Here is a 115,343-nt window from a genome sequence, read left to right as displayed (position 1 = left end):
GCACGGCAGTAGGGATCTTCGCCCAGACATCGTGATCCTGAGCAAGAAAATAACAACTCCCCAACAGAGCATATTGCCTGGCTTCATCGATAAAAGCTGTCCACTGTTGTATCGAGGCGTTTTGACAATACAGCTCGGGGCCACGGACAAAGGCAATACATTCACTCTTCATTTAACAGTGCCTCAATCTCATTTATTGCCAGTTGGCCGTCATTGTATTCAAAGCAATAACCCTCAACGGAGCTACTCAGCCGGCAAAGGGCATCAAATCCTGTTTGACCCATGACGCTGTAGTTAAAGCTGTTCACGGCCAGCTGCATAAACAGCTGCGACTGTGTTAACGCATAACCTGACAAGTCCTGAGCTGCAGCATTAAATTTAGGGAAAATCACCAAACGCGGACGTGCTGTCACTTCACGTTTTTGCCAGCTAGTTGCCGTCGGTTGAAGATAAGCCATGGTGCCTTTGTGCGTTTTCTCCGTTTTTTGAAATAATTTGACATCTGGAAACAATCGACTGATTACAGCTAATGAATTGTTTTTCAGGCTTAGTGGGCGTACGCACGGCACAATGTTACCGCTCACTGGATCAACCATACAATGTTCGTCTGACAATAAACGCCAGCCTTGCAGCATCATCATCGCACAAAGCGTACTTTTACCGGAGCCGGGTGGAGCGGGCAGGATCACTGCAACACCGTTTTTCTCTAACACCGCTGCGTGAATACACAAAAAACGGCTTTGGTAAGTCGCCACACACCAATTCAGACCCCATTCGAACATTGGCACTGCCTGTGACGGGTCTGCATACCTAAAGTGTTGGTGACCAAGTTGAAACGCCATACTGCCACCAGGTTGCCAAAAGCGGCTTTTATAGCTGACCTTAAAATCGTAGATAGAGTTCAGTTCCTCAGCAATCAGGATCTCAGAGGGATAGAGGTCGCTGAGCTGGTGATATAAGTGGCTAGAGCTGGTGTTGATGAGAAATTTAAATGGAGCAAGTTCGAGCGCAAATGGTCTGGTCATATCAAGGTTGACTCTGTCTCTCCTGACGGAATAGCCTCGGTGGCTGTCTTTACATCCGTGGTATGCGTCCAGCGATTAAAAATGATTTTATCAGCGTTGTCCAGACAATCAAAAACAACAAAAGCACTATCGGATCCAAGCTCGAATCCGAGTAGTGCTTTTACATATTGCGGTACTGATTTCAAAATCAGAGTGGAGACATATACAGTTTGAAGAGGCTACCAATATCATGGATTTTGCTACGACCGTTGTGATCAACCTCGTTACATGCCTTACTGACTGCTTTAATCAATACATCTGGTTCCGGGAAGCAAATAGGATTCGCTGAGAACCGTTTTCTGTATTCAGGATGGCGTTCCCACAATGAACCAATAATAGCCGCAAGTGCGTACTGCTGCGGTGTCTCTGGGCCATATATAATCGAACCAACTTTGCCAGAAAATTCAGGGACGATTTTACTGGCGTCAGACGTTTTATCAAGAACTATGCTTACACCTTCAATCGCATTCTCATAAAACCCGGGAATACGCACAGATGGTGCAACAGGTGCTTCTCTGACAAAATCATTTGTCGGTTTGTTCACGCAAACTGGACCGTAGGCTTGCTGCACAACGGTCTTATACCAAACATTGTACTTCGTCTTCGAAAACTTGAGCGCTGTGTATTTGTACCTTTTATTTCTACCGCTGCCTTTCTCTTCATAAGTACACAATGCAGTATTAAAAGTATCCAGCAACCAATAGTCGTAATCGTCGTAAAATGCTTTTTTAATTTCGTCGAGGCTCGACCATTGCGGGCGCTCATAGGCATTCTTTTTGTCTTCTGACGTTGCTGATGCAACAGCAGACCCTGAATTACTCAGGCTTGTCTCACCTGGCGTGCAGTTTAATTCGACACAACCCCATGCCTTACCGCTTTGCAGTGAAAGCACTGCAGGTACTGACACCGCGCTGGCTTGTAACAAAAACTTGCGGCGCGATAATGCTTTTTGTGCACTGCGCTCAGGCTGCTGATCCATTTGAGCTTGTTGAGCTTCGTTCTGCTGATTCATCGTAATACCTCGAAGTCCGATTCACTTGTGATTAGCAAAAAGCCTGCCACAATTGCAAATTGTTGTTTTTAATAAAATAAACTGCGGCGTCAGAAAGGCGGGTTTTGCAACCGTAAAAAATGCTGACACGCTTTTTTTTACATCCGAACTGGGGTGTATTCTACACGGCAAAAAATTGCCTGACCACTGTTGATTGAGAACAATCAACAGTATCAAATGTTACTGATATAGCTAAATAATTGTTTGAGTAATCCCATTGCTTTGGCATCGTCTTGTTTTAACTCTGCACAGGATTCCAGCTGTAAAACAAAATCGTCCAATGTTCGGGCGGGTTGCTCGGTGCCAAATTGCAGTTGGTCTTTACAATAGCGTTGCCATTGTATCAGTTCGGTGTGACTCAGCGATTCAGGATAATTGCGGGCCCTGAACCGGAACATCAGCTGATTTAATCTGTCGTCCTGAAATACCGGTGGCGCAACAGTCAGTTGTTGTGGTGATAACTGATGGACTTGTGGCAATAACCGACGGTCGTGGTCAGAGATAAATCCCTGATACAGGCTGAAATCCGGGTTGTGTGTGGTCTGAGCCAATTCTGACTGCTGGTATATTTCCAGCAGCAGTGAGCTGATTGCAGCTTGATTGCTACGCAGAATATCCAGATGACGCAGACAGTCGGCTCGGTTTATACCGAGCTCTGAAGCGCGTTCAGCAGAGAGAGTTTTGGCTGGCGCCAGCACCGGGCATTTATTCAGATGCACCAGTTTAATAGCTGGCCGTACCTCGTCTTCCGCTAAATCGCCGGCTTTAGCATAAAGCCTGCGGCATAGCTCCGTTGCATCGAGAGACAACAGCAAACTTGGGTCCTGCTGCAAATTAAAACAAATCACCGCGTTTTTATTGGTCGGATGATAGGCAATAGGCACTATCCAGCTGCAGCAGCCTTGTATCGCCGGAAAACGTGATGAGACATGAGTTAATGGGGTGAGTCCGGCCACATCGATCAGCGCACTGAGTTGATTTTTTTGCCGGTGCTGAAACAGGTAGTCAAACAACCGCGGCTGTGCTTTTTGGATCAGCGCAGCGAGCGCAATAGTGGCATAGACATCGCTGCTGGCATCGTGAGCATGCAGGTGTTCTATCTGATTGGCTTTGGATAAATCTTCCAGCCGGAAACTCGGGGTGCCATCTTCCCACAGTGGCCAGTTGATGCCTTCAGGACGCAGTGCATAGCAGGCTCTAACGACATCAATCAAATCCCAGCGGCTGTTGCCGTTTTGCCACTCGCGTGCATAGGGGTCGATATAATTGCGGAATAAGGTGTGGCGCACCATTTCGTCGTCGAAGCGGATGTTGTTGTAGCCGATGACACAAGTGCCGGGCTCAGCCAGTTTTTGGTGCAATTGCCGGATAAAATCGACTTCGCGCAGACCATGCTGCTGGCATTTTTGCGGGGTAATGCCGGTAATAAGGACAGCTTCAGGCGCCGGCAGGTAGTCCGGCGCTAACTGACAGTAAGCCATATCTGCGGGCGCTACGGCTGTTAAATTCAGATCGGTTCTGACACCGGCAAATTGCGCAATGCGGTCTTTTTTTGGGTCTGCGCCCCAGGTTTCAAGGTCATAAAAATAAAAAGATGCAGTGCTCAATCCAGCTTCCTTTTGCCATGTGGCGGGTCACAAAAGGGCGAAGTATAAGTCAAAGCCACAGGCTTAAAAAGCGAGAACTTTCTGTTATGCTGTCGTTTCGCCGCTTTGGGCTACAAACATAAGTTGTGAGGTTGTTTGTGCTGTTTGTCCGACGTTTCTGTATGTTTTTGCTGATGGTATTTCCTTTTATTATTCAGGCCGTTCCGGCCGATTTTGAAGCAGCCAAGCGTATTGCACAGAAAATTTACAGTGATGAGCAGACGGACTTTTATTGTAATTGCCAAATCCGTTGGGTCGGTGGCAAAGGTCAGCCGGATTTGCGCAGCTGTGGTTATCAGGTGCGTAAAAACGGTCCCAGAGCGCAGCGTATTGAATGGGAACATGTGGTGCCGGCTCAGCAGTTTGGAGTGGGCAGGGCTTGCTGGCAACAGGGGGGGCGCGAGCAATGCGGCGATACGGATCAGACATTTCGGCGGATGGAGGCTAATTTATTTAATTTAAAACCAGCATTGGGTGAGGTAAATGGCGACAGGGCGCATTTTCGCTTCTCTGAATTGCCGGAAACACCAGCACAACACGGAGCCTGTCCGGTTCGCATCGATTTTAGACGGCAGTTAGCTCAGCCGCGTGCAGAGATCCGCGGTGACATTGCGCGTATTTATTTTTACATGGCTGACCGCTATCAGCTGAAACTGTCAGATGCTGAACAGCAGTTGTTTTTACGCTGGCATCAGCAAGACCCTGTGGACGAGCGCGAACTGGTTCTGATGCGCAGGACCGCACAACACATGGGCCATCAGAATGAATTTGTCAGCGGCATTAAACGCTGGTATCCGGGTTATCTGTCGCATCAGGCTGAACTTAACAGCGGTGCAACAGTTCGGCAGTTGTTTCAATCAACACCAAGCGCTAACCAAAACCGGTCCATAGTGCGCGGCAACAAAAATAGTAAAAAATATCATTTCAGCCATTGCAGTGGTTATGTATTGATCAAAGCATCAAATCAGGTCGAGTTTGGCACTGCTGCAGAGGCTGAAGCGGCAGGATTTCAATTGGCCGGAAATTGTAAAACACAGCAACACTGATGGCTGCTGTGTCAGAAGAAGCCAAAGCTTAAGCTTGTAACAGGCTTTGATACAGTTGGTCTTTTAGCTGCAGACGTAGTTTCTTACGCTCTTCCAGGTAGTCCGCTGCAGCGGTTTCCGCACCTTGTTCCAGCCGGTACACTTCGTGGTCTACGTCATGATACTGTGCAAAGAGCTTCGCAAAATGATGGTCGCTAGTTTTCAACTGATGTATTTTCTCGCGGTACTCTGGGAATTCGTGGACTAAATCATGTTTTTCCAGGCTCATGTTATGTTCCTTCTTTAGCTAAGTAACAGTCCAAATCATAAACGTCAGCTTGGAATAAACGCTTGATCTGGCGCAAGCTGTGGTGATTTGGTCCCACACGCAGGTCACAGCAGCGTCACGCTAGCGTATGGTCGTTTCAATTCTCAACGGAGTTCAGATCCATGAAATTGCAATCCGCAGTAATAGTCGCACTTAATCTTCTAGCTCTGCCACTGGCGCATGCCGCTCATGTACCTTTTGGCATTGTGATCCACGGCGGTGCCGGCACCATTTCGCGTGACAGTATGTCGCCGGTACAACAACAAGCTTATGAAACGACGCTTAAACACGCGGTTGATACGGGCTATCAGGTATTGGCCAGTGGCGGCACCAGTCTGGATGCGGTCAGCGCTGCCGTGGTGATCCTGGAAGATTCGCCATTGTTTAATGCCGGCAAAGGTGCTGTGTACACTTATGACGGCAAACATGAACTCGATGCGGCCATTATGCGTGGCGATAACAGAGCCGCCGGCGCTGTGGCTGGGGTTACCACAGTGAAAAACCCGATTAAGCTGGCCCGTGCTGTGATGGAGCATTCTGAGCACGTATTATTGGCAGGTCAGGGCGCTGAGCTGTTTGCCAAAGAACAGCAATTGGACCTGGTTAAAAACAACTATTTTGATACCGAGTTTCGTTACCAGGCGCTGCAAAAAGCGCTGAAGGCCTTAACAAAATGTCCACATCAGGCGCAGCTGCGCCTGAGCCCGGCGTTTCCACTGGAATGGAATGTCGGCACTGTCGGTGCAGTTGCTATTGACCAGCAAGGATTATTGGCGGCAGCAACTTCAACCGGTGGTATGACGGCGAAACGTTACGGCCGGATTGGCGACGCGCCATTGATTGGTGCCGGTACTTTTGCTGACAACCAAAGCTGCGCGGTGTCGGCGACCGGCCACGGTGAGTTTTTTATCCGCTATCAGGTCGCCGGTGATATCTGCGCCCGCGTACGTTATCAAGGCAAATCGGCGTCAGTTGCAGCGGATGAAGTGATGCAGGAGCTGAAAACCGTCGGTGGTCTTGGCGGTGTTATTGTGGTTGACAACAAGGGTGGCCTGAGCTGGCACTTAAATTCAGAAGGCATGTACCGAGCGAAACGTCAGCAAGGTAAAGCAGCCGAAGTTGCCATTTTCAAAGATTGATCGACAGCAAGGCAAGCCGCCGATTTTGCACTAAGCTTGGGTGAAGGAGCCTCTGGGCTCCCGCTATTTCAGGGTGTGAAATCTGGAGGAAATGCATGAACTTATTAAAAGTGTCTGATCATATGAACCACCATCCGGTGACTTTTAATCAGGATATGACACTGGAAGCTGCGGTAGATCGTTTGACTGATGTGGCACAGTTAGGTGGGCCCGTTGTCGATGCTAACCGCAAAGTGGTGGGTTTTTTATCTGAGCAGGATTGTCTGGCCCGGATGTTACTAAGCTCCTACCATGATGAAGGCCTCGCCTATGTGCGTGACCTGATGCGTAAAGACGTGCTGACAGTGCACATGCACAGCGGCATCATTGAACTGGCTCAGCTGATGCTTGGTGCCAAACCGAAAATTTATCCGGTGGTCGATGACAATGGTGTGTTGCAGGGGGTGATAAGCCGGACTGACGTGCTGCGTGCTATTGATCAGGAATTGCATTCACACTATCGCAAAGTCAGCTGACACCTGCGATTTACCTCAGTGCCGGCGCTGCCGGCTCAATGTTCTTTGTGCTAGCATAGCCGCCTCGTTGTTGAGGGGGCTGTGTTTTGTCTGATTTATCGTCTGCTGTTGAATTGTTACCACTGCGTGCTTTGCAAGATGCGGTGTCGTATTGTCTGCTTAAAGATCAATTCCGCTTGCGCCGGCTTTGCCGCGACCTGCAGGCTAAACCTGATCTGAAAAAACAACAGCTATTGCAGGCTGACATTCTGGCATCGCAGTCCATCAGGCAAAAACGCGCTGAGGCGATGCCGCGCATCACTTACCCGGGTGAGCTGCCGGTGGTGGGCCGTAAAGACGACATCAAAGCTGCCATCGCGGCGCACCAGGTGGTCATTATCGCCGGTGAAACCGGTTCAGGCAAAACCACTCAAATTCCGAAAATTTGTTTAGAACTGGGCCGCGGTGTCGCTGGCCTGGTTGGCCATACCCAGCCACGGCGGCTGGCGGCGCGTAGCGTGGGTCAGCGTCTTGCCGATGAGCTGTCAGTGCCACTAGGTCAGCAAGTGGGTTACAAAGTGCGCTTTGGCGACCATACCGGCGCCAATACGCTGGTGAAACTGATGACCGACGGTATTCTGCTCGCCGAAATTCAGCAGGATAAGTTTCTTAATCAATATGACACCATCATCATCGATGAGGCACACGAGCGTAGCCTCAACATCGACTTTTTACTTGGTTATTTTAAGCAAATTCTGCCCAAACGACCGGATCTGAAACTGATTATCACGTCAGCGACCATAGATCCGGAAAGATTCTCCCGGCATTTCTCCAACGCGCCAATGCTCGAAGTATCAGGCCGTACTTATCCGGTTGAAGTGCGCTACCGGCCCGCCAGTGAAAACGAAGATAAAGATGCTGATCAGTTACAAGCGATTTTTGATGCGGTGGAAGAACTCTACCGCGAACCGCCGGGCGACATTCTGATTTTCTTAAACGGAGAGCGCGAAATTCGCGACACGGCCGATGCGCTGGAAAAACTGAAATTACCGCATACCGAAATCCTGCCGTTGTACGCACGCTTAAGTGCGGCAGAGCAAAACCGCATTTTTCAGAGCCATCCGGGCCGGCGCATTGTGTTGTCGACCAACGTGGCGGAAACATCCTTAACAGTGCCGGGTATCCGGTATGTGATAGACCCCGGTACAGCGCGCATTTCGCGCTACAGCTACCGCTCTAAAGTGCAGCAATTACCGATTGAAGCCATCAGCCAGGCCAGTGCCAATCAACGGAAAGGTCGTTGTGGCCGGGTTGCCGCCGGTATTTGTATTCGTCTGTACAGCGAAGATGATTTTAATAACCGCGACGCTTTTACTGATCCGGAGATTTTGCGTACCAATTTAGCCTCGGTCATTTTGCAAATGCTGGCGCTGGGTCTTGGTGATATCCAGCAATTCCCGTTTTTACAAAAACCGGACAGCCGGTTTATCAACGACGGCGTGCGGTTGCTGGACGAACTGGGGGCGCTGAAAACCGAGCGTAAAGCAGGTTTGCAGCTGACGCCTTTGGGCCGCCAACTGAGTCGCTTGCCGATTGACCCGCGTCTCGCCCGCATGGTACTGGCAGCAGCCGAGCGCAACGCTTTAGATGAATTACTGGTGATCACCGCCGCTTTATCCATTCAGGACCCACGTGAACGGCCTCTGGACAAAAAGCAAAAAGCCGATGAGCTTCATGGCCGGTTTGCCGACCCCGATTCCGATTTTGCCAGCTGGCTGAAACTGTGGCGATATTTGCAGGAACAACAAGAGAGTCAAAGCAATAATCAGTTCCGCCGTTTGTGTAAGCAAGAGCTGCTGAATTATCTGCGCGTGCGGGAATGGCAGGATTTGTATGCGCAACTCTCCCAGGTCGCCGAAGAATTAGGCCTTGTTAAAAACACCACTGCAGCAGATTATCAGTCAGTCCATACGGCCATTCTGACCGGTTTACTCGGTCAAATTGGCAGCAAAGACAGCGAAGCGGATTATCTCGGCGCGCGGCAAAGCCGCTTTTATGTATTTCCCGGCAGTCATTTGTTTAAGCGCAAACCCAAGTGGGTGATGACCGCCGAGCTGGTCGAAACCAGTAAATTGTATGCACGTACTGTGGCGAAAATTGAACCTGAATGGGTCGAACCGCTGGCACAGCATCTGGTCAGCCGCAGCTACAGCGAACCCCACTGGGAGAAGAAACGCGGTGCAGTGATTGCCTTCGAACAGGTTACTTTGTACGGCCTGATCATTGTTGGTAAAAGAGCCGTGCAATACAGCAAAATTGAACCGGAACTGTGCCATAAAATTTTTATCCGCGAAGCGCTGGTCAATCAGGAACTTGGCTCAAATGAGCCGTTCCTCGCGCATAACGCACGGTTGATTGATGCGGTCACTGATTTAGAAGACAAATCACGCCGGCGTGACATTCTGGTCGACGAAGAAACGCTGGTGGCGTTTTATGCTGAAAAAGTGCCGCTGCACGCCAATAACCGCATTGATTTTCAGACCTGGTGGAAAAAGCAGAAGCAACAGGACGCCAGTTATCTGAACTTTGACCCGGACATGCTGAAGCGTCACGAAGCCGGGCATATCACCGACGATAGCTACCCGGAATTCTGGCGTCAGGGCAATTTGCGTCTGCCGCTGGAATACCATTTTTCGCCTGGTGCGCCGGACGACGGTGTTAGCCTGTGTATTCCGCTGGCGCTGCTGAATCAGGTCGAAGAACAAGGCTTTGACTGGCTTATTCCTGGCCTGCGCCATGAATTGTTAGTGTCGCTGATAAAATGTCTACCGAAAGTGTACCGACGCAATTTTGTGCCGGCGCCTAATTATGCTGATGCCTTGTTGCAATCCATTCAGCCGGACGACGGTCCATTGTTATCGGTAGTAACCCAGCGCCTGAAGCGGATGAGTGGTGTAACTATTCCGGATGACGCCTGGGAGCTGACCGAGCTGCCGGCGCATTTAAAGATGAATTTTAAAGTCACCGACGACAAAGGGGCCGTGATAGCGCAGCATCGTTCGCTGGCGCTTTTGAAACAAAAGCTGCAAGGGCAGGTACAGGAAACTTTAAGTCAGGTCGCCGAAAAGGGCATTGAACAACAGGAGCTGACCGACTGGAGTTTTGGTGAATTACCACGTGAATATATCCGTATTCAGTCAGGTTATGAAATTAAAGCTTTTCCGGCTTTGGTTGACCAAAAAAACAGTGTCTCTATTCAGTTGCTGGACAGCCCGGAGCAGGCGGCAGCGCAGTCTCGTTTGGGTTTACGGCGTTTAATGCTGCTGAACCTGCCTTCACCGGTTAAATACTTGCAGGACCATCTGCCGAACAAAGCGAAGCTGGGGCTGTATTTTAATCCCTTTGGCAAAGTGCTGGAGCTGATCGATGACTGCATCGCAGCGGGCATTGACCATCTGATTAGCCAACAGTCCTGGCCGCATAATCAGCTGGAGTTTTTGCAGCTGCGGGACTCGGTCCGCGCTGAGCTTGGCGATACTGTGCTTGCTGTAGCGCTGCAGGTGGAGCAAATTCTGACAGTTGGACATGAGATCAGCAAAAAATTGCGTGGCCGGATGGATTTAGCGCTGACTTATGCCAATGCAGACATCAAGCAGCAGCTGGATGCATTGTTGTTTAAAGGTTTTGTCAGCGAATTTGGCGCTGGCCGTCTCGATGACATCAAACGGTATTTGCTGGCATTGCAGAAACGATTGGAAAAACTGCCCGTAGATCCGCAGCGTGACCGGCTGCAAATGCACGAGTATCAAAAAGCCGCTGACGCCTATCAGCAGCTGCTTGGCAAGTTTGCCGGTAAAGTGCTGCCGGAGCCGGTTCGCGAGATCCGCTGGATGCTGGAAGAGTTGAAAGTATCGTTATTTGCCCAGCAGCTGGGGACGCCATATCCCATTTCCGCCAAGCGGGTGCTGCTGGCCGTGCAGGAGCTGAAGTAAAGCGACCGCTTGTCGGCGTAACTAATTTCAGCTACAACTTTTTCAGCAGCGCAATAAAGGAAGTTGCAATGGAGCAGGCAGTAGTGGGCGCAATTACGAAAAAAGTGTTGTTAGTTGACGATGAGGCTTTTAACTTCGATTTATTGCAGTTAGCACTGCCAGCGCCGCAGTATCAGCTCAAGTATGTCGCACTTGGTCAGGCGGCGCTGACGCAGATCCACGATGAAAAACCAGACCTAATCCTATTGGATATTCTGATGCCAGGGCTCAGTGGCATCGACCTTTGTATTTTGCTGAAACACAATCCGCTGACTGCAGATATTCCGGTGATTATGTTGTCCGGGCTGGACTCGCCGGCGGATGTCAGAGCTGCCACGGCTGCAGGAGCGCTTGGGCTTATTGCCAAGCCTTTTTCGGCACGGGAAATCCGTTGGCAGATTGAACAGCTCGCCGGCTGGTGCTGACGCCGTGACTTTACAGGCCAGACTTTACAGGTCAGGTAGAAAGCTTTATAACAATTTGCTTCAGGTTATTTGAGAGTTGCCATGCTGAACAGAAACGATAAACGTAATTACTTCCGGATGATGGTGAACGCCGAAGTTCAGATGATGATTAACGACCCTGAATCAGGCCGGGTTTTCAGTGGCATCTGTCGTGACCTCAGTGCGACTGGCATGGCGGTCGAAGTCGACGAACCGCTGGAGATGGGGACCCTAATCCATCTGCGACTCGAGTCCACCAATAGCTCCGTAGTGCCACTGGATGCGCATGCTAAAGTTGTCCGCTGCAGCCAGGAAGCTGAAGATCTGTATCAACTTGGCTTGACTTTTATCGAACTGAATTAAGCCTGTGGTCCGTGGCGTAGTGTCCACGCTGCTGGATTTTTCACCGGTCTGACACTAAGTGTGGATTGTACCGTGACAGTGACGCCGCTTTTGATTAGGCTGTCCGCCGTTTAATATTAACTACCGATATCTCATCATGCCTGCATCTGAAAATTACTCGACGTTGCGTAACTGGCTGACGCTGTTAGTGCCGTCATTACTGGGCGTTTTTTTATTTATGACGCCGATCCCGGCAGAAAAAGGCCTGACCATTCCGGTCGCTGTGATGGCGAATGCATTAAAAACGGTTGTTGGCACTTGGATGCCGTATCTGCTGGCGTTGATTGTCTCGGTATCGGCGTTAATTACACTCGGCGTCAAAGTACTCAAACCACAAGTGATTGCGCCTGGCAGTTATGCCGGCAAGCTGTTTAGCCCCGGCTGGGGCTGGGTGCTGGTGCGTTTGTTGGGTGCAGTGTTTTTGTTATTGGTGCTGACTGGCACCGGCCCGGAGTTTGTGACCAGCAAAGCCACCGGCGCATTGGTACTGAATGATTTGCTGCCGGTGCTGCTGTCGGTGTTTGTGTTTGCCGGTTTGTTACTGCCGCTGTTGTTAAATTTTGGCCTGCTGGAAATGATTGGCACTCTGATGACCAAAGTGATGCGGCCGATTTTCCGGTTACCCGGTCGCTCTGCGGTGGATTGTATCGCCTCCTGGATTGGCGATGGCAGCGTTGGCATTTTGTTGACCAGCAAGCAGTACGAAGCCGGATTTTATACTGCGCGGGAAGCTGCCGTGATTGGCACAACTTTCTCTGCAGTTTCTATCACTTTTTGTATTGTTGTACTCGGGCAGGTGAGATTAGAACATCTGTTTCTGCCGTTTTACGCCACTATCTGTGCTGCGGGCCTGGTTGCAGCTATTGTGTTGCCATTTCTGCCGCCGCTGCGGAATAAACCAGACACTTATATTGACGGTTATGATCATATGCGCGCCGAAGGCGGGCAGTTTTCGCAAAAATCGGTGTTTGGCCGGGCCTTAGCACACGGTCTGCATCGGGCCAGTCAGGCCACAGGCGTCAAAGCCACACTGCGCGAAGGCGTTGAGGCAGTCATTGATATGCTGTTTGGTGTATTGCCGGTGATTATGGCGGTTGGCACCACGGCGCTGATCATTGCCGAATATACTCCGCTGTTCAGTATTCTTGGTGCGCCTTTTGTACCTCTGCTGGAACTGCTGCAAATCCCATTTGCAGAGCAGGCGTCAAAGTCAGTGATGGTTGGTTTTGCCGATATGTTTGTGCCGTCAATCCTCGTCAGCGAAGTGCCCAGTGAAATGACACGGTTTGTCATTGCAGCGCTTTCAGTGACCCAACTGATTTATATGTCGGAAGTCGGGGCTTTATTGCTTGGCAGTAAAATTCCGGTCACTCTATTGGATTTGTTTCTACTCTTTATCCTGCGGACCTTAATCACCTTGCCGGTGATTGCCGGTATGGCGCACTTGTTGTTTTAAGCTATTGCATTTGAAAAAAAGGGAGCTGTCGCTCCCTTTTTTCCTTGCCGGATTTAACGGCTGAACTGAACATCAAAGCTAACCGGCACCACTAACTCAATCCGGTTTAACTTGGCGATTTCCTGCAGTTTTTTCACGCCGCCATCCAGTTTAAAGTCGGTGGCTTTGACCAGTACCGGTGCTTTTGTATAAGCCAAAACTCTGTTGTCAGCAAGTTTCACCACGCTTAAGTCCACTGTGACTTTTTGCGTCTGATCTAATAAGGTCAGGCTCAGTTCGACTTTTTCCTGGTGCACAGCGCCGGTTTTCAGTGCTGTGATCTTTGCTGCATCCAAAGCGCCTGTGGCTTTAATTGCCGGGAATTGTTTGGCGTTGAATAGGTGCTCCAGCATGCGTTCGTTGCGGATTGGGATTAGCGTATCCAGGCTTTGCACCGGGATCTCCACACTAAACTGGCCATTATCGGCCCATTGACCCTGCAGTTGTTTAAAACTGTGCGTCTCGGCCACTACATCATTTTTTACAGTGACAAAATGCAGTGACGACTGCTGTGCGTCCAGCTGCCAGGCGGCCTGAGCAGAACCGGCGGCAAGCGCCAGGGCGAGCATTAATTTCTTCATGACAAACTCCGTTTAAAAACAAGGGGAATTATGTGGCTTTGCGCCCAGCAGCATACTTGACTGGCAAAACAGGTCCAAGTGTTTTTACTGCCTCTAGCTGTGCATTCGCCGAATTGGAGCAAATTTTGCCGGTAAAGTTCATTTACGGATAAAAAAGCCCTGTGGATACAGGGCTTTATAGTGTGAATTTGTGTTAGCGGATCAGGCAAACCCAGCCTTTAAGGTAATGGCCTTCCGGGTAAAAGCTGGCGATCGGGTGGTCTTTGGCCTGACTCAGCTTCTCGATAAACAAACAATCACGGCCGGCATCCAGCGCGGCGTCGGCTACGATTTTCTGGAACAGACTGTCTTCCATTAAACCTGAGCAGGAAAAGGTCAGCAGCCAGCCGCCTTTTTTCACAATTTGCATGGCGACGCGGTTGATATCTTTGTAGCCGCGGCAGGCGCCCATCAGCTGGGCTTTGCTTTCGGCAAACTTCGGCGGGTCAAGGATCACCATGTCAAACTCGCGGCCTTGCTCTTTATATTGGCGCAGCAGCTTAAAGACGTCGGCCTTGGTAAAATCGAATTTGCTAAGGTCCAGCTGATTGAGTTCAGCGTTGCGCTGCGCCGTCTGTAACGCCAGTTCTGACATATCGGCATTGGTGACATGACTGGCGCCGCCCGCGACCGCTGCTACAGCAAAAGTGCCGGTATAGCTGAAACAATTGAGCACGGTTTTGTCTTTGGCATAGCGTGCTGCGGCCGCACGGCTGTCACGCTGGTCAAGATAAAAGCCGGTTTTGTGGCCATTAATCACATCCACCAGAATTTTCATGCCGTGCTCTAAAATGACCACTTCGCCGCTGTCACGTGGCGCGTGCAGCCAGCCTGTGACCGGCAAGAGGCCTTCTTTTTTGCGCACATCAACATCTGAGCGTTCATAGATACTGCAATTCGGAAATTCATGGCGCAGCGCTGCCACTATGTTGGCGCGTTGATAATCGGCGCCGGCACTTAACAACTGCACCACCAAAATGTCGTTGTAAAGGTCAACAGTTACACCTGGCAGACCGTCAGACTCAGCTGCCACAATGCGGATGCCGTTGGTGTCATTGAGGTCAAATAATTGCTGGCGCACTAGCCAGGCCGCGCCGATGCGGCGCTGAAAAAAAGCGGCGTCTATGGCTTCCTGTTCGTCAAAAGACCAGACCCGTACGCGGATTTGCGACTCTGGTGAATAAGCGCCAGTGGCGATAAACACGCCGTCGTGGCTGCGAATATCCACGGTTTCACCGCTGTTGGCCTTGCCTTTAACCTGTTTTACTGCTTTGGAAAACACCCAGGGATGGCGGCGTTTTAATGATTTTTCCCGATCGGCTTGTAAAATGATGCTGGCGGCCATAAGAAGTTCCGAGTCTGATAATCTGCTGTGGACTGGGAGCTGGCGAAGCGTTGCCAGAGCCCTGAAAAGGGCGTCATTTTAGTCCGGTCGCAGCAAAAGCTAAAGTAAAACTATGTGTTGGGCTTGTCGCCGCAGCCAAAACTACTTGAAAGGATAATTCAATGCCGACTTTCACTGCTTTACCGGCCTCAATGCAGGCGATTGATGTGACAGGCTCTAAGCTATTGCAGTTTGTCACAGTACCGCTGCCAGTGGTCGGTGACGCTGAGGTATTAATCAAAGTCAGTGCGGCCGGGGTGAATCGGGCTGATTTAGCCCAGCGCGCCGGTTATTATCCGCCACCGCAAGGGGAGAGTGAGATTTTAGGGCTGGAAGTGGCCGGTACTGTTGTAGCCTGTGGCGCTGCCGTGAGTAGCGCTTGGCTTGGGGCTGATGTGTTTGGTTTGGTGCCGGGTGGTGGTTATGCCGAATATGTCAAAATGCCGGCCGCGCATTTGTTGCGTCGTCCTGCTGGCATGAGTGTGGAAGCCGCCGCTGGTTGCGCCGAGGTCTTTCTTACCGCTTATCAGGCCATGTTTGTATTGGGTGAATTGCGTACTGGTCAGGCCGTGTTGCTTCATGCCGGTGCCAGTGGTGTCGGTACTGCGGCTATTCAACTGGCAAAAGCTGCCGGGGCCGTAGTTGCTGTGACCGCAGGTTCTGATGAAAAAACCGGAGCCTGTCTAGAGCTTGGCGCTGATGTTGCCGTCAATTACAAAACCGCTGATTTTACCGCTGTGCTGAAAGACACGGTACCCCAAGGCTTTCGAGTGATTGTCGACCCGGTTGCCGGTGACTACTTGCCAAAGAACTTACAGGTGTTGGGTCTGGATGGCCGCATTGTGGTCTTGGCGATGCTAGGTGGCCGAACAGTGCCGGCGTTTGATTTAACTCAGATGTTTAAAAAACGCGGTCAGTTGTTATGTTCTACTTTGCGTAACCGCACTGATGAATACAAAGCAGATTTAGTCAGCCGGTTCTTGGCGCAATTTGGCAGCGGCTTAGAGACCGGTGCCATTAAGCCGGTCATTGCCAAAGTGCTGCCCTGGCAGGAAGCGGACGTTGCCCACCAGTTACTGGCCAGCAATCAACTGGTGGGCAAAGTGGTGTTAAAGGTAAGTTAGTCGGCAGCTTTCGCTGAGCTGTTGACTGCTTCGGCCTGACCGGTCAAATCCAGTTCAAACTGCGCCGGATCTGGCGACGTATCGCTTGTTGGATAACGCTCCGCCCGCATCTGGCTGTCGACTGTCTGCTGGTCAACCCGTGGGTCCAGCGCGGCGGCAAGCGGGGAGCCCACTAAGTCACCAGCGGCCATCATATAGTCCTTAGGCGCAATTTTTTCCTGCTGTTTCTGCTGGTAATTGACCTGCTGCAAGCGAACAAATAATAAGGCAGCGACGGCCGCCATAAAGGCATACAACATCTGACTGCCGCCAATCTGCATAAACGCCGAGGCTAGCAGGGGGCCGATACTGGCACCAAGACCAAAAGTCAGCAGGATAGTGGCAGAGAGTGCAACCCGTTCATGTTGTTCGATATTTTGATTGGCAAGCGCAGCACCCAGTGGGTACAACGTAAAAGCAAAAACGCCGAAAATAAACGTAAAACCAAGCTGTACCACGCCGCTGAGTGGCAGCAACGCCATCGCCAGCACGAGTAACCCCAGGATCACACTGTTGGTGCGAATCAGCCGGCTACGTCGTACCCGGTCAGACAATTTGCCCATTGGCCACTGTGCCAGCAAACCGGCCAGTACTGTGGTTGCCATATAGGCGGCAACCTGTTCGGTGTTCATGCCTTGGCTGGCTGCGTAAGCCGGTGCCAGACCATAAAAAGAGCCAACAATCACGCCAGCCATCGCAATAGTGGTGAGCGACTGCGGTACTTTTTGCCAGAACACTTTGATTTGTAGTGGCGCCGGCTTCAGCGGCTGCGGGTGAATACGCCGTGTCAACGCAAGCGGCACGATACAAAGCGCAAAACACATCGCTACCAGCAACAGCGGTTTGATGGTCAGCTCCGGGTTTAAACTCATTGCGCCTTGCCCAAGCACCAGCCCGAGATAAGACACAATCATATAACTTGCGAAAATAGTGCCGCGGTTTTTACTGTCGGCCTGTTCGTTCAGCCAGCTTTCCAGCACCATGTACTGACACATCATGCACATGCCGACAATCAGTCGCAGTAACAACCAAACCTCAAGTTGCTCAATCATGGCATGCCCCAGTGCGGACGCGGTGACGACACCGGCACTCGCGACAAAAGCGCGGATATGGCCGGCGCGTGCAATCAGCTTGTGACCGATTTTAGAGCCAAGCACCAGCCCGAGGTAATAAGCCGACATCATGGCACCGATCCAAACCTTGGCCACTTCCATCGAAGCGAGTTTGAGGCCGAGATAAGTGGTCAGCAAACCAGCTGCTAGTACCATCAGCAAGGTTGCGCTATACAACGAAGAAAACGAGCGGATAGTCGCCGCCATGCCTGTTCCTTGTCTGTTCTAAAAGAAAAACCGCAGCGAGGCTGCGGTTTTTTCAGGATTATTTAACCCGCATACCCGGTGTGGCGCCGTCATCAGGGCTCAGCAGGAAAATTTCACTGCCGCCAGGGCCTGCAGCCATCACCATGCCTTCGGACATGCCGAATTTCATTTTGCGAGGCGCCAGATTCGCGACCATCACCGTTAACCGGCCGACTAATTGTTCCGGTTGATAGGCGGCTTTAATGCCGGCGAATACTTGGCGTTGTTCGTTACCAAGGTCCAGCTGCAGCCGCAATAACTTATCCGCGCCCTCGACATGCTCAGCGCTGACTATTTTGGCAATACGCAAATCGAGTTTGGCAAAATCATCAATGTTAATAGTCGGCGCAATCGGTTCAAGCTCGGCTGCGGCTGCGGTTTGAGTAGCTGCTGCTTGTGCCGCCGGAGCTGCTGTAGCCTGCAGATTGTCTTTCGACGCATCGACCATCGCCTGCACTTTGACCGGATCTACGCGCTGCATCAGCGCTTTAAACGGATTGACGGCATGATTAAGCAGAGGCTGCTGGTAATTATCCCAGCGCAGTTCGCTGTTTAAAAACGCTTCCACTTCACGCGCCATCGCCGGTAATACAGGTTTTAAATAATGCATCAACACGCGGAACAGGTTGATACCCATAGTGCAGACATCATGCGTTTCTTGCTGTTTGCTGTCATCTTTGGCTAGAACCCATGGCGCTTTGGCGTCGATATATTGGTTGGCTTTGTCGGCCAACGCCATAATGTCGCGGATAGCGCGGGCATATTCGCGCTCTTCAAACGAGGCAGCGATGCTGTCACCCTGGGCAATAAACTCGGCAAACAGCTCTGGCTCGGCCAGATTAGCTGACAAAGTCCCATTGAATTTTTTGCTGATAAAACTGGCACAGCGGCTGGCGATATTGACCACTTTACCGACTAAATCGGCATTCACTTTCTGCGCAAAGTCTTCCAGGTTTAAATCTAAATCCACGATACCTGAGGTCAGTTTCGACGCGAAATAATAACGCAGATATTCCGGATTTAAATGTTCCAGATAAGTGCGGGCTTTGATAAAAGTGCCGCGGGATTTTGACATTTTGGCGCCGTTGACCGTGACAAAACCGTGGGCAAATACACTCGTCGGTTTGCGGTAACCGGCACCGTGTAACATCGCAGGCCAGAACAGGCTGTGGAAATAGATAATGTCTTTACCGATAAAGTGGTAAACCTCGGCGTCGGAATCTAATTGCCAGAACTGGTTAAAATCGATGCTGGTTTTGTCGCAATAATTTTTGAAACTGGCGAGATAGCCAATTGGTGCGTCCAGCCAGACATAGAAAAACTTGCCCGGCGCGCCCGGAATTTCAAAACCAAAATAAGGCGCATCACGGCTGATATCCCACTGTTGCAGACCGTCCTTAAACCACTCCTGCAGTTTGTTCGCCATCTCGCTTTGCAGCGCGCCGCCACGGGTCCAGTCCTGTAACATCTGCTCAAATGCCGGCAGGTCGAAGAAATAGTGTTCGGAATCTTTTAATACCGGTGTTGCGCCTGATACCACAGATTTCGGATTTTTCAGTTCAGTCGGGCTGTAGGTTGCACCGCAGACATCACAGCTGTCGCCGTTTTGATCGAGTGCGCCACATTTCGGGCAATCGCCTTTGACAAAACGGTCCGGCAGAAACATTTGTTTCTCCGGGTCAAACAGCTGGCTGATTGAACGGCGTTTGATATAACCACCGGCGTCGAGCTTGGTGTAGATTTCACTGGCAAAGGCCTGGTTTTCGCTGCTGTGGGTGCTGTGGTAATTGTCAAAACCAATTAAAAACTCAGCAAAATCAGCCTGATGCTCGACGGCAGTTTGCGCAATCATTTGCTCTGGGGTTAAACCTAACTGCTGCGCTTTGAGCATGATTGGGGTGCCGTGAGCGTCATCGGCACAGACGTAATAACACTGATGGCCGCGAGCCTTCTGGAAACGCGACCAGATGTCGGTCTGAATGTATTCAAGCAGGTGGCCTAAATGAATAGGGCCATTGGCATAAGGTAAGGCGCTGGTGATTAAGATTTTACGTGTCGTCATGAACCGGCTCTGTATCGATGAATGCAATAAAAACAATAAGCATCATGATACAATAGCCAGCCATAAAGCGCGACAGCAGCGCAATATCTGCCGACTTTTAGTCCGGCCCGCGCAAAAGCCTCACGCGATTGCGCCCGCGTATTTTGCAAGGATTTGTTATGTTTTCATTCTGGAAAAAAAAAGGCGAGGTCTCTTCCTCAGAAAGCTTCCCTGAGCCGCTGCGACAGCTGCTTGACACGCCTTGCCATGACGCCATTCCAATGCCGCTTAGCGAAATCGCTGATATCCGACTTGAACGACACAATCTTAAACTGACATTGCCATTCCCGGCTTTATGGCTGGAAGATTGGTTAACCACGCAGTGCAAGATCCTCGGGCTGAATTACACCATTCAGGTTGACTGCCACTCAGAACTGCCTTTTGTTTTTGCCAAAGTGCGGCAGGTGATTCTGGTTGCTTCCGGCAAAGGCGGCGTCGGTAAATCCACCACAGCAGTCAATCTTGCAGTTGCGCTCTCGCAGCAAGGTGCCAAAGTGGGGCTGCTCGACGCGGATATTTATGGCCCTTCGATTCCTTTGATGCTTGGTGAAGCGCAAAGCCGGGCGACTTCGCCCGATGAAAAACATCTGAACCCGTTGCAAAAACACGGCATTGTAATGCAATCGATAGGCTTTTTGGTGGACCCGGACAATGCAACTGTCTGGCGCGGCCCGATGGCCAGCCAAGCCTTGATGCAGCTTGTAAATGAAACTTTATGGCCAGAGCTCGATTATCTGGTGGTCGACATGCCACCGGGAACCGGCGATATCCAGCTGACCATGTCACAGAAACTGCCGGTCGCCGGTGCTGTGATTGTTACCACGCCGCAGGATGTCGCGCTTGCAGATGCAAAAAAAGCCATTCAGATGTTTCGTCAGGTCAATATTCCGCTGCTGGGCCTCGTGGAAAACATGAGTTTTTATCAGTGTCCGGCTTGTGGTCATCAGGACGATATTTTCGGCACTAACGGCGGGCTGGAACTGGCTGCTCGTTATCAGGTTAGCGTGCTGGGGCAATTGCCGCTGCAGGCGCAAATCCGCGAAGCGGGCGATGCCGGAACCCCTATCGTATTAGCAAAAGATAATCAAACAGCTGAAATCTATAGAAAAATAGCACAGCAGCTGATCTTCACTTTATACTGGCAAACCCGGCTCAGCCCGCAACAGGCGGTCGAAATTTTAATGACGGATGACTAACATGAGACTTTGTGATCGCGACATCGAACAATATCTGGCTGAAGGCAGGATCAAAATTGAACCAAGACCTGCTGCCGACATGATCAGCGGCGTCAGTGTCGATATCCGGCTCGGCCACAAATTTCGAACTTTTCGCGCTTATGCCGCGCCTTTTATCGATTTGTCCGGACCGCGCGAAGAAGTGCAGGCTGCACTCGATTCGGTGATGAGTGACGAAATTGTATTAACCGATGACGAGGCTTTTTTCCTGCATCCTGGGGAACTGGCTCTGGCCATTACGCTCGAGTCGGTTACATTACCCGCTGATATCGTCGGCTGGCTGGACGGGCGCTCCAGCCTGGCGCGACTCGGCCTGATGGTACACGTGACCGCGCACCGGATTGACCCGGGCTGGTCCGGCAATATAGTGCTGGAATTTTACAACAGTGGCCGATTGCCTCTGGCGCTTCGGCCCAACATGAAAATCGGCGCGCTGAATTTTGAATTGATGACCGGCGAAGCGGCGAGGCCCTACAACAAACGCGAAGATGCCAAGTATCGCCAGCAAAGCGGTGCGGTTGCCAGCCGGATAGGTCAAGACGACCCGGGTCAGCAAGGCTAGTGCAAGTGCAGGCACGGGATTTTTTTCGGTTATTGTTGCTCGCTGCGATTTGGGGCGCGTCGTTTTTGTTTATCCGCCTTGCAGTTCCAGCCTTTGGTCCAGCGCCGTTGATGGCTGGCCGCGTGGGACTGGCCGCCTTGTTTCTGGCAATCATCGCCTGGTGCTGGCACAAGCCTTTATTGCTGCGTGGCAATATCCGGCATTTTTTGATCCTGGGGCTTATCAATTCAGCCTTGCCGTTTTTGCTGTTCGCCTATGCTGCGCATTGGCTGACCGCGTCGGTGATGTCGGTGTTAAATGCCACAGCGCCGATCTGGGGGGCTGTACTTGGTGTGCTGTTTTTTCGCCAGCCTTTGAGCCTGAAACTGGTCAGCGGCCTGTTGCTGGGGATAAGTGGCGTGGCAATACTGGTTGGTTTTGATGCTGTCGTGCTGCAGCCCAATGCGGCTATGGCGATAGCGGCTGCAGCCGGGGCCGCCTGTTGTTATGGTCTAGCTACCCATTACACTCGTCGTGCTGCAGCAGTGGAACCTTTTGCCAATGCCCACGGTAGTATGTGGGCAGCATTCTGTTGGTTATTGCCGCTGGCATTGTTGCAACCTCCTGTAACTGTACCAAGTCCGCTACAGGGCATTGCCTTATTGTTGCTCGGTGTGCTGTGCACTGGCGTTGCTTATCTGCTGTACTTTGCGTTGGTGCGTGACATTGGCGCCACGCCGACTTTGACGGTGACTTTTTTAATCCCGGTGTTTGGTGTCAGTTGGGGCTCGTTGTTTTTGAATGAAACGGTTGGCTGGCACACTTTGGCCGGTGCAGTGACTGTGCTTTGTGGTACCGCGCTGGTAACCGGATTTACGCTGTCGAACTTGTGGGGTGTAAAACAGTCCAAGTGCTGAGCTGTATTCAGAAGGGATTCAGAAATAACAGCATATAACTGAGTTATCGTTCGAGATGTTTTGACTGTGACCCGTGATAAACAAGCTGCATCGCCGCAGCAAGGAGCCAAAAATGTCGTGCCGTGTGCCTTTTTTATCTGCCATTACTCTCGCTTTAGTCACTCAGTTTCCAGCTGTTGCGGCAGACAAACAGGCCGCAGCCAAAGCGACCCAACAACTGAGCCAGCCTGCCGCTGCAAAACAGCAGGCACCGGCAAAAAAACAATTTTCTCAGGCTGAATTGGACCAGATGCTGGCGCCGGTGGCACTGTATCCAGACACAGTGTTATCCCACGTTTTAATCGCAGCGACTTATCCGCTGGAAATTATTAAAGCCACACGCTGGTTGTCTGCCAAACCCGGCATGACGTCTGAACAGGCATTAAAAGCAGCCGAAAATGAGACCTGGGACCCGAGCGTACGCGCCCTGGTCGCTTTCCCGCCACTGCTGACCAAGATGAATAACGAATTAGACTGGACACAAAAACTGGGTGATGCCTTTTTAGTGCAGGAAAAACAGGTGATGGCAACAGTGCAGAAACTGCGCGAAAAAGCCTACACAGCGGGTAATCTGACTAATCAGGAACATATCCGCGTTGAGCGCAAAGAAAAAGTTATCGTCATTGAGCCGGCACGGCCTGAAGTGATTTACGTGCCTGTGTATGACACGCGGGTGGTTTACGGTGACTGGTGGTGGCGGTCTTACCCACCCATACACTGGCCGTACCCGACTGGCTATCGTCGGCATGCATCATTTTATTGGGGCGCTGGCGTGCAGGTTGCACCTAATTTCTATTTCTCTACGTTCTACTGGCCACGCAATGAAATTGTCGTGATCCATCATCATGATTATCGTCCGCGGCAGTATTACCGTAGTCACGATATTTACCAGCACGAAGAACGCCGGCACTGGCGGCATAACCCACAGCACCGCCACGGTGTGGTGTATCAGGCCGGTTATGAACCTGTGCGCGAGACGCGCGGCGAAACCTGGCGTTATGAAGATCAGGGTGAACGCCGGCGCTGGGCTGCAGAAAAACGTCAGGACAACAATGTCGCGATGCCAGGGGATCAACAAATTATCGCACAGCCTGATCCGGACCATGAGCAGCTACGCCGACAGCAACAGGAACGCGATCAGGTGTTCGCGCAGCCGGTCAATGAGTTAAATCCGCAGACCGAACCAGTGACAGTGACGCCAGATCAGGGCGATACCACAACGCCAGTGCAGCCGGTCGCTGAAACTGTTGATAACAACAAAGACGGTGTGATTGAACAACCGGTGTTTGAGCAGCCGGTGCATGAAACGCCTGTGACGGATATGCCAGCGCCGGTTGACCAGATTGGCTCGCCAGAGGAAATCGCGACGCCAGAAATAGTGCAACAACCTGAGCCGCAACCGGTATTTGAACAACCACAGCCCGTTGAGCCGATGCCGGAACCGGTCACAGAGCAACCGATCACGGAGCTGCCGGTTTACCAACAACCGGAGCCCGTGCAGCAACCTGAACCGGTGTATCAGCAGCCTGAGCCGGTGTACCAGCAACCTGAGCCGGTGTACCAGCAGCCTGAGCCGGTGTACCAGCAACCAGAACCGGTGTATCAGCAGCCTGAGCCTGTTTACCAGCAACCAGAGCCGGTGTACCAGCAACCAGAACCGGTGTATCAGCAGCCTGAGCCGGTGTATCAGCAACCAGAGCCGGTGTACCAGCAACCTGAGCCTGTTTACCAGCAACCAGAACCGGTGTACCAGCAGCCTGAGCCGGTGTATCAGCAACCGGAGCCGGTGAGCCAGCCAGTTATTGAACAAACTGGCATTCAGTAAAATGTGTCAGGCAGCCGGTGTGCTGCCTGGTTATTTAGGAGAAAGTATGCAGTTATATGGGTCTACGTCGTCGCCTTTTGTCCGCCGTTTGCGCTTATTGCTGGCAGAGCGGCCGCATGAGTTTATCAGTCTGAATATTTTTGAGTCGGCCGACCGTGAGCGGCTAATCGCACTGAATCCGACACGCAAAGTGCCGATGCTCTCAGACGGCGAGCAGGTAGTGTTTGACTCTGGCGTGATCTACCGTTACCTGACACAAAAATTCGCCTTAAGCCCATTAAGCTGGCCGCAGGAGAATTTGCTGACCATCATTAATGCAGCCAATGATTCGCTCGTTGAGTTGCTGCTGTGTAAACGCTCAGGTTTTGATGTCCGGGATAACAAATTGTTTTTTAATCTGCAACACGAACGGGTGCAGGCCACGCTGAAGATTTTAAATAGCAAAGTCTCAGCCGGTGAATTCCAGCAATGGGACTATCTGTCGATGAGCCTGTATTGTCTGGTCGACTGGATTTGTTTCCGTGAGCTGGTCGATATGCAGCCATTTGGCGCTTTATTACAGTTTAAAATTGCCCATCAGGATGAAGTCGGGGTGGCTGAAACAGATCCAAGGTTGGGTTGAATTCTAAGCAAAAAAATGGCTGCAATTGCAGCCATTTTTGTCAACGGAGCACAAATGCTGGTTTAATCCAGACCAATAAAACCACCGGTCTGATGTGCCCATAACTGCGCATAGATGCCACCTTGTGCAATCAGCTCCTGATGGCTGCCTTGTTCGACGATAGCACCCTGGTCCAGCACAATGAGCCGGTCCATCGCCGCAATAGTCGACAAACGATGCGCGATGGCAATGACGGTTTTGCCGGCCATCAGTCGGTTAAGGCTTTGCTGGATCGCTGCTTCGACTTCAGAATCCAATGCTGAGGTCGCTTCATCCAGAATTAAAATCGGCGCGTTTTTCAACAACACGCGTGCTATTGCAATGCGCTGACGCTGACCGCCGGATAGCTTCACGCCACGCTCGCCGACCTGTGCATCCAAGCCCTGATTGCCGCGTGGGTCACTCAGTTCACTGATAAACTGATCAGCTTCGGCGGCTTTGACGGCGGCCAATAGTTCAGCTTCAGTGGCGTCCGGTTTGCCGTACAGAATGTTTTCCCGGACAGTGCGGTGCAAAAGCGACGTATCCTGTGTCACCATGGCAATTTGGGCGCGCAGGCTTTCTTGTTTCACGTCGCGGATATTTTGCCCGTCAATACGGATTTGGCCGGTTTCAAGGTCATAAAACCGCAATAGAAGATTGACCAGAGTCGATTTACCGGCGCCGCTGCGGCCAACCAGGCCAACTTTTTCGCCCGGTTTAATTTGTAAATCCAGTTGCTGCAGCACTTGCCGGCCTTGGCTGGCGTACTGAAAACTCACCTGGTCAAAATGGATAGCGCCGCCTTGCACTTGCAGTGGCTTAGCGTCCGGCTGGTCCAGTACTTGTTGTGGCTGCGCCAGCGTGGTGATGCCATCGGCCACAGTACCGATATTTTCAAACAAACTGCTGACTTCCCACATGATCCACTGCGACATGCCGTTTAAGCGCAGCGACAGACTGACCGCAATCGCGATTGCGCCAACACTAACTGCCTGCGCCATCCACAACCAAATCGACAGCGCGCCAATAGAAAATACCAGCAGATAATTCAGTGCCTGCACGCTGAAACTTAACCAGGTGACGAGGCGCATTTGTTCGTACACCGGATTTAAAAAACGCGACATACTGTCTTTGGCGTAATCGGCTTCGCGGCTGGTGTGCGAAAACAACTTAATGGTATTGATATTGGTGTAGCTGTCGACGATGCGACCGGTCATATCAGAGCGGGCGTCAGCCTGGCGGCTCGCCACATCTTTGAGGCGCGGAATAAAATATATTTGCAGACAGATATAGGCCGCCAGCCAAACTAACAGAGGCAGAACCAAACGCCAGTCGGCATCAAATACCAGATACAGCATAGTACTGAAATACACCAGCACATAGACCATGACATCGAGCAGCTTAGTCGCAGTTTCCCGCACGGCAAGGGCCGTTTGCATCACTTTGGTGGCGATGCGGCCGGCAAAATCATTCTGATAAAAACTGACGCTTTGTTTGAGTAAATACCGGTGCGCCTGCCAGCGAATGGACATCGGATAGTTGCCCAACAAGGTCTGGTGTAACACGGCAGAGTGAATAAGCACCAACAGCGGCATACCGACAGCGGTTAATAAACCCATGCGGATCAGTGTGTCTTGCTCGGTTTGCCATAAAGTCGCCGGGTCTTTTTGTACCAGCCAGTCGACTAATTGCCCCATAAAACCGAACAACGATACTTCGAGCATTGCCAATAATGCAGTGAGCAGCGCCATCACCGCCAAAGGAATTTCCATGCCTTTGCTGTAATGGCGACAAAACGCATACAACCCCTTGGGCGGTTGCGTCGGCTCTTCAGCCGGAAAAGGATTGGTTAGTTTTTCGAAAAACTGCAGCATGGCAGACCTCTGTGTGCCTGCCACTTGCGCGGCAGGTGTTAATAATTGCTGAGAATATCCCCGCTACAGCTCAGCATGGCCTGAATCTGTGGCAACGTGATATCCAGATGAGTGACTAAGCGTAAGCGGGATTTGGTCTGGCCAGCGCTCTGATAAACACTGCTGGTCAGCCGGACCTGATGTTTGCCTAATTCTGCCACAAAATGGCTGGCAAGCGCAGCGTCTAAATCGCAGAAAATGATATTGGTTTGCGGCATTTGCAGTGAAAACTGAGTTTCCAAACCGCAGTCTGACACTATCTGCTTGAGGCCTGATGCCAGCTGCTGCGCATGTTGATGATCATCGGCCAGCCGTCTGACATGCTGCTGCAAAGCATACAAACCAGCTGCAGCTAAACCGCCGGCCTGACGCATGCCGCCACCGAGCATTTTGCGCACGCGGCGGGCACGTGCGATAAATTCGGCGGAGCCTAGTAATAACGAACCAACCGGGGCGCCAAGTCCTTTGGACAAACACACTGAAATTGAGTCGTAACCGGCGACCAGCTGCCGGGCAACCTGATAAGGGTCTGCTTGAGTGGCAGTGGCAATAGCTACTGCAGCATTAAAAATCCGTGCGCCGTCTATATGGCAGGCCAGCTGGTTGGATTTGGCTAATTCAGACATCTGCGCCATATAGTCCAGACTTAGTACCTGGCCGCCCGTGGTATTTTCAATGACCAGCAAGCGGGTGCGGGCAAAATGCGGGTCGTCCGGTTTAATCGCCGCCAGCACATCAGCCGCTAACAGGCTGCCATCTGGCTGATTGGCCAATGGTTGTGGTTGAATGGAACCCAGCACCGCCATGCCGCCGCCTTCCCACTTGTAGGTGTGCCAGTTTTGGCCAACGATGGCTTCATCGCCGCGCTGGCAATGGCTCATCAACGCAATCAGGTTGGTCATAGTGCCGCTTGGCGCGAACAAAGCCGCTTCAAAGCCCAACAGTTCTGCGGCATATTGTTGTAGTGCATTGACGGAAGGATCGTCACCAAATACGTCATCGCCAAGCGGAGCAGCGGCCATCGCTGCACGCATGGCAGCAGTCGGTTGAGTCACGGTGTCAGAGCGAAAATCAATCATTAGTGATCCCTGCAAATAGTTGTAACGCTGGTACTCTAACACACCAAACGCGGTAAACCGGAGCAGTCAGTACCGTGAATTCTGACCAAAGGCCTTGGGCCTGCGACTAAAAGGGCTGCTGGTTTTGCGGCCCGGCCATAAATGCTTGGGTCAAACTGTCGAGGTCATTAACCAGCCAGGCCGGATCCAGATAATCCCTGAGTCCCTGCGGCAAATAACGCGTAAGCTGAGTTGCAGTCGCCGACAGTCGCCGGTCGCGGCGGGCAACAAGATACCAGTGACTTTCCAACGGCAATCCTTTCACTGACAAGATCTGCACCGGTTCAGTGCCTGCTTTGAGTGTATGTGCGGATAACACCGCAAGACCGAGGCCTGAGGCGACACTGAGACGGATAGCCTCGTTACTTTCTATCTGCATGGTTTTTTCCAGCGCCAGCCCCTGGCCGCTTAACCAGGTTTCCAGCATCAGCCGGGTGGCGGAACCAGGTTCACGGATCAGAAAACGTTCGGCTTTTAAATCCGCCATGGTCAAATCAGCGCGTCCTGCCGCCCAGTGCCCCGGTGGTGCTATCAATTGCAGCGGGTTTTTCAGCAACCGGCGCGCCAACACCTGATTACCGGCCGGGGGATGGCTGAACAAAAACAGGTCGTCCTGTTGCTGTTCAAACCGGCTTACAATTTGCGCCCGGTTGCCAATATTTAAAGTCAGTTCGATTTGTGGAAACTGACGGGAAAACTCTGCTAACAGCGGCGGTAAAATGTACTTGGCGGTGGTGACAATCCCCAGGCTTAAACTACCGCTATTGCCAGCGCGGGCACTTTGTACAAACTGCGAAAAATCAGCAAAACGGCCCAGCACATCCTGACTGGCGCGGTATAACTCGGCACCCACCGGCGTTGGCACCAGTAAACCATGCTCTTGCTCCAACAAAGGCTCACCAGCCCATTCAGTGAGTTTTTTCAGCTGGATGGACACGGTCGGCTGCGTCAGATGCAGCTGCCTCGCCGCCTGCGAAATACTGCCGTGCTGCAGCACGGCCTGATACACCTGCAATAGCCGGAAACTCAGATGACGGATGTTCATAGATAATTATCTATATCGTTAAGTAGATACATTTATTATTCATCAGTTGCAGTGACGTGCACAATAGCGCCCGGCTCAGAGCGGAGGAAATATAGATGCCAGATATTGTGATAGCGTTTTTTGCCTTTGGTTTAATCGCTGGTTTGCTGAAATCTGATTTGAAAGTACCGCATTCAATCTATGAAACCTTGTCGATTTTGTTGATGCTGGTGCTGGGGCTAAAAGGTGGTTTGGCACTGCATGGCAATGTCACTTCTACTTTATTACTGGAATTGTTGCCGGTTGCGTTGCTGGGTTTTATCTTGCCTTTGCTGTGTTATCCAATTTTACGCAAGCTCGTCCGGCTGAATATAGATGATGCCGCCAGTATCGCGGCACACTATGGCTCGGTCAGTGCCGGAACTTTTGCGCTGGTTCTGGCGATGACGGAGCGGGCCGGTTTACCGGTAGCACCACAGACCACGCTTTATCTGGTGCTGTTGGAGCTGCCGGCTATTATCGTGATGCTATGGTTGCACCGCCGCTTGACTGGTCAGGGCAGTGCCGGCGGTATCGTGCGGGAATCGCTGACCAGCCGAGGTGTGTTGCTGCTCGGCGGTGGTGTGTTGATTGGTTATGTGTATGGACCTGTGGGGCTGGAACCGATTGCACCGGCTTTGCTTGGCGGTTTTAAAACGATGCTGGCGTTGTTTCTGTTAGAGATGGGGTTATGTACGGCGAAAGTCTGCTCACCTTTGCCGCTGGCGCAATGGAGATTATTAACCTTTGCCGCAGTTATGCCGTTTGCACTGGCGTGGAGTGGGATTGCGACTGCGCTCTGGCTTGAATTGCCACAAGGCAGCGCTGTAGTCCTTGCCGGTTTAACAGCCAGCGCGTCTTACATCGCCGCGCCGGCCGCTATCCGCGCCGCAGTACCGGGGGCTAACATTGGGCTTGCCATGTTAGCGGCACTGGGTATTACTTTTCCGGTCAACGTGCTGATTGGCTTACCGCTGTATCAGCATTGGGTCAGCTGGTTTTATTAACAGCAGCCTTTTGCAAATTTATCCCAGGTGCCAGCCAAGCTGGCGCCTGAGCCATTGCCAGCTGGGTGGGACGGTTTTTAACGGGGCAGATTTGGGTGCATTGGTCACCAGCAAATCTGCCTTGATCCAAGGCGGTGCCACACTGCCAAACCCGGCAGTCGGGTAGTACTCCGGCTGAAATGTTCTGTTCTGTTGTTCCATTTTCATCACATCACCTCTGTAATATCTCAGGCCACACCGGCAATTTGCCAGTCATGTGTTGCAGTCAGATGATCCACCGGCAGATAGTCAGAAACTTCTGCATCTGGCGAACCTTCGTCTGAGCACGGTTATCCGTTCCGGCCGCAACTGGGTCAGTGTAAAGGTTTGTGACTAAAAAAGCTGCTCCAGCCTGCTGTCGGTTTTCTTCAGTCCTTATATCGGTCTTGATGTTGCCGTATCTGCATTGACTGGAAAATTTCCATCAGATCAAGACGCTAAACATATTCCTTCTGGTTGCCAGCTGCTACTGTCCGTATTCTGTTACAAGACAACGGTGTCATTGGATTTTTATAATTTAGTGAGACCTGAATTAATGAGCTGAAAATGCTGCAACTCAAAAACATGAGGCTGAGCGATAAAAAGCAAAAAGCCTGCAAAAGCAGGCTTTTTGAGAGAAATTAAGTGGTCGGTACGGCGGGATTCGAACCCACGACCCCTGACACCCCATGACAGTGCGCTACCAGGCTGCGCTACGTACCGACGAGCGCCTTATCTTACTGCCTTTCTGTCTGATTGCAATGCCATCGAGCCTGACTGCGGTATTTTTAGCCGGTTTATCAGGTAAATAGCCCAAACCCAGGCGACGATTTCGGTTATGGTAGTCATAGCTTGCATCCATCCGGATGTCTGCGTTTAAACAGCTGCGACACGCCGGAGGCCGGAAAATTTATGTGGGTTTTGTTTACCTTGTTAGCTGCGTCAATGCAGGCGGTGCGTAATGCCTGTCAAAAGGAACTGAGTAAAGAAGTCGCGGTGATGGGGGTAACGCTGGCGCGCTTTATCTACGCCAGTCCTTTGGCGGCGCTTTATTTATGGGCTTTATATGCACTCTCCGAACCCGCCCAGCAGGCAGAAGTCCCACAGTTTTCACTCAGCTTTGCCGCTTATGTGCTTGCAGCGTCGCTGATGCAAATTCTGGCAACAGCATTGATGGTGGTGCTGTTTAAGCAAAAAAACTACGCGATTGGGGTTGGTCTGGCAAAATCGGAAGCGATTTTCGCCGCCGTGCTCGGCGTGTTGTTTTTCGCCAGCGCACTCAGTCCGCTTGGCTGGCTTGGCGTGGCGGTTGGCGCAGTGGCAGTGTTTTTACTCAGCGGTGTGAAAACGGTCCGCGAGCTGCCGCTGCAAACCGTCGCCATCGGTGCCGCCTGTGGTGCGGCCTTTGCGTTGACTTCTTTGTGGATCAGAGAAGCCAGTCTGGCGCTCGGGTTGCCGTTTCCTTTTGGTGCTGCCTGGGTGCTGTTGTTTGTTATCAGCTGCCAGACGTTGTTACTACTGGGCTATTTATTGTTGCGCGACCGAACAGTGCTGGTCGCGCTGTGGAACAGGCCGCGGTTGACGATGCTGACCAGTTTTTTTAGCTGTGTCGGTTCGCTCGGCTGGTTTACTGCGATGAGTCTGGAAACCGTGCCGCTGGTCAAAACGCTGGGGCAGGTGGAAGTGCTGTTTACCTTATTGATTTCGGTGTTCTGGTTTAAAGAAAAGCTCAAACGCACCGACTTGCTGGGCCTTGCTCTGGTCGTGGTGGCGGCTGTGCTGGTGATGTGGGCCTGATTTTGCGTAGAATATGCCAACGCATTTTTTGATAAAACAAAGCCAAATTATGACAACAAATATTCTTGGCCGGGCACTGAGCCCGGCAGACCTCGCAGCCAGCGGTGATTTTCTCGCTCTGACGCTAAGCCATCCTGAACATTTAACGCCATTCTCCTGCGTGCTTACGGATGGCACTGTCGCTGAGATTTGGGATACCGGCGTCATCTGCCTGACGCCTGTACAGCATGGCAAAACTGATGTTGTGATATCTTCTGGCGTGCATGGCAATGAAACAGCGCCGATTGAACTCTGCGCTGCGCTGTGTATCGACGTGCTGACTGGCAAGCTGCAACTGAAACAACGAACCTTGTTTTTGTTTGGCAATCCGCCGGCCATTAACGCAGGAAAACGGGAACTGGTCGATAACCTGAATCGTTTATTCTCCGGCCATCACAGCAAAGCTGACGGTGAACCAGGCTGGGAGCGTCAGCGAGCGGCAAAGCTTGAACAATATGTGTTGCGTTTTTATCAAGCCGGTGGCGAAGGGCGCGAACGCTTGCTGTACGACCTGCACACCGCTATTCGCGGCTCGCAGTTTGAAAAATTTGCTGTGTATCCGTTTTTACACGGCAAACCCTGGAACAAAACCCAGCTGCGCTTTTTACATGCCTGCGGCGTAGAAACTTTCCTGCTCATGCAAACACCGGCTTCTACCTTTAGTTATTTTGGCGCACAAAGCTGCGGTGCTCATGCCTTTACCCTGGAACTCGGTAAAGTGCGGCCCTTTGGCGAGAATGATATGAGTCGCTTTGCCGCTTGTGATTTGATGCTGCGCGCTTTGGTGACAGACAGACTGCCTGAGCTCGCTGAATTCGACGAAAGCAAGTTTAACTTTTTTGTCGTGAGCAGGGCTGTAAACAAACAAACTGAGCAGTTTGAGCTTTGTTTTGCCCGCAATATCGAAAACTTCAGCCAGTTTCCGCTCGGTACTGTGCTGGCGCGCGATGGCGCTATTGAATATCGCGTCGATGAACCGGGGGAAGCCATTATTTTCCCCAATGCCGATGTCGCAATCGGCCAGCGCGCGATGTTGCTGGTGAAACCGGTGTCCATCGCCGGGCAGCTCTGTGACTAAGCACTCCTATCTGCATTGCTAAACGGGCTTAGTGCCCGTTTTTGCTTCACATTAGTTTTCCTTATCCGAGCCCTCGGAAAAATTCACCGTAAAAACCGCGGCTGTGCTACGTTTTACAGGCTGGTGCTGTTGCAATGCAGTTTACGTAAAGGTAAAGTCAGCCGCGCTGGAGTAAAAACTATAACAGCATCAAGCAGGGGTTTGGTTGACGTCCACGTCAAGTATAATAATCCGACGCACCAGACGGCCTGCAAAAATCCAGGGGAGAAGCTGACCTAAACAGCGACAGACTGACGGTCAGATGGGTTTAACATCAAGGTAAAGCAGGCAAACACCAAGGTCCGCGTTACCCGCATGACAAAGAGAGATCTATGACCAACCCGAATAACGCCACGATTTCGACTGTGCATCAGGCCGAATTCACCAGTGGCCACGCTTTGCAGATCCCAACACTGCGGATTTTACAGGACGACGGTACCCTCTACGAAGGCGCTACCGCACCTGAACTGGATAAAGCTACCGCCCTCAAAATGTACCAAACCATGACCTTTATCCGGGTGTTAGATGAACGGATGTTAGGGGCACAGCGTCAGGGCCGTATCAGCTTTTATATGCAGTGTCTGGGTGAAGAAGCCGCCACTGTCGGCAGCGCCGCCGCACTGGATGATGCTGACATGATCATGGCACAGTACCGCGAACAAGGCGCCTTGCGTTACCGTGGTTTTACGCTGGAACAGTTTATGAACCAGCTGTTCTCCAACGAAAAAGACTTAGGCAAAGGCCGGCAGATGCCGGTGCATTACGGCAGCAATGCCATTCATTACATGACGATTTCAAGCCCGCTTGGTACGCAAATTCCGCAAGCGGCCGGTTATGCCTACGCGCAAAAGCTGCGTGGTTTGTCGAACGTCACTATCTGTTATTTCGGCGAAGGCGCGGCGTCTGAAGGCGATTTCCACGCCGGTTTAAACATGGCCGCCGTTCACAAAGCGCCGGTGCTGTTTTTCTGCCGCAACAACGGTTATGCCATTTCCACTCCAGCCAACGAGCAGTTTAAAGGCGACGGTATTGCCTGTCGCGGCGTCGGTTATGGCATGAAGACTATCCGTGTCGATGGCGCAGACATTCTGGCGGTGTATCAGGCCACCAAAATGGCGCGCGAATACGCTTTAGCCCATAACGAGCCGGTGCTGCTGGAATCTATCGCTTACCGTTTAGGTGCGCATTCATCGTCGGATGACCCAAGCGGTTACCGCTCAAAAGAAGAAGAAGAACTGTGGCGCAAAAACGATCCAGTTTCGCGTTTTCGTTTATTCCTGCTGCAAAAAGGCTGGCTGGATGATGAAGCCGATAAAGCCGCGACTGAGCAGCTGCGCCAGGACATTCTGGAAGCGTTAAAAGTGGCGGAAAAAGTCGCCAAGCCAGGTATTGAGCATCTGATTAGTGATGTTTACTCCGAACCTATCCCTGAACTGGAACGCCAGCTGGCGGACCTGAAAGAGCATATCCGCAAATATCCGGATGCGTATCCAATCACGTCGGGGAGACTGTAATGGCGAAAATGAATATGTTACAAGCCATCAACAACGCGCTCGATTTAGCGATGGCCAAAGATGATGGCGTAGTGTGTTTTGGTGAAGACGTCGGCCATTTTGGCGGCGTGTTCCGCGCGACCTCTAAACTGCAGGAAAAATACGGCAAAGCCCGTTGTTTTAATACGCCTTTGACCGAACAGGGCATTGCCGGTTTTGCCAATGGCATGGCGGCACAAGGCATGAAGCCGGTGGCTGAAATTCAGTTCGCTGATTATATCTTCCCGGCCTTTGACCAGATCGTCAATGAGACTGCCAAGTTCCGCTACCGCTCTGGCAATGAATTTAACGTCGGTGGTCTGGTGTTCCGTACGCCATATGGTGGCGGTATCGCCGGTGGTCATTATCACAGCCAGTCGCCGGAAGCTTATTTTGCCCACACGCCTGGGCTAAAAATTGTGGTACCACGCAATCCGCATCAGGCCAAAGGTTTATTACTGGCTTCGATTAACTGCCCGGACCCGGTGATTTTCTTCGAACCGAAAAAACTATACCGCGCATCCGTCGGTGAAGTGCCGGAAGAATATTACGAGCTGCCAATTGGTCAGGCTGAAGTGATGAAAACCGGCACGCAAGTCACAGTGCTGGCCTGGGGCGCGCAGATGGAAATCGTCGAAAAAGCGGTGGAAATGGCTGAAGCTATCGGCATTTCCTGTGAACTGATTGACCTTCGCAGCATTTTGCCGTGGGATGTCGATACCGTCGCAGAGTCGGTGAAAAAGACCGGCCGGCTGGTGATTAACCATGAAGCACCACTAACCGGTGGTTTTGCCGGTGAAATCGCCGCAACGATTCAGCAGCGCTGTTTCCTGCACCTGGAAAGCCCAATCCTGCGCGTCTGTGGTCTGGATACTCCGTACCCGCTGGCGCTGGAAAAAGAATACGTCGCCGACCATTTAAAAACCTTCGAAGCCATTAAAGCTTCTGTCAATTTCTGAGCCGGAGTTATCGATGAAAAAAGATTTTATCCTGCCCGATATTGGTGAAGGCATCGTCGAATGTGAGCTGGTCGACTGGCTGGTGAAAGAAGGCGACCGCATTGTCGAAGATCAGCCGATTTGTGACGTGATGACCGACAAAGCGCTGGTACAAATTCCGGCGGTCTACAACGGTGTAGTCAGCAAGCTGTATTACGCCAAAGGCGATATCGCCAAAGTGCATGCGCCGTTGTTTGAAATGATTGTCGATGTCGCTGCTGGTGATGCACCAATGGTAGCAGCGCCGGTTGCGCCAGTGGCTGTCGGCGGTAAAGTGGTGGAAGATTTTATTCTGCCGGATATCGGTGAAGGCATCGTCGAATGTGAAGTGGTCGACTGGCTGGTGAAAGAAGGTGATATCATCGCTGAAGATCAACCGGTTTGTGACGTGATGACCGACAAAGCCTTAGTGCAAATCCCGGCCAAACATCCGGGCAAAGTGGTTAAGCTTTATACCGCTAAGGGCCATATTGCTAAAGTACATGCGCCGCTGTTTGCCATTGAGATGGATGTTATGCTTGCGGGTGCTGCGGTTTCAACACACGTCAGTGCGCCAGCAGCGGTTCAGGCCAGTTCGCCGGTCGCAGCGCCAGTCACAGCTGTGGTATCGGTAGCCGCGTCCAGCCTGCCTGCCGGCCATAAAGCGCTGGCAAGTCCGGCCGTGCGCCGACTGGCCCGTGAACTCAGTGTGGACATCCACCGCGTACCGGGCACTGGCCCTAAAGGCCGGGTGTTTAAACAAGATGTGCAGGCGTATGTCTCTGGTGCTGCTCAAGCGGTAACCAACACAGCAGCCTTAGCTGTGACGCGTGACACTGCGCCAGCGGTCGCAGCTAGCACCAGCCGCCGCGTGGAACCGATTAAAGGCATCAAAGCCGCGATGGCACGGCAGATGGCCGAGTCCGTGTCGACCATTCCGCATTTTACCTATTGCGAAGAAATTGACCTGACCGAGCTGATTGCGCTGCGTTTAAGCCTCAAAGACGGCCTCGCCAAACAAGGTGTCAAGCTGACTATGATGCCGTTTTTTATGAAAGCGATGTCGCTGGCGCTGAACGAGTTCCCAATCTTAAACTCTCAGGTCAATGCGGATTGCACGGCACTGACTTATTTTGACGAGCATAACATCGGTATTGCAGTGGATTCTAAAGTTGGTTTATTGGTACCGAACGTCAAAGATTGCCAGCGCAAATCTATTGTTGAAATTGCGCAGGATTTAACGCGTTTAACTGATCTGGCTCGCGAAGGCCGCGTTAGCCCGGCTGATTTAAAAGGCGGCACTATCACCATTTCCAATATTGGCGCTATCGGCGGGACAGTCGCGACACCGATTATCAATAAACCGGAAGTGGCGATTGTAGCTTTAGGCAAAGTACAGCAGCTGCCGCGCTTTGACAGCAAAGGCCATGTCGTGGCTCGGTCCATTATGCAGGTCAGCTGGTCGGGCGACCATCGGGTCATTGACGGTGGCACTATCGCGCGCTTTACCAACCTGTGGAAAAAGTACCTGGAAGAACCGTCTGCCATGCTGGTAGCGATGCGCTAACGAAAGCGCTGAGCTATCAAACACAGCGAAAACCTGTTAAAAAAGCCCCACACGGGGCTTTTTTATTTTTGCGATGTACAAACACCAACTACGTAATTTTTATATCCCGGAAGAGCAGTCGATTTTCCTGCTCAATGCCAACGACGCTAAAAAGCTCAAAGACTGGGTCGCACTTTGTATGGACGAGCTGCGTAAACTCGGTTACCGCGACATCGAACTGGTCGGCAAAGGCGCTTATGGCTTTGCTTTTGCCGGGCTTGATAAAGCCGGCGAACAATGTGTATTTAAATTTTCCCGCGTCAATTTACCGCAGCATATTCAGGAACGATTGGCTGACGAAGCCTATATGCTGTCGCAAATCCAGCATCCGAATGTGCCGCGTTACATCACGTATCAGCTGGTGAAAAAACAAGGCATTCTGATGATGGGCCGGGCGCAGGGGATTGACCTCGAGCAATACAGTCTGCGCCATGGTCGGCTACCGGTGCGGCTGGTTATTGATATCGCAGCCCAGCTTGCCAGCTTACTGAAGTTTTTGCGTAGTCATCAGAAAGACGGCGAGGCTTGCCCGATAGTCCATGGCGATATCAAACCATCCAATCTGGTATATGACGAACTGAGCGGTCAAATCAGTCTGGTCGATTGGGGCAGTTCAGTGTTTGCACAAACCGACGAGCAGGGCCATTACCTTGGTAATAACGTGATGAGCCTGATGTCCGCCGATTTGCAGCATTCCAATGCGCGGCTTGGCGACGTATATTTTATCGGTGCTGAGCAAAGAGCCGGCGCGCTGTCCAGCCCACGGTTTGACGAACAAGGCGTGGCTGGTACTTTGTATGCGCTGGCATCCGGGCAAAGTTGCCGCTTTGGCCGCAAAGCCATACCGGCGCGAAGCTTAGGCTTGCCGAATGAATTTGCTACTATCCTCGACAGCCTGCTCGCTGATGATCCACAGCTCCGGGCCCAGGCCGGCGATTATTTTCTCAAAGCCATGCCACGATTGGTGCATCTGGTGCTGCCGCCCATCAAGGTATTAAACGATAGCCCGTCACTGCCATTTGGTATCAATCAGCAAAGCCGCGAACTGGACACTGTGGTCTATTCATCGCGTAAATCATTCTTGCGTGAACACAGCGAAGAAGACGGCATTCAGTATATCGATGATGTGCAGCTGGAACGGTATTACAAAAACTACCTCGAAGGCATGGGCGAAACCGAAAAAGCCTTTGTCGCTGCAGTGAGCCGGTTGGGGCGTTATCCGGTGGTGGGTGGTTTAGCCATTCACTGGCAGGCACAGGGTGTTTATATCGACTGTCATTTCCATCTGTATCAGCAGCAGCTGACTGATGCATTTACGCTGGCACTGAATAATGTGGTGACGTTGGCGCGTGCCATCGCGAAAGTAGGTACTTTTAAAGCCTGTCTGTTTGACGCCCGTCAGACCATTCACTTATCCCGCGACAGTGCCGAAGACGCCTTTGCCATTCCGCCTGACTTAACTATTCCGTATGAAGTCAAAGCGGTCAGTAACGCTGAACTGAGCAGTAAACAGCATTCATATTTTGAAGACGGCAAAGACCCGGACGAGCAACTAACCTTGCCGGACGCGATTATGGACGACCTGGCACAGCTGAACCTGATCCGCCACACCGGTTGCATTATCTTTGAAGTCACCAGTTTTTATATGAAAGTGCACAGTTATTTCCATTTACTGGACGCCGATGCCGAGCCCCAGTTCGCTGCTTTGTTGGCAAATATCGTGCGGAAAATTCCGCTGATCCGCGGTGAAGGCGTAGGCGGCTTTATGAAGCTGCCACATAAAGATACCCGTAAATTCAGTCATCAGTTGGTTCAGCCGCCTTTGGTGTATCCGGCGAATCCGAATATCAGATAAATATAAAATAACCAGCAGCCGGTCATGGATTTGCTATTGTTTGAAACATAGGGCAACGGGCAGGAGCTTGGAGTGGACTCTTCGTTGGTAAAACAGCAAATCGCGATCCTGCAGGCCATTGCTGACCATTCCGGGGCTGTGATAGGTGCTAAAGATCTGGACGGTCACTATTTATATGTCAATCAGCAATACTGCCGTTTGTTCAGCCGGCCGGTGACTGATTTCATCGGCAAAACCGATGCCGAGTTATTTTCGCCGGAGACCGCCTTACAATTTCGCCGCGCCGATATTCTGGCGCAGCAATCTGCGGTGGCTATCAGTGTTGAAGAGCGGGTCGAAGTGGACGGCGTCGATAAAGAGTTTTTGTCGCTGAAATTTCCGATTAACAATGAACAAGGTGAACTGTTCGCCACGGGGTTAGTTGCTGCAGATATCAGCAAACTAAAGGAACTTCAGCGCCAGTTACAAAATCTGGCGGACCACGATCCGCTGACAGCGTGTTTTAATCGCCGTCGCATTCTGGAAATTGCCGAACTGCACTTAAAAAAAGCCCGGCGTTATCAGCAGGATTTCAGTATTCTGCTGTTTGACCTTGACCACTTTAAACAAGTAAATGACCAGTATGGCCATGCCGCCGGCGACCTGGTGCTGCAGGGGTTTGCCAGTAAAGTACAGTCTGAACTGCGTAAGCCGGATGATTTCGGCCGTATTGGCGGTGAAGAGTTTATCGCTTTATTGCCGGATACAAATGCCCATTCTGCGGTGGCGCTGGCCGAGCGGATCCGTGTCAAAATTGCCGACTGGCAGTGTCCGGCGCTCGATGGCGGCCAAATTACCACCTGTATCGGTATCGCCGAGTTCTCTTTACAGCTACAGCGTATGGATGAACTGACGGCAGCTGCTGACCACGCCTTGTATCAGGCCAAAGCCCAAGGACGTAACTGCGTACGGATATATTAAAGCGGGAGCTACCTAACTCTTTGATTTATATCTGTGAACAGTTAACATGCAGTGGATTCATTCCGTAGAGTTTTAAGCCTGCCCATGCTCAGAAAAATTTGCTTGTTACTGTTGTATTGGCTCTGTGGCAGTGCGGTTGCCGGGACACCATTACAAGCGCCAGACCCACATAGTTTTGCCAACTATAAACAGGTGCGCAGTCGGCATCTGGTGCTCAACCTGGCCGTGGACTTCACCCGGCAGAAACTGACCGGTTATGTTGAACATCAGCTGGAGCGCGCCGATCCGGCGGTACAACGGCTGGTACTGGACACCCGACATCTGAAAATTACTGCCGTGACCGCCAGCAATGATGGTGTGCACTGGCAAAATACGCCTTACCTGCTGGGGATCACAGACAATTTAAAAGGCCAGCCACTGACTATCCAGCTACAGCCTGCTACTCAGGCCGTGCGGGTCTATTACCAGACCACACCACAGGCCAGCGGCCTGCAGTGGCTTACCGCCGACCAGACCAGTGAAAAAAAGCAGCCATTTTTGTTTTCGCAGTCCCAGCCTATTCATGCCCGTAGCTGGTTGCCGCTGCAGGATACGCCGGCCAATCGAGTGACTTACCAGGCCGAGATCCAGACCTTACCTGAGTTACTGGCGGTGATGAGTGCGGACAACAGTGCCAATACCAAGCGCGATGGTCTGTATCACTTTGATATGCCGCAACCGGTGCCGTCTTATCTGATTGCGCTGGCGGTAGGCGATCTGCATTTTAAGGCCATGTCGGCAGATACAGGTGTCTATGCTGAAAAAATTTGGCTGGACAAAGCCAGTATCGAATTTGCCGACACCCAAAAGATGATGGACGCCGCTAATCGATTGTTTGGCCAGTATCCATGGAAACGTTATGACTTACTGGTGTTGCCGTCCAGCTTCCCGTTTGGAGGTATGGAAAATCCAAGATTGTCTTTTGTCACGCCGACTATTATCACCGGCGACAAAAGTTTGATTAGTCTGGTGGCGCATGAGCTGGCGCATTCATGGAGCGGTAATCTGGTGACTAACGCCAGCTGGAATGATGTCTGGTTGAATGAAGGTTTTACCAACTATGTCGAAAACCGCATTATGCAGCAGGTCTACGGTCAGTCACGTGCCGATATGGAGTTATTACTGAACGTGCAGGCGCTGCGTGATCGTATCAGGCAATTACCGCCAGCCGACACCCGGTTACAGCCTGATTTTACCGGACGCGATCCAGACGATGCTTTTCATCAGGTACCTTATGTCAAAGGCCAGCTGCTGCTGAACACGTTGGCGCAGCATTTTGGCCAGCAGAAATTTGATGAATTTCTGCGGCGCTATTTTGCCGAATTCGCCTTTCAATCCATTGATTCTTCAGCATTTATAGAGTTTTTTTCTGCAGAGTTGAATCAACAGCAGAGTTTCAGCGAAGCATCATTGGAACAGTGGTTATATCAGCCTGGGCTCAGTGGTGAAATCCTGTTGCCGACGTCCGACACCTTCCGTCGTATCAGCGCAGGCCAACAGCAGTGGCTGCGCGGCGAGACCAGCCTGAGCCTGCTCGCCACCAATCAATGGTCTGTACATGAGTGGCTGCATTTTATTGAACAATTGCCGCGCCAACTCAGTCCGCAGCAACTGAATGAACTGGAAATGGCGTTTTCGTTGTCACAAAGCAGCAATGCTGAAATCTTTACGGCCTGGGCAAAATTGGTGATCCCGCTGAATCATCCACAGATCATTCAGCCGCTGCGTCAGTTTTTGCTGAGTGTGGGCCGGCAGAAATTTATTGTGCCGCTTTATACCGAACTGAAAGCCAATCCACAGTGGCGCAGCTGGGCGGCACAGGTCTACCGCGAAGCAAGACCCGGCTATCACCCGCTGGCGCAGCAACAACTGGATCGGCTCGGACTTTGACATTTGGTCACAGTCAGGCGCACACAGGCTCTGGTAAGCTCAGCTGGTGTTTAACAAGGAGATTGCTATGAAATACCCTATGCTGTTGTTAATTGGCGCTTTACAGTACCTGCCAGCTGTAGGCAGCGCACAGGCCGCCGACAGCGATTATGTGCTGGTCAATGGCAGCGGCGCTGTCGCTGTAACCCCGACTCAAGCGCGGCTAACGCTGGTGTTTTCGGCGCAGCAAGCCGATGTCGCGGCTGGTAAAAAACTGGTCGACGAGCAAAGCGCAGCATTTTCCGCAATATTGCAGCAGCACCAAATCAAGGCCACTGATATCAACAATGCGCCGCTGGTGATTTATCCGGAACAACGCGCGGAAAAACTCGACCAGTTCCGCGTTGAGCGCAGCACTACTGTGCTTATCCGCGACCTGAAAATCTATCCGGCCTTACTGGAGGCGGCAACCGGGCTCGGTGTCAGCCAGATCCAGCCGGTTGAACTGCAAACTGCCGACAGCGAACAATATTATACCGAAGCGTTGCAGCAGGCTTTTGCCGCCGCGAAAAGCAAGGCATTGCAGCTGGCGGAACTCAGTGGCCGTAAACTGGGCAAGGTCAATCAGGTACATGAACAGTCCAGTGCACCAGGGCCAAGGTTCAAGGGCATGATGATGGCCGCCGAGGCCATGCCGGTGAATTTCGGCCAGCAGCAGATCCGTGCCGATGTGCAGGTACAGTTTGAACTGATAAATCGCTGAGAAATGTGCAGCGGATGGTTTAAATTTTCAGGCAAACCAAGTATGGTAGGGGCCTTGAGTTAATAACCCGTTCAGACCTGATGTTTGCTGAAAAACTAGCCTTTTATGACACGCTCACGGCGCAATGTGCCGCGTTAATCTCCGACGAGACCGATTTTATCGCCAATCTCGCTAATGTCAGCGCTTTATTATTTATGGAAATGCCGGACCTGAACTGGTCCGGTTTTTATTTATTAAAAGACCAGCAACTGGTGCTTGGCCCTTTCCAGGGCAAGCCTGCATGTGTGCGGATCGACATCGGTAAAGGTGTGTGTGGCACTGCAGTTGCCACCGGTCAGGTACAGCTGGTCAAAGATGTGCATGAATTCCCCGGTCACATAGCCTGCGATGCTGCCAGTAACTCAGAGATTGTGTTTCCGCTGCGCTTGCGCGGTGAAATTATTGGGGTGCTGGATATTGATAGTCCCTCACTGTCGCGCTTTGATGAAGCCGACCAGGCAGGCCTTGCAAAGCTTGTCAGTGCCCTCGAACAACGTCTGGAACAAACCTTATGAAAGACTGGTTGTCCGTCCAGGATTATTTGTTCGATGTCCGGGATGTCGGTGACTGGGAAGGCGAAGAAGAACTGGTCGCAGACCGCATTAATACCATTTATCATGCGGTTTGGCCAACAGTCCCCGAAGATGCCTCCGTCGCATTAATCGACAGGCTGATGCGGGATATCTGGGATCAGCTACGCGGCAGCGAAGTGATGATCGAAGCAGATGAAGACGAACTGGTTGACTGGGCGCTTGCGCATAGTCGTCAGTTTATAGAACAACAGGGCGCGCCGTCTGACGAAGATGATGAAGACGCAGATGACGACGCCGAAGATGTCATTGATGAAGAAGAGTATTAAACCATGACCAGTCAAGTTGAAGCCCAAGTCAAACCACACAATGTTAAAGAAGTTGTGGCACTCCTGGCCGAACAATTTCCATTGTGTTTTAGTCTGACTGGTCCGGCAAAGCCGCTGAAAGTCGGTATTTTTCAGGATCTTGCAGAAAAGCTGCAAGAAAACCCATTAATCAGCAAAACGATGTTACGTCAGGCGCTACGGGTTTATACCAGTAGCTGGCGTTATCTGGAAGCCGTGAAAGAAGGCGCGTTCCGGGTCGACCTCTCCGGTGTTGACGGTGCGGTGATCGATGCTTCTCAGGCCGAACATGCTGCCGCGACGCTGGCTGAGAGTAAAGCCAAGGCACAGGAAGCGCGCAAAGCCCGGCAACAAGCGGAACGTGCCAAAGCAAAAGCTGCGGCAGTCGCCGCTGGTGATGCGGCAAAACCAGCCGATGCGGCAAAAGCTGCAAAACCTGCTTACAAAAAACCAGAACACAAACCAAGCAATAGAGCAGCGAAAGCCGCTACGCTGAAATCTAAACCTGCCGCTGAGCCGTTAAAAGCCGCGCCGGTTGAACTCAAAGCGGTCGAAGATGGTCAGTTAGTGGTGGGCGGTAAGGTGTTAGTTAAATTTGGCGCCAGCCCAATCGCTGCGACCGTAGTCGAGCTTGCTAAACAAGATGTTGTGGTGCAGCTGGCTTCAGGAATGATCGTGAAAACCCAGCGTGGAAGTCTGTTTCAGGCCTAATTCAAAGAGTGTCCGATGAGAAAATTATCAGGTATTGCCGCAGGTTTGTTTTTGGCGTTTTGTGGCGCCACTATTGCCGCACCGGTCGCAGAGAAGGTCACGCTACCGGAACTGACTCAGTTAGATCAGCATTTTACTGCCAGTAAGCGGATCGCGGCGATTCTGACCCGCGGCCATTACCTGCCGGTCCAGATCGACGATAAGTTGTCGGCCAAAGTGTATGACCAGTATCTCGATAGCCTGGATTATTTTCACAACGTGATGCTCAAATCAGACGTTGCCAATTTTGAACAATTCAAGTTTCAATTTGACGACGCAATCGCGAAGGGGCAGTTCGATTTTGCGTATCAGATGTTTAATCTTAGTTTGCAACGTCGGGCTGAGCGTTTTGATTATGCTTTGTCGCTGCTGGACAAAGGCTTTGATTTTAATAGCAAAGATGCTTATGAGTATGAGCGTGAAGACGCTCCGTGGCCAGAAACCAAAGCACAGTTAGATGAATTATGGCGTCAACGTGTCAAATTCGATGCGCTGAATCTGAAACTCGCTGGCAAAAAGCCGGAAGAGATTAAAGAGGTCCTGACCAAACGTTATAAATCAGCGAAAAAACGCCTGGCACAAACCGAAAGCGAAGACGTGTTTCAGTTGGTGATGAATGCTTACGCCCGTTCAATCGAGGCGCACACTTATTACTTATCACCACGCAATACTGATCGTTTCCAGCAGGAAATGAACCTGTCGCTGGAAGGCATAGGTGCAGTGTTACAGGCTGACGATGATTACACAGTCATTTCCAGCCTGGTGCCCGGAGGCCCGGCGGATCTGACCAAAAAACTGAAACCGAAAGACAAGATCGTGGGTGTCGCCCAGGGTAACGATGAATTCGTCGATATTGTCGGCTGGCGTCTTGATGATGTCGTCGACCTGATTAAAGGGCCCAAGGGCTCAAAAGTTCGTTTGCAGGTTCTGGCTGGCAGCGGTGCTGCCGGGGCAATGCCGCAGCAGATTGAAATTGTCCGCGATAAAATCCGTCTGGAAGACCGTGCCGCTAAAGGCGAAGTCTTTAAATCGCAATTACATCAGACCGATAAAAAAGTCGGTGTAATTAACATTCCGAGTTTCTACAACAATCTGACCGAAGATGTCCGCAAGGAAATCACCAAGCTGAAAGCGGAGAAAATAGACGCTTTAGTCATTGATTTGCGTGGCAACGGTGGCGGCTCACTGCCAGAAGCTATTTCTCTGAGCGGTCTGTTTTTTGACCGTGGCCCTGTAGTGCAAATCCGCGAAGGCAATGGTCGTATTACACAAAATGATGATACTGATGGTACTACGTTGTATGACGGTCCAATGACGGTATTGGTTGACCGCTACAGTGCATCAGCGTCAGAAATCTTTGCCGCAGCGATGCAGGATTATGGTCGCGCTCTGGTGGTCGGTGAACATACTTTCGGTAAAGGGACAGTGCAGCAGCACCGTGGTTTAGGCCGTATTTATGACACTTTTGACGCTGAGCTTGGTGGGCTGAATTACACCATTGCCAAATTCTACCGGATCAACGGTGGCAGCACGCAGCATAAAGGGGTAGTTCCGGATATTACTTATCCGACGCCAATCAACCCGGATGAGTGGGGCGAAAGCAAAGAAGAAAACGCGCTGCCATGGGATTCGATAGCGCCGGCCAGTTATACCAGCGCGCCTGATATTAAAGTGGTGTTGCCACAGCTACAGGCTAAACATCAGAAACGGATCGCCGAAGAAGTTGAGTTTAAATATCTCAACGACGATATCGTGCTTTATAACCAGGAAAAAGACCAAAAAACCGTGTCTCTGAACGAAAAAGAGCGGTTGGCGAAAAAAGACAGTGAAGCAGCCCGTGAGCTTAAACGGTTGAACGAGCGGCTGGCGCGGTTAAAACTTCCACCGGTTAAGACCGTGGATGACGCACCTGAAGTACTGGAAAAATTGGATCCATTGCTCGAGGAAACTGTGCTGATCACACAGGATTTAGTGATGAGCGGCAAGATCGCCAAAAAATAACTGAATTCCAGCATATCCCCTGAACAAAGGACTGCCCGCAGTCCTTTGTTTTATCTGCAACCTTATACAAGAGTATCGTATGACGACTGCTACAGCTGCCGTCCATCAGCAATGGTCAAGCCGGCTGATGTTTATTATTGCCGCCACCGGCGCTGCCGTGGGCTTGGGTAACATCTGGAAATTCCCTTACATCATGGGGCAAAACGGCGGTGGCGCATTTATGCTGATGTACCTGCTGTGTATCTTGCTAATCGGTATCCCGGTGCTGATGTCTGAGGTGATGATAGGACGGCGTGGCCGGCAAAGCCCCGGTTTGTCGGTAAAAGCGCTGGCGATTGAAGCTAAAGTCAATCCGCTATGGCAAATCGCCGGCTGGATGGGTCTGGTCGGCGGCTTTTTGATCCTGTCGTTTTATTCGGTGATAGCCGGCTGGGCTTTTGCCTATGTCACGAAAGCGGCACAAAACAGTTTTCAGGGCCTCGATGCCGGACAGATCGGCGGGATGTTCGGCCAGTTCTCCGCTGATTTGACCAGTCTGTTACTGTGGACCACTGTCGTGATTGTGTTGACCTGTGCTGTGGTGGCCCGCGGCGTGAAGCAGGGGCTGGAGCGCGTGATCCGATGGATGATGCCTGCTTTATATGTGCTGCTGATTGGCCTTGCGGTGTATGCCGGCGTGACCGGCGATTTCGCTCAGGCGCTGCATTTTATGTTTGCGCCGGACTTTAGCAAGTTGTCCGTTGCAGGCATGCTGATGGCGTTAGGTCATGCGTTTTTTACGTTAAGCCTGGCATCCGGCGTGATGATCACTTATGGCGCCTACATGCCGGGCAAAGTTTCTATCGCCCGCACCTCAATCTGGATTGCCCTGGCGGATACCTCAGTCGCCCTCATTGCCGCTATGGTGATTTATCCTATCGTATTTGCTCACCAATTAGACGCCGGGCAGGGCCCCGGGCTTATTTTTGTTACCTTGCCGGTCGCTTTTGGTCAGATGCCAGGGGGGCAGATTGTCGGCACCTTATTTTTTACTATGCTGGTGTTTGCCGCGTTTACTTCGACTATCGCGATGATCGAATCTGTGGTCGCCTGGTTAACGCAAGCCAAAGGGTTCAGCCGGTTGCAGGCTTGTGTGTTTTCCGGTGCTGTGTTGTGGCTGCTCAGCCTGCTGACGGTCTTCAGTTTTGCCGGTGCGGATTGGGCCAAACTACATTTTGTTTTTGTCGGCAAAGAAGTACATAACCTGTTCGAAGTGATTGACCACCTGACGTCTGACATCATGTTGCCGCTAGGTGGTCTGGCGATTGCGATTTTTGCCGGCTGGAAAGTCCGGCAAAATGCCAGCCGTGAAGAGTTGAATACCTCGCCGGTTGCTTATAGTATTTGGCTGTTCTGTATCCGCTGGTTCACCCCAGTTGCAATCCTCGCCGTGTTTCTGAACCTGACCGGTGTACTCTGAACAGGTGCTGTTGGCAGGCCAAATATAACTAAAAAAAGAGCAAAGAATGACCACATCCAAGACCACCAAAGCCCCGAGCATGCTGGATGCAATGCTGCCGCTCGGCGTACTGATATTCCTGCTGAGCTTGTCAGTGTACCTGTATGGCAGCGACTCTTCGTTCGGACCGAATCAAATGGCTTTATTTGTCGCCGCCGGAATTGCGGTGCTGATTGGTCTGAAAAATGGCTTCGGCTGGGAAGAAATGGAACAGGCGATGATCCGCGGTATCGCACTGTCACTGGGCGCTGTGTTAATCCTGTTTTCAGTCGGTGCTTTAATCGGCACCTGGTTGTTATCCGGTACTGTACCGGCGCTGATTTATTATGGCTTGCAGGTGTTAGACCCCGCTTGGTTCTATGCCGCCACGTGTATCCTTTGCGCTATTGTTGCGCTGGGTATCGGCAGTTCATGGACCACAGCCGCCACGGTCGGTGTTGCACTGATTGGGGTGTCGATGGGCCTGGGCTTGTCTCCGGTGATCACCGCTGGCGCCATAGTGTCAGGCGCCTATTTTGGCGATAAATTGTCTCCGTTGTCTGACACCACAAACCTTGCTCCGGCGGTCGCGGGGTCTGATTTGTTTTCACATATCAGGCACATGTTATGGACCACAATCCCGAGTTTGATTTTGGCGCTTATTTTATTCGTATTGATTGGTTTTAACGCAAACGGCGTGGCTAACGTCGAGAAAATCGAACAAATAAGCCGTGACCTGCAGCAACATTTTGATATTTCGCCACTGCATTTGGTACCGATGCTGATTTTATTAGTGATGGCAGTAAAAAAAGTCCCTGCTTTTCCGACTGTTTTTATCGGTGCTTTACTCGGGGGCCTCTGGGCAGTGTTGTTCCAGCAGCCATTAATTGAAAAAATGACGGATCAGGCATACCCGGTGATGCTTGGCCAGTTAAAAGTGGTGTGGACCACCTTACACAGCGGTTTTGTTATTGAAACCGGCAACGTTGAGCTGGATAAATTACTGAGCGGTGGCGGTATGGCCAAGATGATGAACACCGTCTGGCTGATTATGTCCGCGATGGTGTTTGGTTCAGTGCTGGAGCACACCGGTTTGCTGCGCCGTTTTGTCCAGGCGATTTTGCGCAGGGCACACAGTACTGGTTCATTAATCACCAGTACTATTTTGACCTGTATCGCTACCAACATTTTGGCGGCCGATCAGTATATGGCGATTGTAATGCCTGGCCGCATGTACAAAGAAGAGTATGAAAAACGCGGTCTGGCACCGGTGAATTTATCGCGTACCTTAGAAGACGGCGGCACTATAACCAGTGCACTGATCCCATGGAACACATGTGGTGCTTATATGCACGGTGTGTTGGGCGTGAGTCCGCTGGATTATATGTTTTACGCTTTCTTCAACCTGATTAATCCGCTGCTGGCGATTGTCTATGCTTATCTGGGCGTAAAGATCCTACGGTTAACCCCACCGGACACGCTCAGGCCTGCTGTAGAAAGGCCTGTAGCCTGAATTAAATAAGCCTGCGCCTGCAGGCTTTTTTCTGCTGTTTTAAGGAGTGATTGATGTCTGCCAATATCGCCAAACGCCGTCTTGATTATCAGCGCGCCACTTATCAGGTGCAGCAAATTGAACTCGAGTTTGAACTGCACCCGACGGCCACCCGCGTACTTGCAGTCAGCCAGTTACAGCGCCATGTTGTCGGAGCGGACACGCTGTGGCTGGATGGCCAGCAGCTGACACTGGTGTCGCTGCAAGTGAATGGTGTGGAGTGGTCGCAGAAAACGCAGAATGACGACGGTATCTTGTTGTCTGGACTACCCGAGCAATTTGAGCTGAAGGTACGCACAGTGCTGGACCCCGCTGCCAACTCAGCGTTAGAAGGGCTGTATTTATCCAATGGCGCCTACTGTACCCAATGTGAAGCTGAAGGATTTCGCCGCATTACTTTTTACCCGGACCGGCCCGACGTCATGGCGGTGTTTACCACCCATATCATTGCAAACGATTCAATCCCATTTTTATTATCCAATGGCAATCTGATTGCGAAACATCAGCTGGCCGATGGCCGCGTGCGGGTCAGCTGGCATGATCCATTTCCAAAACCCAGCTATTTATTTGCTCTGGTCGCTGGTGACTTTGACGAACTGTGCGGTGACTTTGTCACTCAAAGTGGTCGCCAGGTTGCGCTGAAGTTCTATGTTGATAAAGGCCAGGGGGCTAAAGCAACTTTTGCGCTGGAGGCACTCAAGCGGGCAATGCGGTTTGACGAAGAGGTTTATGGCCTTGAATACGACCTCGATATTTACATGGTCGTCGCCGTCGATTTCTTTAATATGGGCGCGATGGAAAACAAAGGTCTTAATGTCTTTAACAGCAAATTTGTACTGGCTGACGCGGCGACGGCCACAGACACCGACTACTTTAATATCGAAAGTATTATCGCCCACGAGTATTTTCATAACTGGACCGGCAACAGAGTCACTTGTCGTGATTGGTTTCAGCTCAGTTTAAAAGAAGGCCTGACCGTCTTTCGCGACCAGCAATTCAGTGCGGCGATGGGCTCTGCCACTTTATGCCGGATTGATGCGGTGAAAACTATCCGTACTGCGCAGTTTGCCGAAGACGCCAGCCCAATGGCGCACCCAATCCGTCCCGATGTGGTGGAGGAGATGAATAATTTCTACACTGTGACTGTGTATGACAAAGGTGCTGAAGTGATCCGGATGCAACACACGCTGCTGGGGGCCGAAGGCTTCCGCCGTGGTATGGATTTGTATTTTCAGCGACATGACGGCCAGGCTGTCACCTGCGACGACTTTTTGGCCGCGATGCAGGACGCCAATCAGGTTGATTTAGGTCAGTTTAGCTTGTGGTACAGCCAGTCTGGTACGCCAGAGTTGACTGCGAAGCTAGAACAAACTTCAACAGGCGTGCAGTTACACCTGCAACAACAGACACCAGCCACCGCAGATCAGCCAAACAAACAACCTGTGTTGTTGCCACTGCGGTATGAATTACACGACGCAAATGGCCGGATTGAAACCGGTATTCTGCAATGTTCAGGAGCACAGCAGGTATTTTGTTTTGACGGTTTGAAGATGCCGGTAGTCCCGGTTTTGCTGGCCGATTTCAGTGCCCCGGTGAAGCTGAACTACGCCTATCAGACCGATGAATTATTGTATCTGTGTCAGCATGCGCATGACGGCGTGGCGCGCTGGGATGCCATGCAGCAATTATGGTCTGATTTAGTCCGACAGTCGGTGCAACAACAGCAAATTGCTACCATACCGGCGCAAATGCTCGATGTGTTGCGTCAATTCATTCAGCAACCACTTGCTGATCTGGCTTTTACCGCCGAACTACTGACGTTGCCGGGATATGACACGCTGGCCGAACAATATGCCGAAATCCCGGTAGAAATGATTTTGTCAGCTTTGGAGCATTATCAACAGCAGCTGGCTGAAACTTTTGCTGCTGACTGGCTGGCACTTTATCAGCGTTTGTTGCCTGTGCCTTATGTTTACACAGAACAACAAGTTGGCTTAAGGGCACTGCGCAATACTGCACTGCGTTATTTGCTGCGTTGCAACAACACGCCAGCGTCGCTTTGGCAGCAGCAGTATACCGAAGCTGACAATATGACCGACAAACTGGCAGTATTGCAGGGTTTAGTTAGGGCCGGACACGCTGAGACGTCGCGGATGTTGCAACAATTCCTGCAGCAACATGGCGATAACGTGCAACTGTTTGATAAACATTCTGCGTTGGTGGCGTCTATTGGCGATAACAGTGTATTCGGACTGATGGATATGGTGGCGCAAACTGCGTTATTTGACTGGAAAAATCCAAACCGGGTGCGGGCATTGTACGCAGTATTTGGTCAGCAGAACCCGGCCATGTTCCATCAGGCCGATGGCGAAGGATATCAACGTCTGACGTCGGTGATCGCAAAAGCTGACAGTATCAACCCGCAACTGGCCTCCCGGCTGGTAACGCCGCTGCTGTCATTCCGGCGTTTTGCACCGAAACGTCAGGCACTGATGCGTCAGGCTCTTGAACAACTGAGTCAGCAACAACTGAGCCCGGATCTCAGTGAAAAGCTGGGTAAAGCGTTGCATGGCTGAGCGGTGTTATCGTTTCAGGTTGTTACTCACGGCAGAGCAGGTGCTGAGTTATTATCAGGGCCAGGTTACTGCAGTGGTGGTGCAGGCCGATAACGGCCTGCGCGTTCAACTCGATTTACGCCATTTTCGCCGTTATTTTCAACATTCGGGGCTCGACGGTCGTTTTGAGTTGTTTACTGACGAAAACGGTAAGTTTAAGGCCCTGCAGAAAATAAATTAGAGTGAATACTTTAAACGCCAGATTAAAACCTGACCGTGTCTTTTACACTTTTTGCTTTGTTATTTCAGCAAGTTAAGTATTTTGTCAGCACAGGTGCAGCCTTCAGTTAAACTGATAGGGGGAGTGTTGCTGGCATTGCCTGAGGCAAACGGCAAAAACTAAAGGTAAATCAACAGATTTACCCAACTTGAAGCCTTGCGCCCTCCGGAAAATGATGTAATTATTTCTGCTACGTGCGCAGAGATCAGAGCAGTTGATCAAAGCGACCGATTACAAAAACAAAATATACCTGCAGGGACAGGGGGGAGAATCGAACATGAACAAAAGGCCTTTAGCCTTCACCAAAAAGCCATTGGTGCTTGGTGTCGCGTCTGCACTGTTAGCCTTGTCTGCAACGTCTGCTCAGGCAGCCAACTTCACGTTGGGTGATGATGTCGAAGTTGTATTTGACTCAACCTTTTCATATGGTGCCAGCTGGCGGGCAGAAGACCGCAACTGGGACACCATCAGTAAAGTCAACCATCCGCGTTTTAACTGGACTGGTTATAACGCCGCGACCAACGTGATTTATCCATCTTCTGAAATTTGGGCTCAGCCAGGCGGATATTCGTCAAACGGCGATGCCGGTAACCTGAATTACGACAAAGGCGATATTTTCTCCGAGCTGTTTAAAGGCACCCACGAATTATCAATTACCAAAGGCGACTTTGGTCTGTTCACCCGTTTTATGTACTTCTATGACGCTGCTTTAATGGACAACGAAGGTGCATACACCAATCCGGTGTCCGGCAATCGCGTCGATCCATGTCAGGACGATGACGCCCGTGATTTAGCCTGTCGCGACGTGCGTTTACTTGATGCTTATGTATTTGCCAATTTTGCACTGAATGACGGTGCCAACCCGCTGTCAATCCGTGTCGGTGAGCAGGTATTAAGCTGGGGTGAAAGTACCTTAATCCAGCACGGTATCAACATCACGCCAATCGACGTGGGTATCGCCCGTCTACCGGGTGCTGACTTAAAAGAAGCTTATATCCCGGTCGGTATGGCCTGGGCGTCTTTGGGTCTCACCGAGCAGCTGTCTGCTGAAGTGTTTTATCAGTACGACTGGCAGAACAGCTACCTGCCGGTGCCTGGCACTTATTTTTCCACCAACGATTTCGCCGGTAAAGGCGGTTACAACCAGAACATTCAGTTAGGTTTTGCCGGTAACCCGGATCTTGACCTCAGTACTTTACTGGCTGGGTTAAACGGTATCGGTAATGGTGTCAAAGCTGCGATGGCTGTGTTGCAAAACCCGGCAGCGACAGCAGCTCAGAAAGCTCAGGCACAAGGTAGTCTGACCCAACTTTCTGCGGCTTACCTGGCTTATCCAACCAAAGTGACACTGCGGCCAAAAGGCAGTGCCGGTGAAATTGAACCAAGCGATTCTGGCCAGTATGGTCTGAAACTTGAGTACTTCTCACCAGAACTCGGTGACACTGAGTTTGCGCTATACCACATGAATTACCACAGCCGTACACCGGTGATTTCAGGTATTGCGTCTGATTTCCGTACTGCTGCAATTCAGTCAGATATCGCTTATATGGCGGCCAATACGCTGACTGCTGATAACGTCAGCAACCTCAATGCAATGTCAAAAGGCTTAATTGAATATCCGGAAGACATCAAACTGTACGGTTTCAGCTTCAACACTACCTTAGAAGGCACTTCTATTGCCGGTGAACTGGCGTATCGCCAGGACGAGCCGCTGCAAATTGATGACGTAGAAATTCTGTACGCTGGTATGCCGGAACAGCTGGCCAACGCCGGTATTCGCCCTGATTTAGCCGGTATTTCGCAAATTGGCCGTTTTGATGGCAAAAAAGTACAACCAGGCCAGTTCGCACAGGGGTATATCCTGAGCGACACCATGCAGGCGCAATTAACTGTGACCCATTTATTCGGCCCTGTACTGAATACTGACAACTTTACTGTCCTTGCGGAGATCGGTGGTATCGATATTAAAGATATGCCGGCGCAAGACGTGTTACGTCTGAACGGTCCGAATACTGACCGCAGCGGTTACCCACTGATGGGCACCAATGCACAGGGTCAGCTGATTTCGAAAACCGGTCTGCACACTGGTGTATCAAACGGCGCGGAAACGAACCCGTTCCCGACCAAATCAGCCTGGGGTTACCGCCTGGTTGCTATCGCCAACTACAACAACGTATTGGCCGGCGTCAACCTGACTCAGCGTCTGACGTTCTCGCATGACGTCAACGGTATTACGCCAGACCCGCTGTTTATGTTCTCAGAAGACAAAAAGGCCCTGAGTTACTCGCTGGCTTTTGACTATCTGAACGCCTGGTCGGCGGAATTATCGTACAACGCGTTCTTTGATGGTGTTGGTACCACGAATAACACCGAAGACCGCGATTTCGTGTCATTTAACATCAAATACTCTTTATAAGAAGGGACGAGACAGAATTATGAAAAAACTCACCCTGTTATCGAGCGCGATTGCGCTGGTACTGAGCTGCTCGGCTGCAGCAAAAATTAGCCCGGATCAAGTTGCCCGCCTGGGTGCTGATTTAACGCCGCTCGGCGCGGAAAAAGCTGGTAATAAAGATGGTTCCATCCCGGCATGGGAAGGTGGTATTACATCAGCGCCAGCCGGTTATAAACCGGGTGATCATCACCCGGACCCGTTTGCCGGCGATAAAGTACTGTTTACCATCGATAAATCTAATCTGGCAAAGTACAAAGATACGCTGTCGCCAGGTCAGTTAGCGTTATTTGATCTGTACCCGACTTACAAGATGAATGTGTATCAGACGCGCCGCACCGCGTCTTACCCGCAGTATGTCTACGATGCAACCAAAAACATCGCCGGCAAAGCGGAGTTAGTGCAGGGCGGTAACGGCATCATCAATGCGGCTATCGGTATTCCGTTCCCAATTCCGGCGAATGGTCTGGAAGCGATTTGGAACCATACCGTGCGTTATCGTGGTGTTGCAGCAAGCCGTAACGGTGGTCAGGCCGCACCGACGGCCAGTGGCGACTACACACTGATCGGCTTTGACGAACAAATCATGTTCAAATATTCTGACAAAGCCGCCACGGCAGAAGCTTTACAGGCAGAAAATATCCTGTTCCGCTTTAAACAAAGTGTCACCACACCAGCGCGTCTGGCCGGTACCGCACTGTTAGTGCATGAAACCATGGATCAGGTGAAAACGCCACGTCAGGCCTGGACTTACAACACAGGTCAGCGTCGCGTGCGCCGCGCACCGAACGTTGCCTATGACGCGCCGGGTACGGCATCAGACGGCCTGCGTACTACAGATGACTTCGATATGTTTAACGGCTCGCCAGATCGCTACAACTGGAAGCTTGTTGGCAAAAAAGAAATGTATATCCCGTACAATAGCTACAAGCTGCACAGCAAAGATGCCAAGTACGCTGATATCTTAAAACCTGGTCATATCAATCCTGAATACGTGCGCTGGGAAAAACACCGCGTCTGGCAGGTTGAAGCCACGTTAAAAGACGGTATGCGTCATGTGTATGGCAAACGTGTGTTCTTTATTGACGAGGACAGCTGGCAAGTTCATGTCGCAGACTTGTATGACGCGCGTGGCGAGTTATATCGCGTTGCCGTGGCACACGGTCTGAACTACTACGAAGTGCCAACGCACTGGAGTACGCTGGAAGTCTATCATGATCTGAATTCACGCCGTTATATCGCTATCGGTCTGGATAACGAAGACAAGATGTATGATTTCTCAGTGAAATTGTCTGACAACGACTTCACGCCAGCTGCGCTGCGTCGTGAAGGCACGCGGTAAGACAAGGTTGTATGAAAAAGCGGTTGGCTTCTTGCCAACCGTTTTTGTTTCAAATCTCATCTCGAGTAAAGACTCTAATGAAGTTTAAATTATTATCCGGCCTGAGTTTGTTATTTACCTTATGGCCTGCGCTGGCACAAACCAGCATCAAACCGCAAAGTGCTTATCTGCTGCCGCATGCAGAAAAATCAGTGCTGACTGATCTCGTGCGTGTGTCAGCAGATATGCTGGTGGCTGCCGGAGAGCGCGGTCATATTTTGCTGAGCAAGGACGGTAAGCAGTGGCAACAAAGCCCAACACCATTGCAGTCCAATCTGAATTCAGTGTTTTTTGTCAATCCAAGCCACGGTTGGGCCGTCGGGCATGACGCCAGTATCATCGCCAGTAAAGATGGCGGTCACACCTGGCAGCTGCAGCAGTTTTTGCCGGAGCTGGATAAACCACTGTTTGATGTGTATTTCACTGATGAACAACAAGGTTTTGCCGTTGGCGCTTATGGTCTGTTTTACCGCACCAAAGACGGCGGTCAGTCCTGGCAGCAGCAATATCATGCGGAGCTCGCCAACGCTGATGATCAGGCCTTGCTGGCTGAATTAAAAGATTCTGACCCTGAAGCTTATCAGGCAGAGCTCGGCTCAGTGCTGCCACACATCAACCGGGTATTTGCCACCAAAGATAAGTTAGTGATGGTCGGTGAGGCCGGCTTCTGGGCAATCAGCGCCGACGGTGGCAACAGCTGGCAGCGTCAGCCGGAATTTTACAACGGCTCGTTGTTTTCTATCGCGCAATCGCCAAAAGGCACTTTATTTGCTGTAGGCCTGCGCGGCCATGCTTTTCGCAGCAGCGACCAGGGCCAGAGCTGGCAGCAACTGAGCTTATCGTCACCGGCTACGCTGAATTCAGTGGTCGCCACTGACTCGCACATTTGGTTGTTTGGCAACAGTGGCGTGATTTTCCAAAGCCGGGATGATGGTCAGAGCTTTCAGTTAGTCCCGCAGACGGAAGGCAAAGCTGTACTGAATGGTTTAGTCGTCGGCGCGGATTTAGTGCTGGCCACGGAAGTCGGTATTAAAACAGTGCAACAAGTGGTAAGCCAATAATTATGAGTGCAAATCGTTTTATCAATAAATGTGAGTACGCGCTGTTCCGCCATCGTGGAGTGGTGGTGATCGCTTTCGTACTGGCAACTTTGTTCCTGTTGTTTAAAGCCAGTCAAATCAAGCTGGATGCGGCTTTTACCAAGAATATTCCGTTAGCTCACCCGTATATGCAGACCTATATGAAGCATGCCAAGGATTTTGGTGGTGCTAACAATATACTGATCTCAGTGTGTGACGCGTCAGGCAATATTTTTAACCCGAATTTTTTTGATACTTTCCGCAAAATCCACGACCAGGTGTATTACATGCCGGGTGTTGACCGGGTGTTGGTCAAGTCGTTGTTCAGCCCCAGCACGCGGTTTGTTGAAGTAGTTGAAGACGGTTTTGCCGGGGGGCCGGTCATTCCGGCCGACTTTACGTCGGATGAAAAAGGTCTGGCGATAGTACGCCAGAACGTCGACAAAGCCGGCATCGTTGGCCGGATGGTGGCAGATGACTACAGCTGCGCTATGGTGACGGCACAGCTGCAAGAAGTTAATCCGGATACGCTGGAAAAACTCGACACTATTGCTTTTGCCAGCCAGCTGGAAAAAGAAGTCCGCGGCCAGTTTGAGAACGACAAAATCACAGTCCATATCATCGGTTTTGCCAAGATGGTCGGTGATGTGGCGCAAGGCGCTAAAGGCGTACTGGTGTTTTTTGCCGTGGCCATTTTCATTACAGCCATCATGGTTTACATGTTCTCCCGCTCAATAAAGCTGACGTTATTGCCAATCGGCTGTTCGCTTATTGCAGTGATCTGGCAGATGGGGTTATTGACCGTGGTCGGCTTTGGTATAGACCCGATGTCGATTTTGGTGCCATTTTTGGTGTTTGCCATTGGTGTCAGTCACGGTGTTCAAATGATTAACGCTACGGGAAAAAATATTGCAGCGGGGTTAGATGCCAAAACCGCAGCCCAAGCAAGTTTCCGTAAACTGTTGATCCCGGGCGGCATTGCGTTGCTGTCTGATACTGTTGGCTTCCTGACTTTGCTGGCTATTGATATTGGTGTGATTCGTGAACTGGCAATCACGGCCAGTTTAGGCGTTGGCGTCATCATTCTGACAAACCTGATTTTGTTGCCAGTGCTGATGTCCTACATCAAATTCAGTGATAAATATGTGGCGGCTGTGTCAGCACCAACACCAAAGGCGGATAAATTTTGGCATCTGCTGTCGGCTTGTACTGAGAGGAAAGTTGCAGCGCCAATTTTGTTGCTGACCGCTGCGCTGTTTGTTTTTGGTTATCAGCAAAGTAAAGAGCTGAAAATCGGCGATTTACATCCGGGGGCTGCGGCATTGCATACTGACTCCCGATATAACCAGGATACTTTCCTTATTACAGACCGCTATGCCATTTCTGTTGATTACATCAATGTGATGGTGGAAACGGACGCCAACGGCTGTACCTTCCATCCGATCATGGAAAAAATCGACCAGTTCCAATGGCAGATGGAAAACGTGCCTGGGGTGCAAAGTGCGGTGTCACTCGCTTCGGTGTCGAAGACCATCAATGCCGCCTTTAACGAAGGTAACGTGAAGTGGCGGGTGCTGCCACGGACCACGGAATCTCTGGTGCAGTCATCGAGCCGGGTGGAAACCAGTACCGGCCTGTTAAATCCGGATTGTTCGGTGATGCCGGTCATTCTGTTCCTGCAGGACCACAAAGCCGAGACCATTGAAAAAGTCGTGGCGGAAGCCAAGCGCATTGCTAAAGAGCTTGGTACAGAGCAGACTAAATTTATGCTGGCATCCGGCCCGGTTGGCGTCATGGCTGCAACTAACGAAGCCGTTGCCGCGGCACAGGACCCAATGACCTGGTATGTCTATGCAGCAGTCATAGCCTTGTGTTTATTAAGTTTCCGTTCGGTTCGGGCAACGACAGCAGTCATCATTCCACTTTATGTGGTGACTATGCTGGCGACTGCGCTGATGACTTATCTGGAAATTGGCCTGACAGTGTCGACTTTACCGGTGATTGCGCTGGGTGTTGGCATTGGTGTGGATTACGGCATTTATATCCTGACCAATATGACCCAGCCACTGCGCGATGGCGTACCGCTGCGTACCGCCTATTTTAACGCGTTGAAGTCGACCGGTAGTGCCGTACTGTTCACTGCTGTGACGCTGGCGATTGGGGTCAGTACCTGGGTATTCTCAGCACTGAAGTTCCAGGTTGATATGGGTATCCTGCTGACCTTTATGTTTGTCGTGAACATGCTGGGTGCAGTGTTTGTCCTGCCGGCACTGGCAGCTTTTTTCTGGCCACAGCGCAAATAATCCGGCCGACCAGGGCAAAAATGCATAAAGATGCAATTCGCATCTTTATGCAAAAATCCTTATACAAATGGCCGAAAGGCCATTTTGTTATCTAATCCCGCTGAATATCTTGTCAAATCTGGCTTTTAGCTCTGGTACAACCAGTCACAAAGCCAGAAATAAAGCTCGAAAAGCACTACAATTCTCAATAAACTTCGCACCTGACACGCTCTGTATACTATGCACAAATGTCATGCTCCCCCCCGGGCATAGACAACAAAAGGATACAAAAATGGCACTGATAGACGGTCAACCATCTGTACTACTACAAAACGTAAGCAAGTTAATTCGTCAGAAAGTCAAAGATCAGGTCGACCTGGTTGAAAAATTCGCCTTCACCTTATACGGCAATGTTGCGCATGATGACCTGGTAGGTCGGATTGACAGCGACTTGTATGGCGCAGCATTAAGCCTGTGGCAGTCACTCAATGCTCACCACAGCGACGACGCCATGATCCGGGTATTTAATCCGGAGATCGCCAAACACGGCTGGGAATCCAAGCACACTATCGTGGAGCTGGTGATCAAAGATATGCCGTTCCTGGTGGATTCACTGCGTATCGCGCTGAATCGCCACAACATCACCGCCCATTTGTTATTGCATCATCCGCTGCAGACCTTCCGCGATGACAAAGGCAATATTACCGAATTTCACAAATTAGGTACAAAAGCCAATCCGTCAACCAAGCAAACAGTCTTCCATGTTGAAATCGACCGGATGACCGACAAAACGGCGATGGACCAACTGACCGCAGAATTAGCTTCTGTGATGCAGGATGTATCTTTGGCTGTGACAGACTGGCAGCCAACCCGCGCTAAGCTGGAACAGGTGATTGCTGATTTACCGAAGAATGCCGGATTAGCATCTGCTGAGCAGTTACAGCAGGCGACCGATTTCCTTAATTGGCTGGTGAAAGATAACTTCACGTTGTTAGGTTACCGCCAGTACGCCATAGTGCCTATTTCCGGCGACTACAAAATTGAAGGCATTGCTGACAGTGCACTGGGTTTAATGCGCCGCAGCACGTCGCGTGACTTAATGTTAAGCGACTTGCCGGATGTCGCCCGCAAACAGGCGCTGAGTTCGGATTTACTGATCCTGACCAAAACCAACAACAAGTCCCGCGTACACAGACCTGCTTATATCGACTACATCGGTATCAAACGTTTTGATGCCAAAGGCCAGGTTGTCGGTGAAGACCGTTTCATCGGTCTGTATTCCAGTTCGCTGTATAACAACAGTGCGGCTGACATTCCGCTGCTGAAAAACAAACTGGCCAAAGTGATGGAGCAATCCGGCTTCGCGGTCGGTACCCATGCTTACAAAGCCTTGCTGAATATTCTGGAAACTTATCCGCGCGATGAATTGATCCAGGCTGATCACGACGAGCTGTTAGAAGTTGCCACCGGCGTGTTGCAGATGCAGGAGCGTGACATGACACGCTTATTTCTGCGAAAAGATGCGTTTGGCCGCTTTGTTTCTGCCATGGTGTATGTGCCGCGTGAGCGCTACAACACGCAGCTACGCAAAGACACGCAAAAGATCCTGCAAGGCTTCCTTGGCAGCGACGAGCCGGTGGAATTTACCACCTATTTCTCTGAATCCGTGTTGGCACGCACCCACTATTTTGTGCGCATCAACGACAGCACAGTCGAGTTCAATGTGAAAGAAATCGAACAAAATCTGATTGAAGCCGCCCGTACCTGGGAAGATAAATTGGCCACTGCGCTGGTCGGCAGTTTTGGTGAAGTGCGCGGCCGCGAGCTCAGCAATAAATATGTCAATGCGTTCCCACGCGCTTATAAAGACGAAATGCTGCCAAACGATGCTTTAGTTGATATCGCCAAGCTTGAAGCATTAAGCGCCGACCATCCGCTGGAAATGCTGTTTTACCGGCCACAGGAAGAGTCGGCTGACAGTAAAGCAGTAAGGTTGAACCTGTTCCACAAAGACAGCCCAATCCATCTGTCAGACGTGTTACCGATGCTGGAAAACTTCGGTTTACGTGTCATCGGTGAAACGCCTTATGCCGTGCGTTGCCCGGATGGTTCTGTCAGCTGGGTGCTGAATTTCAGCATGGAAGTGAATGGCAAAATGCCTGAGGACTTTGAAAAAGCCCAGCAGCTGTTCCAGGAAGGTTTTGATAAAGTCTGGAAAGGCGATTTAGAAGATGACGGTTTTAACCGTTTAATTCTGGGGGCAGGCCTGACCGGCCGTGAAGCCTCGTTATTACGCGCCTTCGCCAAGTACAAACGTCAGATTGGTGGTACTTTCAGCCAGGCCTATATCGAATCGACGTTCGGCCGTTACCCGCAACTGGCGAATCTGTTGGTGAAACTGTTTAACAGCAAGTTTGACCCGGCGGCAACAGGCAGCAGTGATGCTACCGCCGCTATTGAAGCTGACATTCTGGCGCAGCTTGAACAAGTAGCCAACCTCGATGACGACCGCATTATCCGCCGATTCCTCGCCATTATTCAGGCCATGGTGCGGACCAACTACTTCCAGAATGCCGCTGATGGTTCACAGAAGCCGTATATCTCGTTCAAAGTACGTCCGTCGCTGATCCCGGATATGCCGCTGCCGCTGCCATTCTTTGAGATTTTCGTGTATTCACCGAAAGTCGAAGGTGTGCATTTACGTTTCGGTAAAGTGGCGCGTGGTGGTCTGCGCTGGTCTGACCGTCGTGAAGACTTCCGCACTGAAGTTTTAGGCCTGGTTAAAGCGCAACAGGTAAAAAACACTGTGATTGTACCGGTCGGTGCTAAAGGTGGTTTTGTCTGTAAGAAACTGCCAACCACAGGTGGCCGCGAAGCCTGGCTGAACGAAGGCAAAGCCTGCTACCGCACCTTTATCCGCGGTTTATTGGATATCACAGACAACATCATTGCCGGTGCTATTGTGCCGCCAAAATCAGTGGTGCGGCTGGATGAAGACGACCCGTATCTGGTGGTTGCAGCCGACAAAGGCACTGCGACATTCTCTGACATCGCTAACGGTATTTCGCTGGAATACAACCACTGGTTAGGCGACGCTTTTGCTTCAGGCGGCTCCAACGGCTACGACCACAAAGGCATGGGTATTACCGCACGCGGTGGCTGGGAATCGGTCAAACGTCACTTCCGTGAAGTGGGTATTGATTGTCAGACCACGGATTTCACCTGTGTGGGTATCGGTGATATGGCCGGTGACGTATTCGGTAACGGCATGCTGTTATCTGAACATATCCGCCTGCAGGTCGCGTTTAACCACATGCACATTTTTGTCGACCCGAATCCAAATGCGGCCGCCTCTTTTGTTGAGCGTCAGCGCATGTTCAATCTGCCGACCTCAACCTGGGATGATTACAATAAAGAGCTGATCTCTGAAGGCGGTGGTATTTTCCTGCGTAGCGCCAAATCGATCAAACTGACGCCACAAATGCAGCAAATGCTGGGCGTGACTGTCGCCAGCCTGACGCCGAACGAATTTATCCGTGCTGCGCTGATGATGGAAGTCGACCTGATTTGGAACGGCGGGATCGGTACATATGTCAAGGCTTCTGATGAAAGCCATGCCGAAGTGGGTGACCGGGCATCAGAACCGCTGCGCGTCAACGGTAAAGAAGTCAAAGCCAAGATCATCGGTGAAGGCGGTAACTTAGGGACCACGCAGCGTGGCCGTATCGAATACGCCATGAACGGTGGCCGCATCAACACAGACTTTATTGATAACGTCGGTGGTGTCGATTGTTCAGACAACGAAGTTAACATCAAGATTCTGTTGAACGCCCTGGTCGCCAGTGGTGACATGACGCTGAAACAGCGTAATGACTTGCTGTACAGCATGACCAACGACGTTGCGGATATCGTGATCAGTGACTGTTACCGTCAGACCCAGTCGATTTCAGTGTCGATGCTGTTAGGTGCTGAGCAGTTAAAAGAGTACACCCGCTTTATCCACGCGCTGGAAAAAGACGGCAAGCTGAACCGTGAGCTGGAATTCCTGCCAACGGATGAAGCATTGGCTGAGCGCATGGTAAAAGGTCAGGGCCTGACCCGGCCGGAAATGTCGATTTTAACGGCCTACGGCAAAATGGTGCTGAAAGAACAACTGGTAACACCAGAAGTGTCAGAAGCGCCGTATTTCAAACAGTTACTGCTGGGTGCTTTCCCGCCGGTGCTGGTGGAAAAATTTGCTGCAGAGATGGAAACCCATCCACTGAAAGCCGAAATTATCGCGACAAAACTGGCGAATATGCTGGTCAATGACATGGGCGCCAACTTCGTGCAGCGCATGATGGAAGAAACAGGCTCCAGTGTGTCCGAAGTTGCCATCAGTTACGCCATTGCCCGCGACCTGTTTGACTTGCCTGGCATCTGGGGCAAACTGGAAGCGCTGGATACCAGCATTCCGGCTGAACTGCAAACCCGTTTACTGTTCCAGTTACGCCGCACTATGCGCCGTGTCACCCGCTGGTTCCTGCGTCATCGCAATAAGGCACTGAGCATCGCCGATACTGTAGGCTTCTTTAAACCTGCGCTTGCACGCATCAGCGAAAATCTGGACACCTTATTGGCGCGTGCTGAAGCCGATTCACTGGCGCTGTATGCGCAGAAGCTGCAGGAACAGCAAGTACCGGCCGAAGTGGCCCGTTATATGGCGCAGCTCAGCACTGTGTTCTCGGTGATGGATATTGCACAGGTAGCGGCTGCTGAAAAGGCCGACCTGCTACTGGTCGCAGAAATCTACTTCAAGCTTGGCGACAAGCTGGATTTACACTGGTTCCTGGAGCAAATCACGCAGCAACCGGTAGCTAACCACTGGCAAGCACTGGCACGTGCCTCGTACCGCGAAGAGTTGGATTGGCAACAACGTGCCTTAGCCCAGGTGGTCGTGCACAGTTGCAATGGCAGTTGCGTAGCGGACGACGTGGTTGCCAACTGGCTGATTGCTAACGACGCTATTCTGGCCCGTTGGCGCCTGATGCTGGCTGAGTTCAAAACCACGAAGAGCCATGAGTTCGCCAAGTTCTCAGTCGCGCTGCGTGAGCTGATGTTATTAAGCCATCACTGCGATTCAGTGAAATAAGCAGGTGGCGGGCATTCAACCGCAGACTGTAAAGAAAAACTTCTGTCAGTCCTGACAGAGAGGTAAAATGCCCCGCAATTCGCGGGGCTTTTTTTAAGGAAATTCTATGTTTTATCAGTTGGCGCGTGCTGTGATGTTCCAAACGGACGCGGAGAAATCCCACCATTTCGCGCTGGAAAGCCTCAAACGGCTGCAACACACACCACTCAATATGTTGTGGTCGCAGCAGGTGTCGTCAAAGCCGGTGACAGTGGCCGGTATCATTTTTGACAATCCGGTAGGCCTGGCTGCAGGCCTGGATAAAAACGCCGACTGTATCGATGCTTTTGCCGCCATGGGTTTTGGTTTTATTGAAGTGGGCACAGTGACCCCAAGACCACAGGCCGGCAATGACAAACCGCGTCTATTCCGTTTACCTCAAGCCGATGCAATTATCAACCGGATGGGCTTTAACAACAAAGGCGTCGACTATCTGGTCGAAAATGTCAAAAACAGCCGGTATAAAGGGGTGCTCGGCATCAATATCGGTAAAAACAAAGACACGCCAAACGAGCAGGGTAAAGATGATTATGTCGCCTGTATGCGTAAGGTTTATGTCCACGCCAGCTATATCACGGTGAATATTTCCTCGCCCAATACGCCGGGTCTGCGCGACCTGCAGTTTGGTGAAGCCTTGCTGGATTTGCTGGTTGCAGTGAAAAACGAGCAGCTCGATTTAGCTGCCAAACACGGCAAATACGTACCGGTATTTGTCAAAATTGCGCCGGACATGGATGCGGTGGCGGTTGAACAAGTCGCCGAGACTTTGCTGCGCAGCAAAATGGACGGTGCTATCGCCACTAACACCACGTTGGATAAAACGGCAGTGGCTACTTTAGAGCATGGCAATGAAATGGGCGGTCTCAGCGGTCAGCCGGTCCGGCAAAAAAGCACACAAGTCATCAGACAATTGCGCCAGGCGGTCGGCGCTGATTTTCCGATCATCGGTGTCGGTGGTATCGACAGTGCTGAAGCGGCGCAGGAAAAATTCGCTGCCGGCGCTCAGCTGGTACAGGTCTATACCGGCTTTATTTATCAGGGGCCGGCGCTTATTAAACAGATCGTCAGCGCCTTATAACGATCCTGATCTGATCAAGGTGGGCTAGTGCAAAACAGTATTTAAAGCCTTGATCGGATTGCGTTATAACAGCGTTATCAGAAATCTGTAGTCGGACTCATGGTGACAGAACCACATTTTGACTGGCATTGGTGTGAGCAACAGGGCCAGCTTTGTTTAAAAACAGCGCAAGGCTTACACCGTACGCCGCTGCCGTGCCGGAGAGACTTGCCGCAACCAGATTTTACTCTGGGACAGGCGGAGTTGTACTGGCAGAGCCTGTTTGCGCTAGAGGCTTTGCACTGGCCAGCGGAGGCGGTGTTCGCCGCTTGCATTGACGCTGTGGCGCACCTCGAATTTGGTGTGGCGGATGCGCATAAAAGTTTTTACCTGCAAAATTCGCATAGCCACCAGCATCCGGCATCTTTTGATTTAGTTTCGTTGTGTGGCAAAAATCAAGCGTTGGCACTGGTACTGGATTCGTCGGCCACCCAATGCCGGCTGATGTTGTTGACTGAGCTGGAAACCCTGACCGGCCGCATATTCAGTGCCGGTCATAGCTTTAGCAGTTTGCACGATCGACTGAGCCCGTACCACCCACCACAAGCACCATGGCGTAAATCGGCCTGATCTGGTCGGAGATCTGTATTTATTGCTGAAAACATCGGCGGTTCTTTTGATAAAAGCTAGGCAGTCGCGTGCAGATCGGTAAAAATACGCCGTTAACAACAAATACAGGTAACGGGTGTGAAGACTGAAATGCAGAATTTTGATGAGATCCGGCCGTATTCGGATGCCGAAGTACCGCAGGCGATCGAACAAATCATTTCAGATCCGGAGTTTACCGCGGCTATTATCCGCTTCAAATTTGGTAAAGCCTTTGGTGGGCTCAGTAAGCTGTTGAGTCCGTTATTGGGTTGGTATCTGCGTCGGCATTGGCGCCGCCTGCAGACGGTGCAGGACGTACAACGTTATGTATCTGGTTATCTGGAGCAGGCGCTGCAACACACCACTGATGGCGTCAGTTGCAGTGGTCTGGAAACATTGCCAAAAGATCGGGCCTATTTGTTTGTCTGTAACCATCGCGACATCGCGATGGATCCGGCATTGGTCAACTGGTGTCTGCACCTGAATGGTTTTGAGACTGCACGCATCGCCATAGGTGACAATCTGCTAAAAAAACCTTGCGTTACAGCGCTGATGAAACTGAATAAGAGTTTTATCGTGCGCCGCAGTGCCAAAGGCCCGCGCGAAATGCTGAAGGCACTGAGTCAATTATCTGCTTATATCCGCCATTCGTTATCTGAAGGCCAGCATATCTGGATTGCACAAAAGGAGGGGCGGGCAAAAGATGGTTTTGACCAGACAGATCCGGCAATCTTGAAAATGTTTTATATGGCTGGCAAAGCTGATGGAATTGAGTTTGCTGACTATATGCAGCAGCTTAACATTGTGCCTGTCGCCATCTCGTATGAATATGACCCTTGTGATGAAGCCAAAGCGCTCGAGCTGTATCAACGAGCTGAAGATGGCGGTTATCAAAAAGCAGAATTTGAAGATATCGACAGTATTATTAAAGGTATTACCGGCTACAAAGGCCGGGTTCACCTGCATTTTGGTCAGATGATCCGCGATGGTTTTGAGACACCGGAACAACTCGCTGAATTGATAGATCGGCAGATTTATCAGGGTTATAGAATTTATCCGGCCAATCAATATGCTGCTGGTGAGCAGGTCAGTGATGAACAGGCTGCCGCAAAATTTGCCGGTCGTCTGGCACATATGCTGCCGGAAATTCAAAATTATGCCCGCGCAATGTACGCCAACCCGTTAAAAAACGCGCAAAAAGTGCAGGGGCAATAAGCATGGCACGCCACATCACTTATACCTTCAAAGGCCAGCCGCGGCGCATCGCCTTTAGCTATGACAAATTCCGCGACGTGCATGAAGCCGTTGCAGCCGCTGAGGGGATAGATCTGAAAAAGTTTTTGCAGATGGAGCAGCAAATTGCCATGACCACCAAACACAAGTCAGCGATTAAAGAGTTCCGGCAAAGTGAATTTAAGCGCATGGGGTTCGCCGACATCTATCTGCATAAAGACGAGCCCGACTCAACCAGCTAAATACTGCGCTTTAGTTTGTGGATTTGTTGTGGCAGCTATCCGGAATAGCCTGGCAGCTGCTGACCGAGTGTCCAACCTTCACTGAATTCGCTGCAAACCAGCCCAGCGGCATTTCCAGTGCGGCGATCACTTCGCCCGGCGACTCATGCAAATCTTCACTATTGGCCATCATCGGCTGAATTTTAATGATGCGCCATTCAGGGTCAATAAAAGCCACATCAAGCGCCGTCGGGGTGTTTTTCATCCACAACGTCATAGGTCTTGGTGTGTCGTACAGTAACAACATGCCGTGCTTGACCGGCGCCTGTTCCATCAGGCCACGCATGCGTCGTTCCACAGTATCAGCAAGTTGCACCTGCAACTGCTGTTCGCCAGCCTGTAATGGAATAAGCGGAAAAACAGGGACTTCAGCCTGACAGGCTGCTAAAGGTAAAAGACAAATCCAAGCTAGTTGACGCATGCGATACTCCAGTTGCTGAAATCGATTGTGCCGTCCCAATGCGGTAGAAAGCAACTCAATTTTCTTCCATCATGTATCGCTACTGTTATGCTTTTTTCCTGTGTCAGCAGCAGGTTCAAGACACAAAAAAGCCGGGCGTACCCGGCTATTTAGCATGTAAATCAAAATGTTTGATTAGTTGGCGTTTAACGCCTGACGTGGGTCAACGTAACTCAGGTTCAGCGCTTCAGCAACGTGCTGATTCACCACCTGACCGTTGATCACATTTAAGCCGTTTAACAGGTGCTGGTCATCCAGTAACGCTTGTTTGTAGCCTTTGTTTGCCAGTTTGATGATAAATGGCAAAGTGGCATTATTCAGTGCAAAAGTTGAAGTACGCGGCACTGCGCCTGGCATGTTGGCCACACAGTAGTGCACTACGTCATCAACGATAAAAGTTGGTTCTGCGTGTGTGGTAGCGTGAGAAGTTTCAACACAGCCGCCCTGGTCGATGGCCACGTCAACGATTGCAGAGCCTGCTTTCATCTTGCGGATATGCTCGCGGGTCACCAGTTTTGGTGCTGCGGCACCAGGGATCAATACGCCACCGATCACTAAATCGGCTTCCAGCACGTGTTTTTCTAACGCATCAGCAGTAGAGTAAATGGCTTTGACAGCACCATTAAACTGCGCATTGATACGGCGCAGCACGTCTACTGAGCGGTCCAGTACAACCACGTCAGCACCTAAACCCACAGCCATTTGTGCTGCGTTAGTACCAACCATGCCACCACCGATAACTACAACCTTAGCTGGTTCAACACCTGGCACACCGCCCAGTAACATACCACGGCCGGCACAGGATTTTTCCAGCGCACGGGCGCCGGCCTGAATCGACATCCGGCCAGCCACTTCTGACATCGGTGCCAGCAGTGGCAGACCACCGCGACCGTCGGTGACCGTTTCATAAGCGATACAGATAGCTTTGGATTTAATCAGATCTTCAGTTTGCGGCAGATCCGGTGCCAGGTGCAGGTAGGTAAACAGGATCTGGCCTTCACGTAACATGGCACGTTCAACGGCCTGAGGTTCTTTGACTTTAACGATCATCTCTGCGATGGCAAAGATTTCAGCGGCAGTGTTTAAGACTTTGGCGCCAGCCGCCTGATATTCGGCATCACCACAACCAATACCGTCACCGGCATTGTGTTCAACGTAGACTGTGTGGCCATGTGCGACCAGTTCGCGCACGCTGGCTGGAGTCATACCGACGCGGTATTCATGGTTTTTAATCTCTTTTGGTACGCCAATAATCATAGCTATTGCCTTTTTGAATTGTTGCAGGGGGTGGTAAAATTTTTCGCTAGTATAAAGCGCATAAAGCAGGATTGCTGATTGTTTTAATTTTATTAGGCAGCATAATATGTCGTATAAACAAAAATAGCAGGATTATTGACTTGCCAATTTCACCACAATCCAGCGGCCGTAAACTGGACCGTATTGATCGTAAAATTCTGACCGAATTACAAAAGGACGGCCGTCTGGCTAATGTCGAACTCGCCAAGCGGGTAGGGCTGAGTCCAACACCTTGCCTGGAGCGGGTGCGTAAGCTGGAACAGGAACAATTTATCCTGGGTTACAACGCCCGGGTCGACCCGAATAAGGTAGGCGCTGCGCTGCTGGTGTTTGTTGAGATCACACTCAGCAAAACTTCACCGGAAGATTTCGACGAGTTCAGCAAAGCAGTACAAAAACTCGATGAAATTTTAGAGTGCCATCTGGTGTCCGGCAGTTTTGACTTTCTGCTGAAAACACGGGTTGCCAATATGGCTGCTTATCGAGAGTTGCTGGGAGAAACCTTGCTGCGGCTGCCGAGCGTGCGTGAAAGCCGGACTTATGTGGTGATGGAAGAGGTCAAACAAACAACTTTTGTTGCAGTCACCGGCTGAAAACAGCAATACTGGATAAAAAATCAGCAAAGTGCTTTTTTGTGCTGATTTTACGGCAAGGAAATATGTGCAGCAAACCAGTCAGTCTGGTATCTTTGCTGCGTTTCTGACAAGTTTTTATAGGGTCATGCTGTTGCAAGCAAAAACTGTATTTTCGCTGAACGGAGTCCAGCGGTTGGTTGAAGTCGGGTTAATTGCCTGTCTGGGTATTGCCACTTTTATGCTGCTGGCGCTGCTGAGTTTTGACCCGGCTGACCCGAGCTGGACGCAAACCGGTTATCACAGTGATATTCGCAATATTGCCGGTCCTATTGGTGCCGAAGTCGCAGACATCTTGTTTGCTGTGTTTGGCTGGTTGTCTTATCTGGTGCCGCCATTTCTGGCCTTTTGCGGTTATCTGTTATTCCGTCGCTTCACCGATTTATTGTCATTAGATTATTTCGTGCTCGGCATGCGGCTGTTAGGCCTGTTACTGACCGTAATTAGTGCTTGTGCCATCAGCAGTATCAACTTCGACGATATTTATATGTACTCCAGCGGTGGTGTGATCGGTGATGTGCTGGTCGCTGTGTTATTACCACAACTGAGCTTTGTCGGTTCCAGTTTGTTGTTATTGTGCAGTTTTTGCATCGGCCTGACGCTGCTGACCGGTATCTCGTGGCTGACAGTCGCTGATGAACTGGGCGCCTTTACTGTCGCAACAGCCCGTCGTTTATGGCACTTTAACGCCACCATTGATGCCCTGATGCGCAAATTAAAGCCCAAAGTGCGTGTAGTGGCGCCGCTGCAGCGCAGTGACATTAAAGGCACTCCGTATCAACAGGAAGTCAAAGCGCCTGTCGTGGTGAGGGCAGAAGCATCTGAGCCGGAAAAACAACCTGAAGCTGAGCGCGTTGATCCCGTCAGTTCCAGTTCCCGGATTGAACCTGAAATTGGCTTTGACGTTGCAACCGGGCGTGATGATCAGCATTTTAGCGATTTTGAGCCTGAACAAATCATCCCGGCGTCGCCTGCGCCAGTTGCGGTGGTCAGTACTGAGACGACAGTGCCGGTCCAGCCAAAACCAGTCAGTCCAATTAAAATTGACCCGGCCGTGCAAAGCCGCGCCTTTTTTCCGGATGCTGATGCCCGGGTTGAACCTTTGCCGATCCAGCCGTTAGATATTCGTACGGATGCGCGCGCTTTTGTCAGTATTGACGAGATTGCCGGGGATGAGCTCAGCTACAGTGCTATTGATGAAACTTATGCCGAGGATGAATTGGCACAAAGTTATCTACATACTCAGACTCCGGCAGATTTACCGGTACAGCAAGTCGCAGTCATTAACGCTGACGATGAAGAAGAGCAGGATGAAATTCTATATCCGCAACCGGTGCCGCCGGTGGATGCCTTGCCATCCCTTAGCTTATTAGAGCGGCCGAACCGTACCGTCAATCCAATTTCGGAAGAAGATCTGGAGCGCGTGTCACGGCTGGTTGAAGTCAAATTGTTGGATTTCAGCGTTGATGCCAAGGTCGTGGGCGTCTATCCCGGCCCTGTTGTTACCCGCTTTGAGCTAGACCTGGCTCCCGGTGTAAAAGTATCCAAAATTACTGGTTTATCCAAAGACTTAGCCCGTTCTTTATCCGCTATCAGCGTGCGGGTGGTAGAAGTGATCCCAGGCAAATCTTTTATCGGTTTGGAGCTGCCGAATCAGCATCGTGAGATTGTGCGCTTGTCGGAAGTGATTGGCGATGAAGTGTTTGAGCAATCGAAGTCTCCGCTGACCATGGTTCTGGGCAAAGATATCGCCGGTAAAGCCGTAGTAGCGGATTTGGCGAAAATGCCGCATTTGCTGGTGGCCGGTACTACTGGTTCCGGTAAATCCGTTGGCGTCAACGTAATGATTTGTAGTTTGTTATACAAATCAACGCCCGATGATGTGCGCTTCCTGATGATTGACCCGAAAATGCTCGAATTGTCGGTCTACGAAGGCATCCCGCATTTATTAACCGAAGTGGTCACCGACATGAAAGAGGCGGCCAATGGCCTGCGCTGGTGTGTCGGTGAGATGGAGCGCCGTTACAAACTGATGTCAGCGATGGGGGTGCGGAATCTCAAAGGTTATAACGCCAAAGTCGCCGAGGCTATTGCTGAAGGCAAGCCACTGCGTGACCCATTGTGGCGTCCGACCGATGACATGCGCGGTGAGCCGCCGCTGCTGGAAAAATTGCCGTCGATAGTGGTGGTCATCGACGAATTTGCCGACATGATGATGATTGTCGGTAAAAAAGTTGAAGAGTTGATCGCCCGCATTGCGCAAAAAGCGCGGGCAGCCGGCATTCACTTGATTCTGGCAACACAACGGCCATCGGTTGACGTCATTACCGGCTTAATCAAAGCCAATATTCCGACCCGTATCGCCTTCCAGGTGTCGTCAAAAATCGACTCCAGAACCATTCTGGACCAACAAGGTGCAGAAAGCTTATTAGGTCAGGGTGATATGTTGTATCTGCCGCCAGGCTCCGGTGTACCCAACCGGGTGCACGGTGCTTTCGTGGATGACCATGAAGTGCACGCCATCGTTGCTGACTGGAAGACCCGCGGCCGGCCAAACTATATTCCGGAAATTCTGTCCGGCGAGACTAACGAAGAAAATCTGTTGCCGGGTGAGACACTGGAAGAGGATGACGCTGAAGCCGATCCGTTGTTTGATCAAGCAGTTGCCTTTGTTACGGAAAGCCGCAAAGCGTCAGTCTCAGGCGTACAGCGTCGTTTCCGGATAGGTTATAACCGCGCCGCACGTCTGGTTGAAACGATGGAACAAGTCGGGATTGTCAGTGGACCGGGTCACAACGGCAACCGTGAAGTATTAGCTCCGCCACCGCCAAAAGGGTTTTAAATGAAACAGGTTTTATCTTTAACGTGCCTGCTACTGGCAGCCATGTGTTCTGGTGTGGTTAGTGCCGCAGAAACGGCTGCTGAGCAGCTGAAATATAAATTAGCCCGCTTAAACAGTTATCAGGCCAGTTTTCAACAGACGGTTACTGACGCGACGAATAAACAGGTGCAAACCGGTGAAGGTTATCTCAGCCTGAAGCAACCCGCGTTGTTTCGCTTTGAGACCATCAGCCCAACGCCGAATCTGTTAATTGGCGACGGCCGGACTTTGTGGCATTACGACGCTACGTTGGAAGAGTTGAAAGTCTATGATGCGGCGAAGGAAGTCGACAAAACGCCTTTTGTACTGCTGACCTCCAGCGATGCCAAGTTGTGGGCTTTGTATGAAGTGACTGGTCAAGGCGAAACTTTTGCCATCACGCCCAAAGACAAAAATAATCCGGTGCAAAAACTCACCCTGCAGTTCTCCGGTGTTGACCTTGCCAAAATGGCTGTCGCCAGCCAGGACGGGCAGACCAGTAGTTTTGAGTTTATTGCGATGCAAAGTAATGTCAGCATTGACAGTGCGCAGTTTAAGTTCGTTGCACCGAAAGGTGTCGATGTCGATATCGTTGATTTACGCGGCAAGTGAGCAATCTGTCTTTTAGTTTTGCGCCAGACGTGCGGCCATTGGCTGCACGTTTGAGACCCAAAAACCTGCAGGAATATGTCGGGCAACAGCATTTGCTGGGCCCAGGCACACCATTGCGCCGGGCGATCGAAGCCGGCCAGTTGAACTCGCTGATTTTCTGGGGGCCGCCGGGCACCGGTAAAACCAGCCTGGCGGAACTGATAGCCGGTAGTACGGCTGCTGCCATTGAGAAAATTTCAGCCGTGACCGCCGGCATCAAAGAGATCCGCGAGGCCATCGAACGGGCCTCGAATCGCTTACAACAAGGTCAGCGCACACTGTTGTTTGTTGACGAAGTGCATCGTTTTAACAAAAGCCAGCAGGATGCTTTTTTACCGCATATCGAAGATGGCACCATTATCTTTATTGGCGCTACCACCGAAAACCCATCTTTTGCGCTCAATAACGCGCTGTTATCCCGTGCGCGGGTTTGTGTGCTGCGTAAAATCAGCACTGATGATTTACAACAGTTGTTACAACGCGCTTTAGCCGATGCAACGCTGAATCAGCAGTTCCCGATTGTGCTTGCGCCGCACGCCGCCGGGCTGTTGTTGCAACTGGCTGACGGTGATGCGCGCAAAATGCTGAATTTGCTGGAACTTGCCGCTCAAAGCAGCGTTGATGGACAGATTGATACCGGTTTATTAAAACAGCTGGTTGAGCGGCAGTTACCCGGTTTTGATAATCAGGGCGAACTGTACTATGACCTGATCTCTGCCTTTCACAAGTCGGTGCGTGGTTCTCAGCCGGATGCGGCTTTGTATTGGTATTGCCGGATTCTGGAAGGCGGTGGTGACCCGCTATATGTGGCAAGGCGATTGTTAGCGATCGCCTCGGAAGATATCGGCAATGCGGACCCACGTGCTTTGTCGCTGGCGCTGGCTGCTTTTGATACCTTTCAGCGGGTTGGGCCGGCAGAAGGAGAGCGCGCTATCGCGCAGGCTGCGGTATATTGTGCTTTGGCACCAAAAAGTAATGCGCTGTACAGTGCTTTTAATCAAATGCGCGCTTTTGTCCGTGAACAGCCAGCCTTTGAAGTGCCGATACAACTACGCAACGCCGCCACCGGTTTACTGAAAGAACTGGGTTACGGCGAAGGCTATCGTTATGCCCATGATGAGCCCGGTGCTTATGCCGCGGGTATGATTTATTTGCCTGCAGAAATGCAGCATTTGCAGTTTTATCAACCGACAGATCGCGGTTTAGAGCGCCAGCTGGCAGAGAAACTGCGTTATTTGCGTGGACTTGATGCTGATGCGGCGTCTGATCTGGGGAATAAACCTGATGTGGATTAACTATGCGGCTATAGCGCTCGGCGGTGCCATCGGCGCTTGCCTGAGGTTTGCGCTCAGCGATGCGATGTTACATCTTTTCGGTCGGGCATTTCCTTTTGGTACTTTGCTGGTTAATATTCTCGGGTCTTTTATTATCGGTCTGTTGTACGGTCTGATCCTGACTGAACAACTGGCGCCTAATCCGTGGCGAATTTTTATCGGCATCGGGATTTTAGGTGCTTTTACCACCTTCTCCACTTTTTCTATGGACACTGTGTTGATGCTGCAGCAGGGCGCTTTTCTCAAAGCGACGCTGAATGTGCTGGCCAACCTGGTGTTGTGTTTAACCCTGACCTGGCTTGGTATCAAGCTGGGGACTTTGAAGTAAGCAGACATGTTAGATAGCAAATATTTACGCGCCGAACTGGCGGAAACAGCGGCCCGTCAGGCCACCCGGGGTTTTGTGCTGGATGTGGCAAAGATCACCGCGCTGGAAGAACAACGTCGTGAGCTGCAGGTCGCTACCCAGGAACTGCAAAACCAGCGCAACAGCAAATCCAAAGCCATTGGTCAGGCCAAAGCGCGCGGAGAAGACATTGCGCCGTTACTGGCTGAAGTAGATGGTTTAGGTGCAGAGCTCGACAGAGCGAAAATCCAATTGGACGCAGTGCTTGCCGAATTAGACGGCATCGCCGCGACAATTCCGAATTTACCAGATTTGTCGGTACCTGTAGGGAAAGACGAGACCGGTAACGTCGAAATTCGTCGGGTTGGTACACCAGCGCAATACAGTTTTGATGTTAAAGATCACGTGGCACTCGGCGAAGCATTAGATAAAGGCCTCGATTTTGAAAGCGCGGTGAAAATTGCCGGCTCCCGTTTTGTGGTGATAAAAGGTCAAATTGCCCGGCTGCATCGTGCATTGACCCAATTTATGCTGGATTTACACACCGAGCAGCACGGTTACACCGAAATGTATGTGCCTTATCTGGTCAATAAAGATTCGTTGTATGGTACCGGGCAGCTGCCAAAATTCGGCGCAGATTTGTTCCACACCCAGCCGGCAACGGAAGAAGGCGTCGGTATGAGCCTGATCCCAACAGCTGAAGTGCCGGTGACTAATCTGGCCCGTGACCGGATTTATGATTTGGCAGAACTGCCGGTGAAAATGACGGCGCACACGCCTTGTTTCCGCAGTGAAGCCGGCTCTTATGGCCGCGATACCCGTGGTCTTATCCGTCAGCATCAGTTTGATAAAGTTGAACTGGTCCAGCTGGTTCACCCGTCACAATCAATGGCTGCATTGGAAGAGCTGACCGGCCATGCCGAAAAAGTATTGCAGCTGTTAGGTCTGCCTTACCGGGTAATGCTGTTATGTACCGGTGATATGGGCTTTGGCTCATGCAAAACCTATGATTTAGAAGTCTGGTTGCCGGCACAAAACACCTATCGGGAAATTTCTTCCTGCAGCAACATGGGTGATTTCCAAGCCCGTCGTATGCAAGCACGTTTCCGTCCGGAAGAAGGCAAAAAGCCAGAGTTACTGCACACGCTCAATGGCTCCGGTCTCGCAGTTGGCCGCACTTTAGTGGCTATTCTGGAGAATTTCCAGCAAGCCGACGGTAGCATCGCGATCCCAACAGTGTTACAGCCTTATATGGGTGGTAAAACGGTTCTTGCTTAATCCTCTTTCACACCGGCGGCATTGCCGCTGGTGTGACTGATTGAAATGAGTATGTTATGACTGCTGCACCGGAAAAACCTACTTCTACCGAACACCGCAATCCCGGGATCACCAAAAAAGTCGCGATAAAACGCACAAGGACCAGCCCGGTGAAGGTGTTTTTACGCTCGGTCTATTGGCTGATCACTTTGGCTGTCATAGCGATAGTGCTGTATATCAGTTTTGAAGCGGGTTGGATGATCTACAAAAATACCGCGCATTAACGCAATTGTCGGCGCGGTATCGTGGAAAGTTCAGTAAGTCGTGGATAAAGTGGTGAAGGCCTTATAAGCACTTCGCCGGTTTCGGTAAACCCGCAATACGGGTGGCCTGTTTTGCCGGACCGTCCGGAAATAACAGAAACAGATATTTGCTGTTACCTTTTTCAGAGCCAAGTTTTTCTGCCATGGCTTTGACCAGAATACGTACTGCCGGTGAGGTGTTGTATTCCTGGTAAAAATCGCGAACAAACCAGACTACCTCCCAATGTGCCGGCGTCATGCTGATCTGTTCCAGCCGGGCAAACTCCATGGCCAACGCTTCGCTCCACAGCGTTAAATCCGCCAGATAACCGTGTTTATCCAGTGGAATACCAGAAAATTCTGCACTTAATCCAGACATGAGATCACCTGTGAGGCCTCAAGTGTCAGTTCAACCCATTCTTCGTCGCTCAATACAGCGACAGCCGAAGGGCAGGCAATACCGCGTTGCAGTATATCTTGTTGCAACACGCTCACCTGACAAGGCCAGCTATGCTGACTTAATAACAAGTACACCGCGTCGCGGCGCAGGAGTAGCATATCATCAGGAGTTGCCAGCGCGAGCAACGGCGGCAAGGTAGCCTGATTGAGTTGAAATAGTAGCATTTAAATCACCACCACAAAGTCTGCTTCGTCCAGCAGTTTGCGCTGGGCGGGCTCATCCAGCATGTTAACCGCGAGGCGCAACTGGTCAGCAGAAAGCTTAAAATCGGCCATCGCTTGCTGACAGACTGCAACCGTCTCGATGTCATAAAGCGCAAACAGTTTTTGCGTCACGGTAAAATCTTTCACAACGAGTGGCGTTGACAGCGGCAATAGCTGAGTGACCGCAGCGCCCCGATATAGCAGGGTCACCTGATGGTCGGTAGCTGCAAGCGCCAGAGCGAGGTCCTGCGCTTCGCGTGCCGCACTGCCGCTCCAGGCGCTTTGTTGTTGGATGATGACACAGCGGCGCATCAGAATTGCACCAGTTTGTCAGCGCTTGAGAGCCGCATGCCAAATTCTGCGAGACCGGCCAATGTGAATCCGGGCCGGGCTTTGGTAAAGCCGCGTTTTTCTGCAGCGGTGGCACAATATAACAGTGGGATATTCGCGGCACTGGCAAATTCACAGAATCGGCCAACTAAATCAATTTCGTCGGATGGTAAATCAAGATCAGGACAAATCACCTGTACTGCCTGCTGATAAAAAAAGATATGGTCAATCTGATGACCGAGTGCAATAGCCGCACTAGCAAAGCGCTGCACCTCATCGAGCACTGGACTCGCGAAACAATCCGCTTGGATATACAACACAAAATTGGCCATAGACTCAAAAAAATGCCCCAAAGAGTGGGGCATTTTAGAGGAAATGGACCAGCTTGTCGTTAGTCGTCGCTGCCAAATACACCTAACAGCTGCAGTAACGCTGTGAACAAATTAAAAATGTTCAGATACAGTCCCACTGTAGCGCGGATGTAGTTGGTTTCGCCGCCATGAATAATACGACTGGTATCAAACAGAATAAAACCAGACATGATCAGCACCACGACTGCATTAATGGCCAGATGCAGTGCTGGTACCTGAAAGAAGATATTCGCAATCATGGCAACAAAGGCCAAGACTAAACCAACAAACAAAAAATTACCCATAAAGGAGAAATCTTTTTTGCTGGTCAGCGTATAGGCCGACAAACTGAAGAAAATCAGTGCGGTCGCGCCAAAGGCTTGCATAATCAGTTCCGGACCATTTGGCAGGGCGGCATAGCGGTTCAGCATAGGGCCAATCGATGCGCCCATCACGGCGGTGAATAAAAACACCCAAGCGATCCCTGAAGCTTTATCCGCAGTTTTCATCACGACAAACACCAGTACTAACGCCAGTATCGATAATCCGAGGCCTGCCATAGCACTCAGCTCTAAAGCCATCGAAATGCCAGCGGCGACAGCGCTGCCGGTCAGCGTCATAGCCAAAAGCAGATAAGTGTTGCGTAGAACTTTGTTGACCGCGGCACTGTCGTGACTGGTCAGGACCTGTGATTGTTGATATTGCATAGACTCTCCTTGGTTATCAATGGACTATACCGAATCGCTGCCAGCGATGCTATGACTAAAAAGACCGCTCAGACTGAAAATAATTCCCAGTGACTACTGTTTTACTAAAAAATCGCCAGACTGAACAAAAAATATTCTTTCAGTCAATTCAAGATGTTAATTGCTAAAAAAGTGCTTTGAATTTCCAGCAGTGTTGATTAATATAAACACCACGGAGAGATGGCAGAGTGGTTTAATGCACCGGTCTTGAAAACCGGCGAGGGTTAGTAGCCCTTCAAGAGTTCGAATCTCTTTCTCTCCGCCAAATTACAGAAAACCCCGCTCATAGCGGGGTTTTTGCTTTTTAGTCCAGCTATATAGTCGCAAAGCTCTTGCTAACATGCGCCTTTATATATTGCGTACCGTCCATACATGGACATCGCCGAAAAATTGCTCCCTGCATTTACGGCATACCGTCCATCCATGGACATAAAAAAAGCCGGTCAACACCGGCTTCTTAACTCAACAGCGTTTACTGCACCTGACAGGCGAAACAGACCGAATATAAACCATTCGGGTCGTTAAACTGGTTTAACACGGAAAGTTCCTGATTCAGCTGTTTCATTAGCTTTTGTACCGGAGTCTGGCTGACGGATTGTTCCGGCAACAAACCAAAGGCTTTGGCACCGCCAAACAGTTGAGCCAGTAGTTTTTCCTGCTCGGTCAGTTCCTGTTCAATCACCTGTACATCAAAGTTTTTCAGACTGGCTTTTTCTGCAGCAGCGGCGACGGCATCTTCCAGTGTGCCCAGTTTGTCCACTAAGCCTAATTCTAATGCTTTCTGACCAGTCCAGACGCGGCCCTGGCCAATTTTATCCACCTGAGCCTTATCAATATTACGGGTGGTACTGACGTGGGTGATAAATTCGTCATAGCCGTTTTCAATGCTGCGCTGTAACAGTTTTTCTGCATCGCCCGACAGGCCTTTAAACAGCGGCAGGCCTGAGGAGAAGCCAGCCAACTCTGTGGTACCAACGCCATCGACGTTCAGACCCAGGGTCGACATCGCATTTTCAGCCGTATGGAACAGCGCAAAAATACCGATAGAGCCAGTGATTGTGGTAGGGGCGGCAAAAATCTGATCGGCCGGCGCAGCGATCCAATAGCCACCAGAGGCAGCGACAGCGCCCATTGATGCAATCACCGGTTTACCAGCGGCTTTTAACAGTCGGATCTCCTGCGCTATTTGCTCTGAAGCAAAAGCACTGCCGCCGCCGCTGTCAATGCGCAGTACCACGGCTTTGATCTTTTCATCATAACGGGCATTACGCAGCAATTTTGCCGTACTTTCACCGCCGATCATGCCGGCTTTGACATTGCCATCGACAATAGCGCCACGGGCGATGACCAGGCCGACTTTATCGGTCATCGGATTGTTCACCGGGAACGGCGGGATCACGAGGCTGGCGTAGTCTTCATAATGCACCTGGTTAAAGGTGTGATGTTCTTTGTCTTCGCCGACCAGCGCAATAATGTCCTGACGGAACTCTTCGCGGGTTTTGATGCTGTCTACCAGTTTGGCGTCTAAAGCGTATTGCGTCATGTCACCATTGGCAGCGTTAATGCGCTCGTAGAGACGGGCAAAAGTTTCGTCAAAGTTATCGGGCGCAAAACCACGGCGCTCTGCCACTTGTTGTTTGTAATTTTGCCACAGTTCCTGTAACCAGGCGCTGTTAGCTTCTTTGGCTTCCGGCGACATATCGTTGCGCGTAAAAGGTTCTACCGCTGATTTGTAGGTACCGACCTTAAACACGTGCGTCGAAATTTGCAGTTTTTCCAACGCCGCCTTGTAATACATCGGATAAGAACCATAACCCTCAAGGATCACCGCCCCCATCGGATTTAAGTTGATGCTGTCAGCGTAACTGGCGAGGAAATACTGGTTTTGGCTGTAATAAGCACCGGTGGCAAAAATCTTTTTGCCTGCTGCTTTGAAACGCTCAAGCGCTTTACCGACCGTCTGCAGTTTATCAAGAGAACCGCTGCCAAGGTCTGACAAAGTCAGCACCATAACCTTAATGCGTTCGTCTTTGGTCGCTTCATCGATGACTTTGACCAGATCACGTACCAGCACTTCCGGCTGTTCTTCTTCAGAACCCGTCGATTCACTGATGGCCTTTTCCACCGGATCTACCCAGCGTTTTTCTTCGACCAGATCACCTTTTAAATTGAGGACCAGTGCGGTTGAAGGTTCAACCTGAACTGTTTCTTCTTCGCTGAAGATCACCGCGATAAAACCAATAAACAGCACAGCAAACACGAAATTCAACACGAAATTGCGGATAAACCGGAACCCATGCCACACGGATTGCAGCAAACGACGGATAAAACCAGGTTTTTGTTCTGACATTCAACTAACCTTCGATACATTTACAGTTATCGTTAAGATACCCAATTCATCACCAGTGTTCGACGACAATTTGTAAGAAAATGTGTGTCTGCGCGCCTTGCGTCTGGGGGGCAGTGCTTGTCAGCATCTGAAAAAGCAGTTACATTCGGCAACATTCAACAGGTATGACCAGAGAGGTCGAAGTGTCTTATCCACATTTATTAGCAGCATTAGATTTGGGGTTCACTCAGCTGAAGAACCGCGTGATCATGGGCAGTATGCACACCGGCCTCGAAGAAGAAAAAGACGGCTTTAGTAAATTAGCAGCCTTTTATGCCGAGCGGGCTAAAGGTGGCGTGGGTCTTATCATCACCGGCGGCATCAGTCCAAATCTTCGCGGTTCGCTGGTGCCTTTTGGCAGCCAGCTCAGCTGGTTCTGGCAAACCGGCAAACACCGGTTACTGACCGAAGCTGTGCATCCTTACGGCGCAAAAATTTGTTTGCAGCTGCTGCATGCCGGCCGTTATGGCTATCATCCGCTGAATCAGGCGCCCAGTGCCATTCAATCGCCGATCACGCCATTTAAACCCTCAGAGATGTCTGGCCGCCAGGTGCGTAGCACTATCAAAGATTTCGCGCACTCAGCGGTTTTAGCGAAGAAAGCTGGTTACGATGGCGTCGAGATTATGGGCTCTGAAGGTTATCTGATTAATCAGTTTATCTGCCAGCGCACCAATCAGCGGCAAGACGAATGGGGCGGCAGCTTTGCCAACCGCTGCAGGCTGGCGCTGGAAACAATCCGGGCGGTACGCGCGAAATGCGGTGCCGACTTTATCATTATTTACCGCCTGTCGATGCTGGACTTAGTCGAAGACGGCAACAGCTACGACGAAGTGGTTGAACTGGCCAAAGCAGTGCAGGACGCTGGCGCGACCTTAATTAATACTGGCATCGGCTGGCATGAAGCCCGCGTACCGACTATAGGCACCATGGTGCCGCGTGCGGCATTTCGCTGGATCACGGCGCAAATCAAACGACAAGTCGGCATTCCGGTGGTTGCCACCAACAGGATCAATACGCCGGAAGTCGGTGAAGATATCCTGGCCAAAGGTGAAGCTGATTTAATTTGTATGGCCAGGCCATTTCTGGCCGATCCGGAGTTCGTGAATAAAGCTGCAGCCGGGACGCCTGAACTTATCAACACCTGTATTGCCTGCAATCAGGCATGTCTGGACCATATTTTCCAGAAAAAACGTGCCACCTGCCTGGTGAACCCGCGTGCCTGTTATGAAACCGAGCTGAATTTCACCCCGGCTGCTCAGACGAAAAAAATTGCTGTCGTAGGCGCGGGACCTGCGGGCCTGGCGTTTTCCGTCTATGCCGCACAGCGTGGCCATCAGGTGACCTTGTTCGATAAGGATGACAAAATTGGCGGACAGTTTAACTACGCCAAACAAGTGCCTGGCAAAGAAGAGTTCCATGAAACGCTGCGTTATTTTGCCCAGATGCTGAAACATCATGCCGTGCGGCTGGAGCTGAACAGCCCGCAGACTGCAGAGAGCCTCAAAGCCGGCGGTTTTGATGAAATTGTCATTGCCAGTGGTATTGTGCCGCGTGCGCTGCAGCTGCCCGGCGTCGAACACCCGAAAGTACTGAGTTATCTCGATGTGCTGCGGGACCATCAACCGGTCGGGCAGAAGGTCGCCGTCATTGGTGCCGGCGGTATTGGCTTTGATGTCGCTGAGTATCTCACTGAACCACATTCGCTTACGCTGCAACCCGAAGCCTGGTTACAGGACTGGGGCATTGATAAAACTTTTGCTTATCGCGGTGCTTTGTTGCCGGCCGAGATCAGCCCGGCTTCGCCGCGTAAAATCTATCTGTTACAACGCAAAACCAGCAAAGTCGGCGCAGGCCTTGGCAAAACCACCGGTTGGATCCACCGCAGCTCGTTGAAGAAAAAAGGTGTCGACATGTTAGCCGGCGTGCAATATCTGCGGGTTGACGATGAAGGCCTTTGGTTAGAAGTGGACGGCCAGCAGCGCTGCCTGGACGTTGACCATGTGGTGGTTTGCGCTGGCCAGGAAAGTCAACGCAGCCTGCATGATGAATTGACCGGTATGGGGGTGAACAGTCATCTGATTGGTGGCGCGTCAGTCGCGGCGGAGCTGGATGCCAAACGGGCGATCCGGCAGGGCGCTGAACTCGCTGCGCTGATTTGATCCCGGTTAAAATTTACCTGTCAGACTTCAGGTAACAACAGTTCAATCCTGTTGTTGCCTGCCCTGAAAACAATTTTTTCAGATTTCACTTGCTCCTAAGCATTTTCCCACGTTAAGTAGCTGTCATACGGATGCAATACGCCAAATTGGTGCAAGCTGCAGACTTTGCACCAAAATCATGCGTATTGTCATACTGTTGCCATCGGACCGCCATAAATTGGTCCGGACGCCGCAGTGGTATATCCCGAGCATAGCGGGATTTATCGGCGTAACTGCCAATCATGGTATTGGCCTTGCTTAGTTCAATCAGTTACAGCAAGCGCAGTTTGTCGAAATCTACAGGGAGTCTGATATGTCAGGTGTGTTAACGATGATTCTGGCCGGTGGTGAGGGGACGCGTTTAGCGCCGCTGACCGGTATCCGTGCCAAACCCGCAGTACCTTTTGGCGGCAATTACCGGATTATTGATTTTGTGCTGAACAATTTCGTCAATTCAGATTTGCTGCAGATTTTTGTCATTACCCAGTTTAAATCGCACTCCCTGATGAAACACTTAAGCCGGGCCTGGCGGGTGACCGGTTTAACCAGCCGGTTTATCGATCCAATCCCGGCACAGATGCAAACCGGTAAACACTGGTATCTCGGGACGGCCGATGCGGTGTATCAGAATTTGCATTTAATCTCAGGCTTAGACCCCGAGCATGTGTGTGTATTCGGCGGCGACCACATTTACAAAATGGACGTGCGCCAGATGCTGGAATTCCACCGCCAGCATAATGCCAAACTGACAGTGGCGGCTATTCCGGTGCCGGTCGCGGATGCACACGAATTTGGCATTATCGAAGTTGATGCCGATGGCCGGATGATTGGCTTTGAAGAAAAACCTAAGTCCAATCCCAAAACTATCCCCGGCCGGCCGGATTATGTACTGGCGTCGATGGGCAACTATATCTTTGAAGCTAAAACTCTGGTTGAAGTGTTAGAAGAAGATGCGGCACAAGTTGATTCCAAACACGATTTTGGCCATAACATCATTCCGAAATTATTCCCGGGTGGCGATGTTTACGTGTACGACTTCTCCAGCAACCGTATACGCGGCGAAAAAGAAGAAGTGCGTGGTTACTGGCGTGATGTTGGTACTATTGATTCGTACTATGAAGCCAATATGGATTTGATTTCAGTGGTGCCGCCGATTGACCTGTACAACAAACATTGGCCGATGCGCAGTTTTACACCGCCGGTACCGCCGGCGAAGTTCGTCCACGACGAAGCCAACCGCACCGGTCAGGCGATTAGTTCTATGGTAGCCGCAGGCTGTATCGTCAGTGGCGCCATCGTCTATCACTCTATCCTCGGCTATAACGTCCATGTACACAGCCATGCCTATGTTGAAAAGAGTGTATTGATGGGCAATAACGACATCGGCCGCGGTTGTCGTATTCGCCGCGCTATTATCGATAAAGACGTCAAGATTGCACCAGGCACTGTGATCGGCGAAGATCCGGTCCTAGACAGGCAGCGCTTCCACGTGTCACCGGATGGCGTGGTGGTGATCCCGAAAGGGGCTATGGTTGGGTTTGACTAAGGAGTTAGCATGCGTGTGGCGTTTATCTGCAGTGAATTCGAAGGGTTGCTGAAAACCGGAGGATTAGCCGATGCAACCCGTGGTCTGGCCAAAGCTTTGCAGCAGGCTGGTCATGCAGTGCAGATAATCATGCCACGTTATGGTGCTTTGTATGGTATCTCCTGCACGCCAGAGTGGCAGTCGTTGTATTTTAATCTCGGCACTCAGACTTATGGCTGTGCGGTCCGCCACACTGTGGTCGACGACATTCCGGTGGCGCTGATTGAGCATCACCAGTTTTTTCAGCGGCCACGGCCCTATGATGATGGCGAACAACCATATCCGGATAACCTCGAACGTTTTGCCATGTTTTGCAAAGCTGCGCTGGAATATCTGGCGCAGCAAACCGACCCCATTGATATTGTGCACGGCCATGACTGGCAAAGTGCGCTGGCCAGTTGTTACCTCAAAGAGATGTATCATGGCGCACTGTTAAACAGTAAGTTTGTGCTGACAGTGCATAATGCTGCTTATCAGCAAGGCTTTGGCCGGCACGAACTCGCGCTGCTGGGACTCTCTCACTGGCAGTTGCCCGCCGAATTACCAACAACTTTATTAGCGCTTGGGTTGTGGCAGGCCGATGCGGTGAATACCGTCAGCCCTGGTTATCGTGACGAACTGCTGTCTGAGCCGGCAGCCAATGGTTTGTCAGCGCTTTATCAGCAAAAACAACGACATTTTCGCGGCATCTTAAACGGTTGCGATTACAGTCGCTGGAACCCGGCCACCGACTTCAGTTTATTCGCGCGATACGATGCCGGCGATTTAGCCGGTAAAACGCTATGTAAAGCTGAGCTGCGCCGGCAAACCCAGTTGCCGGAAAGTACTGCGCCACTCTTTGTCAGCGTCAGCCGGGTCACAGGGCAAAAAGGTTTCAGTCTGCTCATTCCGGCCTTACAACGCTTTCTAACCGACACTACAGCACAAGTGGTGGTGATGGGCACTGGAGAGCAGCAATTTATTCAGCCATTACGCCAGTTAGAACAACAATTTCCGCAGCAATTTCGGTTACTGGAAGGGTTTGACGAGCCGTTGTCGCATCAGGTGGAAGCGGCCGGTGACTTTTTCCTGATGCCGAGTTTGTTTGAACCTTGTGGCCTGAATCAGATTTACAGTTTGCGTTATGGCACAGTACCCCTGGTGCGTGCGACCGGTGGCCTCAAAGACACTGTGGTTGGTTTGTCAGCGCGGGCCGCAACCGGCATTGTTTTTTCTGAACCCACGGTGGATGCACTGTCAGATGCACTGCAGCAGGCTCTGGCTTTGTATCAGAACAAGCGTAAATACCGCAGTGTGCAACAACGCGGTATGGCACAAGTGTTTGACTGGCAGCAGGCCAGTGCTGCTTACCAGGATTTCTACCAAAGTACGCTGAGCGCTTAATTCTCTGAAATATAAAGTTTTTAGTTTGAAATTAACGCATTTAGTACTGGCAGGGGCAAATGATGTTGTCGTTTGATCACGAAGTTTGCTAGCCTTAGCGGGACTTTCTGAAGGGTTTATTTATGGATGCCATTACCTTATTAACTACCCGCTATTCCTCTTCCCGACTGACCGAGCCGGCGCCTCAAGGCGAAGCTTTGCAACTGATTAAACAAGCTGCTTTAAGGGTGCCAGACCATGGGGGGCTTCGGCCCTGGCGTTTTGTCGTTTTTAGCGGAAAACAAGCACTGGTAAAACTCGGCGACATTTTTGCCGAAGCGGCGCTGGAAGAAGATCCGGCCATCGCCAACGATTTATTAGAGCGCGCCCGCCAGTTACCATTACGGGCGCCAATGGTAATAGCCTGTATTGCCAAATGCCGCGAGCATCATAAGGTACCGGTGGCTGAGCAGGTACAATCCGCCGCCTGTGCGGTGATGGCGATGCAACAAGCCGCATTTGCACTGGGTTTTGGCGGCATCTGGCGTACCGGCGCTTATACCCAATATGAATTTGTCCGTCAGGCGCTCGGCCTGGCCGAAGACGATGAAATAGTCGGTTATCTGTATCTCGGCACCTGTGCCTCAGAGGCGCCGCAACGACCGGCACTGGAAGTCAGCGAGTTTTTCAGCGACTATCAGTAAATAGCAGCAATAAAAAAACCGCCCGATGGCGGTTTTTTTATTCAAACGCAGTTTAGAACTCAGCGTTGCCCGGTGTACGTGGGAACGCAATCACATCACGCACGTTACCGACACCCGTCACATAAGAGACTAAGCGTTCAAAGCCGAGACCAAAACCAGCATGCGGCACTGTGCCATAACGGCGCAGGTCGCGGTACCAGCTGTAATCTTCTTTGTTCAGCCCCATCGCATCCATCCGCGCATCTAACTGCTCCAGACGCTCTTCACGCTGGCTGCCGCCGATGATTTCGCCGATGCCTGGAGCCAGAATATCCATCGCCGCCACGGTTTTACCGTCTTCGTTCATCCGCATGTAAAATGCTTTGATGTCTTTTGGATAGTTCTGCAGGATCACTGGCGCACCGACATGGACTTCAGCGAGGTAACGCTCGTGTTCAGATTGTAAATCCACACCCCATTCCACGGCATATTCGAACTTCTTACCGCAGTTTTGCAGGATAGTGATGGCGTCGGTGTAATCCATCCGCACAAAGCTGGATTCAACGATTTGCTGCAAACGGCTGATGGCTTTGTTGTCAACACGTTCAGCGAAAAACGCCATGTCGTCAGCACGTTCAGCCAGCACCGCTTTAAACACGTATTTCAACATGTCTTCAGCGAGCTGCGCCACGTCTTTGAGTTCAGCAAAAGCGACTTCCGGCTCAATCATCCAGAACTCAGCTAAATGGCGAGTAGTGTTAGAGTTTTCCGCACGGAAGGTCGGGCCAAAGGTATAAACGTTGGACAGGGCACAAGCGTAGGTTTCAACGTTGAGCTGACCTGAAACGGTCAGGAACGTCTCTTTGCCGAAGAAGTCTTGTTTGTAATCGATATGGCCTTTGTCATCACGCGGCAGATTTTCTAAATCCAGCGTGCTGACACGGAACATCTCGCCGGCACCTTCAGCATCTGCACCTGTGATGATTGGCGTGCTGATCCAGTAAAAACCACGCTCATGAAAGAAACGGTGAATAGCCTGCGCCAGGCAATGCCGTACGCGGGTAATAGCACCAACCATATTGGTTCGGGCGCGTAAATGCGCCTGTTCCCGCAGATATTCCATACTGTGGCGTTTTGGCGCCATCGGGTAAGTGTCCGGATTTTCGACCCAACCCAGCACCTCAACGTTGCTTGCCTGAATTTCATAAGCCTGGCCCTGACCTTCAGACTTCACCACTGTGCCTGTGACAATCACAGAACAGGCGGTGGTCAGCCGTTTAATCTCAGATTCATAATTATTCAGGTCAGCCGGAGCGACGGCTTGCAGTGCTTCGAAACAGCTGCCGTCGTGTACGGCGAGGAAAGAAATACCGGCTTTGGAATCACGACGGGTCCGGATCCAACCTTTGACGGTAATAGTGGCACCGGCAGCATACTGGCCGGCAAGTACGTCTTTAATCACTGCATGCGTCATGCATCAGGCTCCAACTTGCGCTTCAGAAAAGTTTGATTTTAATTCAGGAGGTGTAATGATACGCAGGCAGCGCCTAAGCACAAGCAAAACTTGTCACAAACCGAAGGAACAGTGCAGTGAACGAGCCTATCAGCAGCCGACCGCGTAACAACCGCCGTAAAGGCCCGGACTGGGTGGTACTGAGTTTTCACTGGTTGTCGGTGATTGGTTGGGTCATTTTGATAGTGGCGTTAGGGTTAAGCCATCTGGCAAAGCCGGAGATGAAATCTGGGCTGGTTAAGTATTGGGGGATTCAGGTCCGCGATTACTGGGAACCAACCTTAACCGGCCAGTTGATTTATTTGTTGTGGTGGTGTTGTCTGGTAAGTCTGTGCAGTATCGTGTTAAATCAGTTCCGCTTACGCAGGGCGACTGACCGCCAGCAATATAACTCTGTCGCTTTGTTTTTAATCGCGCTGGCGGCTTTAAGTTTTTTTTACCAGATTTAGGCACCCGGAAGCGCCTGTCCCTGCTGCAATACATCCTGCTGCACAATAAACTCAAGTGCCTCCAACAGCTTAGAAAGTTCGGCTGGCTGTATAATATAAGGCGGCATCAGATAAAACAGATTGGCAAAGGGCCGGATCCAGACGCCACGCGCCACCATCAGTGCCTGGGCTTTGGCGACATCAATATTGCTCTGCATCTCGACAATACCTACTGCGCCTAACACCCGCACTGCTTTGACTGCCGGATACTGCGTCAGCTTTTTTAAAGCTTGCAACTGCTGTTCGATTTGTGCGACCTGACTTTGCCAGCCGCCGGTCTGAATAATTTTCAGACTGGCACAGGCAACTGCACAGGCCAGTGGATTGGCCATATAAGTCGGGCCGTGCATTAGAGCGCCAACAGCACCGCTGCTGATGCCATCGGCTACCGCTTTGCTGCAGAGCGTCGCAGCGAGTGTGATATAACCGCCGCTTAAAGCCTTACCCAGGCACATGATGTCCGGAATGATGCCGGCATGGTCGACCGCAAAAAGTTTGCCAGTGCGGCCAAAGCCAGTGGCAATTTCATCGCAAATCAATAACACATCATATTGGTCACATAACGCACGCGCTAAGCGCAAATACTCCGGATGATACAACCGCATGCCGCCGGCGCCCTGCAAAACAGGTTCTAATACAAAGGCGGCGAGTTGCGCGTGATGTTGCCGGAAGATTTCCCGCAGCGCCTGACCATCACTTTCAAGCCATACATCGTCAAATGCGCGCTCTGGCGCGGGCGCGAAGACATGCGAAGTAAGTTGACGGTGAAACATGGCGTGCATGCCATCGACCGGATCGCACAGTGCCATAGTGGCAAAAGTATCGCCATGATAGGCCTTACGCAGGCTAAGCATCTGGGTTTTAGTACTGTTGCCACGCGCCAGCTGATACTGCAGTGCCATTTTCAATGCGACTTCCACGGCGATAGAACCGCTGTCAGCATAAAAAATATGCTGTAACGCCGATGGCACCAGCTGCAGCAGCAGCTTACCCAATTCTACTGCCGGCGCATGGGTGATTCCACCAAACATCACATGGCTCATCTGCTGCAATTGTTTGGTCACGGCCGCATTGAGGTCCGGGTGGTTATAACCGTGAATGGCGGCCCACCAGCTGGACGTACCGTCGACTAAAGTCCGGCCATCTTCCAGCTGCAGCGAAACGCCTGTCGCGCTTTTGATGGGGTAAACCGGCAACGGATTGGCCATCGAAGTATAAGGGTGCCACAGATGCTGGCGGTCAAAATGCAAATCAATGCTCATAATATAACCACTGGTAAACCTGGTGAACTGGTACGCGTTGACAAGGCGCGGCGCGCCGATAGACTAGCGGCAAACCCAGACAAAGACAAACGAAATACAGGGACTCTTATGCATTCGCTTTTTGCTGATCCAAGCCTGACGGAAGTTCGCCACAACTGGACTTTGGCCGAGGTAAACGCGCTGTTTGCGCTGCCATTTAACGATTTGATGTTTCGCGCCCAGTTAGTCCACCGTTCTAATTTCCCGGCCAACGAAGTGCAGGTCAGTACGCTGTTGTCGATTAAAACCGGCGCCTGCGCGGAAGACTGTAAATATTGCCCGCAAAGTGGTCATTACAATACCGGCCTCGAGCGTGAGCGTTTGCTGGAAGTCGAAAAAGTGCTGACTCAGGCCAAAGCCGCCAAAGAGCAGGGCGCCAGCAGGTTTTGTATGGGCGCGGCCTGGAGTAACCCAAAACAACGCGACATGCCTTACATCATGGAAATGATCAAAGGCGTCAAAGGCATGGGTTTAGAAACCTGTATGACGCTGGGCAAACTCACCGCCGATCAGGCACAGGAACTGGCCAGTGCAGGCCTTGATTATTACAACCATAACCTCGATACCTCGCCGGAATTTTATGGTGAAATCATCACCACCCGCACTTATCAGGACCGTTTAGACACGCTGTCGCACGTGCGCGACGCTGGCATGAAAGTGTGCTGCGGCGGTATCGTCGGCATGGGTGAGAGCGCTAATGACCGCTCGGCGTTATTACGTCAAATCGCCAACCTGCCGGAACATCCGGAATCAGTACCGATCAACATGCTGGTGAAAGTCGCCGGTACGCCGCTGGAAAACGTTGAAGATTTAGACGGTTTTGAGTTTATCCGTACCATCGCTGTGGCGCGCATCATGTTGCCGAAAAGCCATGTACGGTTATCCGCCGGTCGTACCCGGATGAATGAACAAATGCAGGCGCTGTGTTTTATGGCCGGCGCTAACTCGATTTTTTATGGTGATAAACTACTGACCACGGAAAATCCGGAAGCCAACGCTGATATGCAACTGTTCGCCAAGCTCGGCTTAAAGCCAGAGCAGCGCGGCGATGTGTCTGACGAAGCGCATGAAGCCGCGATGGCACAGGCCATTCAGGAGCAGCTGGAGCCCAGTCTGTTTCATGCTGCAGTCTGAGAGATATGCAATTATCCGAGATGCAACAGTGGCTTGCGCAGCGCCGCGACCAGGGCTTGTACCGGCAGGAGCAGTTGTTGCAACCTTTGCCGGAAGGCCAGCTTAGTTTTGACGGCCAGACGCTGCTGAACTTTTCCGGCAACGACTATCTGGGGCTAGCCAATGCGCCATCACTGCGTCAAGCGTTTGCCGATGCTGCGTTAAGCGTCGGCAGTGCAGCGACCGGTTCGCCACTGGTGACTGGTTTTCAGCCGGCTCATGCCGAGCTTTGCAGCGTTTTGTGCGACTGGTTGGGCGTCGAAGCCGTGTTACTCTTTAGCTCTGGTTTTGCCGCTAATCAGGCGATGCTCAGCGCGCTGGTGGCATCGGACGAGCTGTTGCTGCTGGACAAATATTGTCATGCTTCGATGCAGGATGTGTTGATGCACGGCAAGCTGCGTTTTAAGCGCTTTCCACATCAGGATTTTCAGGCGCTCGGGCAGCTGTTAGTAAAAGCACAGGATAAAGCCGTGGTAGTGGCCACTGAAGGTGTGTTCAGCATGGACGGCGACATCACGGACACTCAGGCGCTGCTTGCCTTGTTGTCGGCGCAGCAACCTTTGTTGCTCGATGATGCGCATGGTATAGGTGTGCTCGGCGAAGAAGGGCGCGGCAGCTGGCAGCACTGCGGCGCAAAAGCGACGCAATTGCAATGTCTGATGGCGAACTTTGGTAAAGCCCTGGCCGGGCAAGGTGGATTTTTGGCCGGCTGCCGCGATGTGATTGATTATATCCGTCAGCAATCAAGACATTACATTTACAGCACAGCGCTGTCACCGGCGCTTTGTCAGGCGATGGTACACAGCATTGAGTTATGTCGTCGCGAGCAGTGGCGGCGCGACAAACTGGCAGAAAATATCGCCTTGTTCCGCGCTGGCGCTTTGGCTGAGGGGTTGCCGCTCTGTGCTTCTCTAACTGCGATCCAGCCATTACTATGCCCGGACAATGGCTCAGCGATGTTATGGAGTCAGGCGCTCAAACAAGCTGGTATCTGGCTGACGGCGATCCGTCCGCCGACTGTGCCGCAGGCACGACTGCGCATTTGTTTGTCTGCCGCGCACAGCCCTGCGCAAATCGCCAAGCTTATCGGCGCCCTGATCAAAACCCGTCCTGCTGCGACGGGTTCAAACTAACAGATATATCACAGGATTTTTCGGTGGAAAGCCAACTACAAGCAGAACAAATCAGCGCACATTTCGGTAAAGCGGCGCGAACTTATGAGCAAAGTGCGCGTTTACAACGTGAGGTGGCTTTTGATGCCTTGCGTTTTTTACCGCAACAGCAGCAGGGTACTTTGCTGGATTTAGGCTGTGGTCCGGGTTGGTTTCATCACAATCTGAGTAGTTATTGCGATGAGCTGATTGCCCTGGATTTAAGTGCGGCCATGCTTGAGCAGGCCGAGCGTCATGGCATTGCCCGGCAGTTTATTCAGGCCAATGCGGCGCAAATCCCATTGCCGGATCACAGCGTCGACACAGTGTTCAGTTCACTGATGTTGCAGTGGTGCCCGGAACCGGCGCAGGTCTTTGCCGAAATAGCCCGGGTGTTAAAGCCTGGCGGTTATTTTGTGCTCACCACGCTGGTGGAAGAATCAATGCATGAGTTTCAGCAGGCCTGGCACCACACCGGGCAAAAGCCACCGATTCTAACTTTCAGTCCGGTGGCTGATTATCTGCGCGCCGCCAGAGCCAATGGCTTGAGCTGTCATGGTCAGCAAAAAACGTTTCAGCTGTTTTTTCCCGATGTATTTACGCTGGCCCGTGAATTTAAACAGGTGGGAGCCAATTATACCGGGCTGAAGGCGGGCAGTGTGCCAGGTCTGGTTGGTCGCGGTCATTGGCAGCGCTTTGCCGACGCTTATCAGCGCAATCTGACCACCCAAGGCTTGCCGCTCAGTTATCAGGTGCTGTTTATTTTTGGTCAGATGCCATGAATGACAGCGGAAATAAATCGACGCCACTGCGGTTCTTTGTCACTGGCACAGATACAGATGCCGGCAAAACCTATTGCAGCAGCGCCTTATTACGCGGCCTGCAGTTATCCGGCGTACAATGCACAGCGTTAAAGCCCATTGCCAGCGGCGTTGACACGGATGGACTCAATACTGATGCAAAAGCACTGGCAGCGGCGACCGGGCAACTGATTGATGCAGTAAATCCGCTGTGTTTTCAACTACCAACAGCTCCGCACCTGGCTGCGCAGGCGCTGCAGCAGCCGCTATCGCTCGCTGACCTCGAACAGTTATTGCCGCTAAGTGACAGTCAGCTTGAACTGATTGAAGGCGCCGGTGGCTGGTTGTTGCCTCTCAATGCCGACGAATATCTGGCGGATTGGGTCGTGCAGCATCAATGGCCGGTAGTGTTGGTGGTCGGGGTAAAGCTTGGCTGCCTGAACCATAGTATGCTTACGGTACGCGAACTGCGTCGCGCCGGCGTACCGATATTAGGGTACATCGCCAATATCCTCACGCCACAGATGCATTTTATGGCAGAAACGCTGCAAGACCTCGCCAGCCGCTTACAACTGCCACTGCTGGCAACGATGCCGTATGTACCCGGTGGGGCTGATGACGATGAATGCCTGCAGCTGGCCGCACAGTTCAGACTGCAACTGGCGGCCATTGGCAAATCAATTTAATAGAGCTGACAGATCACTGTATGGCGCGATGGCCGTTTTCACACCTTGCTGAAATAAGGCTGCGTCAGTATTTCCGAGGTAGCTGAGGGAGCCACCAAGCAGACGCAGCGCTGTACCTTCCGGCAAACCGACCACTGGCGTTTGGGGATTTAGCTGCATAAATTCCGCCAGACGCATATCACGGGTTTCGCCATGAAAACCCGGCGGGGCAAAGTTCGCATAATGTGGATTGAGCTGAAACGGCAGCAGCTGCAGCGCCTGAAACGACGGCGGTTCGACGATTGGCATGTCATTGGTAGTACGAATGCTGAGACCTGCGATATTGGAACCAGCGCTCCAGCTGGTATAAGGTAGCCCCTGCTGCACCAACCGCCGTAATTCCTCTACTAAATCATGCTGATAAAGCCGCTGCAGCAAAGCAAAAGTATTACCGCCGCCGACCATCACCGCGGGCGCCTGCTGCAACGCTTGTTTGGCATCAGTATACTGGTGGATCGAGTTCACTCTGATGCCTAAAGGCTGCAAGGCCTGCTGAACTTTTTGCTGATAATCGTCGTAAGACACGGTGACGCCTGCGTAGGGTACAAACAGCACGTCGCGACGTTCTGCCAGCTGCGCTGCGATAAGGTCCAGAGCCGGGGCCAGATAATCGCTGTCGCCGGCGCGGGAGCTACTGAGCAGTAGTAAGTTCATAGGAAAGTCTCGTTGATTGGATGGCGCAGTGTAGCTGCGCCAAAACCAAGGCGGCAAGTGGTCGGCAGGAATGGACCGGCGAATTGTCGCATCGGGCTTGAATTTACCCACAGAGTCCATATCTTACAGGCAGGTCATCAGAAATTTGAGGTAGAGATGAAACGTATACTGTTGTTTATTATGACAAACCTTGCTGTGATGCTCGTGTTGTCGGTAGTGCTGAGCATCCTGTTCAGTGTCTTTGGCATCGACCGGCAAAGTATGGGCGGGCTGTTGTTACTGGCCGCAGTGTTTGGTTTTGGCGGTTCTTTTATCTCGCTGGCGATGTCAAAGTGGATGGCCAAACGTTCTACAGGCGCAGTGGTGATTGAACAGCCTCAAAATGCCACAGAGCACTGGCTGGTCAATACAGTGCGCCGTCAGGCGCAACAAGCCGGCATCGGTATGCCGGAAGTTGCCATTTACGACTCGCCGGAAATGAACGCCTTTGCGACCGGGATGAGCCGCAACAATGCACTGGTTGCAGTGAGTACCGGTTTGCTGCGGAATATGCGGGAAGAGGAAGTAGAAGCGGTACTGGCGCATGAAGTGTCCCACGTTGCTAATGGTGACATGGTGACGCTGACGCTTATTCAGGGCGTAGTCAATACCTTCGTGATTTTCCTGGCACGGCTTATCGCCGGCGCCATCCACAATGCTACCCGTAGCAGCGATGATGAATCTTCAGAATCTGGTGGTTTTGCCTATATGGCCACCGTGTTTGTGCTCGAAATGATGTTTGGTGTACTTGCCAGCATCATTGTGATGTGGTTCTCCCGTAAGCGGGAATACAGCGCCGATGCCGGTGCCGCCAAACTGGTTGGCGCCAACAAAATGGTGGCTGCGCTGGAACGGCTGCGTAACAACCACGATAGTCAGCTGGAAGGCTCGATGATGGCTTTTGGTATTGCTAACAAACCAGCCAGCAGTGAGTTGTTCTTAAGCCATCCACCGCTGGAGAAACGCATCGCAGCGTTACGCAACGCCGCTTGATCGCTCAACTTTATCCCCAAAGGCCGCCATGCGGCCTTTGGCTTTTTAGCGCCGGAAAATTTTAGGTTGCCGACGCTAAGTTTATGAAGCAATATAAATTTCTCTTTGATCTGCGGTCTTTATCCGAATTTTCTGCAACCTTTTGCAGCGGGCGCAGGTCAGAATCTGCAACACTTCTGATCCCGGAGCAAAACAATGACAAAATGGCTGGTGGCTTTTTCCCTTACCTGTAGTTTAGTACTGGGCGGCTGTGCCAGTACCGGCGGTCAGACCGCCGAGCAAAAACGGCAGTCCATTGAACAAATGCGCGCTTCGACTTTAAACAAACTCTACAAAGAAAAACCGTACGCCGCCGACAGTATTGAACGTGCCGCCGGTTATGCAGTGTTTTCCAATGCCAACGTTAATTTAATATTCGCCAGCGCCGGTGGCGGCCATGGCGTCGTCCATAGCAATAACGGCTCTGTGACTTACATGAAAATGGGCGAAGTGGGTCTGGGTCTGGGGCTTGGCGCTAAAGACTACCGGCTGGTATTTGTGTTTCATAACCAGCAGGCGCTCAATCGCTTTGTCGATGACGGCTGGGCCTTTGGCGGACAGATGGACGCAGCTGCGAAAGCCAATGAAAAAGGTGACGCCATCGGTGGCGAGATCACTGTCGACAACATCACTATTTACCAGCTGACTGAAACCGGGTTAGCGTTGCAGGCAACAATTAAAGGCACCAAGTTCTGGCGCGATGACGCACTGAACTGAGTTGCCGCGGCAAATGCCGCAGTCTATGGTTAGAACAAAACAACACCCAGGAGACTTTATGCCAATTAATGCCGATTTGAATGTTGAGATCCGCGTGCTGAATTTATTTAACCTCGACAGCAGTCTGGAGGGCATCAAAGTCCATAAAGATGCTGACGCTGAAACCAAAGCTGCCATTGGACGTTTATATCAGAAAGGGCTGTTGACCCAGGCTGATGGTGGCTATCTGACAGATCTCGGCCGCAGCTGCGCCGAACATGTGCAGACCGCACTCAGGATCTTAGCCGTTTAAGCTTCTTCAGCAGTTGACGCACCAGCGGGCGGGCCTCGGCATAAGCCGCAGCCTCGCCTGCAAACTGCCAGCGCAGGTAATATTGCGACAGAGCATTAAATTCAGCCGTCAATGCAGGCTGTTGCTCTGACCAGATAGCCAAATACTGCTGATAGCTCTGGTTTGCCGCTTTCGGTTGCAGCTGCAGCAGGGGCAGGAATAAACGCCTGGTGGCGTCAGGCCGTGGCCTGCGCAAACCATACCAAGCGCCGGCAACTGCGGTGGAAAACAGCAGCCATAACCACCAGTCTGAAGGAACCCGCAACGCCTGTTGCCACTGACGCAGCTGACCAAACAAACTCTGTTGTTGTGCCGAGTCGAAACTCAGCACCCACATCGACCAGTAATAATCCAAATCCCGCAAAGGCTGCAACACCATGATGCGCAGCTTCGCCAGCATCCAGTCGCCGCCGGCACCGGCAAAGTCGCCGAGATTGTCATCTGACAATGTCTCCAGCAACAAAGCCGGTTCAATCAACGCCGTTGGGTCGAAGCTGAGCCATTGCCCTTGCTGATAGTACTCGACCCATGCGTGTGCATCTTTTTGCAGCACTTGCAGATAGGCACCATCGTCCTGCCATTCGCCGCCTAAATAGCCACCGACCAACCGTGCCGGAATACCAGCAGCACGTAATAAAAACACCGTTGCGCCGGCGTAATGACTACAAAACCCCAGCTTGCGTTCAAACAAAAACTGGTCAATCTGGGCGCCACTAAGCTCGCCCGGTGTCAGACTGTAGCGAAATTGTTGCTGGCGGAAATATTCACTGATCTGTTGCACAAGTAAAGTCGCAGATGCCGCTGTGCCGGCATTTGCCGCGTTCAGGCTCAGTTGTTGCGCCAGCGCCCGACTTTGTGGGTTGCCGGCAGGCAGTTGCAGATAGCGGTTGATATTGCCACTGGCTTTTATAGGGCTGATGCTGCTGGATACCTGATAACTGAGCCGCTGACTCAGCGGTTGCTCCGTGACCAGCAACGCCTCGTTGGTAGCCATTGCATTCTGGCTATGACGCTGCACCTGGCCGATGCTGAATAAACTGTACTGCTGATGCGGCTCGGCGACTACAGTGTAATGGTATTGTGCCAGCGTATCAGTCGAAGCCAAAGGTCTGGGTTGTAAACGCTGGGCCCGCCAGTTGCTGCCATCAAACACATCGTAAACTTTGGCGCGAAAATATCGCTGTGACGCCGCTGGCGCCGGGCCGCTGAAGCGCACCCGGAATGCTAAATCCTCCGACTCCAGCAGGCGACTGACTGCGCCCGGTGCCAGATTGTCACTGAGCCCGGTCTGCGTCATTTTGGCACCCGGCAATTGCCATAATGGCGGTAATCGCGGAAACAGCACAAACAGAACGCCGGTGAACAGCATCACCAGCAAAGTGTTACGGCTCAGAATATGCCAGTTGAGTTGTGGCAGCTGAGTACAGAACGTCAGATACTGGGCATATAAATTCAGTGCAAATGCTGCCAGAACAATTGCTGCAAGCCACAGGTCCTGATGCAGGATAAATGCACAGGCGAGCAAAAAATAGTGGACCCAAATCAGCTGTACGACGTCCGTACGCCGCTGTGGCGTCAGGCCTAACAACCGCAGCACCGCCGCAAGCAACAGAAAATGAAACATCAGGTGCATCACGCCAAGCTCTCGGGCGCTCAGTAGCAACGCCAACAGCATGCCACCAGCCAGCAGATTACTGTATCCCAGGCTCCAGGCTTTGCCATTTCGATACAACTGCCACAGCTTCGCCAGCAACAACAGTGCAAATACGGCCAGACTCCAGGAGGTATAAGCCGGTAATAGCAGCGCCCACAGTAGTAGCTGAAACAGCCACAAGCGCCATTGTAAGGCCTGAAACAGAGAAGGACTTAACATAAAGCCAGCGCCTGTAAGGTCTGGCGTAAATGGGCAGGTCCAGAGCCAATCGCCACTTCCTGCTGAGCGAGGCGCAAGCCAAATGGCTGCGCTGCTTGCTCCAGCAGTTGCGCCCGGGCGGCGAGATCTGCAAGCTGAGCTTCGAATGTGTCAATCCGCGCATCCGGGCTTAACCAAACTTCAGCAGACGGCTGGTTCACGGCTGCGTATTGATGCACCAGTAGCTGCTGTTGCCGGCTGAAACGTTTCCAGTCCAGTTGCCGCCAGGCGTCGCCCGGCTGATATTGGCGCTGCCCCGACCATTCTTCGCGGTTGGCGCTGTTGTCCAGCCGTTGCTGCGCGCTGAATTTTGACAACCGCGGTGTCGGGAATACCCAATATTTGGTGTCGAGGCGGACATAGCTCCAGCACCGCACGAGGCCAAAAGGGTAGACCGACTGCAGTTTGAGGCGGGGGATTGGGTGATAGCCGCGTTTGGCCGCCGCTAAGGTCAATAACGGACAGCTGCCGGTGACAAGGACGCCTGACTCTTCTTGCCAGCCCAGCACCAAAGCCTGTGGTAAGCCGCTGGCCCGTCGCAGTTGCAGCAAAATATGCACTGTATCTCCGACACAGGCATCTGCTGGGACTTCGGCCTTGACTGTGGTGTGATGTAAATTCAGAAACGCCAGCAAAATCGCCGAGATGCACAACACCAACAGCAGATACCCCAATAAAATCACCAGATTGTTTTGATAATTAGTACCAAGGATGTACAACAGGACGACTAAGGCCAACAGTGCAAATCCAAAGCGCGTGGGGAAGACAAACAGAACCCTCTGACGCAGCAGTTGCTCTGCAGTCAGCGGCGTTCGCTGGTCCAGCCAGTGCCAGATCCGCTGCCGGATGCGGGCCCTTATCGCAGTCCACATTGCTTTCATGTCAAATCTGGCAAGGCGTTTGTTGCAACAACAAAGTGCTGGCGTTAGTTTCGCCAGCGTGTCCGCCCGGGTGCAGCCGGTGTTCCGCCACTGCGGGGAAAATATGCCGGATATCATCAGCGGTGACAAAGCTGCGGCCGCAAATTAAAGCGTAAGCGCGACCGGCTCTGACCAGTGCTTTAGCGGCTCTGGGCGATAATGCCTGCATATCCTGCCTGCCACGGCTTTGGCTAACTAAATCAAGTACATAGAGCAGTAAGGGCTCGCTGCAGTGGATGTTATCGACCGATTGCTGTAACGCCATCAGGGTCGCAGGATTTAACATAGCGGGCAGCGCCGCGCTGCGGCCGGCCGGTTGTTGCAACAACTGCAGCTCGGCAGCACGGTCGGGAAAACCCAGGCTTAAACGCAACATAAAACGGTCGAGCTGAGATTCCGGCAGTGCATTTGTGCCGCTGTAGTTTTGTGGGTTTTGCGTAGCAATAACAAAAAATGGGGTTGGCAATTCGCGGGTAGCACCATCAATCGATACTTGATGCTCTTCCATCGCTTCAAGCAACGCACTTTGGGTTTTTGGACTGGCTCTGTTGATTTCGTCGGCCAGCAGCACCTGACTAAACACTGGCCCCGGCTGAAATCGGAACTCCTGAGTTCTTGCATCAAACAGGTTAAAACCGGTTAAGTCTGCCGGCAATAAATCACTGGTAAACTGCACACGACGATAACTCAGGCCGAGGCTTTGTGCTAAGGCGTGAGCCAGCGTGGTTTTGCCCATTCCCGGCATATCCTCCAGCAACAGATGGCCGCCGGCCAGCAGGCAGGTCAGTGCCAGCCGGATTTGCTGCGGCTTGCCGAGGATCACCTGATTCAGTTGCTGCTCCACCTGATGGAGAACCGCCGCATTTGATACATCAGTCACTGCTCTGTCCTTGTCTGGCTGCTGCTACTGTCAAATAGTCACAAAATTCGTATACTGGCGCAACTTGTTTAGAGTCAGGGCCTTGCCAGTGAAAATTCTTTTTGTCTGTTTAGGAAATATTTGCCGTTCACCGACCGCGCATGCGGTATTTCGTCAGTTGGCCGCGACCCAGGGTCTGGTGTGTGAGGTCGAATCGGCCGGAACCAGTGCATCGCACAAAGGCGAAGCACCGGACCCACGCAGTATCAAGGCGGCACCGGAATATTCCTTTAAAGGTATCAAATCACGGCCTGTGTTACCGGCTGACTTTCATGACTATGATTTAATTCTGGCGATGGATCAGCAAAATCTGGCTGATTTAACCCGCCGTTGCCCGCCTGAGCAGCAACACAAATTAAAACTGTTGCTGCAATATCATCCGGAATATCCAAAATGGCAGGAAGTGCCGGACCCTTATTATGGCGGTCCGCGTGGTTTTGCCGTGGTATTCGATTTAATTGAGCAGGCTTGCCAGCAGTTAGTCCGGCATTTAAAGCAAGGCTGACCATTAAATAGCCGTTTATACGTCCAGATTGAAATTTATCCGGTCAAAGCGTTGAATTTCGCCGCCTATGCCTTTACCTTGTGCGGTGGAGCCATAACCCAAGTGAAATTAACATCCACAAACACCTGACATAGGAATTTTAAAGTGACTACCTGGACGCCTCAAAGCTGGCGAGCATTTCCGATCCAACAGCAACCCCATTATGAAGATCAGGCTTTATTAGCCTCGGTAGAGCAGCAGCTGCACAAATATCCGCCGCTGGTTTTTGCTCAGGAAACCCGTGATCTGTTTAGTCAGCTCGGCCAGGTGGCCGAGGGCAATGCGTTTTTGTTGCAGGGTGGCGATTGTGCGGAGAGCTTTAGCAACTTTAATGCGCCCAAGATCCGCGACACTTTTAAAGTTTTGCTGCAGATGGCGGTGGTACTGACATTTGCCGGCAGTTGCCCGGTGGTCAAAGTCGCCCGCATGGCTGGCCAATATGCCAAGCCACGCTCGAGCGATCTGGAGACTATCGATGGCATCAGTCTGCCAAGTTACCGCGGCGATATCGTCAACAGTTTTGAGTTTACTGAAGCTGCGCGTCAGCCAGATCCAAACCGGCTAATGACGGCATATCATCACAGTGCGGCGACGCTGAACCTGTTGCGCGCTTTTGCCCAGGGTGGTCTTGCCGACCTGCATCAGGTTAGCCGCTGGAATATGGGCTTTGTTGAAAGCAACCCATTAAAAGGCCGTTACCAGGATATCGCCCAGCGTATTCAGGAAGCACTACGGTTTATGGAGATTTGTGGCATCAGTGCGCAGACTTCGCCTTCTATCCGCGAAACTACGTTATACACCTCGCACGAAGCTTTGCTGCTCAATTACGAAGAAGCACTGACGCGGCGTGATTCGTTAACCGGGCTCTGGTACGACTGCTCGGCCCATATGGTGTGGATAGGTGAGCGTACGCGGCAACTGGATCACGCGCACATCGAATTCTTCCGTGGTATCCATAACCCGATAGGTGTCAAGATTGGCCCTGGTATGGATGAGCTGGACCTCATTCGCTTAATCGACAAGTTGAACCCGGACAATATCCCTGGCCGGCTGACGTTGATCACCCGGATGGGCGCTGATAAGCTCGCAGACAAACTGCCAGCCTTAGTGCGACGGGTACAACGCGAAGGTCGTAAAGTGGTCTGGAGTTCGGATCCAATGCACGGCAACACCGTTAAAGCCAGTAACGATTACAAAACCCGTGATTTTGAAGCTATTTTGCGTGAGATCCGTAACTTCTTTGCGGTGCATCAGGCTGAGGGTTCACATGCCGGCGGTATCCACCTGGAGATGACCGGTGAACACGTCACTGAATGCACCGGTGGCGCCTATGGCTTGTCGGAAAATGATTTAAGTCAACGGTATTTCACCCAGTGTGATCCGCGCTTAAATGCCGATCAGGTATTAGAACTGGCGTTTTTGATCGCGGATACACTCAGGAACGTGCGTAAATAATAGCCAAGGACAGCCGATGCAGGACCTGCAAACTAAAGTGCAAACCAGTGGGCGTAAGTACCGGGTGGGCATTGTCGGCGCAGGTAGCATCGGCTGTTTTTTAGGTGCCATTCTCTCGCAAGACGATGATTTGGAATTGCTGTTGCTCGGCCGCGACTATATGGGGCTGGAGCTGGCCGCTCACGGTCTGACCGCGCGCTGGCAGCATGACGCTGAGCATTATCAGGCGAGCGTTTCTGCGGTCGCGTTTTACACCTCTTTTGTTAGTCTGATTGAAGCTGATGTGGTGCTGCTGGCTGTCAAAGCCACGGCACTCAGTGCGTTGTTACACCAAATCAAACCGCATTTGCGCCCCGATGTGCCGGTTATTGCGCTGCAAAACGGCATCGGTATCACCGACATTATTCAATCGCAGCTACACAACCCGGTGCTGCGTGCCATAGTACCTTTTAATGTAGTCAGTCCCGCCCCCGGGCAGTTTTTGCAGAGCAGCAGCGGGGCTTTGCTATGGCCAGCCTCTGAGGCGGCTTTGGTGCAATATCTGCAGCAAGTGTTTTATAGCCGCGGTCTCGATGTACAGGCTGTGGACGATATGAAAGCGGCGGAATACGGCAAATTACTGTTAAATCTGAATAATGCGTTAAACGCTGTGTCCGGCTTACCGCTGCGCGCACAGTTACTGAACCGACACTGGCGTTTATTACTTGCTGCTGCGATGCAGGAGTGGCTGGCGGTTTGTGCTAGTGAACAAGTGACGCCAAGGCAATTCACCGCATTAAAACCGGCGTTATTGCCTTTAGTCTTGCGGCTGCCGGACTGGTTGTTTCGCCGGGTGGCGGCCAAAATGCTGCGGATTGACCCACAGGCGCGGTTGTCGATGTCAGCCGATTTAAGCAGCGGCCGACGCACAGAAATTGCCTTTTTAAATGGTGCCGTGGTACAGCTTGGCAAGCAACATGGTATCAACACGGCGGTGAACCAGGCGATAGTCGACCTGGTGCATCAAAAACAACAAGACCTGACTTATAGTGCAGATCCGCTGCAGCTGTGCCGGCAACTACAGTTAAGCTGAGTCTTAGTATTTCTGCCGTTTTAAGCCGGTTTCCGCCATGATTTTGGCGCTGATCTCCTCAATCGACAAAGTTGTGGAGTTCAAATACGGGATCCGCTCTTTGTGATAAAGATTTTCCACTTCATCCAGTTCCAGTTTGCATTGGCGCAGCGACGAATAGCGGCTGTTGGGCCGGCGCTGCTCGCGGATTTGGCTTAAACGCTCTGGCGTGATGGTCAGGCCAAAAAGCTTGTTGCGATGCGGCTTTAACGCGGCCGGTAAATGCAGCGAATCCATATCTTCTTCGACAAAAGGGTAATTTGCCGCTTTGATGCCGTACTGCAGAGCCAGATATAGCGAAGTCGGCGTTTTGCCACTGCGGCTGACGCCGACTAAGATGATATCGGCCTTAGCATAATCTTTCAGATTGGCACCATCGTCATTGGCAAGTGCGTAGTTCACTGCGTCGATGCGATAGTCATAGGTTTTTTCATGAATGCTGTGAGTACGGTGCGTCTTGGGTTTGGCCGGTATGCCCAGTTCTTTTTGCATCGGCTCGACAAAAGCGTTGAGGAAGTCATAACAAACACCTTCCGAACTGTTAATAATGGCACGCAGTTGTTCGTCGACAAAGGTTTGGAACACTAAAGGCCGCACTCCGGTAGTTTTATAACGATCGTTAATACGTTGCTTGGCTTGTTCGGCTTTCAGTGCAGTTTCGACAAATGGGATAGTGACATGGTCGAATTCGGCTTCAAACAGCGATAACAGCGCGTGTCCGAACACTTCGGACGTAATGCCCGTACCATCAGAGATATAAAAGGCTGTACGCATCAGAAACCCCATTTGTTGTTATAAATTTTCATTAAAAATTAGCATTTTAATTTAGACGGCCAGCAGTGTAGAATTATTTTGCTTACGTGTCTGCCGCTGTAAGCTTACATAACCTGCAACAAAAATTGGAGACATACTGTGCAAGAATTCGTTGTTTGGTATCAGGATTTGGGCATGCACGATGTCCCGCGGGTTGGAGGCAAAAATGCCTCTTTGGGTGAGATGATCAGTAACCTTTCTGGCGTCGGTGTGCAAGTGCCGGGTGGCTTTGCAACCACAGCTGAAGCCTTTAACCAATTCCTAGAGCAAAGCGGTGTGAACGAGCGGATTTATCAGCTGCTCGACGGCCTGGATGTCGACGATGTGACGGCGCTGGCCAAAGCCGGTGCGCAAATTCGTCAGTGGGTCATTGATACCCCGTTCCAGCCAGAATTTGAAACTGCCATCAGTCAGGCTTTTGATGAGCTCTGTGCCGGTATGGGCAACGACGCTTCTTTTGCCGTGCGTTCCAGCGCCACAGCCGAAGATATGCCGGACGCGTCTTTCGCCGGTCAGCAGGAAACCTTCTTAAACGTACGTGGTTATGAGCATGTGATCGAAGCCATCAAACACGTATTCGCTTCATTATTTAATGACCGCGCCATTTCTTATCGCGTGCACCAGGGCTACGACCACCGTGGCGTGGCGTTATCCGCCGGTGTACAGCGCATGGTGCGCTCTGATTGCGCTTCCAGCGGCGTGATGTTCTCTATCGATACCGAATCCGGTTTTGAAGACGTAGTGTTTATCACCTCAAGCTTTGGCCTTGGCGAAATGGTGGTGCAGGGTGCTGTGAACCCGGACGAATTTTATGTGCACAAACCAACCGTCAGCGCCGGTCGCCCCGCAGTTGTGCGCCGCACTTTAGGCAGTAAGCTGGTGCAGATGGTTTATTCTGGCGAACACAGCCATGGTAAACAAGTGCGGATTGAAGATGTTGCCGCCGACAAACGTCGCCAGTTTTCGATTACTGACGCCGAAGTGGAAGAATTAGCCCGTCAGGCCATCACCATCGAAAAACACTATGGCCGGCCGATGGACATCGAATGGGCCAAAGACGGTATCGACGGCAAGCTGTACATAGTACAGGCGCGACCAGAAACTGTGCGTTCGCGTGAAGACAGCAACTCGATGGAACGTTACCAGTTGCAAGGCACAGCCGCGGTCGTCACTGAAGGCCGCGCTATCGGCCATAAAATCGGTTCCGGTACGGCCAAAGTGCTGGCCAGCATCGCTGACATGGACCAAATCCAGCCGGGTGATGTCCTCATCACTGACATGACCGACCCGGACTGGGAACCGATCATGAAACGCGCTTCAGCCATTGTCACCAACCGTGGCGGTCGTACTTGTCACGCCGCGATTATTGCCCGTGAACTCGGCATTCCGGCTGTCGTCGGTTGTGGCGACGCCACAGAAAAAGTCAAAACCGGTCAGCAGGTTACGGTGTCCTGTGCCGAAGGTGATACCGGTTATGTCTACGACGCTATTCTGCCGTTTAACGTCGTGACTTCACGTGTTGACAGCATGCCGGCGCTGAAAATGAAAATCATGATGAACGTCGGCAACCCGGAGCGTGCTTTTGGATTTGCCAAACTGCCGCATGCCGGTATTGGTCTGGCGCGCCTGGAATTTATCATCAACCGGATGATTGGTGTGCATCCAAAAGCGCTGCTGAACTACAGCGTGCAGCCGGCGGATGTGAAAGCGCAAATCGACGAAATGATGGCCGGTTATGCCTCACCGGTAGAGTTCTACGTCGCCAAGCTGACCGAAGGTATTTCCACGCTGGCGGCTGCTTTTGCACCGGAACGCGTAATAGTGCGGATGTCAGATTTTAAATCGAACGAATACGCCAACCTGGTCGGCGGTCGCCAGTACGAGCCACACGAAGAGAACCCGATGATTGGTTTCCGTGGCGCGTCGCGGTATATCTCGGAAGATTTCCGCGATTGTTTTGCGCTGGAGTGTGAAGCGTTAAAACGCGTGCGCAATGACATGGGCCTGACTAATGTCGAAATCATGATCCCATTCGTGCGCACTTTAAGTGAAGCCGAAGCGGTGATTGGCTTATTGGCTGAGCAAGGCTTAAAACGCGGCGAAAATGGCCTCAAAGTCATCATGATGTGTGAGCTACCGTCGAATTGCCTGCTGGCAGAAGAATTCCTCGAATTCTTTGATGGTTTCTCGATTGGTTCTAACGACCTGACCCAGCTGACTTTGGGTCTGGACCGCGACTCTGGCCTGATTGCCCATCTGTTTGATGAGCGCAATCCAGCGATTAAAAAGCTGTTGTCAATGGCGATCTCAACCGCCAAAGCCAAAGGCAAATATGTCGGGATCTGTGGCCAGGGACCGTCTGATCATGAAGATTTTGCCGCCTGGCTGATGGATCAGGGCATCGATTCTGTATCGCTGAACCCGGACACGGTGCTTGAAACCTGGTTGTATCTGGCGGAGAAATACGGCGGCTGAAAAGCCACCTGATCTGTCGGGTCATCTGAAAGCCAACCTTTGGGTTGGCTTTTTTGTCGGTTATTTACACAGTCACCAACAACAAATGCGCTCTAAGCCCTGTCAACAGTGACTTTTGTAAAATCAGAAGCTTGCAATGTACCGGCTCAGCCTGCAGACTGTGCATCAGATTTATTGCATACAGGAGGTGTCATGGCTTTAACGACTTTGCAACGGGCGCAGGGCGCGCTGGCAGCGGCTTTAGCCGCCGATGCATTGGGCACCCAGTTTGAGTTTTGCCAGCCGGCGGAACTCAGACGTAAGCCCGCAGCCGAGCTGTTGCAACTGCAGGATTGTGGTCCATGGCACACGCTGGCCGGACAGCCGACCGAAGAAGGTGAGCTGATGTTGCTGCAGGCCCGAATGCTGCAATATTGCCGCAGTTATTCAGAAGAACAAGCCTTGTCTGCTTATCGTTATTGGCTCAGTACTGAGCCGTTTGCGCTTGGCGCTTCGTTGCAACGCGCTATTGTCGGCGGGCCCGATGAGCAGGACTTTAGCGCTAATGCTTTAGCCCGGTTAACACCACTGTGTATTCTCGGTGTGCATTTTTCGCTGCCACAAATTGCCGCCTGGGCAATGGCCGATACTGCCTTGACGCAAAATGCCGTCCTGATGCAGGAAATTAGCGGGCTTTATGCGATGTTACTGGCCAAAGCCATCGACAGTGGCAGTGATGCTGACACCTTGTATCAGGACGTTGAAACCTGGGCGCAGGAGCTTAAATCAGACCCGCAGATCCGTGCCGCCATTGCGCAGGCGTTGTTTATGCCGGGAAGTAGCGAGCTTCGGCAGCAAAATCCGGCCTTAGCCGCCTTTCAGAATCTGTTGTTTCAGCTGCTGTACGCTAAATCCTTAGGCGAGGCACTGGTTGATACCATCCGCTTAGGTGGTGATACCGGCACTAATGCGGTGATTGTTGCCGCTGTGTTTGGCGCTATCGGCGGTATTGAGCAAGTGCCGCAGGAATGGCGCGATGCATTAAAAAATTGTCGGCCACAAGACGGTGTAACCGGCGTTGAACAACCGCGCGATGACATATTTTGGCCGGTCGAAGCTGAACAATTGGCACAACATCTGACAGAACTGACACCTGATAAGGCTGCTTAACATTGGCATGGAATGACATCTTTGCTGCTGTAGGCTGCTATCATTAGAATAATTACTGAAGTATATTTAGTAACCAAAGAATAAAATATCAGGTGCCTGATATGCAGCAGCCACAGGTGGTTCAGGGCTTGCCCCTGTCCAATGACCAGCAAAAGGCGACAAAAACGCAGGATATGGCTGATTTTATCCGCAGTATCCAACCACTGTTACCTGATGGCGCACTCAATACCAATCCTTTAGATCTGGTCAGTAAAAGCCACGACGCCAGCTTTTATCAGCTGGTCCCACAACTCATTGTCACAGTTCACAGCATTGAGCAAATCCAGCTGCTGCTCGCTGCTGCCAGTCGTTATCAGCTGGGCTTAACCTTCCGTGCTGCCGGTACCAGTTTGTCCGGCCAGACACTGACAGATCAGGTACTAGTGCAGCTTGGCTCGGGTTTTAGTCACTATCGTATTGAACAACAAGGTTTATTCATAAGTTGCGGCCCTATGGTCCGCGGCGGTGATGCCAACGCTTTGTTACAGCCTTATGGCCGGATGATTGCCCCGGTTCCGGCTTCTTTGGCCAGTGCGACTATTGGTGGCATTTGTGCCAACAACGCTTCGGGTATGAATGCGCTCGATACTTATCAGATGCTGCAGGCGACGAAGCTGGTACTTGCCGACGGTACAGTGCTCGATAGTGCAGACCCACTGAGTGTGGCGGCGTTTCGCCGGCAGAAAGCTGTTTTATTAGCCGACCTTAGTGCTGTTGCAGAATCTATTCGCAGTGACGAGCTGCTTTGTCAGCGCATCCGGCGCAAATATCAGCTGAAAAATACCACTGGCTATGGCCTGCGGGCGCTACTGGATTTTGATGATCCGCTGCAAATGCTCTGTCACCTGATGATTGGTTCTGAAGGTACCTTAGGTTTTATTGCTGAAGTAACGCAGCGCACTATTGAGCTGGATAACGAAAGCGCCAGCGCCTTTATGTTATTCCCGGATTTACATAGCGCTGGTCTGGCCGTGCAATCGTTAGCAAAACTCGGGCGTCAAGTGGTCGGTGCCTGTGAACTGCTTGATGACAAAGCGCTCTTGGCAGTGCGACATCAAGCCGGTGTGCCGGCAGTTGTTGCGGATCTCGAACCAGGCGTCACTGCATTGCTGCTCCAAACCGGTGCAGAGTGCGTTGATGTGCTAAAGCGCCAAATCGGTCAGATTGAGCAGGCGATCATAGCATTCAAAGACCCACGCAGTCTGCCGTTTAGCATGGACAAAGAGCTGTGCCAGCAATATTGGAATGTGCGTAAAGGCGTGTTTCCTGCCGTTGGTGCGACCAGGCCTGCCGGAACGACCGCGCTTATCGAAGATGTCTGTTATCCGGTGGCCCGGTTGACAGAGGCTTTGTCTGACCTGCGCAATTTACTCAATACGCACGGTTATCAGGATGCCGTCATCTATGGTCACGCGCTTGACGGAAACATGCACTTTATTTTTGCGCAGGGTTTTAGCACGGCAGAGGAAAAGCATCGTTATCAGCAGCTTATTGATGCTGTCGTTCGCCATGTCGTTGATGATTTTGACGGGTCGTTGAAAGCTGAGCATGGCACTGGCCGTAATATGGCACCTTTTGTCCGTCGTGAATGGGGTGACAAAGCCTATGCCGCCATGCGGCGGATCAAGCAACTGCTGGACCCACGAGGCGTGTTAAATCCGGGCGTGTTGCTCAATGACGATCCTTTGCTTCATCTGCAAAACTTAAAACCGCTGCCCATCAGCAACCCATTGATAGACGCCTGTATTGAATGCGGTTTCTGTGAGCGGGTATGTCCGTCGAGAAATCTGACCATGACACCCAGGCAGCGTATTGTGGCAAACCGCTTTCTTGCCACGCTGGATAACGAAGGCCAGGCGAGCTTGTCAGCGGATTTGATGCAAAATCATGATTATCAGGCGGTGCAAACCTGTGCGGCCTGTGGACTCTGTGCTACGCAATGCCCGGTTGGCATTAATACCGGCGATTTAACACGGCAAAGCCGTAGCCTCGCAAAACCTGAAGGGAAAATCACTCAGACACTTGCGCAACATTTTGCTGCTGTGACCAAGGTCGCCGCCACCGGTCTGGGGATAGGCAATGCTGCAGCCCGACTGATTGGAACAGGCCGGCTGCAACGTCTGACGCAACGTCTGCATCCATATGGTTTGCCAGTCTGGCTGAACACCATGCCTGCCAGCGCGGGCGAGCTGGCAAGCCCGGATCCGGACAACGCAGTGGATTTTATCTATGTGCCAAGCTGTGTCAGCCGGGTGATGGGGCCACAAGCGGACAATCCGGACGTACGCAATCTGACTGAAATTGTCCGGTCGCTGGCAGACAAAGCCGGTTTGCGTTTTGCTTATCCTGTGGCACTTGCCAGCCAATGTTGTGGGCTGCCATTTCAGAGTAAAGGTCAGTTTAACGCTTCTACAGCAAAATCTGCGCAGCTACTGGCAGCCTTGTGGCAACAAAGCCGGCATGGCCAGTTACCGGTATTGGTGGATACCAGCCCCTGTACGCAAAAGCTGCTTGAGGATGCGAAAAAGGACCTGCGTTACATCGGATTGAAGTTATTAGAACCGGCCGGATTTGCTTTGCGATATTTGTTGCCGCGATTACAAGTGACGACGAAAGCGGCAAGGATCGCCTTACATCAAACCTGTTCCAGCCGGCGCATGCAGGCCGATCCCCTACAGTTACAACTGGCAGAGCTGCTGAGCTTAGAGGTCGTGGTGCCAAAGGACATCCATTGCTGCGGTTTTGCCGGCGACAAAGGTTTTCAGCTACCGGAACTGAACGCTGCAGCGCTGTCACCATTAAAAACACAAGTCACTGGTTGTCAGGGAGGATATTCCACCAGCAGAACCTGTGAAATTGGCTTGTCGGCCCATAGTGATTTGCTGTATCAATCCTTGTTACAGCTGCTGGATAAACAATCGGCTCCAGCGGGTCAATAAAGCTCTGACCGAACACTGAAGCAGTATTTCCTTCAGCAAAAAAAGCAGCGCGAGGCTGCTTTTTTTACAAGCCACAATCAGTTAATCAATCATCACAACGCCACAGACCAAATAACCAATAAGGGCCAATGCTGCACAAATCAGCGCATAAGGTAGTTGGGTACGGGTGTGCTCGAGTAAATCGCAGCCGGCGGCGACAGCACTGACAGCAGTGGTATCTGAGATGGGAGAGCAGTGGTCGCCAAACACACCGCCGCCCAGAATAGCAGCCAGCACCAGTGATGGTGGCAAGCCCAGATTGACCACTAACGGCATACCGATGGGGATCAAAATAGCAAATGTGCCCCATGAAGTGCCGGTAGTGAATGAGATGAGCGCGCCAGCTAAAAACAACATGGCCGGAACTAACCACAACGGTAAGGATTCGGCAACCAGGCCAGAAATATACAAGCCCGTGCCCAGGTTTTTCAGACTTTGGCCAAGTGCCAGCGCCAGCAGCAAAATACTGACCAGCCCGAGCAATTCGCTCATGCCTTTAAAGCCAATATTAACCAGTTGTTGATGATTATATTGTTTGCTGAGCAACAACATCAGATAAGCCACCACACAGCTCAAAGTTGTGGCATACAACACGGATTTAGAACCAGAACCCTGCGCTAAATCGCCGTTGCCTGTCCACAGCATAAAACCAACCATACCGACAATCATCGTCAGCAAAGGCACCAGCATAAAACGCGCTTTGGTCGGGGCTACTTCCTGCTCGTCGTGACCGTCGATTTTGTTCAGTTGCATGTTGGCATGACGCATAGGCCCTAAATGCCGGCCCGTCCAAATGGTAAACAGTACCAGCAGCAAGGTAAAAATCGCATAGAAGTTCAATGGAATGGTCGCCATCAATACCGACACCGGATTGTCTTGCATTGCGTACGGCGTGATTAGGCCGAGTACATATGCACCCCAGCCATTGAGTAAGATCAGAATACAGATGGGCGCACTGGTACTGTCGATGATGTAGGCCAGTTCGGCGCGGCTGATTTTAAATTTATCAAACAAACCACGCGATAATATACCGGCAGTCAGCACAGACAAATTGGATTCAATAAAAATTACCACCCCGGTAAAAAACGCGAGCAACTTACTCTGCCGGGCAGTTTTGGCCACCCCCCGATTTACCAGACTGGTGACCAGTGCCGCGACGCCACCGGAATACCGCATATAGGCCATCAAAGCGCCAACCATCAAGGCGAACAGCAACAGGCGGGCATTGCCCGGATCTGTCAGTACATTAGTCATGGCTTCGAGTGTATTCACTGCACCAAGAGTGGATGCGCCCACCAACGAACTGCCACCTTTGATTAGCAGCAGAAGTTCCGCGCTGAATAACGATAAAACTAACGCTACTATTACCTCTTTACGCCACAGTACTACAGCAATTGCAACTACTGCGGGAATTAACGTCATCCATTCAGCCAAAAGCACACCTCGATTCAACCAATTTTATATTAGGACCAACGACTATTCTTGTAGGGTCAGTGCCAGATTATCAGGTCCGGTCAGACTGTCAGGAAAATACTTTTCCAGCAAGGCCCAAAGCACAGCACAGGTTTCAATATCTAACTCGCCACTGACGCGATTGGGCACAAAATGCCGTTGAAAAGCCAGCAGGACTTGACGGCTGGCGTCATCCCAAACTCCATTTACCTCAATGCCATAACCGTAGCGTTGTAAAGCACGCTGCACTAAATGCACGTCAGGCAGAGACGACATGCCTTGCCAGTATTTCAGCAACGTTGGATTGTCATACCAGGCACCAATACCTTGCTGCGCCAGCCATTGCCAGGGAAAACGCGGGCCTGGATCTTGTTTGCGCGATGGTGCGATGTCACTGTGCGCGACGACTCGGGTGGGACTTATTTCCGGGTTTCTCGCCAGAATATCTTTTAATAATGTCGCCAGCAGCTGCAATTGCGCCGGGTCAAAATCTGGGGTCAGGCAAAGTTCGTTCTGCGCTGGTTGCGCCAGCGGTACTTTGCGTTGATAGCACCAGCCAAGATTCACCAGCTCGATGCCAATCGACTGGTCATTGAGCGCGCTGCGATCTTCCCAGCGACTGGCGCCGGCATGCCAGGCTCTTTGTGATTCCGGCACCAGTTGATACACCTGCAGAGGCTGATCCGCCGGGTAGGTCGGGTCAAAGCTTTCCGGGATCAGATAATGGGCACTGACGGCAGAGGCACTCGGTTGCGTCAGGGCCTTTAAAGATTGCTGCCAGTTGATGGCAGTGTAATGCAGTACCAGCAGCCGCACCCGCTCGTTGCGGTTTACCGACTGGTGCTCGGTATTGATTGCCACCGGGCTGGTCTGACTGCAACTTAGCAGCAACAGCAGTGAGCCCAATAGCATTGCTCGATAAGCCAAAAGGTGGTTTGTTAACTTCGGAAAAAACACGCTGAACCGCTCCGGTCTATGCTGTTGAATGGCTATTAATTAGCACAAATATTCATCATTTGATACAATTGAGGAATAATATATTACGGGCTATAATTTCACTATTGCAGCACTTCTGCCCGATATTTTGAGGGCTAAGCCGAATGTTTCTAATTTTATCCCAAATTTTCGGCATAAGTCATTCATCATAACTGGCCGGTTTTCCTTGAAACAGAACCGATACTAAGAAAATACTTTACCACGGTCTTGCGCTGTAATATTTTCAGTGCAAAAAGGTAAACAGCACTTTAAAGGAAAACCACCAGAATGTCCTGTTTAGTCAAAATCCGCTCGATCAAAGATACTTTGTCAGCCAATGAGTTAAAAATTGCTGATTTTGTGCTGAAATCTCCGGCGTTGATCCGGGAGCTATCGTCACAGAATCTGGCGGGTGCTGTTGGCGTCAGTCAGAGCAGTGTGGTGAAGTTCACCCAAAAACTGGGTTATCGCGGTTATCCGGATTTTAAATTTGCCCTCAATGAATCAGTGTTATCAGAACCTGACAATACGGCGTTGCACGGCAAAATAGTGCTCAGTGACAACCTGCAGCAAGTCAGCGACAAATTACTGGCCAGTAAAATTGCCGTGTTAAATTCGACAGCGACATTAAACAGCGCGGAGCTGGTGGAGCAGGCAGTACAAATGCTCCGCGACGCGCACCGCATTCATATCAGCGGTATTGGCGCATCTGCACTGGTCGCCAAAGATTTTGCTTACAAACTGCAGAAACTTGGCTTTTGTGCCATGGCCGAAAACGACAGCCATGTGCAGCTTGCTGGTGTGGCTACTCTTGGTAAAGGCGATTTGTTATTTGCTATCAGCCAATCCGGCAATACCCGCGAAATTGTTGAAATTAGCCGGCAGGCCCGTGCCAATCAGGCCATGGTGATGAGTCTGACCCGTTATGGTCAGTCTCCGGTTGGGGACCATGCTCATTTGCAGCTTTATATGGCGACTGACGAAGAATCTGCACGTCTATCATCGATCCTGGCGCGCACCGCGCAGGAATACGTCATTGATTTGTTGTTTATTGGTCTGACACAGGCTTCAAAAACTGGCCGTACCCTAATGGAAAAATCCAATCAGGCGGTAGCCCAGTTTTACCGCTCGCGATAAGACTGTTCAGGGATAAAGCAAGTAGGGCGCACGGCGGCGTGCAAAAGACGCTAAGCCTTCTTTCCAGCTTTGGCGAATTTGCGCTGCAGTTTGCTGTTGCTCAAGTTGCTGCCGTAGCTGATCTGTCCCAGCCAGTTTGTCAAAAAACGCCGGCTTATCAATCAAAGTCATGCCTTTGGCTTTAAACCGTGTTTGCCAGGCCAGCCAGACTTCCACCATAAGTCCATGCTCAGGTAATTCAGCTCTGAAATCTTCAGCGCCAATAAGCGAATCGCGCCAGGGCGGATTAAGCGCTGCGCCTGGGGTACTGACCGGTGTCAGCGCCCAAGTCGCCGGATTCTCCAGCAAAAGCGGGTGGCCTG

The 115,343-nt window shown here is 51.5% G+C and carries 97 protein-coding genes and 2 tRNA genes (2 of these 99 only partly in view); 67 read left to right on the top strand and 32 right to left on the bottom strand.

All coding sequences use genetic code 11. The annotated features are described in order from the left end of the window. The 4 genes from Q399_RS0101835 to sbcB all read right to left on the bottom strand — a co-directional run. Positions 1-172, bottom strand: the 5' end (the start) of a protein-coding gene (locus tag Q399_RS0101835; RefSeq protein ID WP_031564873.1) for a nucleotidyltransferase family protein. It extends 935 nt beyond the left edge of the window; the window shows 172 of its 1,107 coding nt (coding positions 1-172); it begins with the start codon at positions 170-172; the stop codon falls past the left edge of the window. Continuing rightward, complete coding sequence (locus Q399_RS0101830; protein WP_037045471.1) at positions 162-1,025, bottom strand: HprK-related kinase A; 864 nt, start codon at positions 1,023-1,025, stop codon at positions 162-164. Before Q399_RS0101830 ends, Q399_RS0101835 begins: the two co-directional genes overlap by 11 nt. Positions 1,026-1,212: 187 nt before the next feature. Next, positions 1,213-2,076 carry a hypothetical protein gene (locus Q399_RS0101825; protein ID WP_031564868.1) on the bottom strand — a complete coding sequence of 288 codons (864 nt, stop codon included), beginning with the start codon at positions 2,074-2,076 and terminating at the stop codon, positions 1,213-1,215. A 212-nt stretch (positions 2,077-2,288) separates the two neighbouring features. Next, entirely contained in the window at positions 2,289-3,722 is a 1,434-nt protein-coding gene (gene sbcB / locus Q399_RS0101820; RefSeq protein ID WP_031564866.1) for an exodeoxyribonuclease I, read from the bottom strand. Positions 3,723-3,883: 161 nt separating this feature from the next. On the opposite strand from sbcB, the gene Q399_RS0101815 reads away from it, so the two are divergent. Next, entirely contained in the window at positions 3,884-4,807 is a 924-nt protein-coding gene (locus Q399_RS0101815; RefSeq protein WP_031564864.1) for an endonuclease, read from the top strand. 28 nt (positions 4,808-4,835) lie between these two features. Here the strand turns inward: Q399_RS0101815 and Q399_RS0101810 are convergent, their stop codons facing one another. Beyond that, positions 4,836-5,075 (bottom strand): HP1242/YdcH family protein, encoded by a 240-nt coding sequence (locus tag Q399_RS0101810; protein WP_031564862.1) that lies wholly within the window; start codon positions 5,073-5,075, stop codon positions 4,836-4,838. Positions 5,076-5,236: 161 nt separating this feature from the next. Here Q399_RS0101810 and Q399_RS0101805 point away from each other — a divergent pair, with 161 nt between their 5' ends. The 6 genes from Q399_RS0101805 to Q399_RS0101780 all read left to right on the top strand — a co-directional run bounded on the left by Q399_RS0101805 (position 5,237) and on the right by Q399_RS0101780 (position 13,079). Next, on the top strand, positions 5,237-6,253 hold the full coding sequence (locus Q399_RS0101805) for an isoaspartyl peptidase/L-asparaginase family protein (protein WP_031564860.1): 1,017 nt from the start codon (positions 5,237-5,239) through the stop codon (positions 6,251-6,253). Positions 6,254-6,348: 95 nt separating this feature from the next. Continuing rightward, on the top strand, positions 6,349-6,768 hold the full coding sequence (locus tag Q399_RS0101800) for a CBS domain-containing protein (protein ID WP_031564859.1): 420 nt from the start codon (positions 6,349-6,351) through the stop codon (positions 6,766-6,768). Positions 6,769-6,854: 86 nt separating this feature from the next. Continuing rightward, complete coding sequence (gene hrpA / locus Q399_RS0101795) at positions 6,855-10,739, top strand: ATP-dependent RNA helicase HrpA (RefSeq protein ID WP_245612802.1); 3,885 nt, start codon at positions 6,855-6,857, stop codon at positions 10,737-10,739. 68 nt (positions 10,740-10,807) lie between these two features. After that, positions 10,808-11,203, top strand: coding sequence for a response regulator (locus Q399_RS0101790; RefSeq protein ID WP_031564853.1), 396 nt, complete (start codon positions 10,808-10,810; stop codon positions 11,201-11,203). Between the two features lie 81 nt (positions 11,204-11,284). Next, the gene (locus Q399_RS0101785; RefSeq protein WP_031564850.1) at positions 11,285-11,584 is read left to right on the top strand and encodes a PilZ domain-containing protein; all 300 of its coding nucleotides are present in this window, start codon (positions 11,285-11,287) and stop codon (positions 11,582-11,584) included. 136 nt (positions 11,585-11,720) lie between these two features. After that, positions 11,721-13,079 carry a YjiH family protein gene (locus Q399_RS0101780; RefSeq protein ID WP_031564848.1) on the top strand — a complete coding sequence of 453 codons (1,359 nt, stop codon included), beginning with the start codon at positions 11,721-11,723 and terminating at the stop codon, positions 13,077-13,079. A 53-nt stretch (positions 13,080-13,132) separates the two neighbouring features. Here the strand turns inward: Q399_RS0101780 and Q399_RS0101775 are convergent, their stop codons facing one another. Continuing rightward, complete coding sequence (locus Q399_RS0101775) at positions 13,133-13,699, bottom strand: YceI family protein (RefSeq protein WP_031564845.1); 567 nt, start codon at positions 13,697-13,699, stop codon at positions 13,133-13,135. Between the two features lie 193 nt (positions 13,700-13,892). Then, complete coding sequence (locus Q399_RS0101770; protein WP_031564844.1) at positions 13,893-15,083, bottom strand: class I SAM-dependent methyltransferase; 1,191 nt, start codon at positions 15,081-15,083, stop codon at positions 13,893-13,895. Positions 15,084-15,244: 161 nt separating this feature from the next. On the opposite strand from Q399_RS0101770, the gene Q399_RS0101765 reads away from it, so the two are divergent. Continuing rightward, on the top strand, positions 15,245-16,246 hold the full coding sequence (locus Q399_RS0101765; protein WP_051685668.1) for an NAD(P)H-quinone oxidoreductase: 1,002 nt from the start codon (positions 15,245-15,247) through the stop codon (positions 16,244-16,246). On the opposite strand, the gene Q399_RS0101760 is transcribed toward Q399_RS0101765, so the two are convergent. Next, positions 16,243-17,604 (bottom strand): MFS transporter, encoded by a 1,362-nt coding sequence (locus Q399_RS0101760; protein ID WP_031564840.1) that lies wholly within the window; start codon positions 17,602-17,604, stop codon positions 16,243-16,245. The genes Q399_RS0101765 and Q399_RS0101760 overlap by 4 nt on opposite strands. 58 nt (positions 17,605-17,662) lie before the next feature. Further along, positions 17,663-19,705 carry a methionine--tRNA ligase gene (gene metG, locus Q399_RS0101755; protein ID WP_031564837.1) on the bottom strand — a complete coding sequence of 681 codons (2,043 nt, stop codon included), beginning with the start codon at positions 19,703-19,705 and terminating at the stop codon, positions 17,663-17,665. A gap of 158 nt (positions 19,706-19,863) precedes the next feature. Between metG and apbC the strand changes: the two genes are divergently transcribed. The 5 genes from apbC to Q399_RS0101730 all read left to right on the top strand — a co-directional run bounded on the left by apbC (position 19,864) and on the right by Q399_RS0101730 (position 24,923). Then, the gene (apbC, locus tag Q399_RS0101750; protein WP_031564835.1) at positions 19,864-20,940 is read left to right on the top strand and encodes an iron-sulfur cluster carrier protein ApbC; all 1,077 of its coding nucleotides are present in this window, start codon (positions 19,864-19,866) and stop codon (positions 20,938-20,940) included. Between the two features lies 1 nt (position 20,941). After that, positions 20,942-21,541 (top strand): dCTP deaminase, encoded by a 600-nt coding sequence (gene dcd, locus Q399_RS0101745; RefSeq protein ID WP_031564833.1) that lies wholly within the window; start codon positions 20,942-20,944, stop codon positions 21,539-21,541. Between the two features lie 5 nt (positions 21,542-21,546). Then, a complete protein-coding gene (locus Q399_RS0101740) occupies positions 21,547-22,437 on the top strand; it encodes a DMT family transporter (protein WP_031564831.1) in 891 nt (296 codons plus the stop codon). Positions 22,438-22,549: 112 nt separating this feature from the next. Further along, positions 22,550-24,301: a DUF3300 domain-containing protein gene (locus tag Q399_RS21325; protein WP_051685667.1), complete on the top strand. Its 1,752-nt coding sequence runs from the start codon at positions 22,550-22,552 to the stop codon at positions 24,299-24,301. 46 nt (positions 24,302-24,347) lie between these two features. Continuing rightward, complete coding sequence (locus Q399_RS0101730) at positions 24,348-24,923, top strand: glutathione S-transferase family protein (RefSeq protein ID WP_031564827.1); 576 nt, start codon at positions 24,348-24,350, stop codon at positions 24,921-24,923. A 62-nt stretch (positions 24,924-24,985) separates the two neighbouring features. Here Q399_RS0101730 and Q399_RS0101725 read toward each other — a convergent pair whose 3' ends face one another. The 3 genes from Q399_RS0101725 to Q399_RS0101715 form a co-directional block, all read right to left on the bottom strand. After that, positions 24,986-26,818: an ABC transporter ATP-binding protein gene (locus tag Q399_RS0101725; protein WP_031564825.1), complete on the bottom strand. Its 1,833-nt coding sequence runs from the start codon at positions 26,816-26,818 to the stop codon at positions 24,986-24,988. A 38-nt stretch (positions 26,819-26,856) separates the two neighbouring features. Continuing rightward, positions 26,857-27,936: a low-specificity L-threonine aldolase gene (gene ltaE / locus Q399_RS0101720; RefSeq protein ID WP_031564823.1), complete on the bottom strand. Its 1,080-nt coding sequence runs from the start codon at positions 27,934-27,936 to the stop codon at positions 26,857-26,859. A gap of 106 nt (positions 27,937-28,042) precedes the next feature. Beyond that, positions 28,043-29,020, bottom strand: a complete 978-nt coding sequence (locus Q399_RS0101715; protein WP_031564820.1) for a LysR family transcriptional regulator — start codon at positions 29,018-29,020, stop codon at positions 28,043-28,045. Positions 29,021-29,115: 95 nt separating this feature from the next. Between Q399_RS0101715 and Q399_RS0101710 the strand changes: the two genes are divergently transcribed. After that, on the top strand, positions 29,116-30,045 hold the full coding sequence (locus Q399_RS0101710; protein ID WP_031564819.1) for a sodium-dependent bicarbonate transport family permease: 930 nt from the start codon (positions 29,116-29,118) through the stop codon (positions 30,043-30,045). Between the two features lie 18 nt (positions 30,046-30,063). On the opposite strand, the gene Q399_RS0101705 is transcribed toward Q399_RS0101710, so the two are convergent. Continuing rightward, positions 30,064-30,252 carry a hypothetical protein gene (locus tag Q399_RS0101705; protein ID WP_031564817.1) on the bottom strand — a complete coding sequence of 63 codons (189 nt, stop codon included), beginning with the start codon at positions 30,250-30,252 and terminating at the stop codon, positions 30,064-30,066. Between the two features lie 457 nt (positions 30,253-30,709). Then, a tRNA-Pro gene (locus Q399_RS0101700) sits at positions 30,710-30,786 on the bottom strand. A gap of 189 nt (positions 30,787-30,975) precedes the next feature. On the opposite strand from Q399_RS0101700, the gene Q399_RS0101695 reads away from it, so the two are divergent. From Q399_RS0101695 to Q399_RS0101570, 26 genes are all read left to right on the top strand, one after another. Next, complete coding sequence (locus Q399_RS0101695) at positions 30,976-31,860, top strand: EamA family transporter (RefSeq protein ID WP_031564815.1); 885 nt, start codon at positions 30,976-30,978, stop codon at positions 31,858-31,860. A 49-nt stretch (positions 31,861-31,909) separates the two neighbouring features. Further along, positions 31,910-32,977 (top strand): succinylglutamate desuccinylase, encoded by a 1,068-nt coding sequence (gene astE / locus Q399_RS0101690; RefSeq protein WP_051685787.1) that lies wholly within the window; start codon positions 31,910-31,912, stop codon positions 32,975-32,977. A gap of 371 nt (positions 32,978-33,348) precedes the next feature. Then, positions 33,349-34,530 (top strand): thiamine pyrophosphate-dependent dehydrogenase E1 component subunit alpha, encoded by a 1,182-nt coding sequence (locus Q399_RS0101685; RefSeq protein WP_031564811.1) that lies wholly within the window; start codon positions 33,349-33,351, stop codon positions 34,528-34,530. Further along, positions 34,530-35,507: an alpha-ketoacid dehydrogenase subunit beta gene (locus Q399_RS0101680; protein WP_031564809.1), complete on the top strand. Its 978-nt coding sequence runs from the start codon at positions 34,530-34,532 to the stop codon at positions 35,505-35,507. Before Q399_RS0101685 ends, Q399_RS0101680 begins: the two co-directional genes overlap by 1 nt. Before the next feature lie 13 nt (positions 35,508-35,520). Beyond that, positions 35,521-37,092, top strand: coding sequence for a dihydrolipoyllysine-residue acetyltransferase (locus Q399_RS0101675; RefSeq protein WP_031564807.1), 1,572 nt, complete (start codon positions 35,521-35,523; stop codon positions 37,090-37,092). A 73-nt stretch (positions 37,093-37,165) separates the two neighbouring features. Continuing rightward, on the top strand, positions 37,166-38,986 hold the full coding sequence (locus Q399_RS0101670; RefSeq protein ID WP_031564805.1) for a protein kinase domain-containing protein: 1,821 nt from the start codon (positions 37,166-37,168) through the stop codon (positions 38,984-38,986). Between the two features lie 72 nt (positions 38,987-39,058). Beyond that, positions 39,059-39,946: a sensor domain-containing diguanylate cyclase gene (locus Q399_RS21320; RefSeq protein WP_051685666.1), complete on the top strand. Its 888-nt coding sequence runs from the start codon at positions 39,059-39,061 to the stop codon at positions 39,944-39,946. Between the two features lie 102 nt (positions 39,947-40,048). Next, a complete protein-coding gene (locus Q399_RS0101660) occupies positions 40,049-41,875 on the top strand; it encodes a M1 family metallopeptidase (RefSeq protein ID WP_245612801.1) in 1,827 nt (608 codons plus the stop codon). A 67-nt stretch (positions 41,876-41,942) separates the two neighbouring features. Beyond that, positions 41,943-42,617 (top strand): SIMPL domain-containing protein, encoded by a 675-nt coding sequence (locus Q399_RS0101655; protein WP_031564800.1) that lies wholly within the window; start codon positions 41,943-41,945, stop codon positions 42,615-42,617. An 80-nt stretch (positions 42,618-42,697) separates the two neighbouring features. Next, entirely contained in the window at positions 42,698-43,171 is a 474-nt protein-coding gene (locus Q399_RS0101650; protein WP_031564798.1) for a GAF domain-containing protein, read from the top strand. Next, positions 43,168-43,515, top strand: a complete 348-nt coding sequence (locus Q399_RS0101645; protein ID WP_031564796.1) for a hypothetical protein — start codon at positions 43,168-43,170, stop codon at positions 43,513-43,515. The genes Q399_RS0101650 and Q399_RS0101645 overlap by 4 nt, the downstream gene beginning before the upstream one ends. Positions 43,516-43,518: 3 nt before the next feature. After that, positions 43,519-44,244 carry an RNA chaperone ProQ gene (proQ, locus tag Q399_RS0101640; protein ID WP_031564794.1) on the top strand — a complete coding sequence of 242 codons (726 nt, stop codon included), beginning with the start codon at positions 43,519-43,521 and terminating at the stop codon, positions 44,242-44,244. Positions 44,245-44,259: 15 nt separating this feature from the next. Further along, a complete protein-coding gene (gene prc, locus Q399_RS0101635; RefSeq protein WP_031564790.1) occupies positions 44,260-46,284 on the top strand; it encodes a carboxy terminal-processing peptidase in 2,025 nt (674 codons plus the stop codon). A gap of 79 nt (positions 46,285-46,363) precedes the next feature. Continuing rightward, positions 46,364-47,743: a sodium-dependent transporter gene (locus Q399_RS0101630; protein WP_031564787.1), complete on the top strand. Its 1,380-nt coding sequence runs from the start codon at positions 46,364-46,366 to the stop codon at positions 47,741-47,743. Positions 47,744-47,789: 46 nt separating this feature from the next. Continuing rightward, positions 47,790-49,274: a Na+/H+ antiporter NhaC gene (gene nhaC, locus Q399_RS0101625; protein ID WP_031564785.1), complete on the top strand. Its 1,485-nt coding sequence runs from the start codon at positions 47,790-47,792 to the stop codon at positions 49,272-49,274. A gap of 53 nt (positions 49,275-49,327) precedes the next feature. Beyond that, on the top strand, positions 49,328-51,889 hold the full coding sequence (gene pepN, locus Q399_RS0101620; protein ID WP_031564783.1) for an aminopeptidase N: 2,562 nt from the start codon (positions 49,328-49,330) through the stop codon (positions 51,887-51,889). Next, the gene (locus tag Q399_RS0101615) at positions 51,882-52,109 is read left to right on the top strand and encodes a DUF2835 family protein (protein WP_031564781.1); all 228 of its coding nucleotides are present in this window, start codon (positions 51,882-51,884) and stop codon (positions 52,107-52,109) included. The genes pepN and Q399_RS0101615 overlap by 8 nt, the downstream gene beginning before the upstream one ends. Before the next feature lie 316 nt (positions 52,110-52,425). After that, positions 52,426-54,564: a DUF1302 domain-containing protein gene (locus Q399_RS0101610; RefSeq protein ID WP_031564779.1), complete on the top strand. Its 2,139-nt coding sequence runs from the start codon at positions 52,426-52,428 to the stop codon at positions 54,562-54,564. Between the two features lie 19 nt (positions 54,565-54,583). After that, positions 54,584-55,942: a DUF1329 domain-containing protein gene (locus Q399_RS0101605; protein WP_031564777.1), complete on the top strand. Its 1,359-nt coding sequence runs from the start codon at positions 54,584-54,586 to the stop codon at positions 55,940-55,942. A 77-nt stretch (positions 55,943-56,019) separates the two neighbouring features. Further along, entirely contained in the window at positions 56,020-57,042 is a 1,023-nt protein-coding gene (locus Q399_RS0101600) for a WD40/YVTN/BNR-like repeat-containing protein (protein WP_031564774.1), read from the top strand. A 2-nt stretch (positions 57,043-57,044) separates the two neighbouring features. Next, positions 57,045-59,363 carry an efflux RND transporter permease subunit gene (locus Q399_RS0101595; RefSeq protein WP_031564772.1) on the top strand — a complete coding sequence of 773 codons (2,319 nt, stop codon included), beginning with the start codon at positions 57,045-57,047 and terminating at the stop codon, positions 59,361-59,363. A gap of 271 nt (positions 59,364-59,634) precedes the next feature. Continuing rightward, complete coding sequence (locus tag Q399_RS0101590) at positions 59,635-64,473, top strand: NAD-glutamate dehydrogenase (protein ID WP_031564770.1); 4,839 nt, start codon at positions 59,635-59,637, stop codon at positions 64,471-64,473. A 106-nt stretch (positions 64,474-64,579) separates the two neighbouring features. Further along, positions 64,580-65,590 carry a quinone-dependent dihydroorotate dehydrogenase gene (gene pyrD, locus Q399_RS0101585; protein ID WP_031564768.1) on the top strand — a complete coding sequence of 337 codons (1,011 nt, stop codon included), beginning with the start codon at positions 64,580-64,582 and terminating at the stop codon, positions 65,588-65,590. Between the two features lie 102 nt (positions 65,591-65,692). Then, positions 65,693-66,199: a cell division protein ZapC domain-containing protein gene (locus tag Q399_RS0101580; protein ID WP_157836206.1), complete on the top strand. Its 507-nt coding sequence runs from the start codon at positions 65,693-65,695 to the stop codon at positions 66,197-66,199. Between the two features lie 117 nt (positions 66,200-66,316). Further along, the gene (locus Q399_RS0101575) at positions 66,317-67,432 is read left to right on the top strand and encodes a lysophospholipid acyltransferase family protein (RefSeq protein WP_245612800.1); all 1,116 of its coding nucleotides are present in this window, start codon (positions 66,317-66,319) and stop codon (positions 67,430-67,432) included. Positions 67,433-67,434: 2 nt separating this feature from the next. Then, positions 67,435-67,692, top strand: coding sequence for a DUF2960 domain-containing protein (locus Q399_RS0101570; protein ID WP_031564762.1), 258 nt, complete (start codon positions 67,435-67,437; stop codon positions 67,690-67,692). Positions 67,693-67,702: 10 nt separating this feature from the next. On the opposite strand, the gene Q399_RS0101565 is transcribed toward Q399_RS0101570, so the two are convergent. Together Q399_RS0101565 and ald are read right to left on the bottom strand one after the other, a co-directional pair. Then, positions 67,703-68,152 (bottom strand): DUF192 domain-containing protein, encoded by a 450-nt coding sequence (locus Q399_RS0101565; protein ID WP_051685665.1) that lies wholly within the window; start codon positions 68,150-68,152, stop codon positions 67,703-67,705. A gap of 174 nt (positions 68,153-68,326) precedes the next feature. Next, the gene (ald, locus tag Q399_RS0101560) at positions 68,327-69,448 is read right to left on the bottom strand and encodes an alanine dehydrogenase (RefSeq protein ID WP_031564758.1); all 1,122 of its coding nucleotides are present in this window, start codon (positions 69,446-69,448) and stop codon (positions 68,327-68,329) included. 140 nt (positions 69,449-69,588) lie between these two features. On the opposite strand from ald, the gene lrp reads away from it, so the two are divergent. From lrp to Q399_RS0101525, 7 genes are all read left to right on the top strand, one after another. Next, positions 69,589-70,080 carry a leucine-responsive transcriptional regulator Lrp gene (lrp, locus tag Q399_RS0101555; RefSeq protein ID WP_211253144.1) on the top strand — a complete coding sequence of 164 codons (492 nt, stop codon included), beginning with the start codon at positions 69,589-69,591 and terminating at the stop codon, positions 70,078-70,080. 175 nt (positions 70,081-70,255) lie between these two features. Then, on the top strand, positions 70,256-72,961 hold the full coding sequence (locus Q399_RS22505; protein WP_422784838.1) for a DNA translocase FtsK: 2,706 nt from the start codon (positions 70,256-70,258) through the stop codon (positions 72,959-72,961). Then, complete coding sequence (lolA, locus tag Q399_RS0101545; RefSeq protein ID WP_031564751.1) at positions 72,962-73,591, top strand: outer membrane lipoprotein periplasmic chaperone LolA; 630 nt, start codon at positions 72,962-72,964, stop codon at positions 73,589-73,591. Further along, positions 73,588-74,925 (top strand): replication-associated recombination protein A, encoded by a 1,338-nt coding sequence (locus tag Q399_RS0101540; RefSeq protein ID WP_031564749.1) that lies wholly within the window; start codon positions 73,588-73,590, stop codon positions 74,923-74,925. The genes lolA and Q399_RS0101540 overlap by 4 nt, the downstream gene beginning before the upstream one ends. Continuing rightward, positions 74,915-75,292, top strand: a complete 378-nt coding sequence (crcB, locus tag Q399_RS0101535; RefSeq protein ID WP_031564746.1) for a fluoride efflux transporter CrcB — start codon at positions 74,915-74,917, stop codon at positions 75,290-75,292. The genes Q399_RS0101540 and crcB overlap by 11 nt, the downstream gene beginning before the upstream one ends. A gap of 6 nt (positions 75,293-75,298) precedes the next feature. Continuing rightward, entirely contained in the window at positions 75,299-76,588 is a 1,290-nt protein-coding gene (gene serS / locus Q399_RS0101530) for a serine--tRNA ligase (RefSeq protein WP_031564744.1), read from the top strand. A gap of 56 nt (positions 76,589-76,644) precedes the next feature. Next, positions 76,645-76,851, top strand: a complete 207-nt coding sequence (locus Q399_RS0101525; RefSeq protein WP_031564740.1) for a hypothetical protein — start codon at positions 76,645-76,647, stop codon at positions 76,849-76,851. 61 nt (positions 76,852-76,912) lie between these two features. Here the strand turns inward: Q399_RS0101525 and Q399_RS0101520 are convergent, their stop codons facing one another. The 5 genes from Q399_RS0101520 to Q399_RS0101500 all read right to left on the bottom strand — a co-directional run bounded on the left by Q399_RS0101520 (position 76,913) and on the right by Q399_RS0101500 (position 78,919). Further along, entirely contained in the window at positions 76,913-77,248 is a 336-nt protein-coding gene (locus Q399_RS0101520) for a TusE/DsrC/DsvC family sulfur relay protein (RefSeq protein WP_031564736.1), read from the bottom strand. Continuing rightward, positions 77,236-77,493 carry a DsrH/TusB family sulfur metabolism protein gene (locus Q399_RS0101515; RefSeq protein ID WP_031564734.1) on the bottom strand — a complete coding sequence of 86 codons (258 nt, stop codon included), beginning with the start codon at positions 77,491-77,493 and terminating at the stop codon, positions 77,236-77,238. Before Q399_RS0101515 ends, Q399_RS0101520 begins: the two co-directional genes overlap by 13 nt. Then, positions 77,494-77,844 carry a DsrE family protein gene (locus Q399_RS0101510; protein WP_031564732.1) on the bottom strand — a complete coding sequence of 117 codons (351 nt, stop codon included), beginning with the start codon at positions 77,842-77,844 and terminating at the stop codon, positions 77,494-77,496. Beyond that, positions 77,844-78,182 (bottom strand): DsrE/DsrF/TusD sulfur relay family protein, encoded by a 339-nt coding sequence (locus Q399_RS0101505; protein ID WP_245612799.1) that lies wholly within the window; start codon positions 78,180-78,182, stop codon positions 77,844-77,846. Before Q399_RS0101505 ends, Q399_RS0101510 begins: the two co-directional genes overlap by 1 nt. 71 nt (positions 78,183-78,253) lie before the next feature. Then, entirely contained in the window at positions 78,254-78,919 is a 666-nt protein-coding gene (locus Q399_RS0101500; protein ID WP_031564728.1) for a Bax inhibitor-1/YccA family protein, read from the bottom strand. A gap of 213 nt (positions 78,920-79,132) precedes the next feature. On the opposite strand from Q399_RS0101500, the gene Q399_RS0101495 reads away from it, so the two are divergent. After that, a tRNA-Ser gene (locus Q399_RS0101495) sits at positions 79,133-79,223 on the top strand. Positions 79,224-79,430: 207 nt separating this feature from the next. On the opposite strand, the gene sppA is transcribed toward Q399_RS0101495, so the two are convergent. Beyond that, on the bottom strand, positions 79,431-81,308 hold the full coding sequence (gene sppA, locus Q399_RS0101490; RefSeq protein ID WP_031564725.1) for a signal peptide peptidase SppA: 1,878 nt from the start codon (positions 81,306-81,308) through the stop codon (positions 79,431-79,433). A gap of 164 nt (positions 81,309-81,472) precedes the next feature. Here sppA and Q399_RS0101485 point away from each other — a divergent pair, with 164 nt between their 5' ends. The 4 genes from Q399_RS0101485 (at position 81,473) to Q399_RS0101465 (ending at position 87,199) form a co-directional block, all read left to right on the top strand. Beyond that, a complete protein-coding gene (locus Q399_RS0101485) occupies positions 81,473-83,509 on the top strand; it encodes an NADPH-dependent 2,4-dienoyl-CoA reductase (protein WP_031564723.1) in 2,037 nt (678 codons plus the stop codon). 352 nt (positions 83,510-83,861) lie between these two features. Then, the gene (gene glgC / locus Q399_RS0101475; protein WP_031564721.1) at positions 83,862-85,094 is read left to right on the top strand and encodes a glucose-1-phosphate adenylyltransferase; all 1,233 of its coding nucleotides are present in this window, start codon (positions 83,862-83,864) and stop codon (positions 85,092-85,094) included. Positions 85,095-85,103: 9 nt separating this feature from the next. After that, on the top strand, positions 85,104-86,516 hold the full coding sequence (locus Q399_RS0101470; RefSeq protein ID WP_031564719.1) for a glycogen synthase: 1,413 nt from the start codon (positions 85,104-85,106) through the stop codon (positions 86,514-86,516). Positions 86,517-86,638: 122 nt separating this feature from the next. After that, positions 86,639-87,199 carry an NAD(P)H nitroreductase gene (locus tag Q399_RS0101465; RefSeq protein WP_031564717.1) on the top strand — a complete coding sequence of 187 codons (561 nt, stop codon included), beginning with the start codon at positions 86,639-86,641 and terminating at the stop codon, positions 87,197-87,199. 52 nt (positions 87,200-87,251) lie between these two features. Here the strand turns inward: Q399_RS0101465 and asnS are convergent, their stop codons facing one another. Then, positions 87,252-88,652, bottom strand: a complete 1,401-nt coding sequence (asnS, locus tag Q399_RS0101460) for an asparagine--tRNA ligase (protein WP_031564716.1) — start codon at positions 88,650-88,652, stop codon at positions 87,252-87,254. Between the two features lie 116 nt (positions 88,653-88,768). Between asnS and Q399_RS0101455 the strand changes: the two genes are divergently transcribed. Next, a complete protein-coding gene (locus Q399_RS0101455; RefSeq protein ID WP_051685664.1) occupies positions 88,769-89,140 on the top strand; it encodes a hypothetical protein in 372 nt (123 codons plus the stop codon). On the opposite strand, the gene bioA is transcribed toward Q399_RS0101455, so the two are convergent. Continuing rightward, complete coding sequence (gene bioA, locus Q399_RS0101450; protein ID WP_037045462.1) at positions 89,137-90,441, bottom strand: adenosylmethionine--8-amino-7-oxononanoate transaminase; 1,305 nt, start codon at positions 90,439-90,441, stop codon at positions 89,137-89,139. The two genes, Q399_RS0101455 and bioA, sit on opposite strands and share 4 nt — an antisense overlap. Before the next feature lie 135 nt (positions 90,442-90,576). On the opposite strand from bioA, the gene bioB reads away from it, so the two are divergent. Genes bioB through bioD form a run of 4 tightly spaced genes read left to right on the top strand, consistent with a single transcriptional unit; the run spans position 90,577 to position 94,290 of the window. Then, positions 90,577-91,614, top strand: coding sequence for a biotin synthase BioB (bioB, locus tag Q399_RS0101445; protein WP_211253187.1), 1,038 nt, complete (start codon positions 90,577-90,579; stop codon positions 91,612-91,614). Positions 91,615-91,619: 5 nt separating this feature from the next. Beyond that, positions 91,620-92,786 carry an aminotransferase class I/II-fold pyridoxal phosphate-dependent enzyme gene (locus tag Q399_RS0101440; RefSeq protein ID WP_031564705.1) on the top strand — a complete coding sequence of 389 codons (1,167 nt, stop codon included), beginning with the start codon at positions 91,620-91,622 and terminating at the stop codon, positions 92,784-92,786. Positions 92,787-92,809: 23 nt separating this feature from the next. Beyond that, positions 92,810-93,586: a malonyl-ACP O-methyltransferase BioC gene (bioC, locus tag Q399_RS0101435; protein ID WP_031564703.1), complete on the top strand. Its 777-nt coding sequence runs from the start codon at positions 92,810-92,812 to the stop codon at positions 93,584-93,586. Beyond that, positions 93,583-94,290: a dethiobiotin synthase gene (gene bioD / locus Q399_RS0101430; protein ID WP_051685663.1), complete on the top strand. Its 708-nt coding sequence runs from the start codon at positions 93,583-93,585 to the stop codon at positions 94,288-94,290. The genes bioC and bioD overlap by 4 nt, the downstream gene beginning before the upstream one ends. On the opposite strand, the gene pepE is transcribed toward bioD, so the two are convergent. Then, a complete protein-coding gene (gene pepE / locus Q399_RS0101425) occupies positions 94,282-94,983 on the bottom strand; it encodes a dipeptidase PepE (protein WP_031564699.1) in 702 nt (233 codons plus the stop codon). The genes bioD and pepE overlap by 9 nt on opposite strands. A gap of 156 nt (positions 94,984-95,139) precedes the next feature. Here pepE and htpX point away from each other — a divergent pair, with 156 nt between their 5' ends. From htpX to Q399_RS0101410, 3 genes are all read left to right on the top strand, one after another. Next, a complete protein-coding gene (gene htpX, locus Q399_RS0101420) occupies positions 95,140-96,015 on the top strand; it encodes a protease HtpX (protein WP_031564697.1) in 876 nt (291 codons plus the stop codon). A gap of 195 nt (positions 96,016-96,210) precedes the next feature. Continuing rightward, positions 96,211-96,771: a lipid-binding SYLF domain-containing protein gene (locus Q399_RS0101415; protein ID WP_031564695.1), complete on the top strand. Its 561-nt coding sequence runs from the start codon at positions 96,211-96,213 to the stop codon at positions 96,769-96,771. A gap of 58 nt (positions 96,772-96,829) precedes the next feature. Continuing rightward, entirely contained in the window at positions 96,830-97,063 is a 234-nt protein-coding gene (locus tag Q399_RS0101410) for a TIGR02647 family protein (RefSeq protein ID WP_031564694.1), read from the top strand. Here Q399_RS0101410 and Q399_RS0101405 read toward each other — a convergent pair. From Q399_RS0101405 to Q399_RS0101395, 3 genes are read right to left on the bottom strand one after another with little or no spacing between them, the layout of a single operon-like run. Then, positions 97,044-98,975 carry a transglutaminase TgpA family protein gene (locus Q399_RS0101405; RefSeq protein WP_031564692.1) on the bottom strand — a complete coding sequence of 644 codons (1,932 nt, stop codon included), beginning with the start codon at positions 98,973-98,975 and terminating at the stop codon, positions 97,044-97,046. The two genes, Q399_RS0101410 and Q399_RS0101405, sit on opposite strands and share 20 nt — an antisense overlap. After that, positions 98,969-99,895 (bottom strand): DUF58 domain-containing protein, encoded by a 927-nt coding sequence (locus tag Q399_RS0101400; protein ID WP_031564689.1) that lies wholly within the window; start codon positions 99,893-99,895, stop codon positions 98,969-98,971. Before Q399_RS0101400 ends, Q399_RS0101405 begins: the two co-directional genes overlap by 7 nt. Before the next feature lies 1 nt (position 99,896). Then, positions 99,897-100,814 (bottom strand): AAA family ATPase, encoded by a 918-nt coding sequence (locus tag Q399_RS0101395; RefSeq protein WP_031564687.1) that lies wholly within the window; start codon positions 100,812-100,814, stop codon positions 99,897-99,899. A gap of 88 nt (positions 100,815-100,902) precedes the next feature. On the opposite strand from Q399_RS0101395, the gene Q399_RS0101390 reads away from it, so the two are divergent. From Q399_RS0101390 to Q399_RS0101380, 3 genes are all read left to right on the top strand, one after another. After that, positions 100,903-101,358 (top strand): low molecular weight protein-tyrosine-phosphatase, encoded by a 456-nt coding sequence (locus Q399_RS0101390; RefSeq protein WP_031564684.1) that lies wholly within the window; start codon positions 100,903-100,905, stop codon positions 101,356-101,358. 144 nt (positions 101,359-101,502) lie between these two features. Next, positions 101,503-102,852: a class II 3-deoxy-7-phosphoheptulonate synthase gene (locus tag Q399_RS0101385; RefSeq protein WP_031564682.1), complete on the top strand. Its 1,350-nt coding sequence runs from the start codon at positions 101,503-101,505 to the stop codon at positions 102,850-102,852. Between the two features lie 16 nt (positions 102,853-102,868). After that, complete coding sequence (locus Q399_RS0101380) at positions 102,869-103,924, top strand: 2-dehydropantoate 2-reductase (RefSeq protein ID WP_051685662.1); 1,056 nt, start codon at positions 102,869-102,871, stop codon at positions 103,922-103,924. A gap of 3 nt (positions 103,925-103,927) precedes the next feature. Here the strand turns inward: Q399_RS0101380 and ppsR are convergent, their stop codons facing one another. Next, positions 103,928-104,737, bottom strand: coding sequence for a posphoenolpyruvate synthetase regulatory kinase/phosphorylase PpsR (gene ppsR / locus Q399_RS0101375; RefSeq protein WP_031564677.1), 810 nt, complete (start codon positions 104,735-104,737; stop codon positions 103,928-103,930). Between the two features lie 138 nt (positions 104,738-104,875). Here ppsR and ppsA point away from each other — a divergent pair, with 138 nt between their 5' ends. The 3 genes from ppsA to Q399_RS0101360 all read left to right on the top strand — a co-directional run bounded on the left by ppsA (position 104,876) and on the right by Q399_RS0101360 (position 111,378). Then, positions 104,876-107,251 (top strand): phosphoenolpyruvate synthase, encoded by a 2,376-nt coding sequence (gene ppsA / locus Q399_RS0101370; protein WP_031564675.1) that lies wholly within the window; start codon positions 104,876-104,878, stop codon positions 107,249-107,251. Positions 107,252-107,443: 192 nt separating this feature from the next. Next, complete coding sequence (locus Q399_RS0101365) at positions 107,444-108,400, top strand: ADP-ribosylglycohydrolase family protein (RefSeq protein WP_031564673.1); 957 nt, start codon at positions 107,444-107,446, stop codon at positions 108,398-108,400. Positions 108,401-108,501: 101 nt separating this feature from the next. Continuing rightward, a complete protein-coding gene (locus tag Q399_RS0101360; RefSeq protein WP_051685661.1) occupies positions 108,502-111,378 on the top strand; it encodes an FAD-binding and (Fe-S)-binding domain-containing protein in 2,877 nt (958 codons plus the stop codon). An 81-nt stretch (positions 111,379-111,459) separates the two neighbouring features. On the opposite strand, the gene Q399_RS0101355 is transcribed toward Q399_RS0101360, so the two are convergent. Then, positions 111,460-112,839, bottom strand: a complete 1,380-nt coding sequence (locus Q399_RS0101355; RefSeq protein ID WP_031564669.1) for a Na+/H+ antiporter NhaC family protein — start codon at positions 112,837-112,839, stop codon at positions 111,460-111,462. 54 nt (positions 112,840-112,893) lie between these two features. Then, the gene (locus Q399_RS0101350) at positions 112,894-113,781 is read right to left on the bottom strand and encodes an N-acetylmuramoyl-L-alanine amidase (protein ID WP_031564666.1); all 888 of its coding nucleotides are present in this window, start codon (positions 113,779-113,781) and stop codon (positions 112,894-112,896) included. Positions 113,782-114,132: 351 nt separating this feature from the next. Here Q399_RS0101350 and Q399_RS0101345 point away from each other — a divergent pair, with 351 nt between their 5' ends. Then, the gene (locus tag Q399_RS0101345; RefSeq protein ID WP_031564664.1) at positions 114,133-114,981 is read left to right on the top strand and encodes a MurR/RpiR family transcriptional regulator; all 849 of its coding nucleotides are present in this window, start codon (positions 114,133-114,135) and stop codon (positions 114,979-114,981) included. Between the two features lie 6 nt (positions 114,982-114,987). Here Q399_RS0101345 and Q399_RS0101340 read toward each other — a convergent pair whose 3' ends face one another. Then, a protein-coding gene (locus Q399_RS0101340; RefSeq protein ID WP_031564662.1) for an exo-beta-N-acetylmuramidase NamZ family protein crosses the window boundary here: on the bottom strand, positions 114,988-115,343 show its final stretch. The gene runs 880 nt beyond the window's last position; the window shows 356 of its 1,236 coding nt (coding positions 881-1,236); its start codon lies off the right edge, out of view — the gene reads right to left on this strand; it ends in the stop codon at positions 114,988-114,990.

Origin of the sequence: Rheinheimera texasensis DSM 17496, from assembly GCF_000711985.1 — a bacterium.
GTDB classification, from domain to species: Bacteria; Pseudomonadota; Gammaproteobacteria; order Enterobacterales; family Alteromonadaceae; genus Pararheinheimera; species Pararheinheimera texasensis.
Note: the sequence above shows the minus strand (reverse complement) of the source record. Positions and strands in the feature narration are given on the sequence as shown.

Coding starts and splice junctions, on each gene's coding strand:
- Q399_RS0101510 (WP_031564732.1), bottom strand. CDS start 77,844: ATGCGCCGCTGTGTCATCATCCAACAACAAAGCGCCTGGAGCGGCAGT.
- Q399_RS0101405 (WP_031564692.1), bottom strand. CDS start 98,975: ATGTTAAGTCCTTCTCTGTTTCAGGCCTTACAATGGCGCTTGTGGCTG.
- Q399_RS0101695 (WP_031564815.1), top strand. CDS start 30,976: ATGTGGGTTTTGTTTACCTTGTTAGCTGCGTCAATGCAGGCGGTGCGT.
- Q399_RS0101345 (WP_031564664.1), top strand. CDS start 114,133: ATGTCCTGTTTAGTCAAAATCCGCTCGATCAAAGATACTTTGTCAGCC.
- Q399_RS0101815 (WP_031564864.1), top strand. CDS start 3,884: ATGTTTTTGCTGATGGTATTTCCTTTTATTATTCAGGCCGTTCCGGCC.
- Q399_RS0101770 (WP_031564844.1), bottom strand. CDS start 15,083: ATGGCCGCCAGCATCATTTTACAAGCCGATCGGGAAAAATCATTAAAA.
- Q399_RS0101400 (WP_031564689.1), bottom strand. CDS start 99,895: ATGAAAGCAATGTGGACTGCGATAAGGGCCCGCATCCGGCAGCGGATC.
- Q399_RS0101365 (WP_031564673.1), top strand. CDS start 107,444: ATGGCTTTAACGACTTTGCAACGGGCGCAGGGCGCGCTGGCAGCGGCT.
- Q399_RS0101765 (WP_051685668.1), top strand. CDS start 15,245: ATGCCGACTTTCACTGCTTTACCGGCCTCAATGCAGGCGATTGATGTG.
- Q399_RS0101600 (WP_031564774.1), top strand. CDS start 56,020: ATGAAGTTTAAATTATTATCCGGCCTGAGTTTGTTATTTACCTTATGG.
- apbC (WP_031564835.1), top strand. CDS start 19,864: ATGTTTTCATTCTGGAAAAAAAAAGGCGAGGTCTCTTCCTCAGAAAGC.
- Q399_RS0101645 (WP_031564796.1), top strand. CDS start 43,168: ATGAAAGACTGGTTGTCCGTCCAGGATTATTTGTTCGATGTCCGGGAT.
- Q399_RS0101415 (WP_031564695.1), top strand. CDS start 96,211: ATGACAAAATGGCTGGTGGCTTTTTCCCTTACCTGTAGTTTAGTACTG.
- Q399_RS0101615 (WP_031564781.1), top strand. CDS start 51,882: ATGGCTGAGCGGTGTTATCGTTTCAGGTTGTTACTCACGGCAGAGCAG.
- Q399_RS0101595 (WP_031564772.1), top strand. CDS start 57,045: ATGAGTGCAAATCGTTTTATCAATAAATGTGAGTACGCGCTGTTCCGC.
- Q399_RS0101410 (WP_031564694.1), top strand. CDS start 96,830: ATGCCAATTAATGCCGATTTGAATGTTGAGATCCGCGTGCTGAATTTA.
- Q399_RS0101515 (WP_031564734.1), bottom strand. CDS start 77,493: ATGCTACTATTTCAACTCAATCAGGCTACCTTGCCGCCGTTGCTCGCG.
- Q399_RS0101685 (WP_031564811.1), top strand. CDS start 33,349: ATGACCAACCCGAATAACGCCACGATTTCGACTGTGCATCAGGCCGAA.
- Q399_RS0101610 (WP_031564779.1), top strand. CDS start 52,426: ATGAACAAAAGGCCTTTAGCCTTCACCAAAAAGCCATTGGTGCTTGGT.
- pepN (WP_031564783.1), top strand. CDS start 49,328: ATGTCTGCCAATATCGCCAAACGCCGTCTTGATTATCAGCGCGCCACT.
- ald (WP_031564758.1), bottom strand. CDS start 69,448: ATGATTATTGGCGTACCAAAAGAGATTAAAAACCATGAATACCGCGTC.
- Q399_RS0101775 (WP_031564845.1), bottom strand. CDS start 13,699: ATGAAGAAATTAATGCTCGCCCTGGCGCTTGCCGCCGGTTCTGCTCAG.
- Q399_RS0101470 (WP_031564719.1), top strand. CDS start 85,104: ATGCGTGTGGCGTTTATCTGCAGTGAATTCGAAGGGTTGCTGAAAACC.
- Q399_RS0101725 (WP_031564825.1), bottom strand. CDS start 26,818: ATGCTGCAGTTTTTCGAAAAACTAACCAATCCTTTTCCGGCTGAAGAG.
- Q399_RS0101350 (WP_031564666.1), bottom strand. CDS start 113,781: ATGCTATTGGGCTCACTGCTGTTGCTGCTAAGTTGCAGTCAGACCAGC.
- Q399_RS0101710 (WP_031564819.1), top strand. CDS start 29,116: ATGCCAGATATTGTGATAGCGTTTTTTGCCTTTGGTTTAATCGCTGGT.
- Q399_RS0101590 (WP_031564770.1), top strand. CDS start 59,635: ATGGCACTGATAGACGGTCAACCATCTGTACTACTACAAAACGTAAGC.
- Q399_RS0101800 (WP_031564859.1), top strand. CDS start 6,349: ATGAACTTATTAAAAGTGTCTGATCATATGAACCACCATCCGGTGACT.
- pyrD (WP_031564768.1), top strand. CDS start 64,580: ATGTTTTATCAGTTGGCGCGTGCTGTGATGTTCCAAACGGACGCGGAG.
- glgC (WP_031564721.1), top strand. CDS start 83,862: ATGTCAGGTGTGTTAACGATGATTCTGGCCGGTGGTGAGGGGACGCGT.
- prc (WP_031564790.1), top strand. CDS start 44,260: ATGAGAAAATTATCAGGTATTGCCGCAGGTTTGTTTTTGGCGTTTTGT.
- Q399_RS0101360 (WP_051685661.1), top strand. CDS start 108,502: ATGCAGCAGCCACAGGTGGTTCAGGGCTTGCCCCTGTCCAATGACCAG.
- Q399_RS0101715 (WP_031564820.1), bottom strand. CDS start 29,020: ATGAACATCCGTCATCTGAGTTTCCGGCTATTGCAGGTGTATCAGGCC.
- ppsR (WP_031564677.1), bottom strand. CDS start 104,737: ATGCGTACAGCCTTTTATATCTCTGATGGTACGGGCATTACGTCCGAA.
- Q399_RS0101630 (WP_031564787.1), top strand. CDS start 46,364: ATGACGACTGCTACAGCTGCCGTCCATCAGCAATGGTCAAGCCGGCTG.
- astE (WP_051685787.1), top strand. CDS start 31,910: ATGACAACAAATATTCTTGGCCGGGCACTGAGCCCGGCAGACCTCGCA.
- Q399_RS0101570 (WP_031564762.1), top strand. CDS start 67,435: ATGGCACGCCACATCACTTATACCTTCAAAGGCCAGCCGCGGCGCATC.
- htpX (WP_031564697.1), top strand. CDS start 95,140: ATGAAACGTATACTGTTGTTTATTATGACAAACCTTGCTGTGATGCTC.
- Q399_RS0101650 (WP_031564798.1), top strand. CDS start 42,698: ATGTTTGCTGAAAAACTAGCCTTTTATGACACGCTCACGGCGCAATGT.
- Q399_RS0101500 (WP_031564728.1), bottom strand. CDS start 78,919: ATGCAATATCAACAATCACAGGTCCTGACCAGTCACGACAGTGCCGCG.
- proQ (WP_031564794.1), top strand. CDS start 43,519: ATGACCAGTCAAGTTGAAGCCCAAGTCAAACCACACAATGTTAAAGAA.
- Q399_RS0101670 (WP_031564805.1), top strand. CDS start 37,166: ATGTACAAACACCAACTACGTAATTTTTATATCCCGGAAGAGCAGTCG.
- Q399_RS0101565 (WP_051685665.1), bottom strand. CDS start 68,152: ATGCGTCAACTAGCTTGGATTTGTCTTTTACCTTTAGCAGCCTGTCAG.
- metG (WP_031564837.1), bottom strand. CDS start 19,705: ATGACGACACGTAAAATCTTAATCACCAGCGCCTTACCTTATGCCAAT.
- Q399_RS0101655 (WP_031564800.1), top strand. CDS start 41,943: ATGAAATACCCTATGCTGTTGTTAATTGGCGCTTTACAGTACCTGCCA.
- Q399_RS0101705 (WP_031564817.1), bottom strand. CDS start 30,252: ATGAAAATGGAACAACAGAACAGAACATTTCAGCCGGAGTACTACCCG.
- Q399_RS0101780 (WP_031564848.1), top strand. CDS start 11,721: ATGCCTGCATCTGAAAATTACTCGACGTTGCGTAACTGGCTGACGCTG.
- Q399_RS0101680 (WP_031564809.1), top strand. CDS start 34,530: ATGGCGAAAATGAATATGTTACAAGCCATCAACAACGCGCTCGATTTA.
- Q399_RS0101805 (WP_031564860.1), top strand. CDS start 5,237: ATGAAATTGCAATCCGCAGTAATAGTCGCACTTAATCTTCTAGCTCTG.
- Q399_RS0101830 (WP_037045471.1), bottom strand. CDS start 1,025: ATGACCAGACCATTTGCGCTCGAACTTGCTCCATTTAAATTTCTCATC.
- lolA (WP_031564751.1), top strand. CDS start 72,962: ATGAAACAGGTTTTATCTTTAACGTGCCTGCTACTGGCAGCCATGTGT.
- Q399_RS0101790 (WP_031564853.1), top strand. CDS start 10,808: ATGGAGCAGGCAGTAGTGGGCGCAATTACGAAAAAAGTGTTGTTAGTT.
- Q399_RS0101785 (WP_031564850.1), top strand. CDS start 11,285: ATGCTGAACAGAAACGATAAACGTAATTACTTCCGGATGATGGTGAAC.
- crcB (WP_031564746.1), top strand. CDS start 74,915: ATGTGGATTAACTATGCGGCTATAGCGCTCGGCGGTGCCATCGGCGCT.
- Q399_RS0101760 (WP_031564840.1), bottom strand. CDS start 17,604: ATGGCGGCGACTATCCGCTCGTTTTCTTCGTTGTATAGCGCAACCTTG.
- nhaC (WP_031564785.1), top strand. CDS start 47,790: ATGACCACATCCAAGACCACCAAAGCCCCGAGCATGCTGGATGCAATG.
- Q399_RS21325 (WP_051685667.1), top strand. CDS start 22,550: ATGTCGTGCCGTGTGCCTTTTTTATCTGCCATTACTCTCGCTTTAGTC.
- Q399_RS0101465 (WP_031564717.1), top strand. CDS start 86,639: ATGGATGCCATTACCTTATTAACTACCCGCTATTCCTCTTCCCGACTG.
- serS (WP_031564744.1), top strand. CDS start 75,299: ATGTTAGATAGCAAATATTTACGCGCCGAACTGGCGGAAACAGCGGCC.
- Q399_RS0101810 (WP_031564862.1), bottom strand. CDS start 5,075: ATGAGCCTGGAAAAACATGATTTAGTCCACGAATTCCCAGAGTACCGC.
- Q399_RS0101485 (WP_031564723.1), top strand. CDS start 81,473: ATGACCAGAGAGGTCGAAGTGTCTTATCCACATTTATTAGCAGCATTA.
- Q399_RS0101825 (WP_031564868.1), bottom strand. CDS start 2,076: ATGAATCAGCAGAACGAAGCTCAACAAGCTCAAATGGATCAGCAGCCT.
- pepE (WP_031564699.1), bottom strand. CDS start 94,983: ATGAACTTACTACTGCTCAGTAGCTCCCGCGCCGGCGACAGCGATTAT.
- bioD (WP_051685663.1), top strand. CDS start 93,583: ATGAATGACAGCGGAAATAAATCGACGCCACTGCGGTTCTTTGTCACT.
- dcd (WP_031564833.1), top strand. CDS start 20,942: ATGAGACTTTGTGATCGCGACATCGAACAATATCTGGCTGAAGGCAGG.
- Q399_RS0101605 (WP_031564777.1), top strand. CDS start 54,584: ATGAAAAAACTCACCCTGTTATCGAGCGCGATTGCGCTGGTACTGAGC.
- ltaE (WP_031564823.1), bottom strand. CDS start 27,936: ATGATTGATTTTCGCTCTGACACCGTGACTCAACCGACTGCTGCCATG.
- bioA (WP_037045462.1), bottom strand. CDS start 90,441: ATGAGCATTGATTTGCATTTTGACCGCCAGCATCTGTGGCACCCTTAT.
- Q399_RS0101355 (WP_031564669.1), bottom strand. CDS start 112,839: ATGACGTTAATTCCCGCAGTAGTTGCAATTGCTGTAGTACTGTGGCGT.
- sppA (WP_031564725.1), bottom strand. CDS start 81,308: ATGTCAGAACAAAAACCTGGTTTTATCCGTCGTTTGCTGCAATCCGTG.
- Q399_RS0101440 (WP_031564705.1), top strand. CDS start 91,620: ATGCAATTATCCGAGATGCAACAGTGGCTTGCGCAGCGCCGCGACCAG.
- Q399_RS0101730 (WP_031564827.1), top strand. CDS start 24,348: ATGCAGTTATATGGGTCTACGTCGTCGCCTTTTGTCCGCCGTTTGCGC.
- Q399_RS0101520 (WP_031564736.1), bottom strand. CDS start 77,248: ATGTCTGGATTAAGTGCAGAATTTTCTGGTATTCCACTGGATAAACAC.
- asnS (WP_031564716.1), bottom strand. CDS start 88,652: ATGACGCATGCAGTGATTAAAGACGTACTTGCCGGCCAGTATGCTGCC.
- Q399_RS0101675 (WP_031564807.1), top strand. CDS start 35,521: ATGAAAAAAGATTTTATCCTGCCCGATATTGGTGAAGGCATCGTCGAA.
- Q399_RS0101380 (WP_051685662.1), top strand. CDS start 102,869: ATGCAGGACCTGCAAACTAAAGTGCAAACCAGTGGGCGTAAGTACCGG.
- Q399_RS0101525 (WP_031564740.1), top strand. CDS start 76,645: ATGACTGCTGCACCGGAAAAACCTACTTCTACCGAACACCGCAATCCC.